We start from the raw sequence: 113,724 nt of genomic DNA, 5'->3' as shown, positions 1-113,724 counted from the left end.
TGAACGGAATGATGTCACCAGCCTGAAGCCGGCTGATCGTGTCGAGCGTCTGCGCTTCGAGGCGGATGCGCGCCTCGAGCGTCACCTTCGAGCGGCGGACCTGCTCGCCGAGCTTTTCGCTCCACTCGACGCGGTTCTTCGGCGCGTTGGCGGGCCGGGGTGCGGCGACGGTCGATTTCAGGAGAACGCTCTGCGGAATGATGACGTGGAAGGTCGAGAGCACGGGCCCGATGCCGACCGCCATGTTGACCATGGCGACAAAGCTGTCGTCCGATCCGTCTTCCGCGGGCTTGCGCGTCTCGGCATTGTGCGACGGGCCGAGGAAGGGCTCGTAGCTGTTCGCATCGGTGACGGCGGTCTTCAACACGCTGGAAATGCGGTCAAACATCATGGCGGCGAGATCGAGCTCGATCTTGGACAGCGGACGCGCTTCCGGATCCTCGATCGAATCGCTGATGGCGCCGAGCATGTTCTCGACGAGCGTGATAATCATCGGGCTGTCGCAGATCAGCGTGAAGCGCTCGCACCAGTCGCGCAGCGACGCGTCGCAGCACGCCATGGCGCCGCCGAGGCCGGCAACCAGCGGACCGTATTTGCCGGTCTCGAAGCCGGCATAGGAAACCGCGACCTCGAAGCCGAGCTCGCTTTCCAGCATGTCCGGCAGGAATTCGGCGAAGACGTCGCCAAGGCTGGCGCAGAGCTTGGAGATCGTCGCCTGGTCGCCGAGCCGGCCGGTGAGGCGGGCGAGAACGATCGGGTCCATGGCGGGCGGTGCTGTCACGGTCGCGTCTCTCATCTGTTAGGCCGCCTTCGATCCGCCGCCCGGGTTCATCATTTCCTGCTCGACCGCGTCGATCGACGGGCGCTCGTAGGAGGAGATGGTCTTGCGGCCATATTCCAGCGCCACCTGGGGCACGGAGCCGTTCATATAGGCGAGCAGCGTCTGTTTCACGATGATGTAGAGACGGTTCTGCTTCTCGCGCACGACCTTGATGTTGGTGGTGATGGGCGTGACGATCGAATAGGACAAGAACACGCCGAGCAGCGTGCCGACGAGGGCGGCAGCGATCTTGCCGCCGAGGATTTCCGGGCTCTCGTTGATGGCGCCCATGGCCTTGATAACGCCGAGAACGGCCGCGACGATACCGATGGCCGGGAAGGCGTCGCCCATCGTGTTGAGCGCGTTATAGGGCTTCATCTTGTCGCGCGTGATCGTCTGGATTTCCTCGTCCATCAGCGCCTCGATCTCGTGGCTGCGGGCATTGCCGATGATGATGAGGCGCACGTAGTCGCAGATGAAGGCCGTCAGTTCCTTGTTGGCGAGAACCGTCGGCGCGGACTGGAAGATCGTCGACTCGGCCGGATTGTCGATATGCGCTTCGATCTCGTTGCGCGATTTCGTGCGCAGATCCCGCATCAGGCTGTAAAGCACGCCGAGCGTATCGAGATAGTGACGCTCCTTGGGAACCTTGTGCTTGAAGGCTTCGCCAAGCGCCTTTCCGGTCTCCTTGATGACCTTCATGGTGTTGGCGACGATGAAGCCGCCGATCCCGGCGCCGCCGATGATGAGGAGCTCGAAGGGCTGGTTCAGCACCTCCAGGTGCCCGCCCATGGCCATATAGCCGCCGAGGACGCAGCCGAAGGTAACGATAAGACCGATGACGATGTTCATGAGCGCTGGTGTCCCGACACAATTCTGACCCTTCTGGAAGTACGGCTCCAGCCTTGCGTGAAGCTGTACCTAACGCCAGGTTTACGGATCAGGTTCGCGCAAGCAAAACGCCGCAGGATCATGGCTCAAAACGGGCAATCGTGCCCTCTTGCACCTTGATCGGCGGCCAATCGTGACGACCACCTATACAAGCTACAAGCTGATTACCGCTGACCTCCAGACCTCGCTGAGCCGCGTTTCGGAGCAGCCGGACGTCAAGCGGGAGACGGAGTATTACCTGTCGAAGATCGGCAGCGTGAAATCGGTCGACGACTTCTTCGCCGACAGCCGGCTTTATAACTACGTCATGAAGGCGCACGGCCTGGAGGATATGGCCTATGCCAAGGCCTTCATGCGCAAGGTGCTGACGGAAGGCGTCGACGACAAGGATGCCTTCGCCAACCAGCTCACCGACACGCGCTACAAGGCCCTGGCGGAATCGCTCAATTTCGCCAAATACGGCGAGTTCGCCACCACCTTCGAGCGCGCCCAGAAGGGCATGGTCGACAAATATACCCGTCAGACGCTGGAGATCAGCGCCGGCGAGGACAATACCGGCGTTCGGCTCGCGCTCTATTTCGAGCGCATGGCCTCCACCGTCACCTCGGGCTATTCGATCATCGCCGACGACGCGCTGGCGCAGGTCGTGCGCACCGCCTTCCAGCTTCCGGCGGAATTCGCCGCGACCGACATCGACCGCCAGGCGGCCTATTATGAAGAGATGCTCGACCTCGAGGACTTCAAGGACCCGTTGAAGGTCGGAAAGTTTCTGGAGCGCTTCACCGCGATGTGGGAACTGGAAAACCCGTCCGGTAGCTATGACCCGCTGACGGCCTTCCAGTCGTCGAGCCTCACCGGCATTTCGACCGACCTGCTTCTATCCATCAACAATCTGAAACTCGGAGGTCGCTGACATGCAGACCGGGCTCTATGTATCGCTTTCGTCCCAGCTTGCGCTCGACCGCCGCCTGACGACCCTCGCAGACAACGTCGCGAACTCGACGACCGTCGGTTTTCGCGCCACGGAAGTGAAGTTCAACCAGGTGGTCAGCGACCAGAAGGTTGCCGACGTCGCCTTTGTTTCGCAAGGCAACGAATTCCTCTCGACGCGCGCCGGCGGCATGACCGAGACCGGCGGTACGCTGGACTTCGCCATCAAGGGTGACGCCTGGTTCCAGGTGGAGACGCCGTCCGGCCCGACGCTGACGCGCGACGGTCGTTTCACGCTGACCGACGCCGGCGAACTGGTGACGCTCAACGGCTATGCCGTGCTCGACGCGGGCGGCGGGCCGATCCAGCTCGACGCCGCCAACGGGCCGATCCTGCTCAGCGCGGATGGGCAGCTCAACCAGAACGGCCAGCCGATCGCCGCACTCGGCCTCTTCTCGGCGGATTTGTCCGGCGGTTTCACGCGGGCCGGCAACAGCGGTATCATCACCACCATTGCGCCGGAACCGGTGGTCGATCGCCTCGATGCCGGCGTGGTGCAGGGCTATGTCGAGGAATCCAACGTCAACGCCATTGGCGAGATGACGCAGCTCATCCAGGTCACCCGCGCCTTCGAAAGCATCGCATCGCTGCTGCGCGATAGCGAGGAATCGATGAACGAGGCGGTGCGCACGCTGGGTGGAAGCCGGTAAACGATCATGGCGGCGACAGAAAACAGGACACCGAACAGACCCGAAGGCGGCCGCATGCTCAATGCGCTCGCCGGCCTTGTGAAGCGCTACTCTTCGCCGGAATTCTCCGTCGTGCACGGTGGTCATGTCCAGACGATCGCCGCCGGCAACTACACGGTGAGCGGCCTGTCGCGCCATGTGCGGCTTGGCGAATTCGTCGCGCATCGCAGCCCGACCGGCATCCATCTCGGTGAGGTGGTGCGTGTCGAGCCGGATTCGGTCGTCGTCTGCCCGATCGAGCCGGGCGAGCCGATCAGCATCCACGACACGGTCATCCGCAAGGGCGCTTTCCGCGTCGCGCCGACAGCCTCCTGGTGCGGCCGCACGATCAATGCGCTGGGCGAGCCGATCGACGGGCTCGGCCCGCTTCTGCAGGGAGACGATCGCCGGTCCATCCACAATTCCGCGCCGCCGTCGATGACGCGCAAGCGCGTCGAGAAGGGGTTCAGCACGGGCGTTCGGGCGATTGATATCTTTGCGCCGCTCTGCCTTGGCCAGCGTCTCGGCATCTTTGCCGGCTCGGGTGTCGGCAAATCGACGCTGCTGTCGATGCTGGCGCGGGCCGACGCCTTCGACAAGGTCGTCATCGCGTTGGTCGGCGAACGTGGCCGTGAAGTGCGCGAATTCATCGAGGATACGCTCGGCGACAACCTTTCCAAGTCCGTCGCGGTCGTCGCGACCAGTGACGAGAGCCCGATGCTGCGCAAGATGGCGCCGCTGACCGCCGTCACCATTGCCGAACACTACCGCGACCAAGGCGACAATGTGTTGCTCATCATCGACAGCGTCACGCGTTTCGCCCATGCGATCCGCGAGGTGGCGACGGCTTCCGGCGAACCGCCGATCGCGCGTGGCTATCCGGCCTCGGTTTTCACGGAACTGCCCCGCCTGCTCGAACGCGCCGGACCGGGCGCGGAGGGATCCGGCTCGATCACCGCGATCATCTCGATCCTCGTCGACGGCGACAACCACAACGACCCGATCGCCGATTCGACGCGCGGCATTCTGGACGGGCACATCGTGATGGAGCGCAGCCTCGCCGAAGAGGGGCGCTATCCGCCGATCAACCCGCTCGCCTCGATTTCGCGTCTCGCCCGCAAGGCCTGGACGCCGGACCAAGAAAAGCTGGTCTCGCGCCTGAAGGCGCTGATCCATCGCTTCGAGGAGACGCGGGACCTGCGCCTCATCGGCGGCTATCGCCCGGGCGGTGATCCCGATCTCGACATGGCGATCAAGCAGGTGCCGATCATCTACGAGGTTCTGAAACAGACGCCGAGTGAACGGCCTGCGGCCGATTCGTTCTCCGACCTTGCCATGGCGCTGAAGAACGCGGCCGGGCAAGGCGGTGCGCCGGCACGAGGAAGGGGATGACAGTGACGGATTTCGACGCGGACGAGAGGGTCCAGCCGATCAAGCGGCCGCAGAGCGGGCGCTACAGCACCAGCGACAAGGTGCTCGCTGGCGCCGGCGTGCTGCTGGCTGCCGGGGCGGCCTTCTTTCCCTGGTATGTCTTTCTCAATCCGGGCAAGTTCGCGGTACCCGCGCTCTGGGAGGGCAAGACGCGCGACCTGCCGGAGACGGCGGCCAAGGAGGTGATGAGCGTTTCGCCCGCCGCCATGATCGACAATGACAACACCCCACCGCTCGAAAGCGTCGACCCTGTCGCGACCGCCACCACGGCCGGCGGCAGCACGGAAAAGACGCTTGGTGCGCCGGTCGATACCGGCCTCGACCAGCCGCTGCCGGCAAATTCCGGCTTCCGCCTCATGCATGTGGCAAACGGCAGGGCACTGATCGAGGACGCGCGCGGCATGTACATCGTGCGCGTCGGCTCGATCCTACCGGACAACAGTCGCCTGGCGACACTCGAACAGCGCGACGGTGCCTGGGTCATCGTCACGTCGAACGGCGACATCGTCAAACGCAACTGAGGCAAGGCGGCTCGCCTCGCCTCCGAATCGGCCGGTCCGCACTGTCGCGGCCTGCCGACCGCTCGCGGCCGAAAAGGCCGCTCGAGCACTTTATTTTCCCGGGAATTCAGCGGCTTGCGCATACCCCGCCACGGGAGCAAGTCCCACGCAAGATTGGCTCCGTAGGTTCATCCCGAACAAGGATGGAGCTTGTCATGCAACCGATACAACTGTTTGAACTGGCATCGAAGCAAGCCGATTGGCTCTCAGTCCGCCAGAGTGTGGTTGCAGGCAACATCGCCAACGCCAACACCCCCGGGTTCAAGGCGAAGGACGTCACTCCCTTCCAGGCGGTGCTCGAAACCACGGGCATCCGCATGGCAGCGACGCAGCCGGGCCATTTCACCGAAAGCGAAATGGCAAGCCGCGTCATCGAAACCAAACCCACCGAAGAGATCGGCGTGCAGGAGTCCGGCAACACTGTCGGCATTGCCGAGGAACTCATGAAAGAGGGCCAGGTCAAGCGTGATTTCGAGTTGAATGCCGGCCTCGTAAAGGCCTTTCATCGCATGATGCTGATGACAGTCAGAAGGTAAAAAATGGATCCGCTCGTAGCTTCAATGAAAGTCGCGGCCTCGGGACTTGAGGCGCAATCTACCCGCATTCGCATCGTTTCGGAAAACCTGGCGAACGCCCGCTCCACCGGCGATACGCCCGGTGCTGACCCGTTCCGCCGCAAGACCGTGACCTTCGCCTCCGAGCTCGACCGGGCGACCGGCGCCTCGCTGGTCCAGGTCGAGCGCCTCGGTGTAGACGAGGGCGCGTTCTCGACCGAATACGACCCCGGCAATCCGGCGGCAAACGAGCAGGGCATCGTCAAGATGCCGAACGTCAACATGCTGATCGAAATGGCCGACATGCGGGAAGCCAACCGTTCTTACGAAGCCAACCTGCAGAGCATCAAGCAGTCACGCGATCTCATCAGCGCGACCATCGACCTCCTGAGGGCATCGCAATGATCGAGAGCATCAAGGGCGTCAACTCGCTCTTTTCCACCGGCGCCCTTTCGAGCGTCACCAACGACACCTCCAGCACCGCATCCCCTGCCGTCGCGCAGGGCACCGGTACGGGCATGAGCTTCGCCCAGGTGATGGGTGACATGGCGACGGAAGCGACCAATTCGCTCAGACTAAGCGAAACCAAGTCCTTCGAAGCCATCCAGGGCAAGGCGACGACCCGCGAAGTGGTCGACGCCGTCATGAACGCCGAGCAGACGCTGCAGACCGCCATCGCCATCCGCGACAAGGTCGTCACCGCCTATCTCGAAATAGCCAGAATGCAGATCTGAGGACCGGACATGAAAGCCCTTGCCATCGCCGCCACCGGCATGAACGCGCAGCAGACCAACCTTGAAGTCATCGCGAACAACATCGCGAACATCAACACGACCGGCTTCAAGCGCGCCCGCGCCGAGTTTTCCGACCTGCTTTACCAGACGGAACGCGCCGCAGGCGTGCCGAACCGCGCCAACCAGTCCGTCGTGCCGGAAGGCGCAATCGTCGGTCTCGGCGTGAAGACCGCCGCCGTGCGCAACCTGCACCTCCAGGGCGGCTTGACGAGCACGGGCAACTCCTTCGACCTCGCCCTGATCGGCCGCGGCTGGTTCCAGATCGAGGCGGCGGACGGCTCCACGCTCTATACCCGCGCCGGCGCCTTCAACACCAATGCCGATGGCCAGCTCGTCACGCTCGACGGCTACACGGTCGTGCCCGGCATCACCGTGCCGCAGGATGCGACGGAAGTCACCGTTAGCAAGTCCGGCCAGGTCTTCGCGACGGTCGGCGGCGACCAGCAGGACCTCGGCCAGATCACGCTGGCGAATTTCGTCAATGAAGCCGGCCTCGAGCCGCTCGGCGAAAACCTGTTCCGCGAAACCGCCGCCTCCGGCCCGGCCAATGTCGGCGCACCGGATGAAGCGGGCTTTGCCTACATCCAGCAGAATTACCTCGAAGCCTCCAACGTCGACCCGGTCAAGGAAATCACCGATCTCATCTCGGCGCAGCGTGCCTATGAGATGAACTCGAAGATCATCCAGGCGGCGGACGAAATGGCGGCCGTGGTCAGCAAGAACCTGAGATAACAACGGAATACGGGGAACATGATGTTTCGCCTGACAGCAGCTCTTCGCAGAGGAAAGACCGTCTCGGCCCACGGCCGTGCCGCCTTGCTCGCGCTCATCGGCCTGTTCGTGGCCGATGCCGCGCTTGCGGACATGCGCACCGCCGTCGTGCCGAAGCGCATCATCTATCCCGGCGAGGAGATCCAGGCGGGACAGCTCGAGGAGGTCGAGGTCACCAACCCGAACCTCGTCAAAGGCTATGCCGAAAACATCAATGCCGTCAGCGGCCTGATTTCGAAGCGCACGCTGTTGCCAGGGCGCGTCATCCTCACCTCGGCGCTGCGCGAGCCTTTTGCGGTTTCCCGCGGCACCACCGTCCAGCTCGTCTTCGACAATGGTTCTTTGGTTTTGCGCGCCTCCGGCACGCCTTTGCAGGATGCGGCGGTCGGCGAACTCATCAAGGTCCGCAACAAGGATTCCGGCGTGATCGTCTCCGGTACGGTCATGGGCGACGGAACCGTGCACGTGGTGGCGAAATGATGCGTTCCCTTTTCCTCCGCGTGCTGACCACAGTCACCTGCCTCGCCCTTGCTGTCGGTCCGGCGCTGTCGGCCGCCCGCATCAAGGACATCGCCTCGCTTCAGTCGGGCCGCGAAAACCAGCTCATCGGCTATGGTCTCGTCGTCGGCCTTCAGGGCACGGGCGACAGCATGCGTTCGTCGCCGTTTACCGAACAATCCATGCGGGCGATGCTGCAGAACCTCGGTATTTCGATGGTCGGCACGCAGACCCGCGCCAAGAATATCGCGGCCGTGCTCGTCACTGCGAACCTGCCGCCGTTCTCCAGCCCTGGCAGCCGCATCGACGTGACCGTCGGCTCGCTCGGCGATTCGACGTCGCTGCGCGGCGGTACGCTCGTCATGACGTCGCTGACCGGCGCCGATGGCCAGATCTATGCGGTGGCGCAGGGCTCGATCGTCGTCACCGGCGTCAGCGCCGCGGGCGACGCCGCGTCCGTCCAGCAGGGCGTGACGACCGCCGGTCGCGTGCCGAATGGTGCGATCATCGAGCGTGAGCTGCCCTCACGCTTCAAGGATTCGTCCGACCTCGTTCTGCAGCTTCGCAATCCGGACTTCTCGACAGCGGTCGGCATGGCGGATGCGATCAATCGTTATGCGTCGGCGCAATACGGCTCGCCGATCGCCGAATCGCGCGATTCGCAGTCCGTCTACGTTGCCAAGCCGAAGATGGCGGACCTCGCCCGCCTGATGGCCGATATCGAAAACCTCGTCGTCGAGACGGATGTACCGGCGCGCGTCGTCATCAACGAGCGCACGGGAACGATCGTCATCGGCCAGGACGTGCGGATTTCGCCGGTCGCCGTCAGCTACGGCACGCTCACCGTGCAGGTCAACGAGATGCCACGGGTGGTCCAGCCGGAGCCGTTCTCCGACGGCGAGACGGCGGTCGAGCCGAACACCGACATCCTCGTCCAGCAGGACGGCGGCCAGGTCGCCATGCTTGACGGTTCCAGCCTGCGCTCGCTCGTCTCCGGTCTGAACAGCATCGGCGTCAAGCCGGACGGCATCATCTCGATCCTGCAGAGCATCAAGACCGCAGGCGCCCTCCAGGCAGAACTGGTGCTGCAATGAAGACCGAGCCCACGCTTTCCGCCGCCGCAAGGGTCCTGGCCCGCAAGCTTGCCTTGCCGGTCGCCGGCTTTGTCCTGATGGCCATTCCCGGCGCCTTTGCCGAAGAGCGTCCCGTCATCTCCACCACCAGCGCGAGTGCCGACGAAATCCGTGCATTCTGCACCAACATCGCCGATGCCGCGCGTGACCAGCGCTATCTCATCCAGAAGCAGGAACTCGAAACCCTTCAGAAGGACGTCGACGAACGCATCAAGGTGCTGGAGACCCGGCGTGCCGAATACGAGGACTGGCTCAAGCGCCGCAACGATTTCCTGAAGATGGCCGAGGGCGGCCTGGTCGAAATCTACCGGAAGATGAAACCGGATGCCGCAGCCGCACAGCTCGCCGAGATCAATCCGGAGATTGCTTCGGCGATCGTGATGAAGCTGCCGGCGCGCCAGTCGAGCAGCATTCTCGGTGAAATGCCTGCCGACAAGGCAGCCCTTCTCACCCGCATAATCGCCATAGCCGGCAAAGCGAATACGTCAAAGGATCCGTCATGAAGAAGACCGCCTCCGCCCTGGCCGTCGTGCTGGTTTTGACGAGCTGCTCCAGCCAGGCCATCAACGAAATCGGCAAGGCGCCGTCGATGAGTCCGATCGGCAGCGGCCTCAACTATGCCGAAACGCCGCAATTGGCAGCCTATCCGAAGCAGCCGCGCACCGCCGCCGCCGGGTATTCGATCTGGAGCGACCAGCAGTCGGCGCTCTTCAAGGATTCGCGCGCCTTCAAGGTGGGCGACATCCTGACCGTCAACATCCGCGTCAACGACCGGGCGACCTTCGACAACAAGACCGACCGCTCGCGCACCAACAAGAGCGGCATGAATCTCGGTTTCGGCGCCAGCGGCGATCTGCCCGATCTCGAAGGGAAGGGTGACCTGACCTACGGCTCGTCGACCAGCACCAAGGGTGACGGCACAACGGAGCGCTCAGAAAAACTGAACCTGCTCGTCGCCGCGGTCGTCACCGGCGTCATCGAGAATGGCAACCTGCTGATCAGCGGTTCGCAGGAAGTGCGGGTCAATCATGAGTTGCGTATCCTCAATGTCGCCGGCATCGTGCGGCCGCAGGATGTCGATGCCGACAACATGATCGCCTACGAGCGTATCGCGGAAGCCCGCATCTCCTATGGCGGTCGCGGACGCCTGACCGAAGTGCAGCAGCCGCCGTGGGGCCAGCAGGCCATCGATCTGTTCTCGCCGCTCTGAGGCGGACCAGCCCAACAACCCGGGAAGAAGCAAATGGCGGAAGAAGCACAGGGCGACGTCCCGGAGAAGAAGAAGCCGACGCTGGTCATCACCATCGCGGCCATCGCCGTGCTGACGCTGCTGGCCGGCGGCGGAGGCTGGCTCGTCGGCAACATGCTGGCGCCACCCCCCGCCGAAAAGCCGGCGGAAGAGGTGGCGAAGGCCGAACCTGCCGGCGGCGCGGAAGGGGAGGCCGGGCAGGACGTGCCCCACATCTCCACCGAGGCGAACGGTATCGTGCTGCTCGATCCGATCACCAGCAATCTTGCCTACCCGTCGGACAACCGCGTTCGCCTTGAAGTCGCGCTCATGTTCCGGGGCGCGCCGGACGTTGCGCTCGCCGAAGAAATCCACCAGGACATCCTAGCCTATATGCGCACGGTCTCCCTCCAGCAGGTGCAGGGACCGCGCGGTTTTCAATATCTCCGGGAAGACCTACAGGAGCGGGTTGACCTTCGGTCCGAAGGGCGCGTAACCAACGTCATGTTCCGGACCTTTGTGATCGAATGATTCGAGCCCTTCTGACCTTCGTCGCCATGATGGCGATGACCGGTATGGCCTACGCCCAGCAGCAGTTGCAGCTGCCGGACGGGCTTCTCAATGGGCAGATCGACGGCTCGGCCGCCTCCTGGATCATCCGCACCTTCGGGCTGCTCACCGTCCTTTCGGTCGCGCCGGGCATCCTCATCATGGTGACGAGCTTTCCGCGCTTCGTCATCGCGTTCTCGATCCTGCGCTCCGGCATGGGGCTTGCCACCACGCCGTCCAACATGATCCTCGTGTCGCTCGCGCTGTTCATGACCTTCTACGTCATGGCGCCGACCTTCGACCGCGCCTGGCAGAACGGCGTCGAACCGCTGATCGCCAACCAGATCGACGAAACGGAAGCCGCCAAGCGCATTGCCGAGCCGTTCCGCGAATTCATGGTGGCCAATACGCGCGACAAGGACATCGAGCTGTTCATTTCGCTTGCCGAAGAGCGTGGCCAGACGGTCATGCAGAACAATGTCGCGGACCTGCGCGTCGTCATCCCGGCCTTCATGATCTCCGAAATCCGTCGCGGCTTCGAAATCGGCTTCCTGGTCGTTCTGCCCTTTCTCGTCATCGACATGATCGTCGCCACCATCACCATGGCCATGGGCATGATGATGCTGCCGCCGACCTCGATTTCACTGCCCTTCAAGATCCTGTTCTTCGTGCTCATCGATGGCTGGAATCTGCTCGTCGGCAGTCTCGTGCGGTCCTTCAGTTAGACCCCCTTAACCATACAGATTTACCCGTCGTTCACCCTGTTTCTCAGCGGTTTGCGCCCCCTTGCCCGATTTAAGAAGTTGGCAAGGATTGGCTGCGAGGTTTGGGCTCACACGACGGGTTTGGTATCCCTTCAGGTCTCTGGAGAAACCGAGTTGGCATGACGCCGAACCGCCGTAACCGGTAAGTTTTTTAGTCCGGTATGTCCCCCATCAGTATTTCGTTCAAAGGGACAAACAGAATGTCGAGCATTCTCACCAACACCTCTGCCATGGCAGCTCTCCAGACGCTGCGCACGATCAACAACGACATGGAAACGACGCAGGGCCGCATTTCGTCCGGCCAGCGCGTTGGCGCGGCCAAGGACAACGCTGCCTACTGGTCGATCGCGACCACCATGCGTTCCGACAATGCAGCCCTTTCCGCTGTTCAGGACGCCCTCGGCCTCGGCGCCGCCAAGGTTGACGTCGCCTACGGCGGTGTCGAAGCTGCCATCGACGTCGTCAAGACGATCAAGCAGAAGCTCGTCACCGCAACCGAGCAGGGCGTTGACAAGGTCAAGGTCCAGGAAGAAATCACCCAGCTCCAGGACCAGCTGAAGAGCATCGGCGCTTCCGCCACGTTCAACGGCGAAAACTGGCTGGCCGGCGGCTCCGCTGAAACCACCGTTGTCACGGGCTTCGTGCGCGGCGATGACGGCACGGTCAAGGTCACGACGGCTACCTACGACTCGGCTGCAAACGCCCTGTTCGGCGCCTATGACCCGTCCACCGGCGAAGTCGACGACAGCACCGGTTACCTGGCCGACACGCTCGCTATCGAGCTGACCGACGCCACGACCGACGCCGAAGTTGCCGGCCACCTCGACACGATCGAAACGGCTCTGACCAACCTTGCCAAGGCTGGTTCGAACCTGGGCTCGCTCTCCATGCGCATCGGCCTCCAGGAAGACTTCGCTTCGAAGCTGACCTCTGCTCTCGACAAGGGTATCGGCCGTCTGGTCGACGCTGACATGAACGAGGAATCGACCCGCCTGAAGGCTCTGCAGACCCAGCAGCAGCTCGCTATCCAGTCGCTGTCGATCGCGAACTCCAACTCGCAGAACATCCTCTCGCTCTTCCGTTAATAGACGGACGGGAAACGGCGCGGAGGCTGACCCGCGCCAGACCCCAAAGGAAAGGCCGCACCCGGAAACGGGCGCGGCCTTTTTTATTTTTTTTGGCGCGAAAGAATTCCTTAACTTTATTGCGGTTTTCTGGGGACATCGAAACGGTGGGTTAACCAAAAAACTTAACCGGTTGGCAGGCATGATGCTGACCACCGTTCCCCGGTAACATCCGGAATGCCCTTCCTCAGTCAGCCACTCAAGGGGCACTTTTAACATGACCAGCATTCTGACCAACGTCGCGGCAATGTCCGCGCTCAATACCCTGCGCTCTATCGGCAGCGCCATGGAAACCACGCAGGGCCGCGTCTCGTCCGGCATGCGCGTCGGTGAAGCCGCCGACAACGCCGCCTATTGGTCGATCGCTACCACCATGCGCTCCGATAACATGGCGCTTTCCGCCGTTCAGGACGCCCTCGGCCTCGGCGCCGCCAAGGTAGACACCGCCTATGCCGGTATGGAAGCCGCCATCGACGTCGTGAAGGAAATGAAGAAGAAGGTCACCGCGGCAACCGAACAGGGCGTCGACAAGGCCAAGGTTCAGGAAGAAATCACGCAGCTCCAGCAGCAGCTGGTCTCGATCGCTTCGGGCGCCGCCTTCAACGGCCAGAACTGGCTCGTATTCGACAGCACCGCTGCCGACGCAGTCGCAGACAAGACGATCGTTTCGGGCTTCGTTCGCGACGCTGGCGGCACGGTCAAGGTCAACACCACGGTCTACACGCTCGACGAACTGACCGCCGATGGCCAGAACGTTCTGTTCGGCACGGTCGACACGTCCGACCACACCCAGAGCGCCGGTGGTATCCTCGGCACGGCTGGTGACGACATCGACCCGACCGGCAACACCTACACCATCACCGACACCGTCGTGACGCTCGACATCTCGGCCTTCGACGACGCAGAAATGGCTGAAGCCCTCAACCTGACGGAAGCCGCCATCCAGCTGATGACCAAGGCTGCTTCGCAGCTCGGTTCGATCTCCATGCGCATCGACCTGCAGGAAGACTTCGCTTCCAAGCTCATCGACGCCATCGACAGCGGTATCGGCCGCCTCGTCGACGCCGACATGAACGAAGAATCGACCCGCCTCAAGGCCCTGCAGACCCAGCAGCAGCTCGGTATCCAGGCCCTGTCGATCGCCAACTCCTCGGCCGAAGGCATCCTCACGCTCTTCCGTTAATCGGAAGAGGAGGCTCGAACCCTTCGCATTATTCAGAAGGCCCCGGTTTTGCCGGGGCCTTCGTCGTTCATGGGCAGGCGCCTTAGAGCGGCGCGTGCAGGAAGGTCGCCATTGCAGCATTCTCTGCCTTCCGGGCGAGATAGAGCCTGGCGGTATCGAGCGCCTCGCGGATGGTCACATCCATGTCGAGATAGCGGTATGTGCCGAGCCGCCCGACAAAGGTGACGCCGCTTTCCTGTTCGGCGCGGGCGACATACTCGGTGAGCTGCGCCTTCTCCTCGACCAGCCGGATCGGGTAGTAGGGGATGTCCTGCGGTTCGCAGGCGCGCGAGAACTCGCGGTAGCAGACGGAGCCGGCATGCTCCTCCCAGGGCGAGAAATGTTTGTGCTCGGTGATCCGGGTATAGGGCACGGAAACGTCGCCGTAGTTCATCACCGCACAGCCCTGGTAGTCGCCGTCATAGGTGAAGCGCTCGAAATCGAGCGTGCGATAGCCGAGCCGGCCAAGCTCGTAGTCGAAATAGCCGTCGAGCGGTCCGGAATAGAAGACGTGGGCGTAGTCCTCGGCGGCATCCCGATTAAACACGGTGTCCAGCGTCACCGTGATGTTGGGATGATCGAGAATGCGCTCGATCATGTCCGTATAGCCGTTTTCCGGCATGCCCTGGTATTTGTGGAAGAAATAGTTGTCGTCGTAGTTGAAGCGTACCGGCAACCGCTTGAGGATCGACGCCGGAAGCGCTGTCGGCGAGCAGCCCCATTGCTTCTGGGTGTAGCCCTTGAAGAAGGCCTCATAGAGGTCGTTGCCGACGAAGCGCAGCGCCTGCTCCTCGAAGGTCTGCGGATCGGTGATCGTCTTGTCCGCCTGGTCCTCGAGGAAGGTGCGGGCCTCGTCCGGCCGGAAGGTCTTGCCGAAGAACTGGTTGATCGTGTGCAGGTTGACCGGCAGCGAATAGACCTGACCGCCGCTCGTCGTCTTCACGCGGTTCTTGTAGGGCATGAAGGTCGTAAAGCCATTCACATAGTCCCAGACCTCGGTGTCGTCGGTGTGGAAGATGTGCGGGCCGTAGATGTGCACCATCACGCCGGTCGCTTCGTCCCGTTCCGTGTGGCAGTTCCCGGCAATGTGGCTACGCGAATCGATGATCTCGACCTTGTAGCCCTCCTGTGCGAGCTCGCGACCGATGACGGCGCCGGAAAGCCCGGCGCCTACAATGAGGATTTTCTCTTTCACACCCATGCCAATCTGTCCTGAATTGAACCTGTCGCGTCAGCCTGCGGCCCGCAGCCGTGGTGCATCTGCCGGAAACAGCCGGTCGCGCATCAAGACTTCGTAGGCTTCGATCAGCGCGGTTGGATCCCAGCCGCGCTCCTGCGGGCCAAAGCTCAGATGGCTCACCATGAAGTCGGAATAGATCGCGGACGGCCGCTCCAGGAAGGTCGGCACGCCGATGGTGAGGGCGTGTTCGTCATCGCCCTGCGGCAGCGCCATGTGGCGCAGGTCGCGCCCCAGCCAGGCGATGAAGTTGATCGACTGCCGTTCGGTCCAGTCGACGACGGGCTCGGGGAGGGGCAACGCCGCGCCGCCGGTGCTAAGGAAGAAGGCATGCAACTGCGTCGCGCGTTCCGCGCTCTCCCAGAGAGAGCCGCCAAAACCGCCCGGCGGCCTTTCGAAATCGCCGACACTTGCCGGAATGGAACCCGCCTGCTGCTGGAAGTAGGCGCATACCCCATTGTTCACGACGTTTGCCGACACGACGAAGTAGTGCGGATTGGCACGGCGGAACTGGATGAAGCCATCCAGCTTGTCGATGTCGAGATAGACGATGTCATCGTCGCACTTCAGGAAGACGGCGTCGGCGAAGGCGTCGATCCGTGTCGCGTAATATTCGTAGGCCTGGAAATAGGGCAGCTGCTCGCGCGGATTGCCGATATAGCGCCGGGTCCGGGCATTGACGTCGCAGAGTTCCAGATCGGCGCCCCAGCCGCCGCGAATGAGAACCGACGCGCCGGCGCCAAGGTTCAGCTCCGGCCAGGTGCCGATCGTCGCATCGTTGATGCGCAGCGTCGGCACGCCCGCCGAATCGAGCATCAGCACGACCTCATTGGGCTGTCCCGGAGACAGGGCGCCCGGCGTCGGCTTGATCCAGAGATTGGCCTGGTTGTCCCGGTCGAAATTCTGCAGCTGGTCGCGCGTGATCTTGCGCAGCGCCGAATGGGTGTTTTTCCAGCCGCCGACCACGATCTCGTAGCACTCCTGCGACCGATCGTTCGGAACGATCGCGATGTGCAGGTCGTGACGGATCCGTGCGCTCGTGCGGAAGGAGGCCTGCGGCGTGACGGTCCCTGCTGTCTGATACGGCACCTTCGAGCCCATATAGCGGGCAGGGCCGAATTCCCGGGTCACCCAGGCGTAGTCGTCGTCCGCGCGGGTGAAATCCCAGATATGCCACTCGTCGATGATCCCGAGATCCAACGCCCGTCGGACGTATTGGGTCAGGATTTCCATCCGTTTCTGCCGTCCGGCAAAGGTCACCAGGATAACTGGGGTCATGCTGTCCTCGTCATTCAGAATTGTCGATCACTGCCACGCTGACGACCGCCGGATGGTTATACGGCAGCGGTCCAGAGGCGAGCGTCGGGTGAAAGTGGTGCGAAGTCGTTCAGGATGGAAAGCTGCGCGCGGTAGCGCTGCCTGTAGGCCTCGTCGTCTTCGAAATCGATATTCGCGGCTGCAAGCTCGGCACCCACCTCGTAGTAGAGGTCGAGGTTGCGCAGGTCCGGCACGGGCGTCTCGCCACGCTCCGCTTCGCCCTGCATCTGCCAGAACAATTCTTCGAGCCGGCGGGCAAGGGCCGGCATGTCGCGCAGCGCGCAGGTTTCCCGTTGCTGCAGGAGCGAAGCCTTGACCGCGGCAAGACGCGCCGGATCCTTCGCGAAGGCGACCGCCTGGTGCACGTAGTCGTCCGGGCTCTTGCAGACGAGTTCGGGAATGCCGGCCGCCACGACGATGCTGGCGCAGAAGCGCGAGGCGAAACTCTTGCCCGCGACGGTCAGCACCGGCAGACCCTGGGTGATGGCGTCGGCGGCGGTAGAATGCGCGCCATAGGGGAAGGTGTCGAGGAACAGGTCGGCAAGGCCGATGCGGGCGAGATGATCCGGGTTCTGGGTCTTGCCGGCAAAGATCAGCCGCTCCGGCGCGACGCCCGCCTGTTCTGCCATCTGTTTGACGCGCTCGTTGACGCTGTCATCGCCGACCAGCAGCCACAGCACGCTGCCCGGCGTGGCGGTGAGGATGGCCATCCAGCGGGCAAAGCAGTTGGCGGTGATCTTCTGCATGCCGTTGAAGCTTGCGAAGACGAAGGCGTCTTCCGGCAGGCCGACCGCCGCCCGGGTCGGGCGCGGGTTGACGGTGCGCTTGCGGTCCACCGGCTGATTGCAGGGGATGCGAAGCACCTTCTCGGTATAATACAGCTCATTTTCCGGCGGCACGATCTGGTCGTCGGCGATCATGTACTGGTGATACGGGCTGGCCATCGTTCCGGGATAGCCGCAGAAATTCACGATCACCGGGGCCGGGCGATAGGCGAAGATTTTCGTGCGGGCGTGTTTGGTATAGCCATTGACGTCGATCAGCACGTCGATCTCGTCGGCGACGATCTGCCGGGCCGCGTCGATGTCACTCAACTTGGTAATGTCGCACCAATGATCGACCGCAAGCTTGATGCGCGCCTGCGTCTGGTCGAGCACGACCGGCTCGCCGCAATAGTATGCGAAGACCTCGACATTGGACTTGTCGTGCAGTTCGAGCAGCTCGCTCAGCGCAAAACCAACGGCATGCTGGCGCAGGTCGGAGGAAACGTAACCGACGCGCAGGCGCTGGCCGGTTCCGCTCTTGTGGCGCACGGGCTTGCGCACGAAAGCCTTGAGATCGGCCGGTCGGCCGACGGTCGCCTGGCAGTAGCGGTGCGCCTTGGCCATGTGAAAGAGGGGATCATCCGTGTAGCAGGCGATCGTCATGGAGGACATCGCGTCCATGAACTGCCGCGAGGTGATGTGGGTCGACGGCGCGACGACCGGCCATTTGCACTGGCGCATACGAAGCGAAATCCAGTGCTGGGCGGCCTCGGTACGCGAGGGCTGCAGCTCCATGGCCTGCCAGAGGGCGGCTTCCGCCTCTTCGAGATTGCCGGTTGCTTCCAGAACACGGCCGATATGCTGGAGGCTCAGCAGACGGTTGTTGATCTTGTCGGGCGTAATGTCCGCCGTCGCATCCGCAAAGGTGCGCCATTGCTGGACGGCCTGCCCCGTCAGGCCGCAATCCTCCAGCGTCCGCCCGAGATTGATATGGGCCTGGCCGAACTGCGGGCTCATCCGGATCGCCGCGCGCAGGGCGTGGATCGTCGCGGCGGTGTCCCCCGCCTTGGAAAGCGATACCGCGAAATTGAAATAGGCGAGATGCAGCAGCGGATTGGTGTCGTTGAAGGCGATCCAGGTCTTGTAGAGCTCGATGGCCGGCAGGGTGGCGCCGCCAGCGGCAAGGGCTTCCGCGGTCTGGAACAGCTCGGCGAGCGAAAGCTGCTGGTTGCGGGCGCGCCCAAGCAGGTTGAGGAGCGGTGCGTTCGGATCAGGAACGATGGGGGTGCTGACGGTCATGGACATCCTGCGGCAAGTGGCCTGCTGGCCGGGCTGTTGAACGACTCGCAAAGGAGCTCGTTTGCCTTGCTATCGGAGTTGTCTTGCGTCGGGCTGATCGTTTTTCGCGGCGGGGATGGCGTGGGGTGCGGGTTCGTGTGCCCCATGCCCAAAAGAAAAGCGGCGCGGTAAGAACCGCGCCGCCAGTTTTCGGGATCGATCGTCCGGATCAGACGTCGTTGTAGGCTGCGATGATCGCTTCGACCTGCGAGCTGTTCAGCGCGCCGATCTGCTGGCTGGTGAAGGCCCGCGCCTGTTCCGAGCTCAGGGCACCGATGTCCTCGGTGGAGAGGCCCGGCAGTGCCTTGACGTTGATTGCGGCGATCTCGTCCGACGTGAAGGTCGCGATCTCGTCCGAAGCCAGCGCATCGAGTGCGGCAGAGCTGAGCGCCGCGATCTGCGTGCTCGTCAGAGCCTCGACCTGGTCGGAGGTGAGCGTTGCGACCTGGGCCGTGCTGAGGGCTGCGATCTGCGTGCTCGTCAGGGCTGCGACCTGGTCGCTGTCGAGCGACGAGATGGCGTCGGTCGTGAGCGCTTCGATCTGCTTGGCCGTCAGGGCGACGATGTTGTCGGAGGTCAGACCGTCAACCTGGTCGGAGGAGAGGACGCCGATCTGTGCCGTTGTCAGCGAGGCAAGCTGGCCGGTGCTCAGGGCGCTGATCTGTTCGCTGCTGAGGAAGGACACGATGTCGGTCGACAGGCCGGCCAGAACCTTGGTGCTGATGGCGGCGACTTCGTCAGACGAGAAGGTACCGATCTCGTCAGAGCTCATCGTGCCGAGCGCTGCGGCGCTGAGGGCTGCGATCTGCGTGCTCGTCAGGGCGTCGACCTGGTCCGACGTCAGGGTTGCGACCTGCGCGGTGGTCAGGGCGGCAACCTGCTTGGAGGTCAGGGCTGCGACCTGGTCACTTTCCAGCGATGCGATCGCATCAGTGGTCAGAACTGCGACCTGGGTGGCAGTGAGGGCCGTGATCACGTCGGAGCTGAGACCGTCGAGCTGATCGGAGGTCAGGGTTGCGACCTGCGCAGTGGTCAGAGCGGCAACCTGGGCAGAGCTCAGGGCTGCGATCTGATCGCTGGCGAAGTTCCCGATGGCAGCGGTGGACAGAGCGGCCAAGACCTTGGTGCTGATGGCGGCGATTTCATCAGAGGTGAACTTACCCAGTTCTTCGGAGGTCATCGTGCCGAGTGCCGCGGCGCTGAGGACGGCGATCTGGTCGCTGTCGAGAGCTTCGACCTGGTCGGAGTTCAGCGAGTCGATCTGAGCAGAGGTGAAGGATGCAACCTGCTTGGCCGTGAGGGCGGCGATCTGGTCGCTGTCGAGCGACGAGATTGCGTCGGTCGTGAGCGCTTCGATCTGCTTGGCCGTCAGGGCGACGATGTTGTTGCTGGTCAGACCATCGACCTGATCGGACGTCAGGACGCCGATCTGGGCTGCGGTCAGGGCTGCAACCTGCTTGCTGCTGAGAGCGGCAATCTTGTCGCTGTCGAGGTTGGCGATGGCAGCGGTCGAAAGGGCAGACAGAACCTTGGTCGAGATGGCTGCGACTTCATCGGACGTGAAGGTCGCGATCTCGTCGGAGGACATCGTGTTCAGCGCTGCGGCGCTGAGGGCTGCGATCTGCGTGCTGCTCAGAGCCTGGACCTGGTCGGAGGTCAGTGCGTCGACCTGGGCGGAGCTCAGGGCTGCGACCTGCTTCGACGTCAGGGCTGCGATCTGGTCGCTTTCGAGCGATGCGATGGCATCGGTCGTGATCGCCGTGATCTGCTTGGCGGTCAGGGCAATGATGTTGTCGGTCGACAGGCCGTCCAGCTGATCGGAGGTCAGAACACCGAGCTGGGCGTTGGTGAGGGCAGCAACCTGCTTCGACGTCAGGGCTGCGATCTTGTCGCTGTCGAAGTTTGCGATCGTTGCGGTGGACAGGCTGGACAGCACCTTCGTGGAGATGGCGGCGACTTCGTCAGATGTGAAGGTCGCGATCTCGTCGGAGGACATCGTGTCGAGCGCCACGGCACCGAGGGCCGCGATCTGCGTGCTGGTCAGGGCCTGAACCTGATCGGAGGTCAGGGCGTCGACCTGGCCGGTCGTCATTGCAGCCACCTGCTTGGCCGTCAGGGCAGCCACCTGGTCGCTTTCGAGCGATGCGACGGCATCAGTCGTGAGCGCCGTGATCTGCTTGGCGGTCAGGGCAACGATGTTGTCGGAGGACAGGCCGTCGAGCTGATCGGAGGTGAGAACGCCGATCTGGGCGGTGGTGAGGGCGGCGATCTGCTTGCTGTTCAGGGCGCCGATCTGTGCGCTGTCGAAGTTTGCGATCGTGGCGGTCGAGAGGGCCGACAGGACCTTCGTGCTGATTGCGGCGACTTCGTCAGACGTGAAGGTCGCGATCTCGTCGGAGGACATCGTGCCGAGTGCCGCTGCGCTGAGGGCCGCGATCTGGACGCTGTCGAGGGCGTCGATCTGGTCGGAGGTCAGGACGTCGACCTGGGCAGAGGAGAGGGCAGCGACCTGCTTGGCCGTCAGGGCAGCGATCTGGTCGCTGTCGAACGATACCAGCGCGTCGGTCGTGAGCGCCGTGATCTGCTTGGCGGTCAGCGCGGCGACGTTGTCGGAAGACAGGCCGTCGATCTGATCCGACGTCAGGACGCCGATCTGGGCGTTGGTGAGAGCCGCGACCTGCTTGGAAGTCAGGGCAGCGATCTTGTCGCTGTCGAGGTTTGCGATGGTCGCCGTCGAGAGGCTCGAAAGAACCTTGGTGGAGATGGCTGCAATCTCATCGGAGGAGAAGGTTGCAATTTCTTCCGAGGTCATCGTGCCGAGTGCGTCGGCGCTCAGCGCTGCGATCTGGGTGCTGCTCAGAGCGGCAACCTGGTCGGAGTCGAGGATGGCGACCTGTGCGGTCGAGAAGGCTGCGATCTGCTTGGCGTTCAGGGCGCCGATCTGGTCGCTGTCGAGCGATGCGACGGCATCGGTCGTGAGCGCCGTGATCTGCTTGGCGGTGAGAGCGGCAACCTGGCCGCTTGTCATGCCGTCGATCTGGTCCGAGGTCAGGACGGCGATCTGCGCGCTGGTCAGCGATGCGACCTGCTTGGTGCTGAGGGCGCCGATCTGATCGCTGTTGAAGTTTGCGATGGCGGCGGTGGAGAGGCTTGCCAGAACCTTGGTGGAGATGGCGGAGACTTCATCCGAGGTGAAGGTGCCGATTTCGTCCGAGGTCATCGTGCCGAGGGCGGCCGCGCTGAGGGCTGCGATCTGCGTGCTCGTCAGGAGATCGACCTGATCGGAATTCAGCTGGTTGATCTGCAACGTGCTGAGCGCGTTCATCTGCGCCGAGGTGAGGCCGCCGATGTTGGTGGAGCCCAGCGCATCCATCTGCGAAAGGGTGAGGCCGGTGATGGCGGCGGCGGTGACGGCGCTGATCTGGGTCGAGGAGAAGGCCGCGAGGTCTTCGGTTTCGAAAGCCGCGATCTGCGTGGAGCTCAGCGCCTTGATCTGCGTGCTCGTGAGAGCTGCGACGTCGGTTGTGGTGAGGTTCGCGATCGCGGTCGACGAGAGCGCCCGGATCTGGTTGATCGAAAGAGATGTGACGATTGAAGTCATGAACGCGCCCTTGATGGTTGGCTGACCACAAACGTCAATGCCCTGCGAGTCGCAGCGCAAAGGGCCTGTTCGGCGCCTTTACGGCATACTCAGCATGTCCCTGCGCTTGCTGCAGCGTTGGACGTCCCCCCGGACCCGTCATTGGCTTCGCAATTCGGGTGTCCTCGCGGACGATAACTTGTTTTCATGGAACATGACTCGAACGAGCCAGCGTATCGGAAGGGCATCATGCTTCCAGAGCCAGAAGGCGGCTCCGATCCCCACGCCAGTGGTTGCAGGCCCTATACGGGTAGAAGTCCTACAACTAAGCAAAGTTCTAAGCAGGAACCTCTAATAATGCGTTAATGAGATGCAACACATCCTTGCAATTCCAAAAGCGGCCTGACCTGAAACGGAACGGTCGTTTGCCAAAATCGCACGGTATCGTGCCACTTACAGGCAGGGCGTGTCATGGTTTTGTCGCGGAAAGGTTGAAAACCGTAAAAACCTGCCATCGCTCGTTTACGCTTTTTTCATTTTCCTTTCCAAATCCTTAACGGCGTTAACCATTTGTTAACCATTGGCCGTTAACCAATCATTAAGAACGATGGACTGACGCCCAGGGCAAACGAGCGGCGTCGGTTGCATGAAGCCTCCCATCGTTACCGGTCCCCCGCCTCACTCCGGCATGTCCCCGACAATCACTTACTCAGGGCAAATGCCAATGACCAGCATCTTGACCAACTCCGCCGCCATGGCTGCGTTGCAGACCCTCCGTTCGATCGACAACAGCCTCGAGACGACGCAGGCGCGTGTCTCCTCCGGCATGCGCGTCGAAACCGCCGCCGACAACGCCGCCTACTGGTCGATCGCGACCACCATGCGCTCCGACAACCGCGCCATCTCCACCGTCGCCGACGCGCTCGGCCTCGGTGCCGCCAAGGTCGATACCGCCTATACCTCCTTGGAAAGCGTCATCGACGTGATGAGCGAGATCAAAGCCAAGCTGGTCGCCGCGCGAGAGCCGGGCGTCGACAAGACCAAGATCAACGACGAAATTTCCGAATTGAAGAACCAGCTCATTTCGGCGGCTCAGTCGGCCTCCTTTTCTGGCGAGAACTGGCTTTATAATACCGGTGACGACGCTCTCGGCATAAAATCCGTCGTTGCCTCCTTCGTGCGAAGCGCCGACGGCAACGTCAAGGTCACCACGCTCGACTTCGACACCGCGAACTCCGTGCTGATCGACATCGAAACACCCGAGCAGGGTTACCTCACCAAACCCATCGATCTTGCCGACGTCATGGAGAACCCGCCAGCGTTCGGTCCATACTCCATCATCAACATGGACGATCTCGGCAACCCCGCTGATGACACTGTGGTGCAGCTCAGGGCCGATACGACCTACGAAGAAATCGATGGCATGATCAGTGTCACGGATTTCATCCTCAAAGGCCTGACGAACGCGGCCTCCACGCTCGGCGCCATCACCAAGCGCATCGAGATGCAGGAAAGCTTCGTCGCCTCGCTCGGCGACGTGATCGACAAGGGCATCGGCCGCCTGGTCGATGCCGACATGAACGAGGAATCGACGCGGTTGAAGGCACTGCAGACCCAGCAGCAATTGGGTATCCAGTCGCTCTCGATCGCCAATTCGAGCGCAGAAAACATCCTCCAGCTCTTCCGTCAGTAAGGGCAGGGAGGTCTTGCTTCCGCCCGGCCGTGGTCATCGGCCGAGGCGGGCGGTTGGGCCGCGCGATTTGCCCTGGCGCGGCCCAACACCTTTCATCTTCATCCTCGCACAAGTTTGGACCCCTAGGTTCGATGGCACGATCAGGAAGATTGTGTGCCTTTCCTCTTCCGGAAGGCTCGATGTCGAGGAGACAGGTCAGCGGTGGTGTCAGCTTCCAGTGTTTACGAGAGCGAGCGTCGAAACGGTCCGCGGGGTTCCCGTCGGGCCCTGTTTGCATTCGTCCGGCACGCGGCAGGGCTGGAGGGCGCGGCATGAGTGTGCAACTCGCCCGTTACCTCAAGGATTTCGGCGCACCGCCGCGTGCGAAGACGCCGACCTTCTCGTCGCCGTCGTTCACGCAGACCAATGACGTTGCCGGGGCCGAGCCCCTCGCGATGCCGTTCGCAGAACCGCAGGTCGATGTTGCGGCGGAGCGCGCCGAGGCCTTTGCCGAAGGTCGCGCGGAAGCCGAGGCAGAGTTTGCCGCAAGGCACGAGGCGGACATGACCGCTTTGAATGATGCGCATCAGGCCGAGCTTGACGCCCTCAAGGCGCGCTATGAGCAGGACTATGCGGACGCGCTGGCCAAACGGTTTTCCGGACTGACCGCCGAGGTTGCCGATCTTGTCGCGGCCCAGACCGCGCAGGTCCTGGCGCCCATCATGAGCCTTGTGCTTACCAAGGGCGCGGTTGCCGATCTTGCGCGCATGATCACGGAAGGTCTTGCGGGCGGCGAAGGTGTCACGGTTACGGTGAAGGGGCCGGCAAACCTCTTCGAACAGTTGAAATCGCATTTCGAAGATAGCATGCCCGTCTTCAAGCATGTCGAAATGCAGGATGTCGATCTGACGGTGGAGTTTGGCGAAACCGTCCTGGTAACGCGAATGGCGGCCTGGGCCGATACCGTACGCAAGGTGCTTGCATGAGCGAAGGCGAAAATCATCACCACGGCAAGAACGAGATCATCATCGTCAAGCGACATGGCGATCATGAGGGTGACCATCATTCGGCCGCCTGGAAGATCGCCTATGCCGACTTCATGACGGCCATGATGGCGTTCTTCCTCGTGATGTGGCTCGTCAATGCCGCCAACGAGAAGACGCAGGCCTCCGTCGCCTCCTATTTCAACCCGATCAAGCTGACCGACGACAAGCCGGCCGACAAATCGGTGAAGAAGCCGGCCAACAGCGCCGAAGGCGAGGCGACGCAGGACAAGTCCAAGGAACAGGGCCAACAGCAGGCAAGCGGCAACGGCGCGGAAAGCGGCAAGGACGAGAAGACCACGGCCGGCGAGGAGACCCAGTACTCCGAGGCCAATTTCTTCGATAATCCCTATTCGGTGCTCTCCGAAATCGCGCAGGAAGTCGGCCAGCAGGCGAATGTGAGCGCCAAGGGCGAGGGCGGTGCGGCCAATTCCGGCCCGTCCACCGGCGCCAGCGGCGGCGAAGCCTATCGCGATCCGTTCGATCCGGACTTCTGGACGCAGCAGGTCGACATCTCGCAGGCAACCAGCGCCGGCAGCGAGGGCAAGACCGTCCAGGAGGCACTCGCCAAGGAAGAGGCGGAGAAGGCCGAAGCTGCAAAGGCCGAGGCGGAAGCTGCGAAGGTTGAAGCCGAACAGGTTGCTGCCGACGAAGCCAAGACCAAGGAAGACAAGGAAGCGGCCGAGCTGGCAAAGCAGATCAACAAGGAGATCGGCACGCTCGGCAAGCTGGCGGAAGGCCTGACGGTCACGCCGGCCGAAGGCGGCCTGCTCGTCAGCCTGACAGATCAGCTCGATACGCCCATGTTCAACATCGGTTCGGCCGTACCCCAGCGCGACATGGTGCTGGCGATGGAGAAGATCGGCAAGATCCTCGCAAGCCGTCCGGGCGCCATCGCGATCCGCGGTCATACGGACGCCCGTCCCTTTGCCGGTGGCAAGAACGACAACTGGCGGCTCTCGATGGATCGCGCGCAGAGCGCCTACTACATGCTGGTGCGCGGCGGGCTTGAGGAGAAGCGCGTGAGCCAGGTGACGGGCTTTGCCGACCGGCGCCTCAAGGTGCCGACCGATCCGATGGCCGACGCCAACCGCCGCATCGAAATCCTCATCCAGGCGGAAGGCGGCTGACGCCATGGACCGGTTGCGGCGCCTCTTTCTGATGGGTTCGGTCCTCTGCGGCATTGCTTCCGCGGCCACGCCCGCCTGCGCGGAGGATCTCGACGATCTCGCGCCCTACAAGATGATCCGTTCGCTGCAATATGTGCAGGACACGGTGGCGCTCGGCGACCATTCCGCAATGGAGATGCAGCGCTTTCTGCTGTCCACCATCGACGAACGGTTTCGCACGGCGGACGCCGCGATTTTCGATGACCCTCGCAACGTGGACGCAGCACTCGTCTACGCCATGAGCGGCGGCAACCCGGAGACGCTGGAGCTTCTCATCAAGCGGGATGTCGACGGTCATTTCGATTCCCGCCTCACCGATGCGCTGCGCAGTTATCTGAGCGGCCGCGGCAGCCAGAGCGTGAAGTCGCTGGCCGACATCTTTCCGGAATACAAACGCGCGCGGGTCGGCCCCTATCTGGCGCTGGTGTCCGCTAACTCGGTCATCCGCAAGGATCCCGCGCTGGCGCTGACCTATTTCGATTGGGCGCGGCTGGTGGCCCCCGGCACGATCGTCGAAGAGGCGGCACTGCGCCGCTCGGTCTATGTCACGAGCGAGGCCGGCTGGATCGACAAGAGCATGGTCTATGCGAACCGCTACGCGCGGCGCTACCTGCGCTCGCCCTATGCCAGCCAGTTCGCCGACCTCTTCGTGAAGCTCGCCGTCGATCATTTCGAGGCGATCAAGGAAGAGGATATTCTCGAGGTCCTGTCCTTCATGGATGTGCCGCGGCAGCGGGAGGTCTATCTGCGCATGGCGCGGCTCGCCGCGATCTCGGGCAAGAACAAACTCGCCTCGCTCGCCGCCGAACGCGCGCAGATGCTGTCCGAGGACGGGGAGAATACGCCGCGGGTCCTGGCCGATCTCTATTCCGGGCTGGCCTCGGTTCCCTCCGGCGATGTCTCGTCTGCCATGGAATCCATCATCGCCATTCCGGACGACAGGCTTTCCGAGAAGGACCGCGCCTTGAAGGCTGCGGCCAAGGCGGTTGCCGAAGAGGTGCTGCGCGCACCACAGGCGGCGCTGACCGAAACAGAGGCGGCCGCGGTGCCGGAACAGTCCGAAGACGCGTCCTATGCGGGCCTGAATGAGGCGGAAACGGCGGAGCGGTCGATGGATCCGCAGGCAGGCGCGGGGGAAACCCCGATCGCCACCGCCGCCGAGCCGGACGAGAAGAAGAAAGAGCAGGCGGCGGAGACGGGCATTGATCCGGCGTTCGATACATTCGTATCGAGTGGCCGGTCCAAGCTCGACGAGATCGACGCGCTCTTGAAAGGAGAAGGCAGTTGAGCAACACCGCGAACGGAATTTTGGGTGCCGCGCAGAACCAGGCGTCGGCGAAGAACAAGGTCGGATACGCGAAGACCGCGGGGACCGTTCCCAAAACTGGCGATTTCGCCAGCACCGTGGCAAACCTTGCCGGTCGTGGAGGCGAGGGAGGCCGCAAGGGCGCCAACCTGTCGATCCAAACCGCTGGTGCTGCGGCGCGCTCCGTACCGGCCGAGCAGACTGGTGATACGCGGGTCAGGACGTCGAGTTCGAACCTGCCCGGCATTGCTGAAGCGCTGCGCAGGGCCGGCGCCGAGGGGGCCGAAAAGGCTGCTGTCAGGTCTGATGAACTCGCTGGCTTAAAGATCCCGACAGGCAAGGCTGTGCCTGGTGACGCTCTGCCAGGTGATGCCAAGCCGGACCGTGCTGTGCCGACCGATGCTGTACCCGGTGAAAAGGCCGGGGTCATTTCCGGTGGGAAAGCGGATGTCGACAGCGGAACAAAGGCCGCGACGCGGCGCGATGGCGACCCGATCGCGAAAACAGACAAGATCCTGGACGAAAAGGTCCCGGTATTTCATGATCTTGCCGACAAGTCGGCTGAGAAACTGCCGGCCGAAACACAGGGCAGGGTCAAGAACGAGTCCACCGACCGCAAATCCGACAAGGCCGCGGATGTCGAAGCCGGCGCCGTGCCGGATACCGGCAACGCCGTGGATGTCGGCAATCTGCTGGCGCTTCTCGCTGCTCCGAATGCCGCCGCGCAGGCCATGACCAATGGCCAGGCGATCGCGGCCGCGGCAGGCGGGCAGACTGGCGACGAGCAGCCGGATGGCAAGGCGGCGGACCTCGTCGATATCCACGCCGATGTCTCCTCGGCCCTGGCGGATGATGCGACGCATGCCGATGCGGCTGCTGTCGACATGGCCGCAACCAAGTCGGAATCCGATGCCGATCAGCTCTTCCGGCTGATCCGGGCCGACGGCAAGGGCCGCGACGTCGACATGAGCATTTCCGTCGACGGCGAGCGCACGACCGTTCGTGACGCCAATACGACGGGCCCGAAAGGCGAAACGGTGACGGTGGTCGATGCGCGTCGGTATATCGGCCTTGCGTCGACGGGCAATTCGGCGGCCGTGACGACGGCGCTCACACAGGACCCGTCCTGGGCGGCGTCGCTCAGTTCGACCGGTAGCCTCCTGCAACCGCACGAGGCCATGACCGGCAAGGTCGTCAACACGCTGAAGATCCAGATGCATCCGATCGAACTCGGTCTCGTCACGGCGACGCTGAGGCTGCATGGCGACACACTGGTCGTCTCGCTTCAAGTGCAGACGGGGGAGGCTTACCGCCAGCTCAGCGAGGACCAGGACGCTATGGTCAAGGCCCTGCGCGATCAGGGTTTTGCCGTCGACCAGGTCAGCGTCCAGTTTACCTCGGCCGACAGAGGCGCGGATGCACAGCAGGGCGACGGACAGAGCCAGCAACAGCAGCCGCAGTTCTCCAGCCAGCCGCAGGCCCGCGAGGGCGGCAATGGCCGCCAGGGCGCCGAAGGGCAGTCTGCACGCAGTTTCTCACGCGAGGAAGCATCCCATGAAGGCAACACGTCGGACAATGCTGCTGGCGTCGCTGGCAGCCAGTCTCTGCGTTCTGGCGGCGTCTACCTCTGACGCTGAAGCCGCCGTCGGCAGTTGCGAACGGGAGATTCTCGCCGCCGCCGCCAAATACGATATTCCTGCCGGGATCCTCTATTCGGTCGGCCTCACCGAGACCGGCCGCAAGGGCTCGTTGCAGCCCTATGCCATGAACATCGAGGGCAAGGCGTTCTTCGGCCAGGACCGGCAGGATGCCCTGCAGGCATTCGAGGCCGCGCGTGCCCGCGGCGCAAAACTGATCGATCTCGGCTGCATGCAGATCAACCACCATTTCCACGGCGACCAGTTCGCATCGCCGGCGGAGATGTTCGACCCACGCAAGAACGTCGAATATGCGGCGGCGTTTCTGGCGCGTCTTCATGCCCGGCACGAAACCTGGACGATGGCCGTTGCCCGCTATCATGCGGGGCCGAACAACGATCCGGCGCAAAAGCGATATGTCTGCCGGGTGATCGCCAACTTGGTTGCAACGGGCTATGGAAGCTGGACTCAGAACGCGAAACAGTTCTGCCAATAATTCGACTAAAGGTTGAATTTATTCTTTCGGAAATCTGTTCCGTAATGTGGCAACAATGCGCCCTGTTTTAGAGCGACAAGGGCGGTCGTTAACCTTTGTTAACTTTTCCACCATAAAATTGTGGCAATGGCCGATTGGTCCTACTATATGTAGACCAAATCGGCACGCAATTCTTAATCAATTATTAAATTCACCCAGTCACTTCCTCTAGTTGCCGGTGAATCGCCCGATTCGTACCACTGCCCGAACGAAGCACCACACTGATTCGGAGGCGGACGAATGATCGTAGTGGTTGATGAGCGCGAGCTCGTGAAAGACGGCTATACTTCTCTTTTTGGTCGCGAGGGCGTGCCCTCGACGGGGTTCGATCCCCGTGAATTCGGCGAGTGGGTTACGACCGCCGCCGATTCGGACATCGATGCGGTCGAGGCATTCCTGATTGGTCAGAGCCAGCTCCATATGGAGCTGCCGCGGGCCATCCGGGATCGTACCCAGGCCCCGGTGATCGCGGTCAGCGATACACCGTCCCTCGAAAACACCCTTGCGCTGTTCGACAGCGGTGTCGATGACGTCGTGCGCAAGCCGGTTCATCCACGGGAAATCCTGGCCCGTGCGGCGGCCATCCGGCGCCGTCTGAAGGCGCTCACCAATTTCACCGAAATCGGCCCGATCCGTGTCTTCTCGGATGGACGCGATCCGGAAATCAACGACGACGTCTTCCCGCTGCCGCGCCGCGAGCGCCGCATCCTGGAATACTTGGTCGCCAACCGCGGTCGCCGGCTTTCCAAGACCCAGATCTTCAACGCGATCTACGGGATCTTCGACGAGGACGTCGAGGAAAACGTCGTCGAAAGTCACATCAGCAAGCTGCGCAAGAAACTGCGCAAGAAGCTCGGTTTCGACCCGATCGATTCCAAGCGTTTCCTTGGTTACTGCATCGACTGGCAAAACTGAGATCGAGATCGCCGGTTGGCGGGGAAGGCGGACCCCGGCAGCCAGCTTCACGCAAGGCCCGTCCCATAGGGTCGAAGTACGAGACGAACGGGGATATGACATGAGTCTTTACGGCACGATGAGAACGGGTGTTTCCGGCATGAACGCACAGGCTAACCGCCTGAGCACGGTTGCCGACAACATCGCCAACGCGAATACGACGGGCTACAAGAAGGCCTCGACCCAGTTCTCCTCCCTGATCCTGCCTTCGACGGGCGGCGCCTATAATTCGGGCGGCGTCACCACGGACGTGCGCTATTCCATCTCCGCGCAGGGCACCTTCACCTACACCACCTCCGCGACGGATCTTGCCATCAACGGCAAGGGTTTCTTCATCGTCGAAGGGACGGACGGTCAGGAATACATGACCCGCGCCGGCGCCTTCACCATGATGGACGACGGCTCGCTGCAGAATTCCGCCGGCTACACGCTGATGGGCTACGAATATTCCTCGACCGAAGATCCGACGATCGTCGTCAACGGCTTCGATGGCCTGCAGCAGATCAACCTGTCGTCCGGCGCGCTGAACGCCAAGGGTTCGACCGCCGGTGCGCTCGACGTCAACCTGCCGTCCAACGAAGAAGTCGGTTACGAGAAGACCACCTCGCTCGTTGCCTATGACAGCCAGGGCAACACGCGTCTGATCGAGTTCACCTACACGAAGACCGCCGACAATGCCTGGTCCGTGGAAGCGAGCTACGACGGCACCACGATTGCCGGTCCGATCGCCATGACCTTCGATTCGGAAGGCCAGCTTCTGACGCCGTCGCCCGCGACGATCACCACGACGGCGCAGGTCATCGACGGAGCAAACCTGAACGCGCTCTCCATCACTGTCGGTGGCTCGAGCCAGCTTGCCTCCGCCTTCGACGTGTCCAACGGCAAGATCGACGGCAACGGCGCCAGCAAGGTGACCGGTTACGAAATCAGCGACGACGGCATCGTCTCGCTGAAATACAGCAACGGCGAACTGACGCCGAAGTACCGCATCGCCATGGCGTCGGTACAGAGCCCCGACAACCTGAAGCCGCTGCCGGGCAACGTCTATTCGCAGAGCAACGAATCCGGCGTCGTCGTCATGGGTTATGCCGGCACCAACGGCTACGGCAGCATCATCTCCGGCGCGCTGGAAGACTCCAACGTCGACATCGCCGAAGAACTGACAAGCATGATCGAGTCGCAGCGTAACTACACGGCGAACTCGAAGGTCTTCCAGACCGGCTCGGAACTCATGGAAGTCCTCGTCAACCTCAAGAGATAAGGCGGCTTAAAACCGCGTGCATTCCAGAGTTAGGTAGCAACGATGTCGCTTTCAGCAGCAATGAAGACTGCTCAGTCCAACTTCTCCAACGTCGGCCTGCAATCGGCCGTCGCGTCGAAGAACATTGCCAATGCAAGCGACACGGCCTACGCACGCCGCTCGGCCATCCTCGCCACGGCGGCGACCGGCGCGTCGGTGGTCGAAACGCAGCGTGCCCAGAACGAAGCGCTGCTGAAGCAGAACCTGCTCAGCATCTCCAAGTCCGCCGGGCAGGATACGCTGCTGTCCGGCCTGACGCGGATGAAGACGATGCTCGGCGGCGAGGACTACGAACTCGCCCCGTCCACCTACCTTGCCAAGCTGCGCGACAATCTCCAGACCTTCGCCGACAAGCCGAACGAAGTCTCGCTCGCCGAGACGGTCGTGGCGGATGCAATCGACGTCGCCAATTCGCTGAACACCACCTCGCAGGCGCTTCAGAAACTGCGCGCCGAAGCGGATTCCGACATCGCGACTTCGGTCACGGAACTCAACCGCCTGCTCAAGGAATTCAAGACCTACAACGACCAGGTCAAGCAGGGCACCGCGGCCGGTACGGACGTCAACGACGCGCTCGACCAGCGCGACAAGCTGCTGACCCAGATCTCGTCGATCGTCGGCGTCAGCACCATGAAGCGGACGAACAACGATCTCGCGCTCTATACGAGCGACGGCACCGTTCTCTTCGAGACCACCGCACGGACGGTGACCTTCGCGCCGACGCCAACCTATACGGCGGCCGTGACTGGCAATCAGGTCTATATCGACGGTGTCGCCATCCAGGCCGGCGCCGGCGGCAACACAAGCGCCCAAGGCTCGATCGCAGCCCTGCTGCAGATCCGTGACCATGCCGCGCCGACCTTCCAGAAGCAGCTCGACGAAATTGCCCGTGGCGTCATCACGATGTTCTCGGAAGGCACGGACGAGGGCCTGTTCATCAGCAACGGCCTGCCGGCGCTGACGGATCCGGGCCTCTCCACCGTCATCCGCGTGAACCCCGATGTCATATCGAACGAGGGCGGCAATCCGATGCTGCTCCGCGACGGCATCAACACCAACTACAACGTCGACAACAATGCGAGCTTCTCCGAGCTGCTGAACGGTTATGCGTCCGCTTTCGAGGCGCCGATGACCTTTCATCCGGATGCCGCAATCGACACGTCTGCGACCATCCTGGCCTTCGGCACGTCATCAGTCGGCTGGGTGGAGCAGCTTCGCAGTGCGGCGACGACGGCGGGCGACGACAAGTCGGCGCTTCTCGGCCGCACCCAGGAAGCCCTCCTGAATGTGACTGCCGTCAGCCTCGATGAGGAGCTCGCGCTGCTTCTCGACCTCGAGCAGTCGTACAAGGCGTCGGCGAAACTCGTGGCAGCGGTCGATGAGATGATCGCAGCGCTTCTCCAAGCGGCGGGCTAAGGCATGAAGGCTTCTTTCGTTTCGAACATGTCCCTCCAGAATGCGATGCGGCTCACCGTGGCCACCGCGCAGAAGGAGATGCTGAAAGTCCAGGAGGAAAGCGTCACCGGGCGTCATTCGGACGTCGGTGCAGTTCTCGGCGCCAAGACCGCACGCACGCTCAACCTGCACCGCGATCTCCAGCGGATGGAATCGCTGAAAAGCACGAACGCGCTCACCACGCAGCGCCTCTCTGCCTCGCAGGAAGCCCTGGGCACGATGTCGACGGCGGCAAACGACGCCATGGGTGTGTTGATCGCACTCTCCGGCATCACCTCCGCCGATCAGCTTCAACTGGCGCAGAAGAACCTCGGCAGCGCCCTCCAGACGTTTACGGCGGCTGCAAACACGTCCTTCAGCGGCGAGTATCTCTTCGCCGGCATCAATTCCGACGTGATGCCGCTCAACGACTATTTCCAGGAATCGCCCGTTTCGGACGCCAAGGCCGAATTCGACGCCGCCTTCCTCGCGCATTTCGGCTTCGATCAGGACGACAATGCTGTCGCCACCATCGATCCGGCGGACATGCAGTCCTTCATCGACACGCTCGAATCGAGCTTCACGGGTGTGGATTGGGAGAACGACTGGTCGAACGCGTCCAGCGAGAACATGGAAAGCCGCGTCAGCACATCGGAGACCGTGCAGAGTTCGACCAACACCAACACGGATGGCATGCGCTACATGGCGCTCGGCCTCGTGCTGGGACAGGAACTGCTGGCGCTCAACATCAGTGAAAGCGCGCGCAAAGTCGTCAGCGACGCGTCGATCGACTATATGGGCAGGGCGATTTCCGGCATTGACGGCGAGCGCAGCAAGCTCGGCATCTCCGAAGCGCGTGTTGCCCAGGCCAACACCTCGCTCGGTGCCCAGATCACCATTCTGAGCAACAGCATCAAGGACATGGAAGGGATCGATACCTACGAGGCGGCCACGCGTGTCACCACGCTCGAATCGCAGCTTTCGCTCGCCTACACGCTGACGTCGAGGATCCAGAACCTGAGCCTGCTGAATTACCTCTGATGAACCAGAGGGTACGGACACACATGAAGGATGTCTGAATGTACCAGTTTTCATATGCCGAGATCATGGAGGAGGGCGTCGCCGTCTCGAAAGATCGGGAACGACAGGTTCTCGACCGTTCGATCGCGCTCCTCAAGGCGGCAATGGCGTCCGATGGCGGCAACTACGGCAAGGAGGCGGTGGAGGCCATTTACTTCACGCGCCGCGTCTGGATCCGCTTCATCGAAGACCTCGGAAACCCGGAGAACCAGCTCGACGACGAGCTGAGGGCCAATCTCATCTCCATTGCAATCTGGATTCTCAAGGAAATCGAAAAGATCCGCAAACGCGAATCGACGAACTTCCAGGGCATCATCGACATCACCACCATCATCAAGGATGGCATCAAATGAAAAGTACCCTGCGTATATCCCTGAAGTCCGGTGAGCGCATTTTCGTCAACGGCGCTGTTTTGAGGGTCGACCGCAAGGTGGCCGTCGAGTTCCTCAACGATGTCACATTCCTTCTGGAGAACCATGTTCTCCAGCCGGAACAGGCGACGACGCCGCTTCGCCAGCTCTATTTCATCGCGCAGATGGCCTTGATCAACCCGGAAGGCGCCGAACAGTCGATCGCCATGTTCCGCAAGTCGGTCATCATGCTGCTCTCCTGCTTCAAGAACGAAGAGGTTCTGGCCGAGCTGAAGCGTGTCGATGCACTCGTCACCCAGGACCGCGTCTTTGAAGCGCTGAAGGCGATCCGCGGGCTCTACCCGCTCGAGGACCGCATTCTCAACAATCACGAAATGGCACCGGCCACGATCGAACAGATCCGCAGGGAGATCGCACCATGGTAACGCCCGTCGGCGCCGCGTCGAGCGCCAACACGCCCTATACGCCCTCTGTCTCGGGTTCGGAATCGTCGACGGACGAGAAGTCCACGACGCTGCAATACGAGAGCTTCCTGAAGCTGCTCGTGGCGCAGATGAAGAACCAGGACCCGACCGAGCCGATGGATGCGACTCAGCAGATGTCGCAGCTTGCGACCTTCTCGCAGGTCGAGCAGACGGTTAAGACGAACAAGAATCTGGAAAGCCTGCTCCAGCGCACGTCGCTGCAGGAAGCCAACTCCGTGATCGGCCGCACCGTTACCAGCGAAGACGGCAAGATCACTGGTGTGGTGAAGGAAGTGACACTATACAATGACGGCATCGTAGCGAAGCTTGATTCGGGCAAGACCCTCGTTATCGGGCCTGGCGTGAAGATCAGCGACGGAAAGAGCGATACCAAAACGTGAATGAGGCAGACGCCCTCGATATAGCGCAGGCAGCCATCTGGACGGTCATCGCGGCCTCCGGCCCGGCCGTGCTTGCCGCCATGATCGTGGGCGTCGCCATTGCCTTTGTGCAGGCGCTGACCCAGGTGCAGGAAATGACCCTCACCTTCGTGCCGAAAATCCTCGCGATCTTCGTGACGATCGCCATCTCGGCCCCCTTCATCGGCGCCCAGATCTCCATTTTTACCGATCTCGTCTTTTCCCGCATAGAAAGCGGCTTCTAGTCGGTTTTCCCAACCTTCGCGCAAGCTTCGGCCTGTAGGTCATGAGGTGAAATGGGCGGTGCGTGTGACGCGCCGCAGCCTCTCATGATGAGACGGGAAGCATTCAGATGGCGCAGGTACCGGCAATCAATATTCCGAAGGTCAGCCCGAATGGCCGCGATATCGCGTTCGCCGTCGGCATCCTGACGATCCTGTCGATCCTCTTCCTGCCCATTCCGCCCTTCATGATCGATATCGGCCTGGCGTTTTCCATCGCCTTTTCGGTGCTGATCCTGATGGTGTCGCTGTGGATCCAGCGGCCGCTGGAATTCTCGTCCTTCCCGACCGTGCTGCTGATCGCCACGATGATACGCCTCGCGCTCAACATCGCGACGACGCGCGTCATCCTCTCGCACGGCAACGAGGGACACGATGCGGCGGGCGGCGTGATCGCCGGCTTCGCCAGCCTCGTCATGTCCGGTGACTTTGTCATCGGTATCATCGTCTTCATGATCCTCATCGTGGTGAACTTCATCGTCATCACCAAGGGTGCGACGCGTATCGCGGAAGTCGGCGCGCGCTTCACCCTCGACGCCATCCCCGGCAAGCAGATGTCGATCGACGCCGACCTCTCCGCAGGCCTGATCGACGAGAAGCAGGCGCAGCTGCGCCGCCGCGAGTTGGAAGAGGAAAGCTCCTTCTTCGGTTCGATGGACGGTGCGTCGAAATTCGTGCGCGGCGATGCCATCGCCGGCCTGCTCATCACCGCCATCAACGTGTTCGGCGGCATCATCATCGGCTATTTCCGCCATGGCATGGAACTGGGCGAGGCAGCCGACGTCTTCGTCAAGCTGTCCGTCGGCGACGGTCTCGTGTCGCAGATCCCGGCCCTCATCGTTTCGCTTGCTGCCGGCCTTATCGTCTCGCGCGGCGGCACGGCGGGCTCCACCGACCAGGCCGTCGTCAACCAGCTTTCCGGCTATCCGCGCGCGCTCTTCGTTGCCGCCGGCCTGATGATCCTCCTGGCCATCATTCCCGGCCTGCCGTTCTTTCCCTTCATGGCGCTCGGCGGTCTCATGGCGTTCGGCGCATGGATGATCCCGCGCCGCATCGCCGAGGAAAACCGCGTCAAGCGCGAAGCGGAAGCCCAGCAGGTCCAGCAGACGCGCGATCAGGAGAAGGATTCGGTCAAGTCCGTGCTGAAGACGGCCGAAATCGAACTGCTGCTCGGCAAGCAGGTCTCCACGCGCCTGCTCGGCGCGCACCAGGAACTCGCCTTCCGTGTCGGCAAGATGCGCAAGAAGTTTGCCGGGCAGTACGGCTTCGTCGTGCCGGAAATCAAGGTGTCCGACGACATCTCGATCCCCGACAAGTCCTACCAGATCCGTATTCACGGCACGACGATCGCATCGAACATCGTGCGTGTCGGCGAAGTGCTGGTGGTCACCGGCGGTGGTCGCAAGCCGAGTGTTCCGGGCGACGATATCCGCGAACCCGCTTTCGGCATGCCGGCCGTGTCGATCCTCGAAACCTTTGCCGACGACCTGCGCCGCGAAGGTTTCCACCCGATCGACAACGTTTCGGTCGTGCTGACGCATCTGTCCGAAGTCATCCGTAACAACCTACCGCAGCTTCTGTCCTACAAGGATGTGAAGGTGCTGATCGAGCGCCTCGATCCGGAATACCGCAAGCTCGCCGACGAAATCTGCTCGTCTCACATGTCCTATTCCGGCCTGCAGGCCGTACTGAAACTGCTGCTTGCCGAGCGCGTCTCCATCCGCAACCTGCATCTCATTCTGGAAGCGGTTGCCGAACTGGCGCCGCATGTGCGCAAGACCGAGCAGATCGTCGAACATGTCCGCATCCGCATGGCGCAGCAGATCTGCGGCGACCTCACCGACAATGGCGTGCTGCCGGTGCTTCGCCTCGGCAACAAGTGGGACATGGTCTTCCACCAGGCGCTGAAGCGCGACTCGAAGGGTGAAATCGTCGAGTTCGACATCGATCCGCGCCAGCTCGAAGAGTTCTCCGAGCAGGCGACCCGGGTTATCCGCGAGTTTTTGGACCGCGGCACGCCGTTTGTCTTGGTCACATCGCCCGAATCCCGTACATATGTGCGCATGATCATCGAGCGCCTGTTTGCCACATTGCCGGTCCTCTCGCATGTCGAGCTCGCCAAGGGCATCGAGATCAAGATCCTCGGCTCCATTTCATGATAACGGACCCGCAGGGCACGGTGCTGGCGCTGTTTGCCGCCTTTTGCCGTGTCGGCGGGTGTTTCATGCTGCTGCCGGGCTTTTCCTCGGCACGTCTCTCCGTCCAGATCCGGCTGCTCCTGGCGGTGGCGATCTCCATGGGCGTGCTGCCGATCCTGTGGGACACGATCTATCCGCGTGCGTCGTCGGGCACGATCGCGAACTATCTGACGCTGATCGTCTTCGAGACGCTGACCGGCGCGGTCATCGGCCTCATCGCCCGCTACTACGTGCTCGGCCTGCAGTTCGCCGGCACGGTGCTGACCATGATGATGGGCTTTAACGCGCCGCCGACGCCCGACGTGCTGGAAGATACGGCTGAAAACCAGCTGACGAACCTGCTGTCCTTTGCCGGCCTGCTGGTGTTGTTCATGCTGGATTTCCACCACGTCGTTTTGAGGGCGCTGATCGAATCCTACAACGTCATGCCGCTCGGCGCGGGCTTCAATCCGCAGAGCGCGCTGATCACGCTCACCGACACGCTGAGCCAGACCTTCATGATCATGCTCCGGCTCGCGAGCCCCTTCATTCTCTACGGCCTGGTGTTCAACGTTTCCGTCGGCCTCATCAACAAGCTCGCACCGCAGATCCCGATCTACTTCGTTTCGCTGCCCTTCATCATCATGGGCGGCCTGTTCCTGCTGTATTTCGGCCTCTCCTCGCTGCTCGAGATTTTCGCGGCAGGCTTCATTCCGGTTTTCAGGGGAGAGTGACGATGGCGCAGAGCCGCTCGGAAAAGCTCAAGCGCCTCGTCAACGTGCAGCGCCATCTCGAAAAGATGGCGGAGATCGATCTCGCCACCACCACCCGCCAGCGCGAGGAGGTGGCCCAGACCATGGACGCCGTCGCCGAAGCGATCAATTCGCTCAATCCGGTGCACAGAAGCTTTTCCAAGCACTATTCCAGCCAGCACAGCAAACTCCAGCAACAGGACCAGATGCTGGCCAACGTGCAGCAGATGCACGAGATGCGCGTGGTGCGCGAACGCACCAAGGGCGACCGCATGGACGAGCACAGGAAGGAAGCCCGCAGCGCCGAGGATCGCGAGGCGGCGGACGATGCGATCTACGATCTCATCGATCAGCACATCGCCTACAAGGGCGGTACGGAATAGGCTTTTCTACAAGCCTCTGTAAGACAAGGCGATTTACCGTCGTCTTATCAAGCTTGCGTCAAAGTGGATTTCACGGTTGCCCTCGTCACGGCTTCGTCATTTGCCACCAGCCTCCCGTAAGGTTGAGCAGAGATAGTCGCTTCCGGACGATGAAGAGGTTTACCGAAGCTGCCGCTTGTCTGGCGCGGGCAAACCGGATGTCCAAACGGTCAGAAGCCGGCGAACCGCCATGAGGACGGGTCCGGCGCGCAGGAACCACCTGAAAGGCTCTAGACGTGGCAATTTCTCCCCCCAGTGATCTGGTGCTCGATGTCGTGCGCGCTGCCGACCCGACCCTGGTTCAGGAAGCGCAGGCCAAGCTGAAATCGAACAAGGCTGCCTTCGAGGCGACGAGCCTTGCCGAAGCGGGCGCCGGTTTCCAGGCCGCCGTCGGCATTCTCAACCGGGATTCGGCAAGCAGCCATGCATCTGCCGGGGTTTCCGCGGTGAACGGCAAGTCTGTGCCGGAGCATATGCGCAAATTCGAGACCATGGTTTTGCAGAATTTCGTGAAGTCCATGATGCCGGCCGAAAGCGAAGAAATTTACGGCAAGGGTACGGCCGGCGAGATGTGGCGTGGCATGATGGCCGACCAGCTCGGCGAAGCGCTGTCCAAGGGCGGCGGCATCGGCATCGCCGCGAGCCTTGCCAAGAGCAGCGGCCTTGGCGCCGCTTCTCCCGAAAAGGACAAGAATACCGATCGTGTCGCCACCGGCATGGTTGATGCCCTGCAGCGCAAGGTCTTTGCCGACCTGACGCCGGGCATCAAAGAACAAGACACCAAAGCGTAAGCGGAGAACAAAAAAATGGAACAGGCTAGCAACGAGATCCGAATCCGCACCGTCCTTGGCCGGCTTGAGACGATCATCGACAACGAGAACGACAATATCGGCAACGATCCCGAATTCGATCTGCCGACCTCGAACGCCCACAAGAGCCGCTGCCTCTATGAACTCTCCATGCTGACGCGCGACGTGCGTCCCGATGAGGTCCCGGCCAGCTTCTCGCCTCAGCTCGGCCGTGTGCGTGAAAAGCTCGCCACCAATGCACAGCGTGTGTCCGCTCATCTGGATGCGGTGCGCGAAGTGGTCACCATCCTGAAGAATGCCGTGCAGGACCTCGAGGCCGACGGCACCTATTCGCAGGAACAGTTCCGCCTGGGCTACGGCACATGATCAAGCTCATCGGCACCGGCGTCTGGATCCTCGTCATCACGCTTGCCTCGGTCTACTTCTCCTTGAAGATGGCCTCGGCGCCCAAGGTGGACACGGAAGCCGCCGCGCGTGAAGCCGCGATGGAATTCGTGACGGGCTACACGACGACCGTTCCGGTGATTAGCGATGGTGGCGTCCACGGCTATCTGCTGACCAAGCTTGCCTACAAGGCGAACAAGGAGCTTGCTGCAAAGCAGGTCGTGCCCCTGCCGCAGATGATCACCGACGAGCTTTACACGCTGCTCGTCGGCAAGAAGATGATCGACGTGGCGAACACCGGAAGTTTCGATCTCGATGCGTTCCGGGGCGTCGTGAAGGAGGGGCTGAATCGTCGGTTTGGCGCCGATGTCATCGCCGATGTCTATGTCGAGCAGATCGACTACATCACCACCGCTTCGGTGCAGGATCCGGCGCCCAAGAAGGGCGTGACCCTGCTCAAGGGCGAGGTTCCGGGCGGGCAGCAAACGGAAAAGAGCGGCGGGCACTGAAGCCTACCGCTCTTAGGAAATGCATGATTATTCTCGTGAAAGCCGGCTGCGTCAGAGCAGGCCGGCTTTTGCCGTGTCGTCTTGCCGACGCTTCACTACCATGCCCGACAGTTTGTAGCGCATGACGTGATACAGGAAGACCGGATTACCGAGGATATAGCGCCGCCACAGCCGGGTCGGTTCCTGGAGGAGCCGGTAGAGCCATTCGAGCCGCAGCCTACGGATACCGAGCGGCGCACGCCGCACGTCGCCGGCAACGAAATCGAAAAGCGCGCCAACGCTGAGAACCAGCCGCGCATGGCCGGGGCCGACATGCCGATCGATCCATTTTTCCTGGGCCGGGCTGCCCATGGCGACCAGCAGGATGTCCACCTTGGCGTCGCGGACCTGCTCCATGATCTCGTCGGACTTTTCGCGGTCGAAGAAGCCGTCGGAAATCGGGATGAACTCGTGCCACGGCGCATGCTGGCGGAAGTTTTCCGCTGCCCGCATCAGCGTCGTCTTGCGGGTGCCGATCAGGGCGACGCGCATGGGGCGGGTGATGTAGGTCAGCAATGCCGGCACGAAGTCCGTGCCGTTGAGGTTGGCCGGAAACTTGCGGCCGTGAAACACCATGGAGGCGATGTCGACACCATGGCCGTCTGGGAAGACGACCTGCCGCTCGAGCACGGCGCGGTAGTCCTGGTCTCGCATCATCAGGTTGGCATTGTTGGCGTTGATGAAGGCGATGACGGTCTGGCCGAAGGGCATAGTCGCCACCTCCTCGGCAAAGGCGAAGGCGTCGGCCCAGTCCAGCTCGCAGACCGGCAGGCCCAGTATGTCACGCTGTGACGCAACGATGTTACCCGACGCGAGGTTCATGGCAGGGCTCCTTGTACCGCGACCACAAGCGCAGGAAGGCCAGCCCCGACGACCATCATGGTTTGTCGGGCGGTGCTTTCGGTGAGGTGAGTGGGAAAGGGCTTCATGCTGCTCCCGCAATGCTTGTGCTGCTGTCAGCGGATTTAGCAATTCCCCCTGAAAGGGCTTTTAAGGAATTCTTTAAAAGGTCGGCGACCCGGTTTAAGGGTTGCTAACCATGCTGGTTTTCAGGATTGTAAGCTGTTGATAAGCTTTGAGTTTGTGGGAAGGTTGTGTGCCTTGAATGCCCCTCTTGGCGCAAAAATATTTGTAGGCCGTGCTTCAAAAAAGGACTCTTTCGCCGGCTTGAAAGGTTCCTTCATGCTACCGGTGCGCCCTCTCACGGCTGACAGGAAAGCGTGTGTTAATAAATTGGGCAGGTTGTTTCCGAGGGGAGGCGCTTGAAATTATCCGTTTTGGACAGCATAGGGCGTTAAAAGGCCATTCCGTCGTGCAGCCGCTCCGGTAGAGTGGGCGCACGCCGTTCAGGGAGAGAAATGTGACCACCATTATCGATGGGAAGCAGGTTGCCGCTTCCGTGATTGACACTGTGAAGTCCGCGTCCGCCGCTCTGGAGAAGGAAACGGGCGTCAAGCCCGGCCTCGCCGTCGTCATCGTCGGCAACGACCCTGCCAGCCACGCCTATGTCTCGTCGAAGAGCCGCATGGCCAAGGAATGCGGTTTTACCTCCATCCAGCACACGCTGCCGGAGGAGACGATGCAGGAAGAGCTTGCCCGGCTGGTCGAGACGCTGAATGCCGACGCGAACATCCACGGCATCCTCGTTCAGTTGCCGCTGCCGAAACATCTCAAGTCCGATCCGATCATCCAGTCGATCAAGCCCGAGAAGGACGTCGACGGCCTGCATGTCGTCAATGCCGGAAAGCTGGCGACCGGCGACCTCGATGGCGGCCTCGTTTCCTGCACGCCGGCTGGTGCCATGGTTTTCGTGCGCCGCACCCACGGCGACGATCTTTCCGGCCTGAATGCCGTGGTGGTCGGTCGTTCCAACCTCTTCGGCAAGCCGATGTCCGCGCTGCTGCTGGCTGCGAACGCAACCGTCACGACCGCCCATTCGCGCACGAAGGACCTTGCCGGGGTCTGCCGCAACGCCGATATCCTGGTCGCCGCCGTCGGTCGCCCGGAAATGGTGAAGGCCGACTGGGTGAAGCCCGGCGCCACCGTCATCGACGTCGGCATCAACCGCATCCCGGCGCCGGAAAAGGGCGAGGGCAAGTCGCGCATGGTGGGTGACGTCGCCTTCGAGGAATGCGCCAAGGTTGCCAGCACCATCACCCCGGTCCCCGGTGGCGTCGGCCCGATGACCATCGCCATGCTGATGGCCAACACCGTGATCGCCGCCTACCGCAAAGCCGGCAGGACGCCGCCGAAGTTCTGAGGGAAGCAGACCCCTTCAGCGGACTTGGAGACGCCCTCCAGACCTCACCGTCGTCATCCTCGGGCTTGTGTGGAGAGGATGTGGTTTACTCGTCGCATCAGCCGGGAAGCGCTTCCCGGCTGATGCAGGCAGGCGGCCGTTCTTTCGGGCTGGTTTGAGACAGCCGAGGTCAAGCAAGGCCCTGCCTGCTCCCTTTGACCCCGAACGGTTGATCGGGCTTTCGCCCGCACCACAAGCCTGGGAGCAAGGCCATGATACACGACCTGTCTTTTGTCGGCATCGACGTTTCCAAACACCACTTCGACGTCCATATCCATCCCGCCGGCGAGAGCCTGCGTTGCGGCACGTCATCGGACGCGATCGCGCAGCTCGTTCGGCGCATCGCCGGGCTGGGACCGGTGGCGGTCGGTCTGGAGGCCTCGGGCGGCTATGAGAGCAGGCTGGCCGACAGTCTTCATGCGGCAGGCGTTGAAGCGCATGTCGTTGCACCCGCCCGCGTGCGCAGCTTCGCCCGCGGTATCGGTCAATTGGCCAAGACCGACCGGATCGATGCCGCCATGATCGCCCGCTACCTGGTGGCGGTGCGAGCAGACCTCACGCCCTATGCCCCGGACCGCGACCGCCGCAGGCTCAGTGCGATCAGCGCGCACCGCCGACGACTGCTGGCCGAGAAGAGTGGGCTCATCAGCCAGCTCGACACCATCGACGAGCCACTCGTGCGGTCAATGATCGAAAAGCGGCTGGCGACCATCGCACAGGATATCGCCACTCTCGATGCGGCGATCACGGACTTGCTGGCCAAGGTGGCGCGGTTGCGTCAATGCCATGCCCGGCTTCGCAAGGTCACCGGCGTCGGCCCGGTTCTGGCCACGGCTTTGCTGGCCGACATGCCGGAACTGGGAAAGGTTTCGGCCAAGGTTGCCGCAGCCCTTGTCGGTGTCGCGCCCTATGCGCGCCAGTCGGGCACTTGCGAGCGAAACGGGCGCTGTACCGGCGGGCGAAAACACCTGCGCGACATCGCCTACATGGCCGTCCTCAGTGCCGTCAAGGTCAAGGATCCCGTCCTCGCCGGCTTCTATCAAGGGCTCAGGGCGCGCGGCAAACCCTTCAAGCTCGCGATGGTCGCAACCATGCGAAAGCTCATCACGATCCTCAATGCTATCGCTCGCTCCGATCCCGCATTCGCATAACAATGTCCACGGTTGCTCGACCCGAGGACCCACAGCCGCGTCCCGCGCTTGGATGGATGGTCGGGTCGAGCCCGACCATGACGAAGGAGAGGTTTGTCGGTCTCAACTGCAACTCCAAGGCGCCCGTGGGGCGCCTTTTTCATTTTCCCGCCGGCGCCGGTCCCGTTGAAGCCCGCACGATCAGGTCGGTCTTCCACAATTCCTGCTGCGGCAGCGTTTCGATCTGCAGGATGCCGGCGATCAGGCGGCGCGCGATGCGCTGGCCGGCGGCGCGCAGCGACGAGCGGGTCGTCGTCAGCGGCACCATGAAGTTCTCCGGCTTCAGCATGGGCAGCACGTCGTCATGCGCGATCAGTGAAATGTCGACGCCGAGCTTCAGTCCCGCCTGGTTGATCGCCCGCACAGCCCCGAGCGCCAGAACGGTACTGGAGCAGAGCACCGCCGTCGGCGGCGTATCGAGCTGGAGAAAGCGTTCCATGGCGCGAAAACCATGCTCGTCCGTCATCTGCGAATGCTGCACGCAGTCCTCGCGCAGCACGAGTCCCTGTTCTGCAAGCGCGCGCACGGTGCCTTTCTTGCGGCGGATTGAGAAGGCGAGATAGTCCGGGCCGTTCAACAGCGCAAAATGCCGGTGGCCGAGTTGGGCGAGCAGGCGCGCTGCATCGTAGAACGCGCCGGTATTGTCGATGTCGAGAAACGGATAGTCGGTCGGCACGCCGATCGAGCGGCCGTGCACGACGAACGGCGTTTTCAAGGTCTTCATCATGGCGATGCGCGGATCCTTCTCGCGCATATAGGCAAGGAACAGCGCATCGACATTGCCGCTCGCCACCAGCCGCCGGCAGGTCGCGACCTCTTCGTCCGGATGGCTCGGATTGATGACGAAATGGAAATCGTGCTTGGCCGCCTCATCGCCGAGGCCGGCCAGGAATTCGCCGAAATGCACGTCGGATTCGATCCCATCGGCCGTCGGCATCACGAGGCCGATCGAGCCGGCACGGCCCGTTGCGAGGCGCTGGGCGGCGCGGTTCGGTCGGTATCCGGTCTCCCGCACGGCATCGAGCACGCGCTGGCGTGTTTCCGCGTTGACTTCCGGATACCCGTTCAATGCCCTGCTCACGGTTGTCTGAGACAGGCCCAGCAACTGCGATAATTGCTTGAGATTCACATGCTTAGCTTTCTTGATATAGTCGAAGCGCTTTGGATCCCTGGCGTTATGGTTCCCCGATTTTCATCCAAAGCGTTTTGGCATCTAACATCAGCAAATCATGGAGGAAAAGCGTATTTGCCCGTTTTGCGGCGCAAAAATACGCTGCACTGCGTCAGAAGCCGCAGATTTGCAGTGAATTGATTTGGGGGGACTTGACGAGGGCGAGGGGGAAATGGGATGAAAGGAAATCCAAAGCGCTTTGAATTTTGGGGTATTTTAGAGGATGCCTGCCCCGGGAGAGGGTGGGTTTGCTATGGGAGGCAAATCAGGTGAAAAAGACGTTTTTGATGACGGCTGCCCTCGCGCTTTTGATGGCGGGCGGCGCTGCTGCGGCGGATTTGAAGTTCAAGCCCGGCGAAGATTCCAAGTTCAACTGGCAGAGTTTTGAAGATTTCAAGAAGGGCCATGACCTTAAGGGCCAGACGCTGACCATTTTCGGCCCCTGGCGCGGTGAGGACGAAGCACTCTTCAAGGTCGTCTACGCCTATTTCACCGAGGCGACGGGCGTCGAGATCAAGTACTCCTCCTCCGAAAACTACGAACAGCAGATCGTCATCGACACGCAGGCCGGCAGCCCGCCGGATGTCGCCATCCTCCCGCAGCCCGGCCTGATCGCCGACCTCGCCTCCAAGGGTTACCTCTCGCCGCTGGGTGACGAGACCCAGAAATGGCTGCTCGACAATTACGCCGCCGGCCAGTCGTGGGTCGATCTTTCGACCTATAAGGGCAAGGACGGCAATGCAGCACTCTTCGCCTTCCCCTACAAGATCGACGTGAAGTCGCTCGTCTGGTACGTGCCGGAAAACTTTGAAGATGCCGGCTACGAAGTGCCCAAGACCATGGAAGACCTGAAGGCGCTGACCGAACAGATCGTTGCCGATGGCGGCACACCCTGGTGCATCGGCCTTGGTTCCGGCGGCGCCACCGGCTGGCCGGCGACCGACTGGGTCGAAGACCTGATGCTGCGCACCGCAACACCGGAAACCTACGACAAGTGGGTCACCAACCAGATCCCGTTCACCGATGCCGCCGTGACCGGCGCGCTCGATGAGTTCGGCTGGTTCGCCAAGAACGACAAGTTCGTCGATGGCGGCGCGGCAGCCGTTGCCTCCACCGACTTCCGCGACAGCCCAAAGGGTCTCTTCGCCTCGCCGCCGAAGTGCTACCTGCACCACCAGGCATCGTTCATCCCGTCCTTCTTCCCGGAAGGCACGGTGGTCGGCGAGGATGCGGACTTCTTCTACATGCCGCCCTATGCCAGCAAGCCGGAGCTCGGCAACCCGGTCCTGGGTGCCGGCACGCTCGCGATGATCACCAAGGACACGCCGGCCGCGCGCGCTTTCATCGAGTTCCTCAAGACGCCGATCGCGCATGAGGTCTGGATGGCGCAGACGAGCTTCCTGACGCCCTTCAAGAGCGCCAACCAGGAAGCCTATGCCAACGCGCCGATGAAGAAGCAGGGCGAGATCCTGCTCAATTCGACGACGTTCCGCTTCGACGGGTCGGACCTGATGCCGGGCAAGATCGGCGCGGGCGCGTTCTGGACCGGCATGATCGACTTCGTCGGCGGCAAATCCGCGGCCGATGTCGCCGCCGGTGTCCAGAAGTCCTGGGACGCAATCAAGTAAAATCCGGTGAACCGGTCGGCATCCGCCGGCCGGTTTTCCCAAGCATGCCGAAGTGCAGCCGGACCACGCGGTGCAACGCCGCGTGAATGATCGACTGACCCCTGAAGGTCCATCGGGGGAAGCATTCCTGGGGAGGAACTTCCGTGCAGCAATTGTTATTCGCCATTTCCACGATGGTCGGGGGCGTTCTCGCCTGCGTCGTCTATTTCTTCGGAACGAACTGGCTGCTCGACAAGCTGTTCCCCTCCAAGGGGCTGACGGGCGCCAAGGCTTCGAAGAATCTGCGCATCACCAATGCGATCCGGCCCTGGCTGTTCATGGCGCCGGCCCTGTTCGCGCTGGCGATCTACCTCGTCTATCCTGTCTTCGAATCCGTGCGGCTCGCCTTCCATGACCGAACCGGCCAGCAATTCGTCGGCTTCAGCAATTTTTCCTGGATGATCAACGATGGCGAGTTCCGCCAGTCGATCTTCAACAATTTCCTCTGGCTGCTCGTCGTGCCGGCGCTCGCCACCTTCTTCGGCCTCGTCATCGCTGCGCTGACGGACCGCATCTGGTGGGGCAATATCGCCAAGACGCTGATCTTCATGCCAATGGCGATCTCCTTCGTCGGGGCGGCCGTCATCTGGAAGTTCGTCTATGACTACCGTGCCGAAGGATCCGAACAGATCGGCATCCTGAACGCCATCGTCGTCGCCTTCGGCGGTGCGCCGGAAGCCTGGATGACCATTCCGTTCTGGAACAATTTCTTCCTCATGGTCATCCTGATCTGGATCCAGACCGGTTTTGCCATGGTGATCCTCTCGGCCGCACTGCGCGGCATACCGGAGGAGACGATCGAGGCGGCCGTCATCGATGGCGCGAACGGTTTCCAGATCTTCTTCAAGATCATGGTGCCGCAGATCTGGGGCACGATCGCCGTCGTCTGGACGACGATCACCATCCTGGTGCTCAAGGTCTTCGACATCGTGCTCGCCATGACGAACGGCCAGTGGCAGACGCAGGTTCTGGCGAACCTGATGTTCGACTGGATGTTCCGTGGCGGCGGCGATTTCGGGCGCGGCGCGTCCATCGCCGTGGTCATCATGATCCTCGTCATCCCGATCATGATCTGGAACATCCGCAACGCCACCAAGGAAATGGAAGGCCATTGAGATGATCGCCACATCCCGTTCGCCACTCATCTTCGTCGTCCATCTCTCGGTCCTGCTGCTCGTCGCCCTCTGGACGCTGCCGACCGCTGGCCTCTTGATCTCGTCGCTGCGCGACAAGGACCAGCTTGCCGTCTCCGGCTGGTGGACGGCCCTCTCCACCTCCTCACAGAACATGACCGGCCGTGCCGCCTCGCCGGAGGCGCAGGTCGAGCGTGACGGTAAGTTCGTCATATCGGGCAATCTCGTGGAAGGCGGCACGACCAAGGTCTCCGCCTTCGGCTTCCGCCCCATGCAGCCGGCCGCCTTCGAGCCCGGCAAGCCGGCCGATATCGGCGACGGCCAGACGCTGACCGTCAACGAAGACGGCAGCTACGAAATCGTCTCGCCGACCAAGATGGAAGGCACGCGCGGCCAGCGCATCTTCTATACGGCCTCCGTGCCGCCGCGCTTCACGCTCGACAACTACCGCGAAGTGCTGAACGCCGAAGGCATCGGTGCTTCGTTCATCAACTCGCTGACGGTGGCGATCCCCGCCACGATCATCCCGATCCTCGTTGCCGCCTTCTGCGCCTACGCGCTCGCCTGGATGCCGTTCCCCGGCCGGGCGATCCTGATCGCGGTCATCGTCGGCCTGCTCGTCGTGCCGCTGCAGATGTCGCTGATCCCGCTGCTTCGGCTGTACAACGGTGTCGGCGCCTTCTTCGGCGTGCCGGCAAAAACCTATGTCGGCATCTGGCTCGCCCATATGGGCTTCGGCCTGCCGCTCGCCGTCTACCTGCTGCGCAACTACATGGCCGGCCTGCCGCGCGAGATCATGGAATCCGCCCGCGTCGATGGCGCTTCCGATTTTGATATCTTCGTGAAGATCATCCTGCCGCTTTCCTTCCCGGCGCTTGCCTCCTTCGCCATCTTCCAGTTCCTGTGGACCTGGAACGACCTGCTCGTCGCCATGGTCTTCCTGGGTGCCGGCAATGAGGAACTTGTGCTGACGGGGCGTCTCGTGAACCTGCTCGGCTCGCGCGGCGGCAACTGGGAAATCCTCACGGCCTCCGCCTTCATCACCATCATCGTCCCCCTCATCGTCTTCTTCAGCCTGCAGCGCTTCCTCGTGCGCGGCCTGCTGGCGGGGTCGGTCAAGGGCGGCTGATAAACTTCACGACAGGACATATGAGAATGACGACGTTGGATTCCACTCTTCTCCAGCCGGACAAGGACTGGTGGCGCGGCGCGGTGATCTACCAGATCTACCCGCGCTCCTTCCAGGACACCAATGGCGACGGGATCGGCGATCTGCGCGGCATCACCGAACGCCTCGGCCATGTCGCCTCGCTCGGGGTGGATGCGATCTGGATCTCGCCGTTCTTCACTTCGCCGATGAAGGATTTCGGCTACGACGTCTCGGATTACCAGGACGTCGATCCGATCTTCGGCGTGCTTGCCGATTTCGACGCGCTGATCGCCGAGGCCCATCGCCTCAACATCCGCGTGATGATCGACCTCGTCCTGTCGCACACGTCAGACAAACACCCCTGGTTCGTCGAAAGCCGCTCCCGGCGCACCAACCCGCGGGCGGACTGGTATGTCTGGGCGGATTCCAAGCCGGATGGCACACCGCCGAACAACTGGCTGTCGATCTTCGGCGGCTCCGCCTGGCAGTGGGATCCGACCCGCCTGCAATATTACATGCACAATTTCCTGACCTCGCAGCCGGACCTCAACTTGCACAATCCAGAGGTTCAGGACGCGCTGCTGTCGGTTGCCCGCTTCTGGCTGGAGCGCGGCGTCGATGGCTTTCGCCTCGACACGATCAACTTCTACTTCCACGACAAGGAACTGCGCGACAACCCGTCGCTTGCCCCCGAGCGCCGCAATGCGCAGACCGCACCGGCCGTGAACCCCTACAACTACCAGGAACATCTCTACGACAAGAACCAGCCGGAAAACCTGGAATTCCTGAAGCGTTTTCGCGCGGTCATGGAAGAGTTCCCGGCGATTGCCGCCGTCGGCGAAGTCGGCGACAGCCAGCGTGGCCTGGAGATCGCCGGCGAATACACCTCCGGCGGCGACAAGATGCACATGTGCTATGCCTTCGAGTTCCTGGCGCCCGATCCGCTGACGCCGGCCTTCGTCGCCGAAACGCAGCACGCGCTGGAAAAGGCGGCACCCGAGGGCTGGGTCTGCTGGGCCTTCTCGAACCATGACGTGATGCGCCATATCAGCCGCTGGGGCAATGCGGTTACCGACCATGAGGCCCATGCCAAGCTGCTCGCCAGCCTTCTGATGTCGCTGCGCGGCTCGGTTTGCATCTATCAGGGCGAGGAGCTTGCGCTTCCCGAGGCCGAGCTCGCCTATGAGGACCTTCAGGACCCCTACGGCATTCAGTTCTGGCCGGATTTCAAGGGGCGCGACGGCTGCCGCACGCCGATGGTCTGGGATAGCGGGCAACAGTCCGGCGGCTTCAGTCTTGGTAAGCCGTGGCTTCCGGTTGCGCCCGTCCATCTTGAGCGTGCCGTCAACGTGCAGGACGGCGACGAAGCCTCGGTGCTGGCGCATTACCGGCGTTTCCTGACCTTCCGCAAGGAGCACGCTGCCCTCGTCAAGGGCGAGATCCAGTTCCACTCGGCAGAAGGCGCGATCCTGTCCTTCGTGCGCACGCATGGCAATGAAAAGGTCTTCTGCGCCTTCAACATGAGCCCGGTGGCGCGTCTTGCCGATCTGCCGTCCGGCACGCTGGAAGCGCTGGAGGGCCATGGCTTCGACAGTATCATGCATGAGGAAAATATCGAACTTCCGGCCTGGAGCGGGTTCTTCGCCCGTTTCGCTTGATCGGTCAAAACGCAAAAGGGGAGAGAGACATGACAGGGCTGGTGCTCAAGGATATCCGCAAATCCTACGGCGCAGTGGACGTGATCCACGGCATCGATCTCGATATCAAGCAGGGCGAGTTCATCGTCTTTGTCGGCCCGTCCGGTTGCGGCAAGTCGACCCTTCTGCGCATGATCGCCGGTCTGGAGGAGATCAGCGGCGGCGACATGATGATCGATGGCGAGCGCGTCAACGAAGTGCCGCCGTCGAAGCGCGGCATCGCCATGGTGTTCCAGTCCTATGCGCTCTACCCGCACATGACCGTCTACGACAACATGGCCTTCGGTATGCGCATCGCCAGCGAGAGCAAGGAAGAAATCGACCGCCGGGTGCGCTCGGCCGCCGACATTCTCCAGCTCACCAAATATCTCGACCGCCTGCCCAAGGCGCTCTCGGGCGGCCAGCGCCAGCGCGTCGCCATCGGTCGCGCCATCTGCCGCAATCCCAAGGTCTTCCTGTTCGACGAGCCCTTGTCGAACCTCGATGCCGCCTTGCGTGTGGCGACCCGCATCGAGATCGCCAAGCTCTCCGAGCAGATGGCGGACACGACGATGATCTACGTGACGCATGACCAGGTGGAGGCGATGACGCTAGCCGACCGCATCGTCGTGCTGTCGGCCGGTCATATCGAGCAGGTCGGTCCCCCGCTCGAACTCTATGAACGTCCCGACAATCTGTTCGTCGCGCGCTTCATCGGCTCGCCGGCCATGAACATCATTCCGGCGAAGATCACCGCGGCAGGGGCCACGACCGTGCTGGAACTGACGGGCGGGCGCGCCTCCAGCGTCGATATTCCGACGAGTGCCTCCGAAGTCGGCAAGACGGCAAGTTTTGGCGTGCGCCCGGAGGATCTGCAGATCTCGACCGGTGATGATTTCCTCTTCGAGGGCACGGTGGCGATCGTCGAGGCGCTCGGCGAGGTGACATTGCTCTATATCGAGGGTCTCGTGCAGGGTGAGCCGATCATCGCCAAGATCCCCGGCATCCTCGATGTGAAGCGCGGCGCAAAGGTCCGCTTCACGGCGGACAGGGCGAAGCTGCATCTCTTCGATGCCGCCGGCAAAAGCTATCGCGCATCCTGACGCGAATCGATCGAGCGGCAGGATTTCGCCCCGCCGCTCAACCCGTTGTTAAGCGTTGCTCCTCTAGGTTTTCCCAGAAAGAGACAGGGCCGGGGACAGCAGGCAGATGGGCATTCAGGGATCGGTACCGCGTAACAATTACCTGAGCAAGGAAGAGTCCTTCATGTACGATCGGGAGAAGAGTTTCCCGATGGAGGACACCTGCAACGAGGCGCGCATCGAGTTCACCGAAAACGGTGGCCTCGTCAATCTCGTCTCCCGCCGCGGTCTCATCATTAAGCTGTCGAGGAGCGGCGCCGTCATCACCATGACGACGAAGTTCCAGCTGCCGCGCAACTTCTATCTCGATATCGTCAGCGCCCGTCTGCCGATGATCGGCTGCCTGACACAGCGCGTCTATCCCAACGACGTCGTCGAAGCCCGCTTCCTGCGGCTGCTCTCCGACAAGGACTTGCAGCGCATCTTCGTCTACTCGTCGCACCGCAACCACCAGGGCCGGACGCTGGATATCTATAGCTGAGACGAAAAGAGGGGCGTGCAACAGCGCCGCCTGATCTGGCGACCCTAAATCACCAACGTTCGTCATCCTCGGGCTTGACCCGAGGATCCATCGGCACCCGTGGCGTGGATGGTCGGGCCAGGCCCGACCATGACGATGGAGAGGTTTGAGAGCCGATGGCATTGAAAGGGTGTCGGCCCTCTCTTAGCCCTCACGCAAACAGCACGCTTGCGCCGTGGTCCGCCGGTCCGGCAATCGCACGGAACGGCGCGAAGAGTTCGCGACCCATGCCGAATTCGTTGCCGGAGAGATCGGCCGTCGCCTGCGGGCGGGCGGCGAACTCGGCGGCGTTGACCAGAACTTCGATCGTGCCATGCGTGGCATCGAGCCGGATGATGTCGCCGGTCTGAATACGGCCGATCGGGCCGTTGTCGACCGCCTCGGGCGTGATGTGGATCGCCGCCGGAACCTTGCCGGAAGCGCCTGACATGCGGCCGTCGGTGAGGAGCGCCACGCGCTGGCCGCGGTCCTGAAGGATGCCGAGCACGGTGGTCAGCTTGTGCAGTTCCGGCATGCCGTTCGCCTTCGGCCCCTGGAAGCGCACGACAGCGATGAAATCGCCTGTCAGTTCGCCGGCCTTGAAGGCGACGTTGAGCTCCTGCTGGTCGTGGAACACCTTGGCCGGCGCCTCGATGACGTGGCGCTCCGGCTTCACGGCGGAAATCTTGATCACTGCATTGCCGATATTGCCGGTCAGCATTTTCAGTCCGCCGGTCGCCTGGAAGGGCGTCTCGATATTGGCGAGCACCTTCGGGTCGTGGCTGACCTTCGGCGACGGTTCACGCACCACCGCGCCGCTGTCGCTGAGCTTCGGGTCGATCGCATAGGCCTTCAGGCCCTGGCCGAAGACGGTGCGCACGTCGTCATGCAGCATGCCGTGCTTCAGCAGTTCCTGGATGAGGAAGCCCATGCCGCCGGCCGCGTGGAAATGGTTCACGTCGGCCAGACCGTTCGGATAGACGCGGGCGAGCAGCGGCACGGTGTCGGACAGGTCGGAAATATCCTTCCAGGTCAGCAGGATGCCGGCCGCGCGCGCCATGGCGATGAGGTGCAGCGTGTGATTGGTCGAGCCTCCGGTTGCGTGCAGGCCGACCACGCCGTTGACGATCGAGCGCTCGTCGATCATCTCGCCGGCCGGGGTGAACTCATTGCCTTGCGCGGTGATGGCGAGTGCCCGCTTGGTGGCTTCCCTGGTCAGCGCATCGCGCAGCGGCGTGCCCGGATTGATGAAGGAGGCGCCGGGCATGTGGAAGCCCATGATCTCCATCAGCATCTGGTTGGAATTGGCGGTGCCGTAGAACGTACAGGTGCCGGGGCCGTGGTAGGATTTTGACTCGGCTTCGAGCAGCTCCGCACGGCCAGCCTTGCCCTCGGCGAAGAGCTGGCGCACCCGCGCCTTCTCGTCGTTCGGCAGGCCGGAGGTCATCGGCCCGGCGGGAATGAAGACGGCCGGCAGATGGCCGAAGGTCAGCGCGGCGATCGTCAGGCCGGGCACGATCTTGTCGCAGACACCGAGATAGACCACCGAATCGAACATGTTGTGCGACAGGCCGATGCCGGCCGCCATGGCGATCAGGTCACGCGAAAACAGCGACAGCTCCATGCCCGGCTGGCCCTGGGTGACGCCGTCGCACATGGCGGGCACGCCGCCGGCGACCTGCGCCACGCCGCCGGCCTCGCGGGCGGCCTGGCGGATCAGCTCCGGATAGGTCTCGAACGGCTGGTGGGCCGAGAGCATGTCGTTATAGGAGGTGATGATGCCGAGGTTCGGGACGCGGTCGCCGGCGAGCGCGTCCTTCTCGGCGGGGGAACAGACGGCAAAGCCGTGCGCGAGGTTGCCGCAGGACAGCACGCCGCGGTGCACGCCCTTGGAGGCGGCCGCACGCACGCGGTCAAGATAGGGGCCACGGTGCGGCTTCGAGCGTTCGACGATGCGGGCTGTAATGGCTTCGATGCGTTTGTCGGCGGACATGGGAGCTATCCTGACCTCTCTCGATTGCATTTTCGCGCGGCAAAGCGGGCGGGAACGCTGCGCTGTCCGCTGTTCATTGGCGTCGCGCGCCGGGCATGTTCGGCTTCAGCCGGTTGAGCGTGTTATGGCGCCCAGTAGATATCGACTGGCGTTGCCGCGCGCCGCAGAACGGCACGGATCGGCATGTCAGTTTCCGGGCCGTCGCTTTCCGCGGCGGCCAGAACGTCCTTCTTGCCCTGGCCCTCGATATGCAGCACCAGCAGGCGTGCATCCTGAAGGCTGGTGAAGGTGAAGGTAAGGCGGGTCTCGCCGGCGCCTTCCGCCTCCATGGTGATCACGCCACGTGGCGTCTCGGGCGAAATAGCCTCGGCAAGCTTGCTGCCGCCCGGGAAGAAGGAGGCCGTGTGGCCATCCGTTCCCATGCCGAGAATGGCGACGTCGAAGGGATGTCCGAGTGTGGCGGCATCGGCCGTCGCGATCGCTGCGGCCTCTTCCGCGCTGCCTGCATCCCGGTAGAGCGGCAGGAAGGTCGCGGCTTTCGCCTTGCCTTGAAGCAGGTTTTCCGCGACGAGCAAGTGGTTCGAGCGCGGGTTGTCGGCCGGTACGAAACGCTCGTCGATCAGGGTTACGGTCACCTTTGCCCAGTCGATGTCGCGGGTCGACATGGCCTTGAAGAACGCCTTCGGCGTGGAGCCGCCGGAGACCGCGATGGTCGCCCGGCCACGTGCCGCGATGGCGTCCGCAAGGGTTGCAGACACCCGGTCCGCCAGCCCTTCGGCCAACGCCGCGCCATCCTTGAATTCATGCAGTCTCGCGTTCATCGGTCTTCCTTACGTCTCATGCCAGGTGCGGCCGTCACGCTCGATGAGAGCGATGGCCTGGCTCGGACCCCAGGTGCCGGCGGTGTAGCCCTGAACCTGCTGGCCGGTCGCTTCCCAGGCCTTGAGGATCGGGTCGACCCAGCGCCATGCCGCCTCGACTTCGTCGCGGCGCATGAAAAGCGTCTGGTTGTTACGCACGACGTCGAGCAGCAGGCGCTCGTAGGCGTCCGCATTGCGCGCGTCGAAAGCTTCGGCGAAGCTCATGTCGAGCGAGACGTTGCGCAGGCGCATGCCGCCCGGACCGGGGTCCTTGATCATCAGCGACTGCTTGACGCCTTCATCCGGCTGGAGACGGATGATCAGCTGGTTGGCTTCGATGCGGCCAGCGGAGGGGTCGAAGATCGAGTGCGGGATCGGCTTGAAGGTGATGACGATTTCCGACATGCGCGCGGCAAGGCGTTTGCCGGTGCGGATGTAGAAGGGCACACCCGCCCAGCGCCAGTTGCCGATCTCGGCCTTGATGCCGACAAAGGTTTCCGTGCTGGAAACACCGCCTTCCAGCTCTTCGAGATAGCCCTTGACCGGGCCGCCCGACGAGGCACCCGCGCGATACTGGCCGCGCACGGTGAGACGTTCAACATTGTACTGGTCGATCGGCTTCAGGGCGCGCAGCACCTTGAGCTTTTCGTCGCGAACCGCCTCGGCGTCCATGGAGGAGGGCACTTCCATCGCCACAAGGCAGAGCAGCTGGAGAATGTGGTTCTGCACCATGTCGCGCAGTGCGCCGGCCTTGTCGTAGTAGCCGGCCCGGCTTTCGAGGCCGACGGATTCGGCGACGGTGATCTGCACATGGTCGATATGCGCGGAGTTCCACAGCGGCTCGTAGAGCGCGTTGGCGAAGCGCAGCGCCATCAGGTTCTGCACCGTCTCCTTGCCGAGATAATGGTCGATGCGGAAAATCTGCTCTTCGCGGAAAACCTTGCCGATCGTGTTGTTCAGTTCGTTGGCGGACGCGAGGTCACGGCCGATCGGCTTTTCCACCACGATGCGGGTCTGCTTGGTGATCAGCTTGTGGTCGCGGATCTTTTCCGAGATATCACCGAAGATCGCGGGCGCCACCGCGAGGTAGAAAGCACGCACGCGCTCCTTGCCCTCGTCGAGCAGGTCCTTCAGCTTGTCCCAGCCCTGGTCGGACTTCGCGTCGACGGCGATGTAGAACAGCCGGTCGCAGAAGGTCTTGATCTGCTCGTCGTCGAATTCGCCCGGCTTCAGGTGCTCCTTCAGCGCATCGACAGCGAACTTGCGGTATTCCGCATCCGTCAGCGCTGTGCGCGACGCGCCGATGATGCGCGTCGGGTCGGAGAGCTGGCCGGCGAGCTGCCGGTGGTAAAGGGCCGGAAGGAGCTTGCGTTCCGCAAGATCGCCGGTTCCGCCGAACACGACATAGTCGAAAGGCTCAACGGGAATGATCTGGCTGCTCATCGGATATCTCGATCTCGTTCTGTTGTCGGGCGTTATAATCTAATCGATTTAAAAACACCAGCGCGCAACGCAACAAAATCGGTGTTTCCGAACAGATCAGAGCTTGTCGCGTAGCGCGTACCACGTCATGGCGAGGAACAGAAGCGGCGATCGGAACCGCGGACCACCGGGGAAGGCCGGGATTTTCAGGGCCTTCAGGTGGTCGAGTTCGGTGCTGCCGCCGGTCACGTCCTCGGCATAGAGCTTGCCACAGTAGTTTGACAGCATGACGCCATGGCCGGAATAGCCGCCGATCGTCGTGATGCCCGGCATGACCTCGCGCACATAGGGCTTGCGCGGCATGGTGATGCCGACCGAGCCGCCCCAGGCATGGGTGAGTTCGATGCCCTTCAGTTCCGGATAGACTTCTTCGATCTGCCGACGGATCGGTGGCGTCATGTCGTCGGGATTGTCGGACGTATAGGCCTCGCGCCCGCCGAACAGCAGCCGCCCGTCGCGGGTCTTGCGGAAATAGCGCACGACGAAGCGTGTATCGGCGATCGCCTCGCCGCCGGGAATGACCGACGGAAATTTGTCGAGCGGCACCGTCGCGCCGATGAAAGAGCGGATCGGCATGACATGGTCCGCCGTCTTCGGCTCCAGATTGCCGATATAGGCATTGCAGGCGATCAGCGCCTTGTCCGCGCGGATCGTGCCTCTCGCCGTGGTGATGACCGCCTTGCCGCCCGCCCGCTCGATCTTCAGGGCAGGGGTCTTCTCATGCAGGCTGGCGCCCGCCGCTTGCGCGGCGCGGGCGATGCCGACCAGGAGCTTCATCGGATGGATATGGCCGGTGCCGGTGTCGCGCAGGCCGAAGAAGAAACGCTTCGAGCCGACGCGCTCCTCCGTCTCCGCCCGGTCCATATAGTCCATGTGCGGATAGCCGAAGCGGGTCGCGGCGATCTCGATATGATCGCGGAACTCCTTCTCGTAGCTTTCCTTGTGGCTCACATTGAGCTGGCCCGGCATGTATTCGATGTCGAGGTTCTGGGCGTTGGCGAAGTCGTGGATATGCCGCTTGGCGTTTTCGGCGAGGTCGAACAGCGCCTTGGCGCGCTCGAAGCCGAGTTCCGCCTCCAGGCTTTCGGCCTCGGCGCGCTGGCCGGTGCCGAGCTGGCCGCCGTTGCGGCCCGACGCGCCGTCGCCGAAGCGGTGCGCTTCGATGAGCACGACGCGCACGCCCTTCTGAGCGAGATTATAAGCGGCCTGCAGGCCGGTGAAGCCGCCGCCGACAATGGCGACATCGGCCTCGACCGAGCCGTCGAGCGGAGCATATTCGGGACGGTCTCCAACGGTCGCCTCATACCAGGAGATGCCGGGAGAAATCGGGCTTTGCCAGGGCATTGCGCACACTCATGTTCAAGAGGGTGCGGCGGCGCGCCGGGGCGCCGGCCGCTTCTCAGGGTCTGATGTCTTCGGGCGGCCCGGACCGCCGGGCCGCTCAGACGTTGAGCAGCAGGAACTCGCGTTCCCAGGGGCTGATCACCTGCATGAAGGTCTCGAACTCGCCGCGCTTGACGCCGGCATAGAGGCCGATGAACTCGGCGCTCAACACCTCCGCAAGCGCCGGATCCGACTCAAGCAGCGACACGGCTTCCAACAGGCCGCGCGGCAGGTCGATCGACCCCTCGTTTGCGGTGTCTCCCGTCGGCTCGGTCGGTTCGAGCTGGTTCATGATGCCAAGCAGGCCGCAACCGAGCGAGGCCGCAAGTGCAAGATACGGATTGGCATCCGATCCCGGCAGGCGGTTCTCGACGCGGCGCGCGGCGGCATCAGACACCGGCACACGGAAGGCCGTCGTGCGGTTGTCGTAGCCCCAGGCATTGTTTACGGGCGCCGACATGTCGGGCGTCAGGCGCCGATAGGAGTTCACATAGGGCGCCATCATGACGAGTGTCTTCGGCACATAGGCCTGCATGCCGCCGATGAAGTGGAAGAACTCCCTGGATGCCGATCCATCCGGATTGGAGAAGACGTTCTTGCCCGTGTCGATCTCGACCACCGACTGGTGGATGTGCATCGCCGAACCCGCCTGACCCTGCATGGGCTTGGCCATGAAGGTGGCGTAGATGCCGTGTTTGAGCGCCGCCTCGCGGATGGTGCGCTTGAACAGGAACACCTGGTCGGCCAGCTCGACCGGATCGCCGTGGCGCAGGTTGATTTCGAGCTGCGCCGGACCTTCCTCGTGGATCAGGGTGTCGATCTCGAGCCCCTGCTTTTCCGAGAAGTGATAGATGTCGTCGATCAGTTCGTCGAACTCGTTGATCCCGGCGATGGAATAGCCCTGGCCGCCCTGGATGGCGCGGCCGGACCGGCCCTTCGGCGGATGCAGCGGATAGTCGGGGTCCTCGTTCATCGCGACGAGGTAGAACTCGATTTCCGGTGCCACGACCGGCTTCCAGCCGCGGTCGCGATACATGTTCACGACGTTCTTCAGAACATTGCGCGGCGTATAGGGCACGCTTTCGCCCGTCGAGCCGACGATGTCGCAGATGACCTGCGCGGTGGGATCGCTTTCCCATGGCACCACGGAGAGCGTCGACAGATCCGGCAGCAGCTTCAGGTCGCTGTCGCGCGGCTCATAGCGGAAATTGCCGGTCTCTTCCGGGTAGTCACCGGAAATCGTGTGGCGGTAGAGTGCGGAGGGCAGCGCCAGCGAGGTGTTCGAGGTGAACTTCGACGACGGCATCATCTTTCCGCGCGGCACGCCTGCGAGGTCCGGCGTGATGCATTCGATATCCTCGATACCGCGGGCCCGAAGCCAGTCTGCGGCGTCCTTCCAGGTCTTTACCCCACGTGGCACGCTGATGGAGGGAGGTATTTTTCCAGAGCGTACGGCTTTCTCGATTGTAGGGGTAACGACTTTCTTTTTGGACGGCATGACACACCGGGTTTGTTGACGATGGCGCCATCATAGACAGAGTTTAACCCTTTACTAGCTCCCCCCGGGGGGTAGAAATGCCGAATTCTTCAGGAAAATCTGTTTTCTCGCCCGATTGACTTTCCGCCCGTATGGCCGAAAGGAGAGTGCGAACAGGGATCGTAGACGTGGCAGAGCGGCGGGACGTCGTCATTATCGGAGCGGGCGCGGCGGGCATGATGTGCGCCATCGAGGCGGGCAGGCGTGGCCGCCGCGTGCTCGTGCTTGACCATGCGAAAGCGCCCGGCGAAAAGATCCGCATCTCGGGCGGCGGCCGCTGCAACTTCACCAATATCCATGCCGGCCCGAAGAATTTCCTCTCCGCCAACCCGCATTTCTGCAAGTCGGCGCTCGCCCGCTACAGCCCCCGCGATTTTCTCGATCTCGTCGAGCGCCACCGGATCGCCTGGCACGAGAAGACGCTCGGCCAGCTGTTCTGCGACAACTCGGCGAAGGACATCATCGCCATGCTGCTCGCGGAAATGAAGGCGGTCGGCGCAGAGCTTCGCCTATCCACAGCGGTAAGTGCCGTCGACCATGACGGCCATTCCTTCCGCGTCGTGACGGAGAACGGTGTGGTGGAAGCGGCGTCGCTGGTCATCGCCACCGGCGGAAAATCCATCCCGAAGATGGGCGCGACCGGCTTCGCCTACCGTATCGCCGAACAGTTCGGCCTACCGCTTGTCGAAACCCGTGCCGGTCTCGTGCCTTTGACGCTGGATCCCGCGACGCTTGCCGCGCACGACGGCCTGCCCGGCGTTGCGGTGGACGTCATCGCCCGTCACGGCAAGACCGAGTTCCGCGAAGCCGCACTCTTTACGCATCGGGGTTTGAGTGGTCCCGCCATTCTGCAAATCTCCTCCTACTGGCGGGAGGGCGAGGAGATCGCCCTGCACATCTGCCCCGACGTGGATTTTGCGTCCGTGATCGCCGCTGCCCGGCGCCAGAACGGCCGCCAGGCCATGCAGACCGTGCTTGCCGAGCATATGCCGAAGAAGCTTGCCCAGCTCCTCGTCAACGATCTCGGCATCAATGGTTCGCTGGCCGAACAATCCGGCCGCAGCGTCGAGGCGCTCATCCAGAAGCTGCGCGACTGGCGAATGCGCCCGCCTGGCTCCGAGGGCTACCGCACGGCGGAAGTGACATTGGGTGGTATCGATACAGCAGCGCTCGATTCCCGCAGCATGGCGGCGAAGACGGTGCCGGGCATCTATTTCATCGGCGAGGCGGTGGACGTGACCGGCTGGCTCGGCGGTTATAATTTCCAGTGGGCCTGGGCCTCTGGCCATGCCGCGGGCCAGGACGCCTGATCACGAAGTCTGCGCGCCGCTCTTTACCGTCCGTTAAGACCTCGGGGCGGATGCTCTCGCAATGTCGGCATGCCCCGCACGGCAAAGCGTGGGACAACATGATGTGGGCCGGCTGGCCGGATCATCCGGGGTTGCCCGTAGTGTCTCGTAACGGAGTATCGCCGCATGCCTGCAAAACGCCGCCCCGCCCGCGCCATTGCCATCGCCTCTGCCGAGGAAAGCAGCCGCCGGCTCATCGCCATCGGCATCAATTGTGCGCTTGCAGCCGTGCTCGTCGCGGGCCTTGCCATCGTTACGCTTTGAAGCTTTTTGAATCGTCATAAATCGGTTTAAAAAGTGATGGAATTTTAAAGATTGCCGATGATGATCGCCGGATAGGGTTCCGGAAGCCGCGTCCCATGACGGATGCATGCGGCTGGCAATGACTGCTCCCCCGGATGCGCGGCATTGCTGCCGCATGACTGTCGGTAATCCGGCGTCCGAATCCTGGGGAGGCTCTTAAAAAGGGCAGGGGTGGAGCACGCCGACAACGGATGTTCCGCTATGTTCATTGATAAGATTCTCGCCCGCTTCAAGATCCAGACGAAGGTTCTGGTCTTCATTTTACCCTTTGTGCTCTCCATCTGCGCCGTCGGCTTCACCGGGCTCTATGCCTCCGGCCTGCTGCAGGGCCGCATGGAGATTTCCAACAGCGTCCTCCAGTCGCTGAGTGGCTTCAAGGACGTCTATGCCGGCATGAACCGCTTCCTGCAGAACACCAGCGAGGAAAGCCGCAATGCCGTGCAGGAGCGCCTGACGGCGCAAGGTGCCGTCCTTCAGGACACGATGGATGGTCTGGCACCCGATGCCGACAAGTCCAAGCTGGTGGATGCCCAGGCCCAGACCAAGGACATCGAAGCGCGCATGGAAGGGCTCTGGTCGCTCTATGTGAACGAACTCGCGCTGCATGACACGATGGCCAAGAACCTCAACACGCTGTCCAGCGAGCAGATGAAGATCCTCGACGAGGCGACGAAACTCCAGCGCGAGGTGCGGCAGAACGAGAATGCGGCAAAGAGCATGCTGCGCGAGGCCGAGCGCCTGACCGCGGCCAGCAAGTTTTTTGGCGACCTGCTCTCCGAATTCAGCCGCGGTGCGACGCCGGACGATCAGTTGAAGCTCATCAAGGAACGCTATCCGTTCATCTCCAAGACCGACCGCTCGATCGCGATGATCCTGCCGAAGAGCCAGAAGGTCGTCTCCATCACCATCCGCAACACGATCGATGAGCTTGGCGGTTTCCTCTCCTCGACCGATCCGGCAAGCGTCACGGTGCCCGAGATCGGGCGCCGGGTGAACCGCTTCCGCCAGGTCACTATTCAGCTCCAGGGTGCCGCGTCGGAAAAGATGCGCGAAGCAACCCGTATCTTCAGCGAACTCGACGCGCCGATCATCAAGTCCGAGGCCGTGCTTGGCTCGACGCGCAAGCTGGTGTCGTCGATCGATGACATCGAAGTCGCCGCCGCGCGTTTCCTCGGCCAGACCTCGCAGGACAATCGCGTCAAATTGCTCGGCAACATATCCATCCTGCGCATCGACATGAACAGCCTGCGCGGCAGTGCCAGCGGCCTGCCTTTCTTCGACAAGGTCGATGAAACGCTGAAGCCGGTTCTCGAGCGGATCGAGGCGGACAGTGCCGCCCTCGTCAAGATCAGCACGGAGCGCGCCGCCGATTTCGAGACCGCCGGCCAGTCGATCGACACGATCTGGAATCTTCTGAGCCAGTTCGCCGAAGAGCAGAAGGTCAGCGCCGGCACCGAACGCGAAAAGGCCAATCAGGTCTCGGTCCTCGCGACCGTCGGCGGTGCCGCCATCGCCGTCCTCGCCGGCATCGCTCTGGTGCTGACGCTGAAGGGGCCGATCAGCCAGATCACCGGTGCCATGCGCCGCCTAGCCGATGGTTTCCTTGACACCGGCATTTCCGGCGAAGGTCGTGCCGACGAGATTGGCGACATGGCGCGCGCGCTTGGCGTCTTCAAGGAAAACGCTTTGTCGAAAATCCGCGTGGAAGCCGAAAGCGAACAGCAACGTGCCGCGGCCGAAGCCGAGCGCGCCCGCAATGACGCTGAAAAACAGGCCTTCGACCGACAGATCGACTTTGCTGTCAACGCGCTCGCCGCCGGCCTCGGCCGTCTGGCGCAGGGTGACCTGTCACGCCAGATCGACACGCCCTTCACCGGCCGTCTCGAACAGCTTCGCCAGGACTTCAACGTCTCGCTCGAACGCCTGCAGGACACACTCGGCCAGATCCGCAACAACGCGCTGTCGATCCAGCGCAGCGGCGCGGAAATGCTGGACTCCGGCGATGCGCTTGCCAAGCGCACGGAATCCCAGGCTTCGTCGCTGGAGGAAACCGCCGCCGCCGTCGAGCAGATCACCGCGACCGTGCGCTCCTCCGCCGAGCGGGCGCATGAGGCGAACCTCGTCGTCGGCGCCACCAAGCGCAGCGCCGATAGCTCCGCCGCCGTCGTCAACAATGCGATTGCCGCGATGGGCCGCATCGAGGGTGCTTCGCGCCAGATCGAGCAGATCATCGAGGTGATCGACGACATCGCCTTCCAGACCAACTTGCTGGCATTGAACGCCGGCATCGAGGCCGCTCGCGCCGGCGAGGCCGGCAAGGGCTTTGCCGTCGTGGCACAGGAAGTCCGCGAACTCGCCCAGCGCTCGGCCAGCGCCGCCCGCGAGATCAAGGGCCTCATCGAAAAGTCGACAAGTGAGGTCAGCGCCGGTTCGCATCTCGTGCAGGAGACCGGTTCGGTTCTCGCCTCGATCAGCCAGCAGATCGTCACGGTCAGCCAGCATGTCGACATGATGGCGACGGCGAGCCGCGACCAGGCGGCAGCGCTTGCGGAGGTCAACGGCTCCGTCAACCAGATGGACCAGATGACCCAGCAGAATGCCTCGATGGTCGACCTGACGACCGCCGCCAGCCGCAGGCTCGCAGGGGATGCCGACACGCTGATGATGCTGGTCGAGCAATTCCGCCTGGAGGCGGACGAACACGCGGTCTATCGCGCGGCGTGATCGCAGCATGCCGGAAACATCGCGATAGGCTCTATCGCGCTATCTGATTGCTGCTCCCGGAAGCACGGCGGAAATTCACGTCGCCACGCTTCCGGGCGCAGCATTGCCGCGCTATGTCGGTCTCATGGTTGGTTTGACGCACGATACGATCCTGGCCCTGCTGCGACAATGCGCGCGCCGGCATAGCCGTGTCGATCACGAAGCGGACGACCTGGTGCAGGATGTGCTGCTGCTGGCGGTCACGGGCGGGCGCCGGATCACCGATCCGGGTTTTGCGGCCTGGGCGAAGGGCGCAATCCGCAATCATGCCCGCTTTGTCGCCCGCACGGCCGCGCGACGACGTGCGCGCGAGACCGCCTGGGAAAACCCGGACGCCACGGGAGAGACACCTCCACGGTTCGCCAAAGCCTTCATCGCATCCTTGCCGCCGGCGCAGCGCATCGTGGCGCTTCTCGTCAACCTCGGCCTCGACCGCGTGGAGATCACGCATCTGCTGGCTCTGAGCGACACGGCCTTCCGCCAGCGCCTCAGCGGATTGCGCAAGGCCTTCGACGCTGCCGGCGGCGGGGCCGAATTCGGCGTTCCGCCGATGCCGGGCGATGGTCCGGCGCGACGCTCCCTGAAACTCGCCCTCCGTCCGCACGCGGCCCGGGCCTTCGCCATTCGCGACCCGGACGGCATTCCGATTTTCTTTTCAAAGCGTGATCACGTTTCGCCCGGCGACGGCAACTAGCCTTCGCAACAACAGGAGAGTTTCATGAACATGACCTTCAACGGCGTCACGATCATCTTCAACGTCGCCGATATCGAGCGCACGCGTGCCTTCTACCGCGACCATCTCGGCATCGCGTTCGAACGCTACGATGAAGAGGACGGCAGCGCTTATCTCATGACCAAGATCGGCCAGGAGGTCGACCTGATGGTCTTCAAGGGCGATCCGAAACCCGGCAACACGCCCAATGTGGTCTTCGGTCTCGCCGATGGCGGCATCGATACGGTGATCGAACGTCTGGCTGCGGCCGGCGTCGAAATCGTCACGCCCGTCTCGGAGGCGCCGGGCGGCTGGTTCGCTGACTTTCGCGATCCCGACGGCCAGATCGTCTCGTTCTATCAGGCGGGGGAAATGCCGAGAGCGCTGACATAGGCTGCCGGTGATCCCGCACGCTTATCAAGGGCCCGGTTATTCCGGGCCCTTGGCTGCTTTCGACATGCGCAAGGCCCGCAGGAACCTGACGAAACGTGTCCGCAGCGGCGGCGTTTCGCGCAGGTGATCGAATTCGTGTTTGCGGCGGCCGTCTTTTTGCGAAAGCTCGAAAAGGATGGCAAGGCCGTACATGTCCTGCATCTCTGTCTCCTTTGATCAGGCAACGACAAGCCGTGGCGCCGGCAGGGCGCGTCATGGCTGCGGTGGGGTTTGGGCGGCACCAATTGCGCCGTATTGGACGCCGTGACGTTACCCTTCAAATTCGCATTCACGAACGGCAAAAACCGGACTATGTTTTTCAATCATGAAAGACATGTCCTGGGAGTCCTATCGCATTTTTCTGGAGGTTGCCCGCCAGGGCGGGCTGACCGGTGCCGCGCAGGTTTCTGGCCTCAGCCCCGCGACGGTGGGCCGACGCGTGCTGCAATTGGAAGAGGCGATGGGGCGGCCGCTCTTTTTGCGCAGCCAGACCGGTTACCGGCTGACAGGCGAAGGGAAGGCTTTGTTCGAGCAATTGCAGGCGATGGAAGCCATCGCCCGCGGCGTGGAAAGCTGGCGGCAGGAGGGGCAGGGCGCAAGCACCGTGCGGCTGATGGCCGGCACCTGGGTGACGTGGCTCGTCTGCGAGAACATGTCGGCGATCTGTACAGAGCGCGACCCCTTCCGCCTCGACCTGTCGGTTTCCGAGCGCCGGGCCACGCTCGCGCACCGTGAGGTGGATGTCGGCATCCGGGCCGTCGAACCGGTGGAGCCGACGCTGATCAGCCGACCGGCCGGCGATGTGGCCTATGCGGCCTATCGGCGGAAGAATTCGGGCGAAACCCTTGCTGGCCGCTGGCTTGCGGTGTCGGAAGACGATGTGGTCTCCGCCTATCTGCGCTGGCCGCATGAACGGGCAGGCGGCGTGATCGCCGTGCTCGTCAGCCGCCCACGCTCGCTGCTCGATCTCGTGCGTGCCGGGGCAGGGCAGGCCGTGCTGCCGTGTTTTGTCGGTGATCTGGATCCGAGCCTGGAAAGGGCGGGGGACGAAATCCGGGAACTGCGTCACCAGCAATGGATCGTCGCCAACAGCGAAGACCGGCACCGGCGTGATATCCGCACGGTCTCCGACCGGCTGTTCCGCTTGCTCAAGAGCCATGCCGACCTCTTCGCCGGCAAGCGGCCGAGCCGCACATAAAAGAAACCCCGGCGTAGAAGGCGGTTTTCGGTTCGCTCGGATTTGCCCTTGCCAACCGCGGCCTATGCATATTCCGGGTTGCGAATATGACATTTGCTAACCCCTCTGCCGAGTGCGATAAAATGCGTGTGGGACTGTGCGACGATCACTCGGTGGCGTGCCGTGCGTCCCGGAGAAAATGCAATCGAGACAGCACTTTAGGAGGTCTCAGCAATGAGCGCTAAACCAACGATCGTTCTCGTTCATGGATTCTGGGGCGGGGCAGCGCATTGGAGCAAGGTGATCATCGCGCTTTCACGCAAGGGATATGACAAGGTTCGTGCGGTCGAGATGCCGCTGACCTCGCTCAAGGACGATGCCGAGCGCACACGCAAGATGGTCCGGCAGCAGGAGGGCCCTGTTCTTCTGGTCGGCCATTCCTACGGTGGTGCGGTCATCACCGAGGCCGGGGATCTGCCAAATGTCGTGGGTCTCGTCTATATTGCGGCTTTCGCGCCCGATGCAGGCGAAAGCCCCGGTGCGATCAGCCAGGTGTTTCCGCCTGCCGCGATCGCCAATCTCGCGCCGGACAGCGATGGCTACCTCTGGATCAAATACGACAAGTTCCACGAGAGTTTCTGCCAGGATTTGACGGCAGATGAGAGCCTCGTGATGGCAGCGGCGCAAAAGGCGCCGATCGCCAACACGTTCGGTGACACGGTGACGAATCCCGCCTGGAAAAAGAAGCCGGTCTGGTATCAGCTTTCCAGCGAGGATCGCATGATCAATCCCGAGAACCAGAAGCGCATGGCCGAGCGGATGAACCCGCGCAAGCTCATCACCTTGCAGGCCAGCCACGCCTCGCTGGCCTCGCACCCGGCCGAAGTCGCAGCCCTGATCGATGAAGCAGCAAGCGCTGCCGTGTAACGTCGGACTACACGCCTCCTTACGGCTCCCTACAAGGACGCTAGAACATGAAAAATCCCCGGCACAGGGAACGCCGGGGATTTTCTTTGACTGGATATGCCTTGTCAGCCGCGACCCTGCGTCACGATGACCGGGATCAGCAGGTCGCCCCAGTTGCCTTCGCCGCCGTGGTGGCGGGCGGAGCGGACGAGCTCCACCGAGACACCGGCCTCGACCGCCTTCATGACGGACTGGTTGAGGCGGTGCAGGTCGTTGGCGACCATGCGGATCATGGCCTGCTGGTCGGAGGTCATGGCGGACGCCTGTTCTTCGGCGCGTTCCTTGACGCGGGTCTGGACTGTCATGGCATTTCTCCTCTTATCTGAGCATTTGCAGGCAGGTGGTACACCTGCCGTCGCAGGAATGCGGGCTCTATTGGGGTTCTTGAAGGGTTGACGTTCAGGGTTACTCGGCGGCCGGGCGGAACTGTTCGTGCTCGGTCGATTCATGCATGGCGGTGGTCGAGGACTGGCCACCGGTGATGGCCATGGAGACGGCATCGAAATAACCGGTGCCGACTTCGCGCTGGTGCTTGGTCGCGGTGTAGCCGTTGATTTCGGCGGCGAATTCCGCCTCCTGCAGTTCCGAATAGGCCGCCATCTGGCGATCCTTGTAGCCGCGGGCCAGTTCGAACATGCCATAGTTCAGCTGGTGGAAGCCGGCGAGCGTGATGAACTGGAACTTGTAGCCCATCGCACCCAGTTCACGCTGGAACTTGGCGATCGTCGCGTCGTCCAGGTTCTTCTTCCAGTTGAATGAGGGCGAGCAATTGTAGGCGAGCAGCTTGCCCGGATGGGCCTTGTGCACTGCCTCGGCGAACTTGCGGGCCTGTTCGAGGTCCGGCTTGCCGGTTTCCATCCAGATCAGGTCGCAGTGCGGCGCGTAGGCGATGGCGCGGGCAATGCACGGCTCGATACCGTTCTTGACCTGATAGAAGCCCTCGACCGTGCGACCCTTGTCCTTGTCGACGAAGGGCTGGTCGCGCTCGTCGATATCGGAGGTCAGTAGTTTCGCGGCCTCGGCGTCGGTGCGCGCGACGATCAGCGTCGAGGTGCCCATGACGTCGGCGGCAAGGCGCGCGGCGTCGAGGTTGCGGATATGCGCCGCGGTCGGGATCAGAACCTTGCCGCCGAGATGGCCGCACTTCTTTTCCGATGCAAGCTGGTCCTCGAAGTGGACACCGGCAACACCCGCCTCGATGAAGGCCTTCATGATCTCGAAGGCATTGAGAGGGCCACCGAAGCCGGCTTCGGCATCGGCGACGATCGGTGCGAACCAGGTGTCGACCGAAAGGCCGTTGCCTTCCGCCGTCTCGATCTGGTCGGCGCGCTGGAGCGTGCGGTTGATGCGCTTGGCAAGCTCCGGTGCGGCATTGGCCGGATAGAGCGACTGGTCGGGATACATGGCGGACGCGGTGTTGGCGTCGGCGGCGACCTGCCAGCCGGAGAGGTAGATCGCCTTCAGGCCGGCGCGGACCATCTGCATGGCCTGGTTGCCGGAGAGAGCGCCGAGCGCGTTGACGAAGTCTTCCTCGTGGATGAGCTTCCACAACCGGTTCGCGCCGTTCTCGGCCAGCGTGTAGCGGATCTGAACCGAACCGCGCAGCCGCTCGACCGTCTCGGCGGTGTAGGGACGCTCGATGCCGTCGAATCGGCCCTTCGGTGCGCTTGGAACGAGGTTGTAAAAGTCAGTCATAATGTCCTCCGGTATGGTGTCTCGGGATCGGGCTGTGGTCCTTGTCGCTGCCCGATTTCATGTGACATTATTTACATCGCAGCGCACAATTCGACGAGAGAAAACCGGTAAATCAAGGCGATAATCGAGTAACGATGTCTTGTCTTTGACAGGAATGATCTGTAAAAAAGTAAATCTTGTAAATTCTCTCGGCGGCTCACCGGTGTAAAGGATTTGACATATGGCGGAGAACAAGATTTTTGCCGGCCCAAAAGTCCGGCGTATCCGCAACACGCTCGGCCTGACCCAGACCGCGATGGCCGAAGGCCTGTCGATCTCGCCGTCCTATCTCAACCTCATCGAGCGCAACCAGCGGCCGCTGACCGTGCAGCTGCTGCTGCGGCTGGCCTCCGTCTACAAGGTGGATCTCGACGAGCTTCAGGGTGAAAGTGCCGGCAATGCCCGCCAGTTGCGCGAAGTCTTCGCCGATCCGCTGCTCGCCGGCGAGTTGCCGGGCGATCATGAGCTGGTGGAAATCGCCGATTCCGCGCCGAATGTCGTGAGCGGCATTTTGAAACTCCACCGCGCCTATCGTGAGCAGGCCGCGCGCCTCACCGACCTCGCCGACCTGCTTGCCCGCGAAGGCCATGCAACGACGCTGTCCGGCACGCTTCTGCCGATGGACGAGGTGCGCGACAAACTGGAGGGCCGCCCCAACTATTTCGGCGCCATCGACGAGGCGGCCGAGCGGTTTCATGCGGCTCTTGCGCCGGGCGACGATCTGCCATCGGCGCTGAAGGGGTGGCTTCGCAAGGAGCACGGTGTCGTCGTGCGCCTTCTGCCTGTGCATACCATGCCGAACCTGCGCCGCCGCTTCGACCGGCACTCCATGCGCCTCTTCCTGTCGGAGCGCCTGTCGCCCTTCGACCAGATGCGCGAGATCGCCATGGAGACCGTGCAGCTCGCACTTCAGGACGAGATTTTCGCAGAGCTGAACCTGCTCGCTTTCTCCACGGCGGAAGCCAAACGCATCGCCCGTTTCGAACTGGCGCGTTATGCCGCCCATGCACTGATGATGCCCTACGAGGCCTTTCACACGGCCGCGCAGCGCGCCCGTTATGATGTCGATGTGCTGCGCTCGCGCTTCGGCGTCTCCTATGAGCAGGCGGCGAACCGGCTGACCATGCTGCAACGGCCCGGCAAGGCGGGCGTGCCCTTCTTCATGCTGGAGATCGATAATGCCGGCCACCGGTTTCGCCGCGCCGGCGCGCAAGGCTTTCCGCAGGCCCGTTTCGGCGGCGGCTGTCCGAAGCTCGGCGTGCATTCGGCCTTTGCCCAGCCGGGGCAGATCCTCGTCGATCGCGTCGAAATGCCGGACGGCGGCGCGTTCCTGACGGTGTCGCGGACCCTCGAAGGGCCGCAGGGCGCCTTTGCCGAGCGAGTGCGCCGCACCGCTCTCCTCCTCGCCTGCGATGCGGCCCATGCCGAGGAAACGGTCTATGCCGAAGCGGTGCGGCGGGACGGTGCCGTCGCGGTCGGCACGGCCTGTCGGCTGTGCGAGCGCCAGGGCTGTCTTGCGCGGGCCGAGCCGCCCGTGACGCGGCCGGTCGGACTGGACGAAATGGTCGCCGGATTGAGCCTTTTCGACTTTCAGTAAATTTCTACTTGCATTCCGCCGTCGTTAGGGCTTCAAATATGATAGGAATGGGAACAATGTGATATCAAAATCGCCGCGCCTTTGCGTAGAATGCAGCTTGTCGCCTCTCGAAAAACAACCATAATCGGCGGCTGTTCTTCATACGAACTCATAGGCACGGAAAAAAACTGGGAGATAAATCAATGGTAAGACGTACTCTTTTAGCGACTGCTGCCGTTGTCGCACTGTTTGGTGCCGGCGGTGCGCTGGCGCAGGAAAAAGTCGTTAACGTCTACAACTGGTCGGATTATATCGACTCCTCGATTATTGACGATTTCACCAAGGAAACCGGCATCAAGGTCGTCTACGACGTCTATGATTCGAACGAGATCCTTGAAACGAAGCTTCTCGCCGGCGGCACGGGCTACGATGTCGTGGTGCCGACCAACACCTTCCTGCAGCGCCAGATCGCGGCCGGCGTCTACCAGAAGCTCGACAAGTCGAAGCTGCCGAACCTGAAGAACATGTGGGACATGGTTGCGACACGCATGCAGCCGTTCGATCCCGGCAACGAATATTCGATCAACTACATGTGGGGCACGATCGGCATCGGCTACAACAAGGCCAAGATCAAGGAAGCCCTCGGCACGGACCAGATCGATAGCTGGAACGTGATCTTCGATCCGGCAAACGCCGAAAAGCTCAAGGATTGCGGCATCAACCTGCTCGATTCGCCGACCGATATCATCCCGGTCACGCTCGCCTATCTGGGCCTGAACCCGGACAGCCATGACCCGGCCGATCTCGCCAAGGCCGAGGAAGCGCTGCAGAAGATCCGCCCCTTCGTGCGCAAGTTCCACTCCTCCGAATTCATCAACGGCCTCGCGAACGGTGACATTTGCATCGCCGTCGGCTGGTCGGGCGATATCTTCCAGGGCCGCGACCGTGCCGAAGAAGCCAAGAACGGCGTCGAGGTCGGCTACGTGATCCCGAAGGAAGGCACGCAGATGTGGTTCGATCAGATGGCGATCCCGGCTGACGCGCCGCATGTCGACGAAGCCCACGCCTTCCTCGATTACATCATGCGCCCGGAAGTCATCGCCAAGGCATCGACCTACATCCACTACGCCAACGGCAACAAGGCTGCACAGGCCGTCATGCCGGAAGAGATCATCAAGGACACGACGATCTATCCGGATGAGGCGACGCTGGCGAAGCTCTTCACCAACACGACGCTGGACGCCAAAACGCAGCGCCTGTTCACGCGGGCGTGGACCAAGATCGTGACCGGCCAGTAACCGGTCGAAGACGAGTTGCCCGGAAGATGCTTCCGGGCAATTTCATTTTGACTGCCAAGAAAAGAGATGGGGACAGCTAATGAAATCTCTCGGCAATATCCGTCGTTCCTTCGCACCGTGGACGGATCCGGACGCAAAACCATTCATCACGTTCCGCAATGTCACGAAGAGGTTCGGCGATTTCACTGCCGTCGATGATCTCACCCTCAACATCTACCACCGCGAGTTCTTCGCCCTGCTCGGCGCGTCCGGCTGCGGCAAGTCCACGCTTCTGCGCATGCTCGCCGGCTTCGAACGGCCGACCTCCGGTGAAATCATCCTCGACGGCCAGGACATTGCCGGCATCCCGCCCTACAAGCGGCCGGTCAACATGATGTTCCAGTCCTATGCGCTTTTCCCGCACATGACGGTGGAGAGCAATATCGGCTTCGGCCTGCGCCAGGACGGCATGCCGAAGAACGAGATCGCCGAGCGCGTCACGCAGATGCTGAAGCTCGTAAAACTCGAACAGTTCGCTAAGCGCAAGCCGCACCAGCTTTCCGGCGGCCAGCGCCAGCGCGTGGCGCTGGCCCGTTCGCTTGCCAAGCGCCCGAAGGTGCTGCTGCTCGACGAGCCGCTCGGCGCGCTCGACAAGAAACTGCGCGAGGAAACCCAGTTCGAACTGATGGACCTGCAGCAGGAACTCGGCCTCACCTTCGTCGTCGTGACGCACGACCAGGAAGAGGCAATGACCATGGCCGACCGCATCGCGGTGATGAGCCATGGCAAGGTCATTCAGGTGGCGACACCGGCGGAGATCTACGAGGCGCCGAATTCGCGCTTCGTGGCGGACTTCATCGGTGACGTGAACATCCTCGACGGCAAGGTTTCGGCCAACGGCAACGGCAAGATCGAGCTCGCCGTCAACGAGGGTTTCACCATTCGCACCACGACGGCCAATGGCCCGACGACGGGCAGTGCCGCAGGCTTCGCCATCCGCCCGGAAAAGATGAAGGTCACGCGGGCCGCCCCCGCCGACGCCTCCGTCAATGCGGCCCAGGGCGAGGTCTGGGATATCGGCTATCTTGGCGACATGACGGTCTTCTACGTCAAGCTGGACAGCGGCAAGGTGGTAAAGGCCTCCATGCTGAATGCGCAGCGCGAGGTGGAGGATCCGATCGCCTATGACGAGAAGGTCTGGGTCTCCTTCGGCGAAACCGCCGGCGTCGTCTTGAAGGATTGACCGATGAACAAGCTCGGCTCCGCCATCTTCAGCCGCCTTGTCATCATCCTGCCCTATGCCTGGCTGCTGTTCTTCTTCCTCATCCCCTTCTTCATCGTCTTCCGCATCTCGCTGTCAACCACCGCGATCGCCCAGCCGCCCTATGAGCCGGTCTTCGCGCTGGCGGATGGCCTCTCCGGCATCTTCGCCAAGATCGGGCAGTTCAGTTTCGCGAACTACGTCTGGCTGACCGAGGATGCGCTCTATATGAACGCCTACCTGTCGAGCCTGTGGATCGCCGGTGTCTCGACCCTCGTCACGCTCCTGATCGGCTACCCGATCGCCTATGGCATGGCGCAGGCGCCGCGCACGCTGCGCCCGACGCTGCTGATGCTCGTCATCCTGCCGTTCTGGACCAGCTTCCTGATCCGCGTCTATGCCTGGATCGCCATTCTGAAGCCGGAAGGCCTGCTCAACCAGTTCCTGCTGGGCATCGGCGTCATCGACCAGCCGCTGATCATCATGAACACCAATTGGGCGATCTATATCGGCATCGTCTATTCCTACCTGCCCTTCATGGTGCTGCCGCTCTATTCCGCGCTGGAAAAGATGGACAACACGCTGATCGAGGCGGCGCAGGATCTCGGCTGCCCGCAGATCTCGGCCTTCTGGAAGATCACCTTCCCGCTCTCCATTCCCGGCGTCGTCGCGGGCTGCATGCTGGTCTTCATTCCGGCCGTCGGCGAGTTCGTCATCCCCGACCTGCTCGGCGGATCGCAGACGCTGATGATCGGCAAGACGCTGTGGAACGAGTTCAATGCAAACCGCGACTGGCCGGTCTCGGCTGCCGTCGCAACCATCCTGCTCCTCATTCTGGTCGTGCCCATCGTGTTCTTCCAGAATGCGCAGGCCAAGGCCGAAGAGCAGGGGAGGTAGACCATGAACAGCTGGTCCCGTTTCAATATCGTTTCCGTCGTTCTCGGCTTCGCCTTCCTCTATCTGCCGATCGTGCTGCTGGTCGTCTTCTCGTTCAACGAATCGAAGCTCGTGACGGTCTGGGGCGGTTTCTCGACAAAATGGTATGTCGCGCTCTTCCATAACCAGGGCCTCATGGATGCGGCCTGGGTGACGATCCGCGTGGCGCTGCTGTCTGCCACCGTCGCGACGGCGCTTGGCACCATGGCGGCGCTGGCGCTGACGCGTTACACGCGCTTTCGCGGCCGCCTGCTGTTTTCCGGCATGGTCTACGCGCCGCTCGTCATGCCGGAGGTCATCACCGGCCTGTCGCTGCTGCTGCTCTTCGTCGCCATCGGCTTCGACCGCGGCTTCGTCACGGTGACGCTGGCGCACATCACCTTCTCGATGTGTTTCGTGACGGTCGTGGTGCAGTCGCGCCTGCTGTCCTTCGATCGTTCGGTCGAGGAGGCGGCGATGGATCTCGGCGCCACCCCGGTGAAGACCTTCCTCGAGGTGACACTGCCGATCATCGCGCCCGCCGTGCTGTCGGGCTGGATGCTGGCGCTGACGCTGTCGCTCGACGATCTCGTCATATCGAGCTTCACCTCCGGTCCTGGTGCTACGACGCTGCCCATGAAGATCTACAGCCAGGTGCGTCTCGGCGTGACGCCGGAGATCAACGCGGCCTGCACGCTGCTCATCGGCTTCGTCGCCATCGGCGTCATCATCGCATCGATCATGACGAAGCGGCGCGAAGTGCAGCGTGTCCGAGACGAGCAGGCGGCCTTCGCCGGCCGCTGATATCTGTCAGGAAACTACTGGCGGGGCGTCTGCCCCGTCAGGATGGAAATCGGCGAGATCACCGGTTCCGGCCAGGAGCCGCCGACAAAGAAGCTGATGGCGGGTTTGACGACGGCGGTCGCATCCGCCTGTGGTCGGTCGGCGAGCGAGCCGGCGAGCGCCACGCTGCCGCTGCGATAGGGGATCATGCCCGAGAGGGTCAGAAGCGTCTCGTTGCCCTCGATTTCGGCTTTCGTCAGTTCCGCAAGGCCCCGGTCGAGCTTAGCCTCCACATCGGCCCGCACGAAATCGAATGATCCGTCCGCCGCCTCGGAAACGTTGAAGAAGGCATTCTGCCCCGCCCGTTCCTCGAAGGCCTGCTGGTTGAAATGGGTGAGCGTGCCCGGCCCCATGCGCAGACGGAACTGACCGGAGACGTCAGAGGGTGCTGTCGCCCACAGGGGCCGCTCCGTCGACAACTCGAAATTCGCCGTCCCGCGTCCTGACGGCAGCGGCCCCGGCAGGGCGAGCGTGTTTATGATCGCTCCGATATCCACGTCGCTCAGTGACATCTGCAAGTGGCCGCCGCCCTGGAAGCCCTGTTCGGAAAGCGAGATCCGTCCGGTCGCACGTCCGCCCAGCAACGTGCTGTCGCCGACGTCGAAGGAGGCGCGGCCGTTCTCGATGCGCATGCCTGCAGCAAGGTCTTGCAATGAGAACGGCGCAAAATCCGCCGTCTTCGCCGACAGCCTGAGGTCCATGCCGAACTGGTGCACGAAGGCGGTATCGATCGTGGCGGTGTTCCGCTCGGCGCCGGGTGCGAAGGCGGTCAGGAAGGCGCGCAGGTCGATGTGATCGAAGGCGAGCGTGCCGCCTAGCTGCGGTATGCCGTCCGGTGGCACGCTGACGTCGAGCACGCCTGTTGCCTGCGTATCGGCAAGCGTCAGCTTGAGCTGTTCGAGTTTCGCCGAGTAGCCGGCCGTCGCCACCTTCGCTTCCACCGTCACCTGGCCCATATTGCCGACCGAGGGGATTTCCTTGCCCTGCCAGGCCAGAAGGTGGCCGAGCGATGGGGTGGAGAGCAGCAGGTTGCCGGAGACGAAGGCGTTCCTGGAAAGATTGGCGAGGCCTTCGAAATTCACCGTTGTCGGATCGGCGGAGAGATTGGTGCGTACATTGGCGTTGCGTCCGGCGAGCAGCGCCAGCGGCTGGTCACAATAGAAGGTCCAGCGCGTCATTTCGCCATTGACTACGCCGGACAGCGTCAGGTCGAGCGGCCGCCGGAGGGCGGACCAGTCGATATCGCCATTGATGTCGGAGATCCGGAACGGCGCGCCGCCGTCTTCTCGCTTCACCTCGATCGTTCCGTCGACCACGTTGATCGCGCCGATGCGTTCCGCGGGCAGTTCGGGCGTCGCCTGTCCTTCCGCCACCGCGGCGGTCGCGTCGATCGCCTGCATCAGCCAGCCGCTATGGCGCCAGTTGAACGTGCCATCGCCTTTCCAGCCGACGTGGATCGTCGGCCGCACGAGATCGAAATCGCCGAAGACCGGCTTGCCACGCACCGCGCCGAAGAGGTCGAAGCTTGCTGTAAGGCTCTCGATGGAGGCGAGCTCCCTGTTGCCCGCTTGCGCCTGCGGATCGACGAGGCGCACGCTGCCGATCGTCACCTGCGGATAGGGCCAAAAGGAAAACGCCGCCTCTCGCCCGATCTCGACGTCAGCACCCGTCCAGGCTTTCAGCGTTTCCTCGATTTCCCGGCGCACCGTATCGGTCTGGATGAGGAACGGAAAACCGATGCGCACGGCCGCGAAAAGGACGACAATCGCAAGGAAGCCCAGCACCAGATGCCGTGATTGGAAAAAACGGGAAAGGATCATTCGGGTGCAGGTCCTTGGCCGGCAGCGTTCACATTTCTACAGGCGAACGGGGATAGGCGCTTGGGGCCAAGAAATCAAATGGCGCCATGGCGGAATTGCGTTCTCCAACGGCGCGAACCGGCGTTCGCCGCTTTATACTGCGACGCAACATGCTATACGAGGTGCGATGGAGTGGAGAACAGCATGACGTCAGAAAAGCCCCTGTGGGAACCTTCGGCAGAAATCCTGACAAAAAGCCCGATGGCCCAATTCATGAAGACCGCCGGCAAGGCCGCGGGACGCGACTTCAGAACCTTTGACGATCTTCACGCCTGGTCGGTGGAAGATCGCGCTGCCTTCTGGACTGCCGTCTGGGACGATTGCGGCGTCATCGGTGTGCAGGGGAACGTGGCGCTCGAAAACGGCGACCGTATGCTCGAAGCGCGCTTCTTCCCCGAGGGACGGCTGAACTTTGCCGAGAACCTGCTGAAAACGGCAGGCCCTGGCGATGCGATCGTCTTCCGCGGCGAAGACAAGGTCTCCTATCGCTGGTCCTGGGATGACCTTCGCGCGCGTGTCTCGAAGCTGCAGCAGGCCTTTGCAGCACTCGGTGTCCGCGAGGGCGACCGTGTCGCCGCGATGATGCCGAACATGCCGGAAACCATTGCCTGCATGCTCGCCACCGCGTCGCTGGGCGCCATCTGGTCTTCCTGTTCGCCCGATTTCGGCGAGCAGGGCGTACTTGACCGCTTCGGCCAGATCGAACCGAAACTCTTTGTCACCTGCGATTCCTACTGGTACGCCGGCAAGCTCCAGGATGTGTCCGCCAAGGTGCAGGCGGTGGCCGGCAAGCTCGGCGTGCCGGTCCTCGTTGTGCACTATGCCGGTGATGCCGAGGCGCTCGCCGCGTCGCTTGCTGATGGCCGCTCGCTCGAAGCGCTGACGGCGCCGTACGAGGCGAAGCCTTTGACCTTCGCCCAACTCCCCTTCCGCCATCCGCTCTATATCCTCTTCTCGTCCGGAACGACCGGCGTCCCGAAATGCATCGTGCATTCGGCCGGCGGCACGCTGCTGCAACACTTGAAGGAGCACCGCCTGCATTGCGGGCTCGTCGAGGGGGACCGGCTGTTCTATTTCACGACCTGCGGCTGGATGATGTGGAACTGGCTGGTCTCCGGTCTTGCGGTCGGCGCCACGCTCTGCCTGTTCGATGGCTCTCCGTTCCATCCGGACGGCAACGTGCTGTTCGACTATGCCGAGGCGGAAAAATTCGCCGTCTTCGGCACGTCGGCGAAATATATCGACGCCGTGCGCAAGGGAGGCTTCACGCCGCTCACCACGCACGACCTCTCCAGTCTGCGCCTGCTCACCTCGACAGGCTCGCCGCTCTCGCCCGAGGGCTTCACCTTCGTTTACGAGGGCATCAAGCCGGACGTGCAGCTCGCCTCTATTTCCGGCGGCACGGACATCGTCTCCTGCTTCGTGCTCGGCATTCCGCTGCGGCCGGTCTGGCGTGGTGAAATCCAGGGGCCGGGCCTCGGCCTGGCGATGGACGTCTGGAACGAGGACGGCCATCCTGTGCGTGGCGAAAAAGGGGAACTGGTCTGCACCAGGGCCTTCCCCTCCATGCCGGTCATGTTCTGGAACGACCCGCAGGGTGAAAAGTACCGTGCGGCCTATTTCGAGCGCTTCGACAATATCTGGTGCCATGGCGATTTCGCCGAATGGACGAGCCATGACGGCATCATCATTCATGGTCGCTCGGATGCAACGCTGAACCCCGGCGGCGTGCGCATCGGTACCGCGGAAATCTACAACCAGGTCGAACAACTGGACGAAGTCCTCGAGGCGCTCTGCATCGGCCAGGACTGGGACGACGACGTGCGCGTCGTGCTCTTCGTGCGCCTTGCGCCTGGCGTGGTGCTGGACGCGGCGCTGGAAAAGACGATCAAGACCAAAATCCGCACTGGCGCCTCGCCGCGCCATGTGCCGGCAAAGATCATCCAGGTCGCGGACATACCGCGCACCAAATCCGGCAAGATCGTCGAGCTTGCGGTGCGCGAGGTCGTGCACGGCCGGCCGGTAAAGAACAAGGAAGCGCTCGCCAATCCCGAGGCACTGGGCCTCTTCGCCGATCTGGAGGCGCTCAGATCGTGAGCGCCTCCCGGGTTAACGCCCGTTTAACCGCTTGCATTAACCAAGTTCGCGAAGTTGTGAACAAAAGGTTTGTGCCGAAACCGGTCGGGTAAGGTTTTGTTAAGTCGGAACGGGGCAAAGTCGTATCAACTTGAGCGCGCCCGATGGAGGGCTTTGGTCGCACCCGACCCGATGGCATGAAGCCGTTCACCTTCGCTTTTGTTGGACAGCATTCACCTATCGGGGCGGCTTTTGCCGCCCTCTTTTTTTAACCGTTCTTCCGTTCGAGCGAGCGCGAGACGAGGAAGACGGGAATAAGCCCGACCGCCACGATGATGATGGCGGGCACGCCTGCATCTTCCACTTTCGCCCGCGAAGCATCCTCGTAGACGAGGGTGGCCAGCGTGTTGAAATTGAACGGCCGCAGCATGATCGTCGCCGACAGTTCCTTCATCGTCTCGATGAAGACGAGCAGGGCAGCGGTCAGCGTCGCCGGCCGCATCATCGGCAGCAGCACGCTCCAGAGCGTTTGCCCGCTGGTGCGCCCCAGCGTGCGGGCGGCCATGTCGAGATGGGGCGAGAGCTTGTGGAAGCCCGCGTCGATCGTGCCCTCCGCCATCGTCAGGAAACGGACCGTGCAGGCATAGATGATGGCGAAGCCGGTGCCGGAGAGCAGCAGGCCGGTCGAGATGCCGACATGCGCGCGCAAAAAGGCGTCGAGCGCGTTGTCGAAGGTGGCGAGGGGGATGAGCACGCCCATGGCGAGCACCGTGCCCGGAACGCCGTAGCCGAAGGATGCGAAGCGCCCGGCGGTCGCCGCCAGCCGGGAGCGCGTCGAGCGTGCGGCATAGGCAAGCAGGAAGGCAAGCAGCACGGCAACAAGCGCTGTCGAGCCCGAGACGAGCAGGCTTTGCCAGAGCGCGGTCAGCAGCCGCGTCGAGGCGAACTGGTCCAGCCGGCGCGCGGCATAGCCACCGAGCACGAAGACGGGAATGGCAAAGCCGATGACGGGCGGCAGCAGGCAGGCGAGGCTTGCCGCCCATTTCTTCCAGCCGCCAAGCCTGAGGCGTATGGAATCGTGCACCGCGGCTGTCGTCTTCTGGCTGGTGAACCGCTGCCGGCGGCGGGCGACGCGCTCGATCACCATCAGGCCGATGACGAAAAGCAGCATGACGCAGGCAATCTGCGCCGCACCGGCCAGGCTGCCGCGGTTGAGCCAGGTATCGAAAATCGAGAAGGTCAGCGTTTGCACTCCGAGATATTCGACCGCGCCGATATCGTTGAGCGTTTCCATGGCGACGAGCGTCAATCCCACCATGATCGCCGGCCGCGCCATGGGGATCTGGATTCTCGCGAAGACTTTCAGCGGCCCTGCGCCCAGCGTGCGCGCCACATCCGCCGCCGCCCGGCCCTGCATCAGGAACATCGAGCGGGCGGCGAGATAGATATAGGGATAGAGCACGCTGGACAGAACCAGCACGGCGCCGCCGGTGGTCCGCACCTCCGGAAACCAGTAGTCGCGGCTCGTCTGGAAACCGAAGAGCGCGCGATAGGCCGTCTGCACCGGTCCGGTGAAGGAGAAGAACTCCGCAAAGGCATAGGCGCCGAGATAGGCGGGAATGGCGAGCGGCAACACGAGCAGGCCGGAAAGCAGCCGGCGGCCGGGAAAGTCGCAGCTCGCCACCAGCCAGGCCGTCACGACGCCGACGATCGCCGTAAGCGTGCCCACGCCGGCCAGCAGGATCAGCGTGCGCAACGTGGCGCGCGGAATGACGTTGCTGAGGAGATGCGGCCAGCTATCGGTGCCACCGGTCGCCGCGATCACGACGATGGCGATCGCCGGCATCAGCACGATGACAGCCGCCAGCACGGCGGCGGCAGACAGGAGCGGATGGCGGGCTGCACCGGAACGGCGCAGGGTGCGCGCCGGCGCGCTTTCGGACGGAACCTGCAAGGCATTCCCTCGGCGGTGCGGCAATCCCGCTCACGGCGAGAGCGCCGTAAGGCGTTTCAGCCGGTCTAGACCAATCGGCTCAGTCTGCCAACACGCGCGGTGACGGAAAGATCACTTCCACAAGCGTGCCCTCGTTCGGCGTGGAGCTGATCGCGAAATTCGCCCTGTTAGCATCGACCATGGCCTTGGTGAGCGGCAGGCCAAGGCCGGTGCCGTCACCGCGCTTGCGCGACCCCGTCGTCACCTGCCGGAAGGGCTTCATCGCCTGCTCCAGCTCGCTGCGCGTCATGCCGACACCGGTATCGCGGATGCGCAGCACGACGCTGCCATTGGCTTCATAAGCGGTGGAGACCACGATCTGCCCGCCGGCCGGCGTGAAGCGAATGGCATTCGACAGGATGTTGAGGGCGATCTGCTTGATCGAGCGCAGGTCGGCGACGATCTGCGGCACGTTATTCGACAGCGAGGTGCGGATGATGACGCGCTGCCCGTTTGCCTGCGGCTGCACCAGCGAGACGGCTTCGGCAATCGTCTCGTTAAGGCCGACGGCCGTGAACTCCAGATCCATCTCGCCCGCCTCGATCTTGGAAATGTCGAGCAGGTCGTTGACGATATCGAGAACATGGCGGCCGGAGCGGCCGATGTCATTGGCATATTCGATGTAGCGCGGATGGCCGATCGGCCCGAAGCGTTCCGTCGCCATCATGTCGGAAAAGCCGATGATGGCGTTGAGCGGCGTGCGGATTTCGTGGCTGACACGCGCAAGGAAATCGCTCTTGTGGGCGTTGGCCGTCTCGGCGGCCCGCTTGGCGTTGCGCAGTTCCTCTTCGGTGCGCTTCCACTGGGTGATGTCGCGGATGACCGCGCAATAGCCGGAGGAGGAGGAGAGGCGGCCCATCGTCATGAAAAGCGGGATGAAGCCGCCGCCGGCCTCGCGGCCGATGACCTCGCGCCCGTCATTCAGCACGCTCGCAACGCCGTGGCCGGCGAGACCGGCGAGGTAATCGAGCACGGCCTTCTGGCTTTCGTGCGCAAACAGCATGGCAAACGGACGGCCGCGCGTCTCGTCTTCATCATAGTTGAAGAGCGCACTCGCTGAGCGGTTCATCGAGCGAATGTCGCCATCCTGGCCGACGACCACGACGCCATCCGTCGCGGTCTCGAGGATGGAGCGCAACTCGCTGATCTCGACGCGAAGCGCGGAGGCTGCCGCCTGATCGGCAGAGCGCTCTTCGCTTTGCGCCGGCGCCGGCACCGTTTCTACCAGGGCAAGGGCAGGTTTTTCATGTGCCGGCGTCAGCGCCAGCATCAGCGCCGTGCCATCCTCCCAGCGGATCGACTGGAGGCGGGCGCGCGCAGCGCTCGTGCTCTCGCCGTCGGCATGGCGGAGCGCCATCATGCCGTCGCCGTCTTCCGCGTCGGGGCCGGCGAGAAGAATATCGAGGCCGCCCGAGGCTTCGAGGTCCTCGAGATTGCTGTAGCCGGTCAGGCGGAAGAATTCCGGATTGGCGTGGATAAGCCGTTCGCCGACATGGACGAGCAGTGCGACCGGTAACGCATCGACCACGGCGGCGGTGAGGCCGTAGTCCATCTGCCGGCGCGATGGCGCAAATCCCGTGCGTTCGACGGCATGGTCGTCAGGCAGCAGATCATCGGCATGCGGGCCGACTTCGAGGCCCGGCATTTCCGTTTCGGACACGCCGGGCACGGCTGCGGTGACCGCGTCCTGCCCGTTGCGGTCTTCCGACGGGTCATCGGCGGGTGTTTCCGCCACGGTATCTGTTGGCCGGTCTTCCGGCTTGCGTTTGCCGAAGTTTTCGCCGAGCTGGCGGGCGATTTCGCGGAAAGCCGCCTGTTCGCCGGTCGAGAGCCCATCGAAAAGACCGCCGCGATTGCGCCGGGTTTCGAGCTGCACGACCTTGTCCGACTGGCGGCGGGCCGGGGTTTCGACAAGGCGCAGCGCCGGACGTTCGCCGCGGAAGGCGTCCTGTTCGTCGCTTGCGGGTGCTGTCGAATCGTTCGCATCAGCGGAGGTGTCTGCCGTCTCGACGACCTCTTCCGTCGGATGGGTTTCGTCGGCTTCTGCAACCGGTTCATCCGGCTGTGCGGACACCTCGTCTGCGGTATCCGGCGCGTCCCCGGAACCATCGGCCATTCCATCCAGTTCGTCCGCAGCACTTTCCAGCAGCGCACCGGTTTCCTCGGCCAGGGTTTCCTCGACCTCCGCCTCGGCGATCGCGACGGACTGGCCCAGCGTCAGCCCGCGCGCGTGAGAATCCTCGACCGCGTCGGCGATGCGCACAATACCGAACCCGCGGAAACCGTCGAATTCCCGATTGCGCGAATAGGTCGGCAGCGCGGCGAGATCCACCGGCACGACAAGGTTGGTCCCCTCTACGGGCCAGCGGATCGTCTTGCCCGACCAGGTGTCGCGACGGCGCAGGAGGTCGCCGATCTTGCCATCGGGATCGAGGTCGAACCGGGCGGCGACATCCGTGAAGCGTTCGCCGGAAATGGTTGCGGCCTTTGGGCCGACGGCGGCGGCGAATTCTTCCGAAATCTCGCTGAACCGGCCTTCGGCGTCGATCTTCCAGACGAAACGGATCGGCCGGCCTTGCGGGTTGAAGGTGAAGCCGGATATTACCTCGGCTGCCTCGCTGGCGGCAGGCCCTTCCTCATCGGCGGCGTTTGCTTCTTCCGCTGATTCTGCGGTGGGATATTCCTGGGCCGCTTGTGACGGCTCCGCAATCGGCTGTTCGCTTTCCGGCTCCGCGTTCAGTGCCGGCTCCGAAGCCTCCTCCGCGAGGGGCTCGGCAGCATCGATCGGGCTCTCCTCGGCGGCGGCTTCGTTTGCCGCAGGCTCTTCGGCCGGATCTGTCACCCGCTCTTCGGAGATGAGGTCGACCGGATCAGCCTGTTCTTCCAGTCCCGGTGGCTCACTCTCAAGGGAGGGGGCGACGGCATCGACCGCCTCTGCCTCTGCCGCGATGGTGGCAACAGGTTCTGCCGCATCCTCGTCCGCATCGAGGTGGCCGAGAATGGTTTCGACGGCGAAGAGCAGATGCAATGCGGGATCGCTGGAAATGCGGCCGATGGCGGCGGGCAGATGGCCGAGGCCGGTGGCGATCGGTCGCTTGACCAGGTGTTCGGTGCTGTGGGCGGCGGCGTCGACGAGGGCGCGGCGCGTCTCCAGGCTGACGGCGATCCGGTCAAATCTGTCGGACGCAGCGACAACGGCACCGTCACCGTCTAGCACGGCCATATGCGTATCCGGGTCGTCGAAGCCGGTGAGCATGGCGGTGGCGATGTCTTCCTGGTTCTGGCGGCCGAGGCCGACGGGTGCGCTGAACAGGATCGCCTCTTCGCCCGGGCGAATGGTGATACCCTCGACGACCGCGTTCACCGGCACGCTGCGAAAGCCGCTGCCGATGCGCATGACGAAACCGCGCCGCTCGCCCGGTGCCTGCACCTGCCGTGCCGTCGCTGCGAGCTGGCGATAGGCGACATCCGCGCGGTCCGGGCCGGCATCGAGGAAATCGTAGATATTGTCCTGGCCGAACAGGGTCGCGCCCCGGCCGTTCGACCACAGCACCCGGGCCATATCCCTGGAAAACAGCACCACGGCCTCGCCGCGGGAAAACGGCAGGCGCACCCGCTCGTGGACGGCGACGTCGATAAAGGGATACTGCTTTGCGGACATATTCAGGCCTGTGTCTGACTCCGGCGTCCCGGTTTTCGATTAACGCTTTATTAATAGCCGTGCATAGGCGGGGGGTCCAGCGGCGAGGCCGGAAGGCCCCGGGCTTTCAGGGGAAAGGGTTAACGGCGCCAGGAATTATTGTGCATCGCACAATTTTGTTGCAATGCGAAATGAGATCGTCTATATAAGGGGCATCCAAGAACACGGTGCCTCAAGAGAGGGCCAAACCAAGGAGCGCAGACAATGGCTACCAAGAAGATCGACGACGTATTCTCCATCGCTTCCATCGACCCGAGCAAGTTCTCCGAAAGCTTCCGTGACTTCGCCGAAAAGGGCGCCGCACAGTCCAAGGAAGCCTATGCCAAGATGAAGGAAGCCGCCGAAGACGCGACCAAGACCGTCGAAGCGACGCTCGAAAGCGCGCAGGCCGGCTCCGTCGAACTCGGCCTCAAGGCCATCGACGCGCTTCGCACCAATGCCGAAAATTCGCTTTCGCACATGGAAGCCCTGCTCGGCGTAAAGTCGGTTTCCGAACTGTTCGAGCTGCAGACCGCTTTCCTGCGCAAGCAGGCTGAAGTCGCCGTCGAACAGGCTAAGACCCTGCAGGAAACCTCCAAGAAGGTTGCCGAAAAGGTTTCGGCCCCGGGCAAGTCGGCTGCCGAGAAGGCCATGAAGTCCTTCAAGACCGTCTGATACCCCGCGTAGCGCCGGTTTGGGCGCTGTGTTACAATGGCCGGGCAATCGTCCGGCCATTTTCGTTTGTGGGCGCTTGCAAAAAACGCTTGAAAAATAGTGCGGCTGCCCGTATGTGACGCACCAAGCGCGCCAGACGCGCCGTGTGCGGTTGTAGCTCAGTTGGTTAGAGCGCAGGTTTGTGGCACCTGAGGTCGGTGGTTCGACCCCACTCAACCGTACCATTCCTCTCTCCTGATAAGTCTAAATGCTACAGAGACTTATCGGGAGAGAGGAATACTCTCCTCCCGTCGCCATCGATATAGACCGCACGACTCGGATCGCAGTTTGCGCTATCGCGGCTGTCCGTTCGTATCCCTCAACCTTATCTCTCTCCAGCCTTGGACGTGTGCCGACGTCATCACACAGGTATCGCTTGACACGGCAACAAATTAGGTAGATCGGTCTACATAATGAATCGAGGTGCGTGATGGGTGAACGGGTGCCGGCGCGGGAACGCTTGCTGAAATCGGCGGCGGAGCTGTTTTATCGTGATGGGGTAGGGGCGACGGGGATCGATACGATCACCGCCCATGCCGGCGTTGCGAAGATGAGCCTCTACAACAACTTCGCCTCCAAGTCGGATCTGGTGAAGGCCTATCTCGATGCGCGCCTGGAAGAATGGCACGCGCTTTATCACGAGCGCCTCGCCAAAGCGGGCACACCCCGCGATCGGCTTCTCGCCGTCTTCGATTCCTATGTCGACCATGCGGAACGCGCCTATGGCTGGGGTTTTCGCGGCTGCGGGCTCCTCAACGCCGCGGCCGAGTTGCCCGTCGGCGATGCTGGCCGGGACACGGTGGCGGTGCAGAAGGACGAGGTCGAGCAACTCTTCAAACAATATTTACGGGAAATGAAGCCGGATGGCGGTGCGGCGATCGACGAGACGGCGGAGCACCTCTCCTTCGTGCTGGAAGGTGCCATGGCGCGTGCGGGTCTCGATGGCCATGACGGACGGCTGAAGGCGGCGCGGAAGCTCGCGATCTCGATCGTGGACCGGCTATGACAGTCACGGATCTTGCTGCGCTGCCGCACCGCCGGTCCGGCCGGCTCTGGGCGCTCGTCGTTCTCGTTCTCCTCGAAGCGGCGCTGGTGGTGACCTGGAGCGCCGGCTTCATCGGGGTCCGGTTCGCGAATGATCACGCGCCGATCTTTCTCATCCTGCTCTGGCGCAGCCTTGTCTCGGGACTGGTTCTGCTGCCCTTCGCGCTCCTGATGGGGCCGAAGATCCACGCGAGGGACGTCGCCTTTCAGATGCTGCTCGGCGCGCTCGCCATGGCCGGTTATCTCTCCGGCTTCGCGCTGGCGATCTCCTTCGGCGTGCCGACCGGTCTCGTGGCGCTGATCACCGACATGCTGCCGCTCGCCGTGGCGTTCCTCTCCTGGCCCATTCTGGGGCAGGCCTTGACCGCACGGCAGTGGATCGGCTCCTTCATCGGCCTTGCCGGCGTGCTGATTGCCTCCGGCTGGTCGGTGCAATTTGGCGACGTGCCGCTGTGGGCCTACGGTCTTCCCGTGCTCGGGACGCTCGCGCTGGCGCTGGCGACGCTGCTGCAAAAGCGCAGTCGGGTCAATGCGATGCCGGTCTACCAGAGCCTGTGCTTCCAGTGCCTCTCGGCCGCGGCGATCTTCTCCGTGCTGGCCTGGCATGAAGGGACAGTGCTGCCCGTGCTCGACGCCGGCTTCATCGGCGGCATTCTCTGGCTGGTCTTTGTCGCGACCTTCGCGGCCTGGAGCCTCTATTACCTCGCGCTCAGAAAGTCCTCGCCAGCCCGGGTGACGGCGATCCTCTATCTCAGTCCGCCGGTGACGATGATCTGGGCCTGGCTGATGTTCGGCGAGCCCCTGTCCTGGGCGATGGCGGTGGGGTTGGTCATTTCGCTTCTCGGCATTCTCATCGTCGCGAAGGCGCAGACGCCGGTTCATCCCTAAAACCTTGTAAACCCTTCCTTTACCACGCCAGCGATGCCGGTCCCGATTTGGCACTGTATTAGGAATCCATTGACCAATGAATCTCTAGGGTCGCTCCTGTTCCTGTGTGGGACCGGTCCGCATGACGCGCTGCCGCGATGCAAATGGGGTTCTTCAAATGCACATGACGTGCGTCAAATGGCTGGCGGTTCCCGCCGGCATGTTCGGGCTGTTTCTTCTTTGGCTGCCGCTCAGCCTCCAGGCCCAGCTTGTTCTCAGTTTCGCCGTGCTCGGCGTGATGTTCCTGGCGATGACGCGCCCGAAGAACACCACCCTCCGGCTCGTCACATTCACCTTTGCCGGCATCCTCGCCATGCGCTACGCGTTCTGGCGCACGACGGAAACGCTGCCGAGCATCCATGAACCGCTGAACTTCATTCCCGGCCTGATCCTGTATCTCGCCGAGATGTACTGCCTTGCCATGCTGGCAATCAGCTTCTTCATGCTGGCCGACCCGTTGAAGCGCAAGGCGCCGGACCTCGGCGATGCGGCGGACCTGCCGACCGTCGACGTCTTCATCCCGTCCTACAACGAGGAGCCGGAACTGTTGGCCGGCACGCTCGCCGCCGCCAAGTCGCTGCACTATCCGAAGGACAAGCTGAACGTCTATCTGCTGGATGACGGCGGCACGGAGGCCAAGCGCAACCACAAGGATCCGCGCATCTCGATCGCCGCGATCCGCCGCCACGAGCAGCTGAAGGCGCTCTGTGCCTCGCTCGGCGTGCACTATCACGCCCGCAAGCAGAACGACCATGCCAAGGCCGGCAATCTCAACGAGGGCCTGAAGGTCTCGAACGGCGAACTCGTCGTCGTCTTCGACGCCGACCATGCGCCGGTGCGCGAATTCCTGCGCGAGACGGTGGGCTTCTTCGCCAAGGACAAGAAACTCTTCCTCGTCCAGACGCCGCACTATTTTCTCAATCCGGACCCGCTGGAAAAGAACCTCCAGACCTTCGCGCGCATGCCGTCGGAAAACGAGATGTTCTATTCGATCCTGCAGCGCGGGCTCGACAAGTGGAACGCGTCGTTCTTCTGCGGCTCGGCGGCGGTGCTGCGCCGTGCGGCCCTTTCGGCGGCGAACGGTTTCTCCGGCCAGTCGATCACCGAGGATTGCGAGACGGCACTCGCGCTGCATTCCAAGGGTTGGCACAGCCTCTATGTCGACAAGCCGCTGATCGCTGGCCTCCAGCCGGAGACCTTCGTCTCCTTCATCGGCCAGCGCGCGCGCTGGTGCCAGGGCATGTTGCAGATCCTCATCCTGAACCGGCCGTTCCTGGCGAAGGGCCTGACGTTGGCGCAGCGCATCTGCTACGCAGGTATCAACCTGTTCTGGCTGTTCCCGCTGTCGCGGCTTGCCTTCGTCTTCTCGCCGCTGCTCTACATCTTCTTCTCGCTGGAGATCTACCAGGCGAACATCCTCGAATTCGCCTCCTATGCGGTGACCTACCTCATCGGCTCCTTCGCCATGCAGAGCTACCTCTACGGTCGCGTACGCTGGCCCTGGGTTTCGGAACTGTACGAATATGTCCAGTCGGTGCTGCTGTTCGGCTCGATCGTCAGCGTTATTCGCAACCCGCGCAAGCCCACTTTCAACGTCACGGCAAAGGGCCAGACGCTGGATCGCAGCATGCTGTCGCCGCTCGCCCGGCCGTATTTCATCATCTTCTTCGTTCTGCTGGCGGCCGCGATCTATTCCGGTTATCGCTTCCTGACGGAGCCAGTCGCCACCGAACTCCTGACCATCGTCGCCGGCTGGAACCTCATCAATCTCGGCCTTGCCGGTGCCGCACTCGGTGTCGTCGCCGAACGGCGGGAGCTGCGCCGCAACCAGCGCCTTCCCGTCAAGCGCCACGCGCTGATGAAGGTGGATGGCAAGCTCAAGAACATCATCATCCAGGATGCGTCGTCCGGCGGCATCTCGGTGGAGTTCGTCGAGCAGGCGCCGGAGATCGATCTCGATACCCCGCTCGAGGCGACGATCCAGCTTCGCCGTGCCGGCCAGATCATTGCCTTTGAGGTGATCTGCCGCTCCAGCCGCGAGGCAGGCGGCGGCACCGTCTACGGCTTCGCCTACAAGGAGCGCACGCCGGAAACCTTCATGGCGATTGCCGAGCTCATGTATTCGGACCAGGCGGTCCTGCAGGAGCGGCTGGTGCGCCGCCAGGTGCGCCACAGCTTCTTCTGGGGCACCTCGCGCTTTGCGCTCTGGAGCATCCGCGAGACGTTGCGCGCGCTCCGGTATTCGGCCGGCCTCATGCGCGAAAACGCCGTCAAGTCCTTCGCCGACGCCCCCATCGTCGTGAAGGAAAACAATGCGCAGATCCCCGGCCGCGCCGTGGAGCTGCCGCCGGTCCTCACAGGAACCCAGGCCTATGGTTAAGCCCACCCTTTTTACAAAGCTGACGCTCGCTGTCCTCATCGCCTCGGCTGGCTGCGGCCGGGCGGAGGGATTGGTGGCGGATGCCGTCAAGCCGTTGCTCGATGGCACCGCGCTGAGCGGTGGCCTGCTGCCGCAACCCGTGGCCACGGAAAAGATCGAGCCGGCCGAAGGCGCGGCCGGCATGCTCGTGCCCTTCGAGCAGGTGTCGGATGCCTTCACGTTGTCCGGCGAGGATGACGTTGCCACCTTCACCTTCGTGCTCGATGGTCCGCAGGTCTCCGCCGGCGGCACGCTGAACCTCGCCTATATCAACGCCGTCTCCGTATTGCCGGACACCGCGATGATGGATGTGGAGGTAAACGGCCGCGACCTCGGCGGCTTTTCCATCGCCTCGCCGAACCGGACGCTGACGGAAAAGATCGCCATCCCATCCGAGTTCCTCAAGGCCGGCCGCAATGTCGTGCGGGTCCGCGCCCGGCAGCACCATCGCGTCGATTGCTCGCTGGATGCCACCTACGAACTCTGGACAAAGCTCGATCCGGCCCTTAGCGGCTTCGCAACTGGCACCTCGGTCGCCTTCGCCGATTTCGACAGCCTGCTCGCCGTGCGGCGCAATGCGGAGCAGCGCACGGATATCCGCATCGTCGTTCCCGGCGTGCTGAGTGCCGAGGCGCTGAACGAGGTCGCCCCGGTGCTGCAATCCCTCATCCTCTTCCTCAACCGTGACGACGTGACGGTCTCCGTCGCCGACAAGCCGGGCACGGGGCCGGGCATCGACCTCGTCATGGCGATGGATCGGAGCGGTGGCGCAACGCTCGCCAGGCTCGGCTTCGAGCCGGCCGCTCGCGGGCTTTCCGTGCAGGCCGGCGCATCGGCCGATCGCGCGGCCGTCATCATGCGCGCGGCCAATCTCGGTGATATCAACGCGGCTGTGCTCGCAGCCGTGAAGGGGCCGATGGCCGATGGCCTGAAGACCGGCATCTTCGAGAAGGGCAGGGGCGTGCTGCCCGTTGATGCCGGCGAGCGGCGCACGCTGAAAGAGGCGGGCTACGAGACCCGCGTCTTCTCCGGTCGCCTGTCGCGCACGGATTTTGCCGTGGAGATGCCGGCGGATTTCTATCCCGCCGACTATGCGACGCTCGATCTTCGCCTCCATGCGGCAACTTCGCCGGGGCTGGAGCAGACCGCGCAGCTCCTCGTGCGCGTCAACGACAAGGTCGTCAAAAGCTATCCCTTCCGCAACCGCGAGGGCGAGCAGTTCGATGGCAAGCGCATCGAGCTGCCGCTGCGCGCCTTCCGGCCGGGCGTCAACCGCGTGGAGCTTCTGGCAGAGCTGCCGATGGCGGCGGATGCGGCCTGCCGGCCGGAAGAGCGTGACGACGACAAGCCGCGTTTCATCCTGCTCGACACGACCGCAATCGAGGTGCCGGCGCTCGCTCGCCTCGGCCGCCTGCCGGATCTGGCGGCGCTTGCGGGCAAGGCCTATCCCTATGGCGGCGGAAAGCCGTTCGATCTCGTCATCGACCGGGCGGACGATCAGTCCATCGGCGCGGGCCTCACGCTGCTTTCGCGTCTGGCACTCTCCGCCCGTGCGCCGTTGAATGCGAAGCTCGCCATCGGCGCGCCTTCGGAAGGAACGGGTCGTGATGCGCTTGTCGTGTCGTCGCAAAACGATTTTGCCGATCTCGGTTCCGCCGACAAAGCTGCCTTCCCGAGTGCTGCGGATATCAATGCCTCCGTCGCCGACCTCCTGAAACCGGATTCGGTCGTCACCGCCTCGGTTTCCGACGATGCGCGCGGCACCGGCAGCGACACGGCGGACCTTCTTCAGGCTTTCCACAATTCAACGGCACAGCAGGAAAATGACCTGTCTTTCAGCGCACGCACACAGCGCTGGCTTGCCGCCGCGTCGACGAATTTTGGCCGCTGGCTGAACTATCAGGGGGACGAAGGCCCTCGCGCCGCACCGCACGGCGAAGGGGCTCTCGTGACCCTGTCGCAGATGGCCGCACCCGGCGGTAACGCGACCTGGACGGTGATCAAGGCGAACTCCCCACGCGATCTCGGCGCCGGCGTGCAGCGTCTCGTTGACCCTACGGTCTGGCGCGATCTGGAGGGCGGCACGGCAACGATCGAGACGGCGAGCCTGTCGCTTGTCAGCCTGCCCGCGGCGGAGCGTTATGTCGCCAGCCTGACCGACCGCAGCCCCGGCAACCTGCGCCGCATCGCGGCCGCGTGGTTCTCCGATAATTTCCAGATTTACGTGCTGCTCGTGCTCGCCAGCCTCGGTGTCTTAGCGGTCTGGCTGGGGCTCGTCGTGCCGCGCAAAGGCGTGAGGTCCGATAAATGAGAATACTCTTTCTTTCCACCCTGCTCGCCGGCTCCACGGCGCTTGCCCCGCTGGTGCTGGCTGCCGATAGCAAGGCCGGCCCCGGTGAAGTTGAACTGGCGGCGCTCTACTATTATGCCGAACAGCAGCAGCAGGACCGGCTCGAAGCCGAGACCAACCGGCTGCGCCAGAAATAGCCAGATTTCGTCGTGCCAGCCGATGTCTATTCGCCTGCGGCACGGCAGCTGGACGAAAGCGCCCTCTGGACGCTCTACGAGAAAAACGACTTCATCGGCATAGAGGCGGAAATCGGCCGCCGCCGCTCGGAAAACCCCGAATGGCTGCCGAGCGAGGATTTTTCCGGCAAGCTCGCCCGCCGCAAGCAGCGCGTCGAGATGATGGCCGCCACCGCCCGCAAGGACTGGATGGGCGTCATCGAGGCCGCCAAAACGCTGGATGTGGCGATCGAGGCCGAGGTCGATCTCGTCTGGATGCTGCTCGATGCCTATGCCGAGACTGGCGCGAAAGATGCCCTCACCAAGGTCTATCGCGGCCTGCTCTTCCGTGAGGGCGACAAGCGCCTGCCCGACCAGCAGATCCTCACCACGCTGCAAAAATCCACACGCGATTTTTCCTCCGAAGACGTGCGCAAGGCAATGGGCGTGCTGGCCGTGTCGCCGATGCTGCAAGCGAACCTCCAGCCGGTCGAACTCGACCTCACGCGCAAGGACATCGCCGATTTCAACGCAGACGAAAAGCGCCAGACGCCGCTCGCCGAAGACGAGGTCGGCAAGCTGCGCGCGGTGGCGGACAAGGGCGCGCGCCTCGAAGACCTGTCGCTGCTTGGCTGGTACGACCTCAAGCTGAAGGCGCCGCAGAATTCCGAGCGCTGGTTCAAGGCAGCACTTGCCAATCGTCGCGACGAGGAGAACGCCAAGGGCCTCTATCTCTCGCTGGCCGCCCAGAACAAGCAGGACGAGGCCTATGCGATTGCGGAAGATTATATCGAGGAGTTTTCCGACGATCCCGAATTCCTGATGAACGCGCTGTCGCTGCGCTTCTCCAAGCCCGACCAGCCGGATGCGGACGTGAAGACCGTGACGGCCTACTCCAACGCCATCCTCGCGACATCGAATGCCGACCACGCGGAAATTCTCGCCTGGTACGCCTATAATTCGCGCCAGTACGACGCATCGAAGGCCTGGTTCCTGAAGTCGCTGGATTGGGAAAGCGCACCGGTGCGCGTCAAGGGCCTCGCGCTGAGCCTGATGCGCCTCGGCGAGAAGGCCGACTATGCGGCGTTGGAGGACGAGTATCGCGACATCTACCCGGATATCTGGGCGGAGATCAAAATCGCGACGCCGCCGAAGGGCCGTCGCAGCGTGGCCGTGGAGACGCCGGTTGCCGTATCGACATCGGCTAAAGGCAGCGCTACCGGTGGCAACGGTTATCTCGCGCATTTCAAGGCGAAGCGTTTTAGCGCCTGCATCAAGGATATCTCCAATCTGGAGGCACGCGGGGCCGTCTCGGCCGATGCCATGCTCATCAAGGGCTGGTGCCATCTTGAGCTGAACCGCATCGCCGATGCCCGCAACGCCTTCGAAGCCGCGCTCGGCAACAGCCGCACCCAGCAGGATGCCGCCTATGGCGCGGCGCTCACCTTGCTGCGCGGTCGCCTGACGGACGATGCGGAGGCGATGATCGCCATGTATCCGCTGTCGGAAAAGCGCGAGCGGGAAGTGCGCGCCGAAATCTACTGGCAACGGGCCCGCTCGGCCTTCGACCACAAGCAATACCAGCGCGTGCTCGACGCCTTGAACGCGCGCGCCAGCCTGGTCGCCGAACCGGCCGATCTCAGCCAGTTGCGCGGCTGGGCCTATTATCACCTCGGCAACCGCAGCCAGGCGCAGGCCGTCTTCACCCGGCTGAACATGCATCTCTACGATCCCGCGGCCGCGCGCGGCCTCGCCGTCTCCTCCGCCGTTTCGACCCGATAGGATCCCCATGCGCTGGTTGCTTGTCGCCACAATCCCGCTTCTCGTCGCCGGCTGCACGGCCGTACCCGACCCGTTCCTCGAAACGGGCGCCATCCGGCCGGATGCGCCGCCGCTCTCGACGGAGGTTTCTCCGGAGTTCGCCGCCGGCTATCTGCCGTCCATCGCGGGCCGCGTCGAAAGCGTGCGCCAGACGTCGCGCGCCGATTTCTTCGAGCAGAAGATCGTCTACACCAACACCACGGCATCCGCCGGCGAAAACCTGCTGACCGTGCGGGTTGGCACGCCCTCGGAGGGCATGGTCTTCCTGCGGGCGCCGACACGCAACGCGATCCTTGCGGAGATGCGGCAGGCGCTGCCGGGAGTCGCAATGGCGATCAACACGGCGCCCGGGCAGAACCCGTACGGCGTTTACGGCTACGCCACCGGGCCGCTCGGCAAGGCCGGAAGCTGCGTCTACGCCTGGCAGTTCGTCAAGCGTGTCTCGCCGCTGCGCGGAACGGCGATAGGCCGGCTTGGTGCCGGCAACTATTCTGCACAAGTGCGCTTGCGCTTCTGCCATCCGACCATGCCGCAGGAGCGCCTTGCCGTGCTGATGGATGGCATGCGGCTGAAGCCGGTGACGCGTGAGACCTTCGACATGCTGAGCTATGCCGGCGGCAGCGGCTCCCTGCGAAACCAGCCCGTGCTGGCGCATGCCGAGCCGGTGGTGATCGCTGACGACAGCGTCGAGGCCGAACCGCGCCGCACGCCGAAGCGCCGCGTCGTGGAGGAAAAGCGCAGGGAAGAGCCGGTCGCCATCCGCAATGCCGTGCGCGTCCCTCTGCCGGGTGAGGCTGTCGAGGAGAAGCAGAAAGTCGCGGTGACCGAGAAAGCGGCGGAAAAGCCCGAGGAGAAGGCCAAGGCACGTGCAACAAGCGCGCTGGTGCCGACGCCCGAAACCGCGTCGCTCACCGAAGCCGACTGAGGCTCAAAGAAAGATATCGTGCTCCTGTCGCACGAGTTCCTGCACGAACTCGGCGACGGTGCGCACGCGCGCAAGGTCGCGTGCGCTTTCGTGCCAGGTCGTCCAGTAGGCGCGGCGGATCGAGGTGGCCGGCAGCAGGCGCACCAGTTCGGGATATTGCCGGGCGATGTAGTCGTGCAGGATGCCGACGCCCGCACCGGAACGCACGGCCTCCGTCTGGCCGGTGGCGCTGGAAATCTCGAAGCTGGCATCCCAGCTGCGCATGATCTCGCCGGTGAAATTCAGCGAGGCGGTGAAGATCAGGTCTTCCACATAGCCGACGCGCCGATGGCTTTTCAGGTCCTCGACGGTTTCCGGCGTGCCGTTTTCCTTGAGGTAATCGTCTGAGGCGTAGAGGCCGAGCGTGTAGTCCGTCAGCTTCGACGAGACGAGGCGGCCCTGTTCCGGGCGTTCCAGCGTGATGGCGATATCCGCCTCGCGCTGCGACAGCGAGAAGGAGCGCGGCACCGGCACGAGCTGGATCTTCAGTTCCGGATGCCGCGCCGTCAGCCGCCCGAGCCGGGGGGCAAGGAAGGACACGCCGAAACCGTCCGGAGCGCCGACGCGCACGGTGCCGGCGACGGCCGTGTCGATGCGCCCGATGCTTGCCTGGGCCGCCAGCATTTCCGTTTCCATACGTTCGGCAGCGCGCAGAAAAACCTCACCCTCTGTCGTCAGGTCGCAGCCATTGGTCCGGCGGATGAGGAGCCGCGTCTTCAAGGCCTCTTCCAGCGCGCTGACGCGACGGCTGAGCGTGGCATGGTTGACGCCGAGCCGGCGCGAGGCGGCGAGGATTTGCCCGGTGCGGGCAACGGCGAGGAACATGCGTGCGTCATCCCAGTTCATGTCGCCTCCGGCTTTAATTTTTGCACAACGGTTCCTTACCGGAGGTGATTGAGTTGTGCAAATTGAAGTGCGATGATCTCCTCACAACAACGGAGGAGCTCCCCATGTACGAGATCGGCCATTTCATCGGCGGCAAGAAGGTCGCTGGCACCAGCGGTCGCACCGCGAATGTCTACAATCCGGCGACGGGCGAGGTCCAGGCGACCGTGGCGCTCGCCAACGATGCCGACCTGCAGGCCGCAATCGACAGCGCGCTTTCCGCGCAGCCGAAGTGGGCCGCCACCAACCCGCAGCGCCGCGCCCGCGTCTTCATGAAGTTCGTCGAGCTTCTGAACCAGAACATGGACGAACTGGCTGTCCTGATCTCCCGCGAGCACGGCAAGACGGTCGAAGACTCGAAGGGCGACGTCATTCGCGGCCTCGAAGTCTGCGAATTCGTCATCGGCATTCCGCATCTCATGAAGAGCGAGTTCACGGAAGGCGCCGGCCCGAACATCGACATGTATTCGATCCGCCAGCCGGTCGGCATCGGCGCGGGCATCACGCCGTTCAACTTCCCGGGCATGATCCCGATGTGGATGTTCGCGCCCGCCATCGCCTGCGGCAACGCCTTCATCCTAAAGCCCTCCGAGCGTGACCCGTCCCTGCCGATCCGCCTTGCCGAACTGATGATCGAAGCGGGTCTGCCCGCCGGCATCCTCAACGTCGTCAACGGCGACAAGGGTGCGGTCGATGGCATCCTGGCGCACCCGGATATCGCTGCCGTTTCCTTCGTCGGTTCCACGCCGATCGCCCGCTACGTCTATGGCACGGCTGCTGCCAACGGCAAGCGCGCCCAGTGCTTCGGCGGCGCGAAGAACCACATGATCATCATGCCCGACGCCGATCTCGACCAGGCCGCGAACGCCCTCATGGGCGCCGGCTACGGTTCGGCCGGCGAGCGCTGCATGGCGATCTCGGTTGCCGTTCCGGTCGGCGAGGAAACCGCCAACCGTCTGATCGACAAGCTGACGCCGATGATCGAAAGCCTGCGCATCGGCCCCTATACCGATGACAAGGCCGACATGGGCCCGGTTGTCACCAAGGAAGCCCAGGCGCGTATCCTGAGCCTCATCGACAAGGGCGTGGAAGAAGGCGCCAACCTTGTCGTCGACGGCCGCGGCTTCAAGCTCCAGGGTTATGAAGACGGCTACTTCGTCGGCGGCTGCCTATTCGACAACGTCACGCCGGACATGGAAATCTACAAGACCGAAATCTTCGGCCCGGTCCTCTCCGTCGTTCGCGCCAAGAATTACGAGGAAGCCCTCGACCTGCCGATGAAGCACGAATACGGCAACGGCGTCGCGATCTACACCCGTGACGGCGATGCTGCCCGCGACTTCGCCAGCCGCATCAACATCGGCATGGTCGGCGTCAACGTTCCGATCCCGGTTCCGCTCGCCTACCACTCCTTCGGCGGCTGGAAGTCCTCGTCCTTCGGCGACCTCAACCAGCATGGCACGGACTCGATCAAGTTCTGGACCCGCACCAAGACGATCACCAGCCGCTGGCCGTCCGGCATCAAGGACGGTGCCGAATTCGTCATGCCGACGATGAAGTAAACGATCCTCCCGGATTGATTGTGGAAAGGGCTCCCGTCGGGGGCCCTTTTTTCATTGCCCCTTTTTTGTGCTCTGCGAAGAATAGGGGAGAAGCCCGACCCGTTTACCCCTCGTGTTCTATGCATTTGGAAGGGGCAAACTATGTCATTTGCAGAATCGGCGCGGCCCGCGGGACAGGCGGGCGGCTTCCACCGGATTGTGTTTACCGGCAAGGCATCCGAATATTTCGGCATCTGGATCGTCAATGTGCTTTTGACGATCGTCACGCTCGGCATCTATTCCGCCTGGGCAAAGGTCCGTCGCAACCGTTACTTTTTTGGCAACACCGTCCTGCTCGGCCGGTCCTTTGAATATCACGCAAAGGGATTGCAGATCCTTATTGGCCGCCTGATCGTGCTCGGCGGTTTTGTCGTTCTCAACATCATTGCGGCACTGGTACCGATCCTCGTGCTGCTGCCGACCCTTGTCGTGCTGATCGCGCTGCCGTGGCTCGTCGCCAAGGGCCTGCGCTTCAGCGCGCGCGTCACCAGCTATCGCAATGTGCGCTTCGATTTCGTCGGTGGTGCCGGCGGCGCCTTCAAGGCCTTCATTCTGGGCAGCCTGCTCGCGGTCATCACCATCGGCATCCTGACGCCGCTCGCCAGCCGCTGGGTCGCCCGTTATGTCGGCTCGAACCTGCGCTATGGCGGCAAGGCCTTCGAGACCGATCCGAAGCTCGGGCCGCTCTACAAGTCTTGGCTCCTGTCGTTCCTGATCGCGCTCGTCGGCCTCGGCATCATCGCGCTGCTCGTCCTCATGAACCTGTCGCTCATCCTCCCGATGATCGAGACGCCCGGCTTGCTGACGCCGGAGCAGCAGATCCCGCTCATCTTCAGCGCGGTCATCGGCTATATCGTGCTTTTTGCCACCTTCGGCATTGCCGGCCTGTTCTACAAGGCGGGCGTGCGCAACGTCACCTGGTCGGCGACGACCTTCGATGGCCAGCACCAGTTGATGAGCGACGTGTCGCGCACCCGCTATACCTGGATCGCCATTTCCAACGTGATCGTGACGATCCTCACCCTCGGCCTTATGCGCCCCTGGGCAGCGGTGCGCATGGCGCGCTATACCTGGGAGCACACCGGCATCACCTTCACGGGCGACGTCGGCGAGCTGTTCAACCGGATCGAGGCACAGGGTTCGGCGGTCGGCTCGGAGTTCATGGACTTTGAAGGGTTCGATTTTGGCTTCTGACAATGCCGCAATCGCCGCTGGGGAATGGCACCCTGCCGGTTCAAGCCGCTCAGTGGAGGCGCGCCTCATCGAGCGGGCAGGGGAGATCGCGGCCGTGCCGGTGGGGGGCGAAAAGCCACTCGCCGGTGCAGGCCTTTCCTGGGTGGAGATTTCCGGCCGTGTCGGTTCCATTCCGCGCCGGGTGACGTTCCCGGACGGCTCGATCTTCGAGACCTGGGACAATGACGGCGTCGACCGTTACCTCGCGATGCGGGGCAAGGGCGGTGCCGGTCTCGTGCACTGGCTGGAGCAGTTCCGCCTGCGCCTCATCGTGATCGTCCTGCTGGCGTTTGTGCTCGGCGGAGCGGTTTATCGCTGGGGCGTGCCGTTGCTTGTCGAAGTGGCGATCGCCACGACGCCACCGATCGTGCCGCAGCTCATGGCGAAGGGCACGCTCGAAGCGCTCGACCAGACGACCTTCTCGCCGACAAAACTGCCGGATGACCGCCGCAAGGACATCGCCGACGGTTTCGCCCGTATCGCCGCCCAGTCACCGCGTGGTGCCGGCGCCTACACCCTCAACTTCCGGGATGGCGGCCTGATCGGCCCGAATGCCTTCGCGCTGCCGGACGGCACGCTGGTCATCACCGACCAGCTCGTCACCATGGCGGGCGGCGATACGGAAATGGTGGTCGGCGTGCTGGCGCACGAGATCGGCCATGTCGAGCTGGAGCACAGTCTCCGGCAATTCTACCGCGCCGCCGGCATGACCGGCCTCATCATGCTGATCGCCGGCGACGTCGGCTCGGCCGTCGAGGACGTGCTGGTGCAGGGCGGCGGCCTGCTGGCGCTCTCCTATTCGCGCTCGGCCGAGGCCGAGGCGGACCGGCGTTCGGTGGAGCTGATGGCCAAGGCCGGCTACGACCCAACGGCGATCGCCCGCTTCTTCGCGCTGCTGGAGGAAAAGCTCGGCGATAAGTCGAATACCAATATCCTGTCCACCCATCCGGGCACGCCGCAGCGCAAGAAGGACATCATCGACTATTCCCGGATCATCTCCGGCCAGTCGGACCCGGACCTGCAATAAACGAAAACGGCAGCCGATGGCCGCCGCGCCGTTAACACCATCCACCGTCGTCATCCTCGGCCTTGAGCCGAGGATCCACGGCCACGCCCGGAGCCTGAATGGTCGTGTCAGACCCGATCATGCCCGAGGTGAAGCGCAGGGCGCGGCAAGCAAGGAATGAGAAACGAAAACGGCGGCCCGAAAGCCGCCGTTTCCTGTTTGCCTTGGGAGGCTGGGTATTACTGCGACGGACCGTCGTTGTAGCCGACCTTGTCGACCAGCTCGGAGGCCTTCTTGCGGTTTGCCGCGATGTCGACGAGCGGCAGGGCATCCGGCTTCAGCGTGCCGAACGACTTGACGATCTCCGAAGGCTCTGCGCCCGGCATGACGGGATATTCATAGACCTGCTCGGCATAGATCTTCTGTGCGGTGCCTTCCGACAGGAATTCCATGAGCTTCAGGGCGTTGTCCTTGTTCGGCGCATTCTTGGCGAGCGCCATGCCGGACACGTTGACGTGGCTGCCGCGGTCGTTGGCATTCGGGAAGAGCACCTTGATGGCCGCTGCCCAGTCCTTTTGCTCCGGCTCCTTCTCATTGGTCAGCATGAGGCCGACATAATAGGAGTTGCCGAGCGCCAGGTCGCATTCGCCGGCGAGGATCGCCTTGGCCTGGTCACGGTCGCCGCCGTCCGGCTTCTTGGCGAGGTTGTTCTTGAGGCCGGTCAGCCACTTTTCCGCTTCGGCTTCGCCGTGGTGGGCGATCATCGAGGCGGTGAGGCCGATATTGTAGGAGTGCTGGCCGTCACGCGTGCAGATCTTGCCCTTCCACTTCGGGTCGGCAAGCTCCTCATAGGTGATCTCGTTCTGCGCGACGCGGTCCTTCGAGGCATAGACGACGCGCGAACGCGTGGTGAGGCCGAACCAGTTGCCGTCCGGATCGCGATACTGCGCCGGGATGTCCTTGTTGATGGTGTCGTTCTGCACCGTCTGCGTCACGCCGCCGTCCTTGGCTTCGGTGAGACGCGCGATGTCGACCGTCAGGATGACGTCGGCCGGCGAGTTGGCGCCTTCCGCCTGGATGCGTTCCACGAGACCCTTGTCGAGGAACAGCACGTTGGTGGTGATGCCGGTTTCCTTGGTGAATTCGTCGAGCAGCGGCTTGATCAGGTCCGGCTGGCGATAGGAATAGATGTTGACTTCGCCGTCTGCATGCGCCGGTACGGCGAGCGTCAAACCAGCGGCCGAAAGAGCAAGGGCGGTGAGGGACGTCTTGAGCAGTTGCATGGGGTCCTCCTGATATGTTTATTCCTGACTGCTAAAGTCGTGTTTAGCGGCTTGCCCCCCGCAGTCAACCATGCGACCACTGTCATAACATGAATGTGATTTTCCGCTTTTTGGAATTGTTCTAAACGGCGATCCATCTTATATGTGTTCGGACTTAAAACCGGATTCGGAGTTCCCGATGCGTCTGACGAAACAAACCAACTATGCCGTGCGCATGTTGATGTACTGCGCGGCGAACGGTGACAAGCTCAGCCGCATTCCGGAAATCGCCCGGGCGTATGGCGTCTCGGAGCTTTTCCTGTTCAAGATTCTCCAGCCGCTCACCAAGGCCGGCATCATCCAGACGGTGCGCGGCCGCAACGGTGGCGTGCGCCTGCCGAAGCCTGCCAGCGAAATCACGCTGTTCGATGTGGTCCGGGTGACGGAAGATTCCTTTGCGATGGCGGAATGTTTCGAGGCGGGTGAGGTCGAATGCCCGCTGGTCGACAGCTGTGGCCTCAACGCGGCGCTGCGCAAGGCGCTGAACGCTTTCTTCGACGTGCTCCAGCAATATACGATCGACGATCTCGTCAAGGCACGCCCGCAGATCGGCCTGCTGCTCGGCCTGGAGATTCCGCCGGCCGTCCAGCAGCAGCCGGCCGCCTGAGAACGCGTGGCGCCGGTTATTGCCCGGCGCTGACGTCCCGTTTCACATATTCCTGTAGAATGAATTCGACGGCCGTGGGATCGAGTTCGGCCTTGTCGATGCGGAAGTCGACGCCGTAATCGTCGATCTTCTGGAAATAGGCGTCGCTGATCGAAGACGAGATTACGCCGACCGGGCCGATATAACCGTTGCGCCGCAGCTCCGGCACGGTTTCCCGGAAATCCGCCTGCGGCTGGAGCCGGTTGTCCATCAGAACCATGTCGAGTGCTGCGCCGGACGACCGGATGAAGCCGAGCGCGTCCTCTACCGTCTCCACATAGTGCAGCGTGATCGCATAGCTCGTCACCTTGCGCATGAGAGCGCCGATGATGAGGTTTTCCGCAGGATCGTCATCGACGAGCAGGATATGCACTTGTGCTGGCATGGCGGTAGCTGAACCTGATTGCGTCGAGAGGGCCGCCGGAGGCCGGACAAGCCGCGTTTACTGTCATCCAGGCCGCGTTCATTAACAAGTCCCTAACTTTGCTATCGACGAGGAATTGTTCCATCGCGCTGTTAGGCCGTGTGCGGTCCCGGACGGGCTATTGGATGATCTGCTCGCGGATCGCCTTGGCGACCATCTGCGTGCGGTTGACGACGTCGAGCTTCTTGAGAATGGTCGCGGTATGTGAATTCACGGTGTGCTCGGACACCGAGACGATGAGGGCGATTTCGCTCGCCGTCTTGCCATAGGAAATCCAGCGCAGGATCTCCGTTTCGCGCGGCGTCAGCCCCATGCCGGCCTTGTTGGCAAGGACCTGCCGGTGGAAATAATCGAAAGCGCAGTTCGCCTCGTAGCAGATTTCGAAATGCTCGGTGCGGCCGATGTCGTCCCCGTCGCCGAGGAACAGCACGATGTAGCGCGTCCCGGCGACCGAATGCACCGGAATGGACAACGCCATGTCGAAGCCGATCTGGTCGATGAAATCCGCGCCCTCGGCCGATGAACCGTTATGCCCGTCGTGGTCGGACGCTTGCCAGACCGTCGAGATGGTGGATTTGTAGAAGCTCCGGAAGAGCGCGGAATCGTTGAGGCGGTGGCGCTTGTCGTAGGTTTCGGCCAGCCCCGCCGGCAGATCGTGCAACACGAGACGGGCGGCAAGCGTGCTGGTCTCGTGTTCATTGGCCAGCTGGAGCACACCGAAATGCTCGAAGCCGTAGCGCAATGCCATCGTGTGGAAGATGCGAAAGAAATCGACGCGATTGAGCGCCTTCTCCAGATCGCCTTCAAAATCGTATCTTCTAAAATGTTGGTTCAGTACGGCCACGTGGCCTCCCACCCCCCAAAGATTCCACGCAGTGCAATCTAGCGCCGCAATCTGCGGCGGCAAAGGGTTTTGCGGGACAATTTCGCGACGGCCCGGCGTTTTCAGGCCGATCGCGCGATAAGGTGCTGATAAGGAAGGGAAAATAAAAAAGAGGGACTGTCCTTCTTTTTGCCGCTCGCTCCGCCGCCACGGTGCGAAACGGCAAAGGACAGTCCCTCTTGCCTCGTCGCAGCCTTATGACATGGCGACCTCGGTGCCGCTATCAGGGCAGGTGGGGATTGACAGGCGCCTCCACGACCGATTCGCACTGCTTTTGCAGTGATTTCTAATGCTGTGGAGAATGATGTTCTACGGTTTTTTCCGAATGGACAAATTTGTTCGCGGACTTATTGCAATCCTGCGGCAAATGTCGTTCCATCCGCGCAAGCCGGGGCTGGTAACGCACCCGAGCCCGTAACAAGAGAACAAAAAGCAAATCTGGGAAGCTCACTATGAAAAAGCTGACTACTCTCATCGCTGCGACGGCGCTTGCCTCGCTGATGGCGTCCGCCGCCTGGTCGAAGACCTTTGTTTATTGCTCGGAAGCGTCGCCGGAAGGTTTTGACCCCGGCCTCTATACGGGCGGCCAGACCTTCGATGCGGCCGCACACACGGTTTACAACCGGCTCGTCGAATTCAAGCGCGGCACGACGGAAATCGAGCCTGCGCTGGCCGAGAGCTGGGACATTTCTGCCGATGGCAAGGAATACACCTTCAAGCTGCGCAAGGGCGTCAAGTTCCAGACGACCGAGTATTTCACGCCGACGCGTGAGCTGAATGCAGACGACGTCATCTTCTCCTTCGAGCGCCAGTACAAGGCCGACAACCCGTGGAACAAGTACGTTCCGGGCGCGTCCTGGGAATACTTCTCCGGCATGGGCCTGCCGGATGTTCTCGACAAGATCGAGAAGGTCGACGACCTGACGGTCAAGATCACGCTGAAGCGTCCCGAAGCGCCGTTGCTGGCGAACCTCGGCATGCCCTTCATCTCGATCGTCTCGAAGGAATATGCCGACAAGCTGCAGGCTGACGGCAAGATGGAGCTGATGAACCAGCAGCCGCTGGGCACCGGTCCGTTCACCTTCGTCGCCTACCAGCCGGATGCGGCCATCCGCTACAAGGCAAACCCGGATTACTGGGGTGGCAAGCAGAAGATCGACGATCTCGTCTTCGCGATCACCACGGACGCTGCCGTTCGCGCGCAGAAGCTGAAGGCTGGCGAATGCCACCTGATGTCCTACCCGAACGCCGCCGACGTCGCCGAGCTGAAGGCCGACCCGAACCTGCACATCTCCGAGCAGGCCGGCCTGAACGTCGCCTACCTCGCCTACAACACGCTCGTGGCACCGTTCGACAAGGTCGAGGTCCGCAAGGCCCTCAACATGGCGATCAACCGCCAGGCCATCGTCGACGCCGTCTTCCAGGGCGCGGCGACTGTTGCCAAGAACCCGATCCCGCCGACCATGTGGTCGTATAACGACGCCGTCGAAGACGACAAGTTCGATCCGGAAGCGGCCAAGAAGATGCTTGCCGATGCTGGCGTTTCGGATCTCAAGATGAAGATCTGGGCGATGCCGGTTGCCCGTCCGTACATGCTGAACGCCCGTCGTGCAGCAGAACTGATGCAGGCCGACCTTGCCAAGATCGGCGTCACGGCCGAAATCGTCTCCTACGAATGGGCCGAGTACCTGAAGCTCTCGTCTGCCAAGGACCGCGATGGCGCGGCCATCCTCGGCTGGACGGGCGACAATGGCGACCCGGACAACTTCCTTGACACCCTGCTCGGCTGCGATGCCGTCGGCGGCAACAACCGCGCGCAGTGGTGCAACAAGGAATTCGATGACCTGATGACGAAGGCGAAGGAAACCGCCGACGTTGCAGAGCGCACGAAGCTGTATGAAGAGGCCCAGGTCATCTTCAAGCGCGAAGCGCCCTGGAACACGCTCGACCATTCGCTCGCCGTCGTTCCGATGAGCAAGAAGGTTTCTGGCTTCGTCCAGTCTCCGCTTGGTGACTTCGTGTTCGAAGGCGTGGACATCGCCGAGTAATATCGGCTACGAAAAAAGGCACGCCGCAAAGAGCGTGCAATGGCCGGCGGCTCGAAGACATTCGGGCCGCCGGTTTTTCAAAAGAAAGAAGGGATTGGCTCCCATGTTGCGCTTTATCGTCGGACGGCTTGCCGTCCTGATACCTACGTTCCTCGGGGTATCGTTGATCGCGTTCTCCTTCATTCGACTTCTGCCGGGCGATCCGGTCATGCTGATGTCGGGTGAACGCGTCATGTCTCCGGAACGGCACACCGAGCTCATGCAGCAGCTCGGCCTCGACCGTCCGATGTACATCCAGTATTTCGACTATCTGACCGGCTTGCTCACGGGCGACTTCGGCTCGTCGATCGTGACCAAGCGGCCGGTGCTCGATGACTTCCTGCAGCTCTTCCCGGCTACGCTGGAATTGTCGCTCTGCGCTATCATCGTGGCCATCGCGCTTGGCATTCCAGCCGGCGTGCTCGCCGCGGTGAAGCGAGGGACCTGGCTCGACCAGTCACTGATGGGCGTTGCGCTCGTCGGCTATTCGATGCCGATCTTCTGGTGGGGTCTGCTGCTCATCATCTTCTTCTCCGGCTATCTTGGCTGGACCCCGGTCTCCGGGCGCATTTCGCTGATGTACTTCTTCCCGCAGGTCACCGGTTTCATGCTGATCGACAGCTTGATCTCGGGACAAGCAGGGGCGTTCAAATCGGCGGTGAGCTACCTGATCCTGCCGACCGTCGTGCTTGCGACCATCCCGCTCGCGGTCATCGCGCGCCAGACCCGTTCGGCCATGCTCGAAGTGCTCGGTGAGGATTATGTCCGCACCGCCCGCGCCAAGGGTCTTTCGCCGTTCCGGGTCATCGGCGTGCATGCGCTGCGCAACGCGATGATCCCCGTCATTACCACGATCGGCCTTCAGGTCGGCGTGCTTCTGGCGGGCGCCATTCTTACCGAGACGATCTTCTCCTGGCCGGGCATCGGCAAGTGGATGGTCGACAGCGTCTTCAAGCGCGACTATGCCGTGGTGCAGGGTGGCCTGATGCTGATCGCTGCCGTCATCATGATCGTCAACCTCGTGGTCGACCTGCTTTACGGCTGGATCAACCCGCGTATCCGGCACTAGGAGGCGATCTCATGAGTGCAGTTCAGACAACCACCGAGACCAAGACGGGCGGTTCGCCGCCGTCCGGCCTCTCCGAATTCTGGTTCTACTTCTCGCGCAACAAGGGCGCCGTCATCGGCCTCGCCTTCTTCCTGGTCATCCTGTTCGTGGCGGTCTTCGCGCCTTTCGTCGCGCCGCACAGCCCGAGCATCCAGAACCGCGAACTCCTTCTCCTGCCGCCCGTCTTCTCCGAAGGCGGTAGCTGGGGACACATTCTTGGCACCGACGCCGTCGGCCGCGATATCCTGTCGCGCCTCATCTACGGCGCACGCTTCTCGCTCTTCATCGGTCTCGTCGTCGTGACGCTGTCGGTGGTCTCGGGCGTGCTGATCGGTCTCGTCGCCGGTTACTTCCGCGGCAGGGTCGATACCGCGATCATGCGCGTCATGGATATCATCCTGGCGTTTCCGTCGCTGCTGCTCGCCCTGGTGCTGGTGGCGGTGCTCGGTCCCGGCCTGCTCAACGCGATGATCGCCATCTCGCTCGTCAACCAGCCGCACTTCGTGCGCCTGACGCGCGCGGCCGTTATGACGGAAAAGACCAAGGACTATGTGATCGGCTCGAAGGTCGCGGGTGCGGGCACGCTGCGCCTGATGTTCCTGACGATCCTGCCGAACTGCCTGGCGCCGCTGATCGTCCAGGCGACGCTTGCCTTCTCGGCGGCGATCCTCGACGCGGCCGCCCTCGGCTTCCTCGGCATGGGCGCCCAGCCGCCGACGCCGGAATGGGGCACCATGCTTGCCGAAGCGCGCGAATTTATCCAGCGCGCCTGGTGGGTCGTGACCTTCCCCGGCCTTGCCATCCTCATCACCGTGCTTGCCATCAACCTCATGGGTGACGGCCTGCGCGACGCCCTCGATCCCAAGCTGAAGAGGTCGTGATGTCGCTTCTCGAAATCAAAAACCTCACCGTCGAATTCCAGACGGCCTCCGGCCCCTTCCGGGCGGTGGATGGCGTTTCCCTCAAGGTCGACGAGGGCGAGGTTCTCGCCATCGTCGGTGAATCCGGCTCCGGCAAGTCGGTCTCTATGCTCGCTGCCATGGGGCTTCTGCCCTGGACGGCGAAGGTGACGGCCGATGTGCTGACCTTCAACGGCCGCGACATGCAGTCCATGTCGGACAGCGACCGGCGCAAGATCATCGGCAAGGACATTGCCATGATCTTCCAGGAACCGATCGCCAGCCTCAATCCGTGCTTCACGGTCGGCTTCCAGATCGAAGAAGTGCTGCGCATCCATACGGACCTGTCCCGCAAGGCGCGCCGCGACCGGGCGATCGAACTCTTCCAGTCCGTCGGTATTCCGAACCCGGAAGAGCGCCTCGGCCACTTCCCGCACCAGATGTCGGGTGGCCAGTGCCAGCGCGTGATGATCGCGACCGCGCTCGCCTGCAATCCGAAACTTCTGATCGCCGACGAGCCGACCACCGCGCTCGACGTGACGATCCAGAAGCAGATCCTCGACCTCCTGATGAAGCTCCAGGCCGAGCACGGCATGGGCCTCATCATCATCACCCACGACATGGGCGTCGTCGCCGAAACCGCCGACCGCGTCATCGTGCAGTACAAGGGTCGCCAGATCGAATCCGCCGACGTGCTGTCGCTCTTCGAAAGCCCTAAGAGCGTCTACACCAAGGCGCTGCTGTCCGCGCTTCCGGAAAATGCGGTGGGCGGGCGCCTGCCGACCATCACGGAAAAGCTGACTGACACCGAGATTTTTGCGGGAGCCGTGCGATGACCCCTGTTCTCGAAGCAAAGAACCTCAAGCGCGACTATCACATCCCCGGCGGCCTGTTCAAACCGGGCAAGACCGTTCACGCCGTCAAGGGCGTGAGCTTCAAGGTCGAGCAGGGCAAGACGCTCGCCATCGTCGGCGAAAGCGGTTGCGGCAAGTCGACGCTTGCCCGCATGGTCACGATGATCGACCCGATCACCGAGGGCGAAATGCTGATCGACGGCGGTAAGGTCGATATCGCCAGCGAGCCGTTGACCTCCGAAATGCGCAGCAAGGTGCAGATCGTCTTCCAGAACCCCTATGGTTCGCTCAATCCGCGCAAGAAGATCGGCGATATCCTGACGGAACCGCTGGTCATCAACACCAAGGTGCCGGCAGACGAGCGGCGTGACCGCGCCATGGCCATGCTGAAGAAGGTGGGCCTGGAGGAGAAACATTACGGGCGCTACCCGCACATGTTCTCCGGCGGCCAGCGCCAGCGCGTGGCGATCGCCCGCGCGCTGATGCTCAATCCGCGCCTTCTGGTGCTCGATGAGCCGGTTTCGGCCCTCGACCTGTCGGTGCAGGCTCAGGTTCTCAACCTGCTCGCCGACCTGCAGGATGAGTTCCAGCTCACCTACGTCTTCATCAGCCACGATCTCTCGGTCGTGCGCCACATCGCAAATGACGTGATGGTGATGTATTTCGGCGAGGCGGTGGAATATGGCAGCCGCGACCAGGTCTTCGAGGACCCGCAGCACAGCTACACCAAGACCCTCTTCGCCGCGACGCCCCGCGTCGACGTGGACGCCATCCGCGCCCGCATCGAACGGCGCAAGCGCGTCGCCTGAAAACGAACAGCCCATGACGCAGATACGCGCTATCGTCGTCATGGGCATTTTCGGCTACGCTTTCCCCCGCCAAGGCTCCCCGACGGCATTGTCGCCGCAGCCCGCGATGGGCTGAGAGCACTCAGGTAATCTCCGCCCAGGCGGAATTTCCCACGGACACTGGCATCTTTGCGCTGGGCCCCCTATAGACGGCGGGTCCGCTGGCCATCGCGCGCCTGCGGTTTCCGAAAAATTCCGAGACGTGACAGGAACGAGACATGGACATCAAACGCTTTGAAACCGGCCCGCGCATGAGCCAGGCTGTCGTGCACAACGGAACCGTCTATCTGGCCGGCCAGGTCGGTGAAGCCGGCTCCGATGTCACCGAGCAGACCAAGCAGGCGCTTGCCGAGGTCGATCGCCTGCTGGCGCTTGCCGGCACGGATAAGACCCGCATTCTCTCCGCTCAGATCTGGCTGGCCGACATGGTCGATTTTCCGAAGATGAACGCCGTCTGGGATACCTGGGCGCCGCAGGGCCACACGCCCGCCCGCGCGACCGGCGAATCCAAGCTCGCCACGCCGGAATACCTGGTTGAAGTCATCGTCGTCGCCGCGCTTTGATCGGCGGCACATGACGGAAACGGAAAAGGCCCGCTTTCGCGGGCCTTTTTTATGTGTGTTGCCAGTGCCGTCAGGCGGATTTTGCCAGTCGCGCCTGCTCGTCGAAGAACAGCGCCTGGCTGATCAGCGCCTTCACCATGTCCGGGTTGAATGGCTTGGTGACGAGGAAGGCCGGTTCCGGCTTTTCGCCGGTCAGAAGCCGCTCGGGGAAGGCGGTGATGAAGATCACCGGGATCGTGCTGTTCTTCAGGATGTCGTTGACCGCGTCGATGCCCGACGAGCCGTCGGCAAGCTGGATATCCGCCAGCACCATGCGCGGCGAGGTGCGGTGATAGAGTTCGACCGCTTCGGAATGGGTGCGCGCGATGCCGGTCACGTTGTGACCGAGGCCCCGCACCATGTCCTCGATGTCCATGGCGATCAGCGGCTCGTCCTCGATGATCATGATGTCGGTCGCGACCTGGCTGGAGATGTCGCGCGACGCCTCGTCGAGCAGCTCGGCGAACCGTTCTTCCGAAACGTCGAGAATGTCGGCGGCTTCACTCATGTCGAAGCCCTCGACGGCCACCAGCAGGAACGCCTTGCGCTCGGCCGGCGGGAGGTTCGCGAGATTGGCGGCAGCCTGCCGCTCCCAGCCGAAGGGCGAGGTGTTGTCCGGCAGCGTCACATCGAGGTTCTCAAACAGCGTGCAGTAGAGCCGGTAAAGCGCGATCCGGTCGTTGCGACCCTCGGGATAGAGCGAGATATCGGTGACGAGCGCCTCCAGCATGGCGGCGACATAGGCGTCACCGGACGTCTGCGAACCCGTGACGGCACGGGAAAACCGCCGCAGATAGGCGAGATGCGGTGCGATACGGGTGGAAAGTGACATTTAGTTCTCCCTGAATATGTTCCGCATCGGAACCGTTTCCGCTAGAGTTCATTATGCGGAAACCTATTGGTAGCATGCTAAGTCTGACTTGCTATTTGGAATCTTGGGCAAAAGGAAGATAGCGGGCGGCAGGCGATGGAAACAAGACCATGATCGAGCCCAGTAAAGACAAGAGACGCGGCAGTGGCAACGCCCCTGCCAAGGCTGCCTTTGACCCTAACGGTCCGATTGGCCGCAAGCTGAAATCCTTCTACGACGTCATAGAGACCGAGCCGGTACCGAGCCGTCTGCTCGACCTTCTGGAAAAACTTGACGAGGCCGAGAGCCGGGCCAAGGGCGGGTCCTGAAATCATCCGGTCTTCCTGGTGCTAGACGTCAAGAAACGGGCCGGAAGGCCCGTTTCTTGTTTGGGTATACGGCGCTTGTTTAGCGGCAACGCGCTTCGTAGCGACGGCCATAACGGTCGCGGTAGATGCAGTAGCCGCTACGGTCGGAGCGTGCGATCAGGTAACCTGCCGCACCGCCGATGGCAGCACCCGCAAGCGCGCCGCCGGCACGCCCGGTAACGGCCCCGCCGATGATGGCGCCGGATGCCGCGCCGATCGCCGTGCCGCGTTCGGTCTGGCTGCACGCGGTCAGCGTGACTGTGGAGGCGATGAGCGCAAACGCAATAATGGTCTTCTTCATGGTTTCGGCTCCTGGAATGGGGTTCGGGATCAGATGCGTCCCATGAGGACGAGAATGAGGAGGATGACAACGATCAGACCCAGACCGCCTGACGGGCCGTAACCCCAGCCACGGCTATATCCCCAGTTCGGCAAGGCGCCGATCAGAAGCAGGATCAAAATCACGAGGAGAATGGTGCTCATCTGCACGTCCTTTCACGTCCGGCTCGCTATCGAGCGATGCGCCAACAACGGGTGGTGGTGGATTTTGTTCCCAACAATGTGACAGCCGCGTCATCGGGCATTCCGGAACTTTCTTCGCGTCCTGCCGTTGCTTGCCCAACCTGACGAGGGGCCTCGCCACGAGGCCCGGCACGGGGATGGAGAGTGAAATGGAACACATAGCCGCTATCATGCTTCTGGTCGGCTGCAGCCATGGCAGCCTCGCCTGTGAAGAATTGCCAGCGCCCCAGGTGGCGTTTGAATCCATGGAAGAATGCCAGGACGCACTTCCCGTCGCACTCGGTGGCGCAGGCGCAAGCAAGCGCATCGTGCACGGCCGCTGCGCGGCGGTCGATCCGGCGTGGATGGAGGACGATGTCGAGATCAGCTGGCGCATGAGCCGGGAGAACGGGCTGCAGATCGATATTCGACAGGTCAGCCCGTCGACCGACGGCATGGTCGTCGCCGAAAACGCCTACCCGGCGGACGTTCCCGTCAAGCTGCACTGAATTTCGCCAGGAACCTTTCCGGCGCTGGTCTGTTTCCTTGAGGTCAACGCCATCGCGTTCAACGGAACAGAAAGGACAGCGACATGAACTGGGATATCATCGAAGGCAAGTGGACCGAGTACAAGGGCAAGGCCCAGGCGCAGTGGGGCAAACTCACGGATGACGATCTCGATGTCATCAAGGGCCGCCGCGTCGAGCTTTCGGGCAAGATCCAGCAGCATTACGGCCTCGCCAAGGAGGAGGCGGAGCGGCAGATCGACGATTGGGCGCGCCGCCACTAAGCACATCTGACTTAAATCGGAATCGGTTTAAGAAAAGATCGTGCACATGAAGTGATGGTTGCTGACCATCCCGATCGCCGCTCATGCCGCCGCAGCCGAAAGGCCGCGGCGGCATCGTTTTGTGCCGTAAAGCTTTTGTCACAAAAGCATTGCATTCTTGTTGATCTCCTGGAACCTTTTTCTTGGGCCCCCGTTTCTCTTTCGATAGAAAGAAGGAGTTCGAAAAATGCTCTATTATGCAGTTGTCTTTCTCGTGATCGCACTTGTCGCCGGCCTGCTCGGCTTTGGCGGTATCGCCGGCGCATCCGCTGGCATCGCGCAGATCCTCTTCTTCGTCTTCCTGGCCCTTCTGGTCCTGTCGCTGATCGCAGGCCTGTTCCGCAGGGCATGAGGACGGAGCATTCCGGACAAGGGCGGCGTTCGCGAACGCCGCCCTTTTGCGTGATGCGGCTGGTCTTGCGGGCTTTGAGGGGATTGGTTAATCAGCGTTCACTTTTTTGAATCCCTGGAGCCTGATTGATGAAATCCCTCGAACTGCTGGTCGAACGCATCATCCTGTCGAGCCGCTGGATCCTGGTGGTCTTCTACCTCGGCCTCGTCGCGGCCCTCGCGGTCTATGCGGTGTCGTTTCTCTACAAGTTCGGCAAGGTGGCGATGAATGTCTTCGTCTTTGACGATGCGGAGATGATCCTCGCCATGCTCGGCCTGATCGATGCGGCCCTTGTCGCGAGCCTCATCCTGATGGTGATGATCGCCGGCTATGAGAACTTCGTCAGCCGCTTCGATGAGGCGGAGGCCGATGTGTCCTTCCTCGGCAAACTCGATTCCGGCAGCCTGAAGATCAAGGTCGCATCGTCCATCGTCGCGATCTCGTCGATCCACCTGCTGCAGGTCTTTCTCAATGTGCAGCAATATACGGACACCAAGCTGATGTGGCTGACCTTCATTCACCTCGCCTTTGTGGTCTCGGCGGTGCTGCTCGGTTTCCTCGAGCAGATCATGTCCAAGCTCAAGGGCTGATGGCTGTGCCGAAAAGGGCAGGGGAGGGGCGCCGCGGATATCCGTCGGCGCCCTTTTTGTTTGGCGCGAAGTCAAGCGAAAACGGTCATTTTTCCCCGATCTTCGTCTTATGCACCGGGCGTATTGCGGTTGTCGGGGCGTATTGCCCTGCCGTAGGGCCGCTTTTTACCGCCCGGACAAGATTTCGGTCGGCGTTTTACCCACTTTGCTGGGCATCAGGAGGACGCCCGATGCGGTATCTCATAAGAAAATTGTTTAATTTCAATCGCTTGTAAGTTTTTTGATTTTTCTTGTTCCACCCTGTTGACGTGTCTGC

General features: G+C 62.6%; 106 protein-coding genes and 1 tRNA gene (1 of these 107 only partly in view). 81 read left to right on the top strand and 26 right to left on the bottom strand.

Annotated features, from left to right (window positions below):
* Both GR138_RS04980 and motA read right to left on the bottom strand, forming a co-directional pair.
* On the bottom strand, positions 1 to 796 hold the 5' portion of the coding sequence (locus GR138_RS04980) for a FliM/FliN family flagellar motor switch protein (protein ID WP_160857533.1). 149 nt of this gene lie to the left of the window's left edge; only the first 796 of its 945 coding nucleotides appear in the window; it begins with the start codon at positions 794 to 796; the stop codon falls past the left edge of the window.
* 3 nt (positions 797 to 799) lie between these two features.
* A complete protein-coding gene (gene motA, locus GR138_RS04975; RefSeq protein ID WP_160857532.1) occupies positions 800 to 1,672 on the bottom strand; it encodes a flagellar motor stator protein MotA in 873 nt (290 codons plus the stop codon).
* Between the two features lie 172 nt (positions 1,673 to 1,844).
* Between motA and GR138_RS04970 the strand changes: the two genes are divergently transcribed.
* From GR138_RS04970 to GR138_RS04895, 16 genes are all read left to right on the top strand, one after another.
* Positions 1,845 to 2,624 (top strand): DUF1217 domain-containing protein, encoded by a 780-nt coding sequence (locus GR138_RS04970; protein WP_160857531.1) that lies wholly within the window; start codon positions 1,845 to 1,847, stop codon positions 2,622 to 2,624.
* 1 nt (position 2,625) lies between these two features.
* A complete protein-coding gene (gene flgF, locus GR138_RS04965; protein WP_160857530.1) occupies positions 2,626 to 3,351 on the top strand; it encodes a flagellar basal-body rod protein FlgF in 726 nt (241 codons plus the stop codon).
* 6 nt (positions 3,352 to 3,357) lie between these two features.
* Positions 3,358 to 4,761, top strand: coding sequence for a flagellar protein export ATPase FliI (gene fliI / locus GR138_RS04960; protein ID WP_420853612.1), 1,404 nt, complete (start codon positions 3,358 to 3,360; stop codon positions 4,759 to 4,761).
* Positions 4,758 to 5,321, top strand: a complete 564-nt coding sequence (locus tag GR138_RS04955) for a flagellar protein (RefSeq protein ID WP_202402525.1) — start codon at positions 4,758 to 4,760, stop codon at positions 5,319 to 5,321. The genes fliI and GR138_RS04955 overlap by 4 nt, the downstream gene beginning before the upstream one ends.
* A 194-nt stretch (positions 5,322 to 5,515) precedes the next feature.
* Positions 5,516 to 5,896: a flagellar basal body rod protein FlgB gene (flgB, locus tag GR138_RS04950; protein ID WP_069061516.1), complete on the top strand. Its 381-nt coding sequence runs from the start codon at positions 5,516 to 5,518 to the stop codon at positions 5,894 to 5,896.
* Between the two features lie 3 nt (positions 5,897 to 5,899).
* The gene (gene flgC, locus GR138_RS04945) at positions 5,900 to 6,319 is read left to right on the top strand and encodes a flagellar basal body rod protein FlgC (RefSeq protein WP_160857528.1); all 420 of its coding nucleotides are present in this window, start codon (positions 5,900 to 5,902) and stop codon (positions 6,317 to 6,319) included.
* Positions 6,316 to 6,648, top strand: a complete 333-nt coding sequence (gene fliE / locus GR138_RS04940) for a flagellar hook-basal body complex protein FliE (protein WP_160857527.1) — start codon at positions 6,316 to 6,318, stop codon at positions 6,646 to 6,648. Before flgC ends, fliE begins: the two co-directional genes overlap by 4 nt.
* A gap of 9 nt (positions 6,649 to 6,657) precedes the next feature.
* Positions 6,658 to 7,440 carry a flagellar basal-body rod protein FlgG gene (flgG, locus tag GR138_RS04935; protein WP_160857526.1) on the top strand — a complete coding sequence of 261 codons (783 nt, stop codon included), beginning with the start codon at positions 6,658 to 6,660 and terminating at the stop codon, positions 7,438 to 7,440.
* An 18-nt stretch (positions 7,441 to 7,458) separates the two neighbouring features.
* Entirely contained in the window at positions 7,459 to 7,959 is a 501-nt protein-coding gene (gene flgA / locus GR138_RS04930; RefSeq protein ID WP_160857525.1) for a flagellar basal body P-ring formation chaperone FlgA, read from the top strand.
* Positions 7,959 to 9,071, top strand: coding sequence for a flagellar basal body P-ring protein FlgI (locus GR138_RS04925; protein ID WP_160858049.1), 1,113 nt, complete (start codon positions 7,959 to 7,961; stop codon positions 9,069 to 9,071). Before flgA ends, GR138_RS04925 begins: the two co-directional genes overlap by 1 nt.
* Positions 9,068 to 9,613, top strand: a complete 546-nt coding sequence (locus tag GR138_RS04920; protein ID WP_160857524.1) for a MotE family protein — start codon at positions 9,068 to 9,070, stop codon at positions 9,611 to 9,613. Before GR138_RS04925 ends, GR138_RS04920 begins: the two co-directional genes overlap by 4 nt.
* Positions 9,610 to 10,320 (top strand): flagellar basal body L-ring protein FlgH, encoded by a 711-nt coding sequence (flgH, locus tag GR138_RS04915; RefSeq protein WP_160857523.1) that lies wholly within the window; start codon positions 9,610 to 9,612, stop codon positions 10,318 to 10,320. Before GR138_RS04920 ends, flgH begins: the two co-directional genes overlap by 4 nt.
* 33 nt (positions 10,321 to 10,353) lie before the next feature.
* Positions 10,354 to 10,869: a flagellar basal body-associated FliL family protein gene (locus GR138_RS04910; protein ID WP_160857522.1), complete on the top strand. Its 516-nt coding sequence runs from the start codon at positions 10,354 to 10,356 to the stop codon at positions 10,867 to 10,869.
* A complete protein-coding gene (gene fliP, locus GR138_RS04905; RefSeq protein WP_160857521.1) occupies positions 10,866 to 11,612 on the top strand; it encodes a flagellar type III secretion system pore protein FliP in 747 nt (248 codons plus the stop codon). Before GR138_RS04910 ends, fliP begins: the two co-directional genes overlap by 4 nt.
* Positions 11,613 to 11,851: 239 nt before the next feature.
* The gene (locus tag GR138_RS04900; protein ID WP_160857520.1) at positions 11,852 to 12,736 is read left to right on the top strand and encodes a flagellin N-terminal helical domain-containing protein; all 885 of its coding nucleotides are present in this window, start codon (positions 11,852 to 11,854) and stop codon (positions 12,734 to 12,736) included.
* Positions 12,737 to 12,992: 256 nt separating this feature from the next.
* Complete coding sequence (locus tag GR138_RS04895) at positions 12,993 to 13,958, top strand: flagellin N-terminal helical domain-containing protein (RefSeq protein ID WP_160857519.1); 966 nt, start codon at positions 12,993 to 12,995, stop codon at positions 13,956 to 13,958.
* An 82-nt stretch (positions 13,959 to 14,040) separates the two neighbouring features.
* Here GR138_RS04895 and glf read toward each other — a convergent pair whose 3' ends face one another.
* The 4 genes from glf to GR138_RS04875 form a co-directional block, all read right to left on the bottom strand.
* A complete protein-coding gene (gene glf, locus GR138_RS04890; protein ID WP_160857518.1) occupies positions 14,041 to 15,198 on the bottom strand; it encodes a UDP-galactopyranose mutase in 1,158 nt (385 codons plus the stop codon).
* Between the two features lie 30 nt (positions 15,199 to 15,228).
* A complete protein-coding gene (locus GR138_RS04885; protein WP_160857517.1) occupies positions 15,229 to 16,512 on the bottom strand; it encodes a DUF6250 domain-containing protein in 1,284 nt (427 codons plus the stop codon).
* 56 nt (positions 16,513 to 16,568) lie between these two features.
* Entirely contained in the window at positions 16,569 to 18,614 is a 2,046-nt protein-coding gene (locus tag GR138_RS04880) for an O-linked N-acetylglucosamine transferase, SPINDLY family protein (protein WP_160857516.1), read from the bottom strand.
* Positions 18,615 to 18,822: 208 nt separating this feature from the next.
* A complete protein-coding gene (locus GR138_RS04875) occupies positions 18,823 to 22,254 on the bottom strand; it encodes a beta strand repeat-containing protein (protein WP_160857515.1) in 3,432 nt (1,143 codons plus the stop codon).
* 703 nt (positions 22,255 to 22,957) lie between these two features.
* Between GR138_RS04875 and GR138_RS04870 the strand changes: the two genes are divergently transcribed.
* The 20 genes from GR138_RS04870 (at position 22,958) to GR138_RS04775 (ending at position 40,951) form a co-directional block, all read left to right on the top strand.
* A complete protein-coding gene (locus tag GR138_RS04870; protein WP_160857514.1) occupies positions 22,958 to 23,926 on the top strand; it encodes a flagellin N-terminal helical domain-containing protein in 969 nt (322 codons plus the stop codon).
* A 311-nt stretch (positions 23,927 to 24,237) separates the two neighbouring features.
* The gene (locus GR138_RS04865; RefSeq protein WP_160857513.1) at positions 24,238 to 24,891 is read left to right on the top strand and encodes a hypothetical protein; all 654 of its coding nucleotides are present in this window, start codon (positions 24,238 to 24,240) and stop codon (positions 24,889 to 24,891) included.
* Complete coding sequence (locus GR138_RS04860; protein WP_160857512.1) at positions 24,888 to 26,078, top strand: flagellar motor protein MotB; 1,191 nt, start codon at positions 24,888 to 24,890, stop codon at positions 26,076 to 26,078. Before GR138_RS04865 ends, GR138_RS04860 begins: the two co-directional genes overlap by 4 nt.
* Before the next feature lie 4 nt (positions 26,079 to 26,082).
* Complete coding sequence (motC, locus tag GR138_RS04855; protein WP_160857511.1) at positions 26,083 to 27,405, top strand: chemotaxis protein MotC; 1,323 nt, start codon at positions 26,083 to 26,085, stop codon at positions 27,403 to 27,405.
* Complete coding sequence (fliK, locus tag GR138_RS04850; protein ID WP_160857510.1) at positions 27,402 to 29,054, top strand: flagellar hook-length control protein FliK; 1,653 nt, start codon at positions 27,402 to 27,404, stop codon at positions 29,052 to 29,054. Before motC ends, fliK begins: the two co-directional genes overlap by 4 nt.
* Positions 28,978 to 29,556, top strand: coding sequence for a transglycosylase SLT domain-containing protein (locus GR138_RS04845; protein WP_160857509.1), 579 nt, complete (start codon positions 28,978 to 28,980; stop codon positions 29,554 to 29,556). The genes fliK and GR138_RS04845 overlap by 77 nt, the downstream gene beginning before the upstream one ends.
* Before the next feature lie 279 nt (positions 29,557 to 29,835).
* Entirely contained in the window at positions 29,836 to 30,510 is a 675-nt protein-coding gene (gene rem, locus GR138_RS04840) for a transcriptional activator Rem (protein ID WP_160857508.1), read from the top strand.
* 100 nt (positions 30,511 to 30,610) lie between these two features.
* A complete protein-coding gene (locus tag GR138_RS04835) occupies positions 30,611 to 31,810 on the top strand; it encodes a flagellar hook protein FlgE (RefSeq protein ID WP_160857507.1) in 1,200 nt (399 codons plus the stop codon).
* 42 nt (positions 31,811 to 31,852) lie between these two features.
* Positions 31,853 to 33,265 carry a flagellar hook-associated protein FlgK gene (gene flgK / locus GR138_RS04830; RefSeq protein ID WP_160857506.1) on the top strand — a complete coding sequence of 471 codons (1,413 nt, stop codon included), beginning with the start codon at positions 31,853 to 31,855 and terminating at the stop codon, positions 33,263 to 33,265.
* 3 nt (positions 33,266 to 33,268) lie between these two features.
* On the top strand, positions 33,269 to 34,324 hold the full coding sequence (locus tag GR138_RS04825) for a flagellar hook-associated family protein (RefSeq protein WP_160857505.1): 1,056 nt from the start codon (positions 33,269 to 33,271) through the stop codon (positions 34,322 to 34,324).
* Positions 34,325 to 34,362: 38 nt separating this feature from the next.
* Positions 34,363 to 34,716, top strand: a complete 354-nt coding sequence (gene flaF / locus GR138_RS04820; protein ID WP_160857504.1) for a flagellar biosynthesis regulator FlaF — start codon at positions 34,363 to 34,365, stop codon at positions 34,714 to 34,716.
* Positions 34,713 to 35,159 (top strand): flagellar biosynthesis repressor FlbT, encoded by a 447-nt coding sequence (flbT, locus tag GR138_RS04815; RefSeq protein ID WP_069059939.1) that lies wholly within the window; start codon positions 34,713 to 34,715, stop codon positions 35,157 to 35,159. Before flaF ends, flbT begins: the two co-directional genes overlap by 4 nt.
* Positions 35,153 to 35,599 carry a flagellar hook assembly protein FlgD gene (gene flgD / locus GR138_RS04810; protein WP_160857503.1) on the top strand — a complete coding sequence of 149 codons (447 nt, stop codon included), beginning with the start codon at positions 35,153 to 35,155 and terminating at the stop codon, positions 35,597 to 35,599. Before flbT ends, flgD begins: the two co-directional genes overlap by 7 nt.
* Positions 35,596 to 35,862: a flagellar biosynthesis protein FliQ gene (gene fliQ / locus GR138_RS04805; RefSeq protein WP_069059937.1), complete on the top strand. Its 267-nt coding sequence runs from the start codon at positions 35,596 to 35,598 to the stop codon at positions 35,860 to 35,862. Before flgD ends, fliQ begins: the two co-directional genes overlap by 4 nt.
* Positions 35,863 to 35,969: 107 nt before the next feature.
* Complete coding sequence (flhA, locus tag GR138_RS04800; RefSeq protein ID WP_160857502.1) at positions 35,970 to 38,057, top strand: flagellar biosynthesis protein FlhA; 2,088 nt, start codon at positions 35,970 to 35,972, stop codon at positions 38,055 to 38,057.
* On the top strand, positions 38,054 to 38,809 hold the full coding sequence (gene fliR / locus GR138_RS04795; RefSeq protein ID WP_160857501.1) for a flagellar biosynthetic protein FliR: 756 nt from the start codon (positions 38,054 to 38,056) through the stop codon (positions 38,807 to 38,809). Before flhA ends, fliR begins: the two co-directional genes overlap by 4 nt.
* Positions 38,810 to 38,811: 2 nt before the next feature.
* Positions 38,812 to 39,210, top strand: coding sequence for a hypothetical protein (locus GR138_RS04790; protein ID WP_160857500.1), 399 nt, complete (start codon positions 38,812 to 38,814; stop codon positions 39,208 to 39,210).
* Between the two features lie 275 nt (positions 39,211 to 39,485).
* Positions 39,486 to 40,040 carry a rod-binding protein gene (locus GR138_RS04785; protein WP_160857499.1) on the top strand — a complete coding sequence of 185 codons (555 nt, stop codon included), beginning with the start codon at positions 39,486 to 39,488 and terminating at the stop codon, positions 40,038 to 40,040.
* A 15-nt stretch (positions 40,041 to 40,055) separates the two neighbouring features.
* On the top strand, positions 40,056 to 40,424 hold the full coding sequence (locus GR138_RS04780) for a hypothetical protein (protein WP_160857498.1): 369 nt from the start codon (positions 40,056 to 40,058) through the stop codon (positions 40,422 to 40,424).
* Positions 40,421 to 40,951, top strand: a complete 531-nt coding sequence (locus tag GR138_RS04775; RefSeq protein WP_160857497.1) for a hypothetical protein — start codon at positions 40,421 to 40,423, stop codon at positions 40,949 to 40,951. Before GR138_RS04780 ends, GR138_RS04775 begins: the two co-directional genes overlap by 4 nt.
* A 51-nt stretch (positions 40,952 to 41,002) precedes the next feature.
* On the opposite strand, the gene GR138_RS04770 is transcribed toward GR138_RS04775, so the two are convergent.
* Positions 41,003 to 41,812 (bottom strand): WecB/TagA/CpsF family glycosyltransferase, encoded by an 810-nt coding sequence (locus GR138_RS04770; RefSeq protein ID WP_160857496.1) that lies wholly within the window; start codon positions 41,810 to 41,812, stop codon positions 41,003 to 41,005.
* Positions 41,813 to 42,350: 538 nt separating this feature from the next.
* Between GR138_RS04770 and folD the strand changes: the two genes are divergently transcribed.
* The gene (folD, locus tag GR138_RS04765) at positions 42,351 to 43,250 is read left to right on the top strand and encodes a bifunctional methylenetetrahydrofolate dehydrogenase/methenyltetrahydrofolate cyclohydrolase FolD (RefSeq protein WP_160857495.1); all 900 of its coding nucleotides are present in this window, start codon (positions 42,351 to 42,353) and stop codon (positions 43,248 to 43,250) included.
* A gap of 251 nt (positions 43,251 to 43,501) precedes the next feature.
* The gene (locus GR138_RS04760) at positions 43,502 to 44,440 is read left to right on the top strand and encodes an IS110 family RNA-guided transposase (protein ID WP_160857494.1); all 939 of its coding nucleotides are present in this window, start codon (positions 43,502 to 43,504) and stop codon (positions 44,438 to 44,440) included.
* A gap of 139 nt (positions 44,441 to 44,579) precedes the next feature.
* Here GR138_RS04760 and GR138_RS04755 read toward each other — a convergent pair whose 3' ends face one another.
* Positions 44,580 to 45,608 carry a substrate-binding domain-containing protein gene (locus GR138_RS04755; RefSeq protein ID WP_160857493.1) on the bottom strand — a complete coding sequence of 343 codons (1,029 nt, stop codon included), beginning with the start codon at positions 45,606 to 45,608 and terminating at the stop codon, positions 44,580 to 44,582.
* Between the two features lie 329 nt (positions 45,609 to 45,937).
* On the opposite strand from GR138_RS04755, the gene GR138_RS04750 reads away from it, so the two are divergent.
* From GR138_RS04750 to GR138_RS04725, 6 genes are all read left to right on the top strand, one after another.
* Positions 45,938 to 47,278, top strand: a complete 1,341-nt coding sequence (locus tag GR138_RS04750; protein ID WP_202402524.1) for an ABC transporter substrate-binding protein — start codon at positions 45,938 to 45,940, stop codon at positions 47,276 to 47,278.
* Between the two features lie 143 nt (positions 47,279 to 47,421).
* Complete coding sequence (locus GR138_RS04745) at positions 47,422 to 48,432, top strand: ABC transporter permease subunit (RefSeq protein WP_160857491.1); 1,011 nt, start codon at positions 47,422 to 47,424, stop codon at positions 48,430 to 48,432.
* Between the two features lies 1 nt (position 48,433).
* The gene (locus tag GR138_RS04740; protein ID WP_160857490.1) at positions 48,434 to 49,579 is read left to right on the top strand and encodes a carbohydrate ABC transporter permease; all 1,146 of its coding nucleotides are present in this window, start codon (positions 48,434 to 48,436) and stop codon (positions 49,577 to 49,579) included.
* Between the two features lie 26 nt (positions 49,580 to 49,605).
* Entirely contained in the window at positions 49,606 to 51,258 is a 1,653-nt protein-coding gene (bglA, locus tag GR138_RS04735; protein ID WP_160857489.1) for a beta-galactosidase BglA, read from the top strand.
* A 29-nt stretch (positions 51,259 to 51,287) separates the two neighbouring features.
* Positions 51,288 to 52,379 carry an ABC transporter ATP-binding protein gene (locus GR138_RS04730; RefSeq protein WP_160857488.1) on the top strand — a complete coding sequence of 364 codons (1,092 nt, stop codon included), beginning with the start codon at positions 51,288 to 51,290 and terminating at the stop codon, positions 52,377 to 52,379.
* A 106-nt stretch (positions 52,380 to 52,485) separates the two neighbouring features.
* Entirely contained in the window at positions 52,486 to 52,899 is a 414-nt protein-coding gene (locus GR138_RS04725) for a hypothetical protein (RefSeq protein WP_083242900.1), read from the top strand.
* Positions 52,900 to 53,089: 190 nt separating this feature from the next.
* Here the strand turns inward: GR138_RS04725 and edd are convergent, their stop codons facing one another.
* The 5 genes from edd to GR138_RS04700 form a co-directional block, all read right to left on the bottom strand.
* Positions 53,090 to 54,910 (bottom strand): phosphogluconate dehydratase, encoded by a 1,821-nt coding sequence (edd, locus tag GR138_RS04720; RefSeq protein ID WP_160857487.1) that lies wholly within the window; start codon positions 54,908 to 54,910, stop codon positions 53,090 to 53,092.
* 122 nt (positions 54,911 to 55,032) lie between these two features.
* Positions 55,033 to 55,731, bottom strand: coding sequence for a 6-phosphogluconolactonase (pgl, locus tag GR138_RS04715; RefSeq protein WP_160857486.1), 699 nt, complete (start codon positions 55,729 to 55,731; stop codon positions 55,033 to 55,035).
* A 9-nt stretch (positions 55,732 to 55,740) separates the two neighbouring features.
* Positions 55,741 to 57,213 carry a glucose-6-phosphate dehydrogenase gene (gene zwf, locus GR138_RS04710; protein ID WP_160857485.1) on the bottom strand — a complete coding sequence of 491 codons (1,473 nt, stop codon included), beginning with the start codon at positions 57,211 to 57,213 and terminating at the stop codon, positions 55,741 to 55,743.
* 96 nt (positions 57,214 to 57,309) lie between these two features.
* Positions 57,310 to 58,596: an NAD(P)/FAD-dependent oxidoreductase gene (locus tag GR138_RS04705; RefSeq protein ID WP_160857484.1), complete on the bottom strand. Its 1,287-nt coding sequence runs from the start codon at positions 58,594 to 58,596 to the stop codon at positions 57,310 to 57,312.
* Positions 58,597 to 58,693: 97 nt separating this feature from the next.
* Positions 58,694 to 60,133: a glutamine synthetase family protein gene (locus tag GR138_RS04700; protein ID WP_160857483.1), complete on the bottom strand. Its 1,440-nt coding sequence runs from the start codon at positions 60,131 to 60,133 to the stop codon at positions 58,694 to 58,696.
* 167 nt (positions 60,134 to 60,300) lie between these two features.
* Between GR138_RS04700 and GR138_RS04695 the strand changes: the two genes are divergently transcribed.
* From GR138_RS04695 to GR138_RS04675, 5 genes are all read left to right on the top strand, one after another.
* Positions 60,301 to 61,482 carry an aminoacetone oxidase family FAD-binding enzyme gene (locus tag GR138_RS04695; RefSeq protein WP_160857482.1) on the top strand — a complete coding sequence of 394 codons (1,182 nt, stop codon included), beginning with the start codon at positions 60,301 to 60,303 and terminating at the stop codon, positions 61,480 to 61,482.
* A gap of 165 nt (positions 61,483 to 61,647) precedes the next feature.
* A complete protein-coding gene (locus GR138_RS04690) occupies positions 61,648 to 61,785 on the top strand; it encodes a hypothetical protein (protein WP_160857481.1) in 138 nt (45 codons plus the stop codon).
* 240 nt (positions 61,786 to 62,025) lie between these two features.
* The gene (locus GR138_RS04685; RefSeq protein ID WP_160857480.1) at positions 62,026 to 64,548 is read left to right on the top strand and encodes a methyl-accepting chemotaxis protein; all 2,523 of its coding nucleotides are present in this window, start codon (positions 62,026 to 62,028) and stop codon (positions 64,546 to 64,548) included.
* Positions 64,549 to 64,672: 124 nt separating this feature from the next.
* A complete protein-coding gene (locus tag GR138_RS04680) occupies positions 64,673 to 65,281 on the top strand; it encodes an RNA polymerase sigma factor (RefSeq protein ID WP_160857479.1) in 609 nt (202 codons plus the stop codon).
* Between the two features lie 24 nt (positions 65,282 to 65,305).
* A complete protein-coding gene (locus tag GR138_RS04675) occupies positions 65,306 to 65,692 on the top strand; it encodes a VOC family protein (RefSeq protein ID WP_160857478.1) in 387 nt (128 codons plus the stop codon).
* A 36-nt stretch (positions 65,693 to 65,728) separates the two neighbouring features.
* On the opposite strand, the gene GR138_RS04670 is transcribed toward GR138_RS04675, so the two are convergent.
* Positions 65,729 to 65,893 (bottom strand): hypothetical protein, encoded by a 165-nt coding sequence (locus GR138_RS04670; protein ID WP_160857477.1) that lies wholly within the window; start codon positions 65,891 to 65,893, stop codon positions 65,729 to 65,731.
* A 163-nt stretch (positions 65,894 to 66,056) separates the two neighbouring features.
* Between GR138_RS04670 and GR138_RS04665 the strand changes: the two genes are divergently transcribed.
* Positions 66,057 to 66,929 carry a LysR family transcriptional regulator gene (locus GR138_RS04665; protein WP_160857476.1) on the top strand — a complete coding sequence of 291 codons (873 nt, stop codon included), beginning with the start codon at positions 66,057 to 66,059 and terminating at the stop codon, positions 66,927 to 66,929.
* A gap of 213 nt (positions 66,930 to 67,142) precedes the next feature.
* Positions 67,143 to 67,835 (top strand): alpha/beta hydrolase, encoded by a 693-nt coding sequence (locus tag GR138_RS04660; protein WP_160857475.1) that lies wholly within the window; start codon positions 67,143 to 67,145, stop codon positions 67,833 to 67,835.
* Between the two features lie 104 nt (positions 67,836 to 67,939).
* On the opposite strand, the gene GR138_RS04655 is transcribed toward GR138_RS04660, so the two are convergent.
* Positions 67,940 to 68,179, bottom strand: coding sequence for an SMc00767 family acetate metabolism repressor (locus tag GR138_RS04655; protein ID WP_069059911.1), 240 nt, complete (start codon positions 68,177 to 68,179; stop codon positions 67,940 to 67,942).
* A gap of 100 nt (positions 68,180 to 68,279) precedes the next feature.
* Complete coding sequence (gene aceA / locus GR138_RS04650; protein ID WP_160857474.1) at positions 68,280 to 69,569, bottom strand: isocitrate lyase; 1,290 nt, start codon at positions 69,567 to 69,569, stop codon at positions 68,280 to 68,282.
* A 220-nt stretch (positions 69,570 to 69,789) separates the two neighbouring features.
* Here aceA and GR138_RS04645 point away from each other — a divergent pair, with 220 nt between their 5' ends.
* The 5 genes from GR138_RS04645 (at position 69,790) to GR138_RS04625 (ending at position 75,441) form a co-directional block, all read left to right on the top strand.
* Entirely contained in the window at positions 69,790 to 71,205 is a 1,416-nt protein-coding gene (locus GR138_RS04645; RefSeq protein WP_160857473.1) for a helix-turn-helix domain-containing protein, read from the top strand.
* Between the two features lie 167 nt (positions 71,206 to 71,372).
* Positions 71,373 to 72,482: a polyamine ABC transporter substrate-binding protein gene (locus tag GR138_RS04640; RefSeq protein WP_202402541.1), complete on the top strand. Its 1,110-nt coding sequence runs from the start codon at positions 71,373 to 71,375 to the stop codon at positions 72,480 to 72,482.
* Positions 72,483 to 72,561: 79 nt separating this feature from the next.
* Positions 72,562 to 73,704: an ABC transporter ATP-binding protein gene (locus GR138_RS04635; protein ID WP_160857471.1), complete on the top strand. Its 1,143-nt coding sequence runs from the start codon at positions 72,562 to 72,564 to the stop codon at positions 73,702 to 73,704.
* Positions 73,705 to 73,707: 3 nt separating this feature from the next.
* Complete coding sequence (locus GR138_RS04630) at positions 73,708 to 74,619, top strand: ABC transporter permease subunit (RefSeq protein WP_160857470.1); 912 nt, start codon at positions 73,708 to 73,710, stop codon at positions 74,617 to 74,619.
* 3 nt (positions 74,620 to 74,622) lie between these two features.
* On the top strand, positions 74,623 to 75,441 hold the full coding sequence (locus tag GR138_RS04625; protein WP_160857469.1) for an ABC transporter permease: 819 nt from the start codon (positions 74,623 to 74,625) through the stop codon (positions 75,439 to 75,441).
* A 14-nt stretch (positions 75,442 to 75,455) separates the two neighbouring features.
* On the opposite strand, the gene GR138_RS04620 is transcribed toward GR138_RS04625, so the two are convergent.
* Positions 75,456 to 77,300, bottom strand: coding sequence for an AsmA family protein (locus GR138_RS04620; RefSeq protein WP_160857468.1), 1,845 nt, complete (start codon positions 77,298 to 77,300; stop codon positions 75,456 to 75,458).
* A 183-nt stretch (positions 77,301 to 77,483) separates the two neighbouring features.
* Between GR138_RS04620 and GR138_RS04615 the strand changes: the two genes are divergently transcribed.
* A complete protein-coding gene (locus GR138_RS04615; protein WP_160857467.1) occupies positions 77,484 to 79,436 on the top strand; it encodes an acetoacetate--CoA ligase in 1,953 nt (650 codons plus the stop codon).
* A 247-nt stretch (positions 79,437 to 79,683) separates the two neighbouring features.
* On the opposite strand, the gene GR138_RS04610 is transcribed toward GR138_RS04615, so the two are convergent.
* Together GR138_RS04610 and GR138_RS04605 are read right to left on the bottom strand one after the other, a co-directional pair.
* On the bottom strand, positions 79,684 to 81,261 hold the full coding sequence (locus tag GR138_RS04610) for an ABC transporter permease (protein ID WP_160858048.1): 1,578 nt from the start codon (positions 81,259 to 81,261) through the stop codon (positions 79,684 to 79,686).
* A gap of 187 nt (positions 81,262 to 81,448) precedes the next feature.
* A complete protein-coding gene (locus GR138_RS04605) occupies positions 81,449 to 85,069 on the bottom strand; it encodes an ATP-binding protein (RefSeq protein ID WP_160857466.1) in 3,621 nt (1,206 codons plus the stop codon).
* Between the two features lie 243 nt (positions 85,070 to 85,312).
* Between GR138_RS04605 and GR138_RS04600 the strand changes: the two genes are divergently transcribed.
* The 9 genes from GR138_RS04600 (at position 85,313) to bcsN (ending at position 95,442) form a co-directional block, all read left to right on the top strand.
* Positions 85,313 to 85,762, top strand: a complete 450-nt coding sequence (locus GR138_RS04600) for a phasin (RefSeq protein ID WP_160857465.1) — start codon at positions 85,313 to 85,315, stop codon at positions 85,760 to 85,762.
* Between the two features lie 147 nt (positions 85,763 to 85,909).
* A tRNA-His gene (locus GR138_RS04595) sits at positions 85,910 to 85,986 on the top strand.
* Between the two features lie 245 nt (positions 85,987 to 86,231).
* A complete protein-coding gene (locus GR138_RS04590; RefSeq protein ID WP_160857464.1) occupies positions 86,232 to 86,807 on the top strand; it encodes a TetR/AcrR family transcriptional regulator in 576 nt (191 codons plus the stop codon).
* Positions 86,804 to 87,733, top strand: a complete 930-nt coding sequence (locus GR138_RS04585; protein WP_160857463.1) for a DMT family transporter — start codon at positions 86,804 to 86,806, stop codon at positions 87,731 to 87,733. The genes GR138_RS04590 and GR138_RS04585 overlap by 4 nt, the downstream gene beginning before the upstream one ends.
* A 157-nt stretch (positions 87,734 to 87,890) precedes the next feature.
* Positions 87,891 to 90,152, top strand: a complete 2,262-nt coding sequence (gene bcsA, locus GR138_RS04580; protein WP_246200303.1) for a UDP-forming cellulose synthase catalytic subunit — start codon at positions 87,891 to 87,893, stop codon at positions 90,150 to 90,152.
* Positions 90,145 to 92,502: a cellulose biosynthesis cyclic di-GMP-binding regulatory protein BcsB gene (locus tag GR138_RS04575; protein ID WP_160857462.1), complete on the top strand. Its 2,358-nt coding sequence runs from the start codon at positions 90,145 to 90,147 to the stop codon at positions 92,500 to 92,502. The genes bcsA and GR138_RS04575 overlap by 8 nt, the downstream gene beginning before the upstream one ends.
* Positions 92,499 to 92,678 (top strand): hypothetical protein, encoded by a 180-nt coding sequence (locus GR138_RS04570; protein WP_160857461.1) that lies wholly within the window; start codon positions 92,499 to 92,501, stop codon positions 92,676 to 92,678. Before GR138_RS04575 ends, GR138_RS04570 begins: the two co-directional genes overlap by 4 nt.
* 12 nt (positions 92,679 to 92,690) lie before the next feature.
* On the top strand, positions 92,691 to 94,478 hold the full coding sequence (locus GR138_RS04565) for a hypothetical protein (RefSeq protein ID WP_160857460.1): 1,788 nt from the start codon (positions 92,691 to 92,693) through the stop codon (positions 94,476 to 94,478).
* Between the two features lie 7 nt (positions 94,479 to 94,485).
* Entirely contained in the window at positions 94,486 to 95,442 is a 957-nt protein-coding gene (gene bcsN / locus GR138_RS04560) for a cellulose biosynthesis protein BcsN (protein WP_160857459.1), read from the top strand.
* Positions 95,443 to 95,445: 3 nt separating this feature from the next.
* Here bcsN and GR138_RS04555 read toward each other — a convergent pair whose 3' ends face one another.
* Positions 95,446 to 96,327 carry a LysR family transcriptional regulator gene (locus GR138_RS04555; protein WP_160857458.1) on the bottom strand — a complete coding sequence of 294 codons (882 nt, stop codon included), beginning with the start codon at positions 96,325 to 96,327 and terminating at the stop codon, positions 95,446 to 95,448.
* A gap of 104 nt (positions 96,328 to 96,431) precedes the next feature.
* Here GR138_RS04555 and GR138_RS04550 point away from each other — a divergent pair, with 104 nt between their 5' ends.
* The 3 genes from GR138_RS04550 (at position 96,432) to GR138_RS04540 (ending at position 100,227) form a co-directional block, all read left to right on the top strand.
* Positions 96,432 to 97,928, top strand: a complete 1,497-nt coding sequence (locus GR138_RS04550) for a CoA-acylating methylmalonate-semialdehyde dehydrogenase (protein ID WP_160857457.1) — start codon at positions 96,432 to 96,434, stop codon at positions 97,926 to 97,928.
* Between the two features lie 141 nt (positions 97,929 to 98,069).
* On the top strand, positions 98,070 to 99,161 hold the full coding sequence (locus tag GR138_RS04545) for a YjgN family protein (protein WP_160857456.1): 1,092 nt from the start codon (positions 98,070 to 98,072) through the stop codon (positions 99,159 to 99,161).
* Entirely contained in the window at positions 99,151 to 100,227 is a 1,077-nt protein-coding gene (locus GR138_RS04540) for a M48 family metallopeptidase (RefSeq protein ID WP_160857455.1), read from the top strand. The genes GR138_RS04545 and GR138_RS04540 overlap by 11 nt, the downstream gene beginning before the upstream one ends.
* Positions 100,228 to 100,445: 218 nt before the next feature.
* Here the strand turns inward: GR138_RS04540 and GR138_RS04535 are convergent, their stop codons facing one another.
* Positions 100,446 to 101,489, bottom strand: coding sequence for a Fe(3+) ABC transporter substrate-binding protein (locus GR138_RS04535; RefSeq protein ID WP_160857454.1), 1,044 nt, complete (start codon positions 101,487 to 101,489; stop codon positions 100,446 to 100,448).
* 178 nt (positions 101,490 to 101,667) lie between these two features.
* On the opposite strand from GR138_RS04535, the gene rirA reads away from it, so the two are divergent.
* Entirely contained in the window at positions 101,668 to 102,135 is a 468-nt protein-coding gene (gene rirA, locus GR138_RS04530; RefSeq protein ID WP_160857453.1) for an iron-responsive transcriptional regulator RirA, read from the top strand.
* A 16-nt stretch (positions 102,136 to 102,151) separates the two neighbouring features.
* Here rirA and GR138_RS04525 read toward each other — a convergent pair whose 3' ends face one another.
* Both GR138_RS04525 and GR138_RS04520 read right to left on the bottom strand, forming a co-directional pair.
* On the bottom strand, positions 102,152 to 102,559 hold the full coding sequence (locus tag GR138_RS04525; protein WP_160857452.1) for a response regulator: 408 nt from the start codon (positions 102,557 to 102,559) through the stop codon (positions 102,152 to 102,154).
* A gap of 157 nt (positions 102,560 to 102,716) precedes the next feature.
* Positions 102,717 to 103,442, bottom strand: a complete 726-nt coding sequence (locus GR138_RS04520; protein WP_160857451.1) for a LuxR C-terminal-related transcriptional regulator — start codon at positions 103,440 to 103,442, stop codon at positions 102,717 to 102,719.
* A 491-nt stretch (positions 103,443 to 103,933) separates the two neighbouring features.
* On the opposite strand from GR138_RS04520, the gene GR138_RS04515 reads away from it, so the two are divergent.
* From GR138_RS04515 to GR138_RS04490, 6 genes are all read left to right on the top strand, one after another.
* Positions 103,934 to 105,529 carry an ABC transporter substrate-binding protein gene (locus GR138_RS04515; protein WP_160857450.1) on the top strand — a complete coding sequence of 532 codons (1,596 nt, stop codon included), beginning with the start codon at positions 103,934 to 103,936 and terminating at the stop codon, positions 105,527 to 105,529.
* A 103-nt stretch (positions 105,530 to 105,632) separates the two neighbouring features.
* Complete coding sequence (locus tag GR138_RS04510; RefSeq protein WP_160857449.1) at positions 105,633 to 106,637, top strand: ABC transporter permease subunit; 1,005 nt, start codon at positions 105,633 to 105,635, stop codon at positions 106,635 to 106,637.
* 11 nt (positions 106,638 to 106,648) lie between these two features.
* Positions 106,649 to 107,557 (top strand): ABC transporter permease subunit, encoded by a 909-nt coding sequence (locus GR138_RS04505; protein ID WP_160857448.1) that lies wholly within the window; start codon positions 106,649 to 106,651, stop codon positions 107,555 to 107,557.
* Positions 107,557 to 108,411, top strand: a complete 855-nt coding sequence (locus GR138_RS04500; RefSeq protein WP_160857447.1) for an ABC transporter ATP-binding protein — start codon at positions 107,557 to 107,559, stop codon at positions 108,409 to 108,411. The genes GR138_RS04505 and GR138_RS04500 overlap by 1 nt, the downstream gene beginning before the upstream one ends.
* Positions 108,408 to 109,238: a dipeptide ABC transporter ATP-binding protein gene (locus GR138_RS04495; RefSeq protein WP_160857446.1), complete on the top strand. Its 831-nt coding sequence runs from the start codon at positions 108,408 to 108,410 to the stop codon at positions 109,236 to 109,238. The genes GR138_RS04500 and GR138_RS04495 overlap by 4 nt, the downstream gene beginning before the upstream one ends.
* 257 nt (positions 109,239 to 109,495) lie before the next feature.
* Entirely contained in the window at positions 109,496 to 109,840 is a 345-nt protein-coding gene (locus tag GR138_RS04490; RefSeq protein ID WP_160857445.1) for a RidA family protein, read from the top strand.
* A gap of 70 nt (positions 109,841 to 109,910) precedes the next feature.
* Here the strand turns inward: GR138_RS04490 and GR138_RS04485 are convergent, their stop codons facing one another.
* A complete protein-coding gene (locus tag GR138_RS04485) occupies positions 109,911 to 110,711 on the bottom strand; it encodes a response regulator (RefSeq protein ID WP_160857444.1) in 801 nt (266 codons plus the stop codon).
* Between the two features lie 149 nt (positions 110,712 to 110,860).
* Between GR138_RS04485 and GR138_RS04480 the strand changes: the two genes are divergently transcribed.
* Positions 110,861 to 111,058, top strand: coding sequence for a NepR family anti-sigma factor (locus GR138_RS04480; RefSeq protein WP_160857443.1), 198 nt, complete (start codon positions 110,861 to 110,863; stop codon positions 111,056 to 111,058).
* Between the two features lie 79 nt (positions 111,059 to 111,137).
* Here the strand turns inward: GR138_RS04480 and GR138_RS04475 are convergent, their stop codons facing one another.
* Together GR138_RS04475 and GR138_RS04470 are read right to left on the bottom strand one after the other, a co-directional pair.
* On the bottom strand, positions 111,138 to 111,398 hold the full coding sequence (locus GR138_RS04475) for a YMGG-like glycine zipper-containing protein (protein ID WP_160857442.1): 261 nt from the start codon (positions 111,396 to 111,398) through the stop codon (positions 111,138 to 111,140).
* A 29-nt stretch (positions 111,399 to 111,427) separates the two neighbouring features.
* Positions 111,428 to 111,580, bottom strand: coding sequence for a DUF3309 family protein (locus GR138_RS04470; RefSeq protein ID WP_160857441.1), 153 nt, complete (start codon positions 111,578 to 111,580; stop codon positions 111,428 to 111,430).
* Between the two features lie 188 nt (positions 111,581 to 111,768).
* Between GR138_RS04470 and GR138_RS04465 the strand changes: the two genes are divergently transcribed.
* The 4 genes from GR138_RS04465 (at position 111,769) to GR138_RS04450 (ending at position 113,408) form a co-directional block, all read left to right on the top strand.
* Positions 111,769 to 112,107, top strand: a complete 339-nt coding sequence (locus GR138_RS04465; protein WP_160857440.1) for a hypothetical protein — start codon at positions 111,769 to 111,771, stop codon at positions 112,105 to 112,107.
* A gap of 83 nt (positions 112,108 to 112,190) precedes the next feature.
* Positions 112,191 to 112,388, top strand: a complete 198-nt coding sequence (locus GR138_RS04460) for a CsbD family protein (protein WP_160857439.1) — start codon at positions 112,191 to 112,193, stop codon at positions 112,386 to 112,388.
* Positions 112,389 to 112,614: 226 nt separating this feature from the next.
* Entirely contained in the window at positions 112,615 to 112,779 is a 165-nt protein-coding gene (locus GR138_RS04455) for a DUF1328 domain-containing protein (protein WP_023514833.1), read from the top strand.
* A 128-nt stretch (positions 112,780 to 112,907) separates the two neighbouring features.
* On the top strand, positions 112,908 to 113,408 hold the full coding sequence (locus GR138_RS04450; RefSeq protein WP_069059874.1) for a TIGR00645 family protein: 501 nt from the start codon (positions 112,908 to 112,910) through the stop codon (positions 113,406 to 113,408).
* The last annotated feature ends 316 nt before the right edge of the window (positions 113,409 to 113,724 follow it).

This window comes from Shinella kummerowiae (assembly GCF_009827055.1).
Classification (GTDB): Bacteria; Pseudomonadota; Alphaproteobacteria; order Rhizobiales; family Rhizobiaceae; genus Shinella; species Shinella kummerowiae.
This window is presented reverse-complemented; position numbering and strand designations above follow the sequence as displayed.

Excerpts from the sequence above, each read along its gene's own strand:
- GR138_RS04535 (WP_160857454.1), bottom strand. The coding sequence starts at position 101,489 with ATGCAACTGCTCAAGACGTCCCTCACCGCCCTTGCTCTTTCGGCCGCT.
- GR138_RS04480 (WP_160857443.1), top strand. The coding sequence starts at position 110,861 with ATGATCGAGCCCAGTAAAGACAAGAGACGCGGCAGTGGCAACGCCCCT.
- GR138_RS04900 (WP_160857520.1), top strand. The coding sequence starts at position 11,852 with ATGTCGAGCATTCTCACCAACACCTCTGCCATGGCAGCTCTCCAGACG.
- flhA (WP_160857502.1), top strand. The coding sequence starts at position 35,970 with ATGGCGCAGGTACCGGCAATCAATATTCCGAAGGTCAGCCCGAATGGC.
- bcsN (WP_160857459.1), top strand. The coding sequence starts at position 94,486 with ATGCGCTGGTTGCTTGTCGCCACAATCCCGCTTCTCGTCGCCGGCTGC.
- aceA (WP_160857474.1), bottom strand. The coding sequence starts at position 69,569 with ATGACTGACTTTTACAACCTCGTTCCAAGCGCACCGAAGGGCCGATTC.
- flgC (WP_160857528.1), top strand. The coding sequence starts at position 5,900 with ATGGATCCGCTCGTAGCTTCAATGAAAGTCGCGGCCTCGGGACTTGAG.
- GR138_RS04875 (WP_160857515.1), bottom strand. The coding sequence starts at position 22,254 with ATGACTTCAATCGTCACATCTCTTTCGATCAACCAGATCCGGGCGCTC.
- flgB (WP_069061516.1), top strand. The coding sequence starts at position 5,516 with ATGCAACCGATACAACTGTTTGAACTGGCATCGAAGCAAGCCGATTGG.
- GR138_RS04880 (WP_160857516.1), bottom strand. The coding sequence starts at position 18,614 with ATGACCGTCAGCACCCCCATCGTTCCTGATCCGAACGCACCGCTCCTC.
- GR138_RS04575 (WP_160857462.1), top strand. The coding sequence starts at position 90,145 with ATGGTTAAGCCCACCCTTTTTACAAAGCTGACGCTCGCTGTCCTCATC.
- bcsA (WP_246200303.1), top strand. The coding sequence starts at position 87,891 with ATGCACATGACGTGCGTCAAATGGCTGGCGGTTCCCGCCGGCATGTTC.
- rirA (WP_160857453.1), top strand. The coding sequence starts at position 101,668 with ATGCGTCTGACGAAACAAACCAACTATGCCGTGCGCATGTTGATGTAC.
- GR138_RS04700 (WP_160857483.1), bottom strand. The coding sequence starts at position 60,133 with ATGCCGTCCAAAAAGAAAGTCGTTACCCCTACAATCGAGAAAGCCGTA.
- flgK (WP_160857506.1), top strand. The coding sequence starts at position 31,853 with ATGTCGCTTTCAGCAGCAATGAAGACTGCTCAGTCCAACTTCTCCAAC.
- GR138_RS04470 (WP_160857441.1), bottom strand. The coding sequence starts at position 111,580 with ATGAGCACCATTCTCCTCGTGATTTTGATCCTGCTTCTGATCGGCGCC.
- GR138_RS04465 (WP_160857440.1), top strand. The coding sequence starts at position 111,769 with ATGGAACACATAGCCGCTATCATGCTTCTGGTCGGCTGCAGCCATGGC.
- GR138_RS04835 (WP_160857507.1), top strand. The coding sequence starts at position 30,611 with ATGAGTCTTTACGGCACGATGAGAACGGGTGTTTCCGGCATGAACGCA.
- GR138_RS04515 (WP_160857450.1), top strand. The coding sequence starts at position 103,934 with ATGAAAAAGCTGACTACTCTCATCGCTGCGACGGCGCTTGCCTCGCTG.
- flgG (WP_160857526.1), top strand. The coding sequence starts at position 6,658 with ATGAAAGCCCTTGCCATCGCCGCCACCGGCATGAACGCGCAGCAGACC.
- GR138_RS04485 (WP_160857444.1), bottom strand. The coding sequence starts at position 110,711 with ATGTCACTTTCCACCCGTATCGCACCGCATCTCGCCTATCTGCGGCGG.
- GR138_RS04550 (WP_160857457.1), top strand. The coding sequence starts at position 96,432 with ATGTACGAGATCGGCCATTTCATCGGCGGCAAGAAGGTCGCTGGCACC.
- GR138_RS04475 (WP_160857442.1), bottom strand. The coding sequence starts at position 111,398 with ATGAAGAAGACCATTATTGCGTTTGCGCTCATCGCCTCCACAGTCACG.
- GR138_RS04730 (WP_160857488.1), top strand. The coding sequence starts at position 51,288 with ATGACAGGGCTGGTGCTCAAGGATATCCGCAAATCCTACGGCGCAGTG.
- GR138_RS04600 (WP_160857465.1), top strand. The coding sequence starts at position 85,313 with ATGGCTACCAAGAAGATCGACGACGTATTCTCCATCGCTTCCATCGAC.
- bglA (WP_160857489.1), top strand. The coding sequence starts at position 49,606 with ATGACGACGTTGGATTCCACTCTTCTCCAGCCGGACAAGGACTGGTGG.
- GR138_RS04790 (WP_160857500.1), top strand. The coding sequence starts at position 38,812 with ATGGCGCAGAGCCGCTCGGAAAAGCTCAAGCGCCTCGTCAACGTGCAG.
- GR138_RS04620 (WP_160857468.1), bottom strand. The coding sequence starts at position 77,300 with ATGATCCTTTCCCGTTTTTTCCAATCACGGCATCTGGTGCTGGGCTTC.
- GR138_RS04505 (WP_160857448.1), top strand. The coding sequence starts at position 106,649 with ATGAGTGCAGTTCAGACAACCACCGAGACCAAGACGGGCGGTTCGCCG.
- flbT (WP_069059939.1), top strand. The coding sequence starts at position 34,713 with ATGAAAAGTACCCTGCGTATATCCCTGAAGTCCGGTGAGCGCATTTTC.
- GR138_RS04590 (WP_160857464.1), top strand. The coding sequence starts at position 86,232 with ATGGGTGAACGGGTGCCGGCGCGGGAACGCTTGCTGAAATCGGCGGCG.
- GR138_RS04825 (WP_160857505.1), top strand. The coding sequence starts at position 33,269 with ATGAAGGCTTCTTTCGTTTCGAACATGTCCCTCCAGAATGCGATGCGG.
- GR138_RS04460 (WP_160857439.1), top strand. The coding sequence starts at position 112,191 with ATGAACTGGGATATCATCGAAGGCAAGTGGACCGAGTACAAGGGCAAG.
- GR138_RS04610 (WP_160858048.1), bottom strand. The coding sequence starts at position 81,261 with ATGCCGGCGATCGCCATCGTCGTGATCGCGGCGACCGGTGGCACCGAT.
- GR138_RS04845 (WP_160857509.1), top strand. The coding sequence starts at position 28,978 with ATGAAGGCAACACGTCGGACAATGCTGCTGGCGTCGCTGGCAGCCAGT.
- GR138_RS04705 (WP_160857484.1), bottom strand. The coding sequence starts at position 58,596 with ATGCCCTGGCAAAGCCCGATTTCTCCCGGCATCTCCTGGTATGAGGCG.
- GR138_RS04570 (WP_160857461.1), top strand. The coding sequence starts at position 92,499 with ATGAGAATACTCTTTCTTTCCACCCTGCTCGCCGGCTCCACGGCGCTT.
- GR138_RS04725 (WP_083242900.1), top strand. The coding sequence starts at position 52,486 with ATGGGCATTCAGGGATCGGTACCGCGTAACAATTACCTGAGCAAGGAA.
- GR138_RS04775 (WP_160857497.1), top strand. The coding sequence starts at position 40,421 with ATGATCAAGCTCATCGGCACCGGCGTCTGGATCCTCGTCATCACGCTT.
- GR138_RS04555 (WP_160857458.1), bottom strand. The coding sequence starts at position 96,327 with ATGAACTGGGATGACGCACGCATGTTCCTCGCCGTTGCCCGCACCGGG.
- GR138_RS04645 (WP_160857473.1), top strand. The coding sequence starts at position 69,790 with ATGGCGGAGAACAAGATTTTTGCCGGCCCAAAAGTCCGGCGTATCCGC.
- GR138_RS04680 (WP_160857479.1), top strand. The coding sequence starts at position 64,673 with ATGGTTGGTTTGACGCACGATACGATCCTGGCCCTGCTGCGACAATGC.
- fliR (WP_160857501.1), top strand. The coding sequence starts at position 38,054 with ATGATAACGGACCCGCAGGGCACGGTGCTGGCGCTGTTTGCCGCCTTT.
- GR138_RS04760 (WP_160857494.1), top strand. The coding sequence starts at position 43,502 with ATGATACACGACCTGTCTTTTGTCGGCATCGACGTTTCCAAACACCAC.
- GR138_RS04780 (WP_160857498.1), top strand. The coding sequence starts at position 40,056 with ATGGAACAGGCTAGCAACGAGATCCGAATCCGCACCGTCCTTGGCCGG.
- GR138_RS04490 (WP_160857445.1), top strand. The coding sequence starts at position 109,496 with ATGGACATCAAACGCTTTGAAACCGGCCCGCGCATGAGCCAGGCTGTC.
- GR138_RS04675 (WP_160857478.1), top strand. The coding sequence starts at position 65,306 with ATGAACATGACCTTCAACGGCGTCACGATCATCTTCAACGTCGCCGAT.
- GR138_RS04625 (WP_160857469.1), top strand. The coding sequence starts at position 74,623 with ATGAACAGCTGGTCCCGTTTCAATATCGTTTCCGTCGTTCTCGGCTTC.
- flgH (WP_160857523.1), top strand. The coding sequence starts at position 9,610 with ATGAAGAAGACCGCCTCCGCCCTGGCCGTCGTGCTGGTTTTGACGAGC.
- flaF (WP_160857504.1), top strand. The coding sequence starts at position 34,363 with ATGTACCAGTTTTCATATGCCGAGATCATGGAGGAGGGCGTCGCCGTC.
- GR138_RS04870 (WP_160857514.1), top strand. The coding sequence starts at position 22,958 with ATGACCAGCATCTTGACCAACTCCGCCGCCATGGCTGCGTTGCAGACC.
- GR138_RS04585 (WP_160857463.1), top strand. The coding sequence starts at position 86,804 with ATGACAGTCACGGATCTTGCTGCGCTGCCGCACCGCCGGTCCGGCCGG.
- GR138_RS04920 (WP_160857524.1), top strand. The coding sequence starts at position 9,068 with ATGAAGACCGAGCCCACGCTTTCCGCCGCCGCAAGGGTCCTGGCCCGC.
- GR138_RS04605 (WP_160857466.1), bottom strand. The coding sequence starts at position 85,069 with ATGTCCGCAAAGCAGTATCCCTTTATCGACGTCGCCGTCCACGAGCGG.
- GR138_RS04450 (WP_069059874.1), top strand. The coding sequence starts at position 112,908 with ATGAAATCCCTCGAACTGCTGGTCGAACGCATCATCCTGTCGAGCCGC.
- GR138_RS04510 (WP_160857449.1), top strand. The coding sequence starts at position 105,633 with ATGTTGCGCTTTATCGTCGGACGGCTTGCCGTCCTGATACCTACGTTC.
- GR138_RS04895 (WP_160857519.1), top strand. The coding sequence starts at position 12,993 with ATGACCAGCATTCTGACCAACGTCGCGGCAATGTCCGCGCTCAATACC.
- GR138_RS04670 (WP_160857477.1), bottom strand. The coding sequence starts at position 65,893 with ATGCAGGACATGTACGGCCTTGCCATCCTTTTCGAGCTTTCGCAAAAA.
- GR138_RS04545 (WP_160857456.1), top strand. The coding sequence starts at position 98,070 with ATGTCATTTGCAGAATCGGCGCGGCCCGCGGGACAGGCGGGCGGCTTC.
- GR138_RS04690 (WP_160857481.1), top strand. The coding sequence starts at position 61,648 with ATGCCTGCAAAACGCCGCCCCGCCCGCGCCATTGCCATCGCCTCTGCC.
- GR138_RS04750 (WP_202402524.1), top strand. The coding sequence starts at position 45,938 with ATGACGGCTGCCCTCGCGCTTTTGATGGCGGGCGGCGCTGCTGCGGCG.
- GR138_RS04685 (WP_160857480.1), top strand. The coding sequence starts at position 62,026 with ATGTTCATTGATAAGATTCTCGCCCGCTTCAAGATCCAGACGAAGGTT.
- GR138_RS04885 (WP_160857517.1), bottom strand. The coding sequence starts at position 16,512 with ATGACCCCAGTTATCCTGGTGACCTTTGCCGGACGGCAGAAACGGATG.
- motA (WP_160857532.1), bottom strand. The coding sequence starts at position 1,672 with ATGAACATCGTCATCGGTCTTATCGTTACCTTCGGCTGCGTCCTCGGC.
- GR138_RS04665 (WP_160857476.1), top strand. The coding sequence starts at position 66,057 with ATGAAAGACATGTCCTGGGAGTCCTATCGCATTTTTCTGGAGGTTGCC.
- GR138_RS04525 (WP_160857452.1), bottom strand. The coding sequence starts at position 102,559 with ATGCCAGCACAAGTGCATATCCTGCTCGTCGATGACGATCCTGCGGAA.
- flgD (WP_160857503.1), top strand. The coding sequence starts at position 35,153 with ATGGTAACGCCCGTCGGCGCCGCGTCGAGCGCCAACACGCCCTATACG.
- motC (WP_160857511.1), top strand. The coding sequence starts at position 26,083 with ATGGACCGGTTGCGGCGCCTCTTTCTGATGGGTTCGGTCCTCTGCGGC.
- glf (WP_160857518.1), bottom strand. The coding sequence starts at position 15,198 with ATGGGTGTGAAAGAGAAAATCCTCATTGTAGGCGCCGGGCTTTCCGGC.
- GR138_RS04865 (WP_160857513.1), top strand. The coding sequence starts at position 24,238 with ATGAGTGTGCAACTCGCCCGTTACCTCAAGGATTTCGGCGCACCGCCG.
- GR138_RS04770 (WP_160857496.1), bottom strand. The coding sequence starts at position 41,812 with ATGAACCTCGCGTCGGGTAACATCGTTGCGTCACAGCGTGACATACTG.
- GR138_RS04860 (WP_160857512.1), top strand. The coding sequence starts at position 24,888 with ATGAGCGAAGGCGAAAATCATCACCACGGCAAGAACGAGATCATCATC.
- GR138_RS04955 (WP_202402525.1), top strand. The coding sequence starts at position 4,758 with ATGACAGTGACGGATTTCGACGCGGACGAGAGGGTCCAGCCGATCAAG.
- GR138_RS04630 (WP_160857470.1), top strand. The coding sequence starts at position 73,708 with ATGAACAAGCTCGGCTCCGCCATCTTCAGCCGCCTTGTCATCATCCTG.
- edd (WP_160857487.1), bottom strand. The coding sequence starts at position 54,910 with ATGTCCGCCGACAAACGCATCGAAGCCATTACAGCCCGCATCGTCGAA.
- rem (WP_160857508.1), top strand. The coding sequence starts at position 29,836 with ATGATCGTAGTGGTTGATGAGCGCGAGCTCGTGAAAGACGGCTATACT.
- GR138_RS04615 (WP_160857467.1), top strand. The coding sequence starts at position 77,484 with ATGACGTCAGAAAAGCCCCTGTGGGAACCTTCGGCAGAAATCCTGACA.
- GR138_RS04925 (WP_160858049.1), top strand. The coding sequence starts at position 7,959 with ATGCGTTCCCTTTTCCTCCGCGTGCTGACCACAGTCACCTGCCTCGCC.
- fliI (WP_420853612.1), top strand. The coding sequence starts at position 3,358 with ATGGCGGCGACAGAAAACAGGACACCGAACAGACCCGAAGGCGGCCGC.
- GR138_RS04500 (WP_160857447.1), top strand. The coding sequence starts at position 107,557 with ATGTCGCTTCTCGAAATCAAAAACCTCACCGTCGAATTCCAGACGGCC.
- zwf (WP_160857485.1), bottom strand. The coding sequence starts at position 57,213 with ATGAGCAGCCAGATCATTCCCGTTGAGCCTTTCGACTATGTCGTGTTC.
- GR138_RS04740 (WP_160857490.1), top strand. The coding sequence starts at position 48,434 with ATGATCGCCACATCCCGTTCGCCACTCATCTTCGTCGTCCATCTCTCG.
- fliE (WP_160857527.1), top strand. The coding sequence starts at position 6,316 with ATGATCGAGAGCATCAAGGGCGTCAACTCGCTCTTTTCCACCGGCGCC.
- fliP (WP_160857521.1), top strand. The coding sequence starts at position 10,866 with ATGATTCGAGCCCTTCTGACCTTCGTCGCCATGATGGCGATGACCGGT.
- GR138_RS04635 (WP_160857471.1), top strand. The coding sequence starts at position 72,562 with ATGAAATCTCTCGGCAATATCCGTCGTTCCTTCGCACCGTGGACGGAT.
- flgF (WP_160857530.1), top strand. The coding sequence starts at position 2,626 with ATGCAGACCGGGCTCTATGTATCGCTTTCGTCCCAGCTTGCGCTCGAC.
- GR138_RS04910 (WP_160857522.1), top strand. The coding sequence starts at position 10,354 with ATGGCGGAAGAAGCACAGGGCGACGTCCCGGAGAAGAAGAAGCCGACG.
- GR138_RS04455 (WP_023514833.1), top strand. The coding sequence starts at position 112,615 with ATGCTCTATTATGCAGTTGTCTTTCTCGTGATCGCACTTGTCGCCGGC.
- pgl (WP_160857486.1), bottom strand. The coding sequence starts at position 55,731 with ATGAACGCGAGACTGCATGAATTCAAGGATGGCGCGGCGTTGGCCGAA.
- GR138_RS04655 (WP_069059911.1), bottom strand. The coding sequence starts at position 68,179 with ATGACAGTCCAGACCCGCGTCAAGGAACGCGCCGAAGAACAGGCGTCC.
- GR138_RS04495 (WP_160857446.1), top strand. The coding sequence starts at position 108,408 with ATGACCCCTGTTCTCGAAGCAAAGAACCTCAAGCGCGACTATCACATC.
- flgA (WP_160857525.1), top strand. The coding sequence starts at position 7,459 with ATGATGTTTCGCCTGACAGCAGCTCTTCGCAGAGGAAAGACCGTCTCG.
- GR138_RS04660 (WP_160857475.1), top strand. The coding sequence starts at position 67,143 with ATGAGCGCTAAACCAACGATCGTTCTCGTTCATGGATTCTGGGGCGGG.